Annotated in this window: 109 protein-coding genes, 1 pseudogene and 1 riboswitch (1 of these 111 only partly in view); of the genes and pseudogenes, 56 read left to right on the top strand and 54 right to left on the bottom strand. The window is 67.3% G+C overall.

Going from position 1 to position 110,061, the window contains the following annotated elements:
* The 6 genes from K225_RS0109970 to K225_RS0109945 all read left to right on the top strand — a co-directional run.
* On the top strand, positions 1-1,231 hold the 3' portion of the coding sequence (locus K225_RS0109970; protein ID WP_026436268.1) for an adenosylcobalamin-dependent ribonucleoside-diphosphate reductase. Its footprint begins 1,205 nt before the window's first position; only the last 1,231 of its 2,436 coding nucleotides appear in the window; its start codon lies off the left edge, out of view; it ends in the stop codon at positions 1,229-1,231.
* Positions 1,228-2,559, top strand: coding sequence for an NnrS family protein (locus tag K225_RS0109965; protein WP_238323215.1), 1,332 nt, complete (start codon positions 1,228-1,230; stop codon positions 2,557-2,559). The genes K225_RS0109970 and K225_RS0109965 overlap by 4 nt, the downstream gene beginning before the upstream one ends.
* Before the next feature lie 15 nt (positions 2,560-2,574).
* Positions 2,575-3,246: a nitroreductase family protein gene (locus tag K225_RS0109960; protein WP_026436266.1), complete on the top strand. Its 672-nt coding sequence runs from the start codon at positions 2,575-2,577 to the stop codon at positions 3,244-3,246.
* Positions 3,247-3,279: 33 nt separating this feature from the next.
* Positions 3,280-3,693, top strand: a complete 414-nt coding sequence (locus tag K225_RS0109955) for a hypothetical protein (protein WP_026436265.1) — start codon at positions 3,280-3,282, stop codon at positions 3,691-3,693.
* A gap of 8 nt (positions 3,694-3,701) precedes the next feature.
* Positions 3,702-4,262: a hemerythrin domain-containing protein gene (locus K225_RS0109950; protein WP_034712347.1), complete on the top strand. Its 561-nt coding sequence runs from the start codon at positions 3,702-3,704 to the stop codon at positions 4,260-4,262.
* Positions 4,263-4,417: 155 nt separating this feature from the next.
* On the top strand, positions 4,418-5,521 hold the full coding sequence (locus K225_RS0109945; RefSeq protein ID WP_026436263.1) for an AbrB family transcriptional regulator: 1,104 nt from the start codon (positions 4,418-4,420) through the stop codon (positions 5,519-5,521).
* Between the two features lie 66 nt (positions 5,522-5,587).
* Here K225_RS0109945 and K225_RS0109940 read toward each other — a convergent pair whose 3' ends face one another.
* Positions 5,588-5,884, bottom strand: a complete 297-nt coding sequence (locus K225_RS0109940; protein ID WP_026436262.1) for a DUF3567 domain-containing protein — start codon at positions 5,882-5,884, stop codon at positions 5,588-5,590.
* Positions 5,885-6,049: 165 nt separating this feature from the next.
* Positions 6,050-7,216, bottom strand: coding sequence for a DUF3108 domain-containing protein (locus tag K225_RS0109935; protein WP_026436261.1), 1,167 nt, complete (start codon positions 7,214-7,216; stop codon positions 6,050-6,052).
* A gap of 240 nt (positions 7,217-7,456) precedes the next feature.
* Here K225_RS0109935 and K225_RS0109925 point away from each other — a divergent pair, with 240 nt between their 5' ends.
* The 3 genes from K225_RS0109925 (at position 7,457) to K225_RS0109915 (ending at position 12,613) form a co-directional block, all read left to right on the top strand.
* Entirely contained in the window at positions 7,457-8,470 is a 1,014-nt protein-coding gene (locus K225_RS0109925; RefSeq protein WP_026436260.1) for a fumarylacetoacetate hydrolase family protein, read from the top strand.
* A gap of 283 nt (positions 8,471-8,753) precedes the next feature.
* The gene (locus tag K225_RS0109920) at positions 8,754-9,914 is read left to right on the top strand and encodes an iron-containing alcohol dehydrogenase (protein ID WP_026436259.1); all 1,161 of its coding nucleotides are present in this window, start codon (positions 8,754-8,756) and stop codon (positions 9,912-9,914) included.
* Positions 9,915-10,022: 108 nt separating this feature from the next.
* Positions 10,023-10,113, top strand: a riboswitch (glycine riboswitch).
* A gap of 124 nt (positions 10,114-10,237) precedes the next feature.
* Positions 10,238-12,613, top strand: a complete 2,376-nt coding sequence (locus K225_RS0109915) for a penicillin-binding protein 1A (protein WP_238323214.1) — start codon at positions 10,238-10,240, stop codon at positions 12,611-12,613.
* 82 nt (positions 12,614-12,695) lie between these two features.
* Here K225_RS0109915 and K225_RS0109910 read toward each other — a convergent pair whose 3' ends face one another.
* Entirely contained in the window at positions 12,696-14,780 is a 2,085-nt protein-coding gene (locus tag K225_RS0109910) for a molybdopterin-dependent oxidoreductase (RefSeq protein ID WP_026436257.1), read from the bottom strand.
* Positions 14,781-14,909: 129 nt separating this feature from the next.
* On the opposite strand from K225_RS0109910, the gene K225_RS0109905 reads away from it, so the two are divergent.
* Positions 14,910-16,058, top strand: a complete 1,149-nt coding sequence (locus K225_RS0109905; RefSeq protein ID WP_026436256.1) for an ABC transporter substrate-binding protein — start codon at positions 14,910-14,912, stop codon at positions 16,056-16,058.
* A gap of 44 nt (positions 16,059-16,102) precedes the next feature.
* Here K225_RS0109905 and argE read toward each other — a convergent pair whose 3' ends face one another.
* The gene (gene argE / locus K225_RS0109900) at positions 16,103-17,275 is read right to left on the bottom strand and encodes an acetylornithine deacetylase (protein ID WP_026436255.1); all 1,173 of its coding nucleotides are present in this window, start codon (positions 17,273-17,275) and stop codon (positions 16,103-16,105) included.
* 77 nt (positions 17,276-17,352) lie between these two features.
* Here argE and K225_RS0109895 point away from each other — a divergent pair, with 77 nt between their 5' ends.
* The 3 genes from K225_RS0109895 (at position 17,353) to K225_RS0109885 (ending at position 20,085) form a co-directional block, all read left to right on the top strand.
* On the top strand, positions 17,353-18,558 hold the full coding sequence (locus K225_RS0109895; RefSeq protein WP_026436254.1) for a M20 aminoacylase family protein: 1,206 nt from the start codon (positions 17,353-17,355) through the stop codon (positions 18,556-18,558).
* A 106-nt stretch (positions 18,559-18,664) separates the two neighbouring features.
* The gene (locus K225_RS0109890) at positions 18,665-19,765 is read left to right on the top strand and encodes a M14 family metallopeptidase (RefSeq protein ID WP_026436253.1); all 1,101 of its coding nucleotides are present in this window, start codon (positions 18,665-18,667) and stop codon (positions 19,763-19,765) included.
* Between the two features lie 65 nt (positions 19,766-19,830).
* Positions 19,831-20,085, top strand: a complete 255-nt coding sequence (locus K225_RS0109885; RefSeq protein ID WP_026436252.1) for an acyl-CoA-binding protein — start codon at positions 19,831-19,833, stop codon at positions 20,083-20,085.
* A 70-nt stretch (positions 20,086-20,155) separates the two neighbouring features.
* Here K225_RS0109885 and K225_RS0109880 read toward each other — a convergent pair whose 3' ends face one another.
* The 3 genes from K225_RS0109880 to K225_RS0109870 are packed head-to-tail and all read right to left on the bottom strand — an operon-like array spanning position 20,156 to position 22,383.
* On the bottom strand, positions 20,156-20,875 hold the full coding sequence (locus tag K225_RS0109880) for a nitroreductase (RefSeq protein WP_026436251.1): 720 nt from the start codon (positions 20,873-20,875) through the stop codon (positions 20,156-20,158).
* A 1-nt stretch (position 20,876) separates the two neighbouring features.
* Positions 20,877-21,239 (bottom strand): polyhydroxyalkanoic acid system family protein, encoded by a 363-nt coding sequence (locus K225_RS0109875; RefSeq protein ID WP_026436250.1) that lies wholly within the window; start codon positions 21,237-21,239, stop codon positions 20,877-20,879.
* Positions 21,232-22,383, bottom strand: a complete 1,152-nt coding sequence (locus tag K225_RS0109870) for an aminopeptidase (RefSeq protein WP_034712315.1) — start codon at positions 22,381-22,383, stop codon at positions 21,232-21,234. Before K225_RS0109870 ends, K225_RS0109875 begins: the two co-directional genes overlap by 8 nt.
* Positions 22,384-22,490: 107 nt before the next feature.
* On the opposite strand from K225_RS0109870, the gene K225_RS0109865 reads away from it, so the two are divergent.
* Complete coding sequence (locus K225_RS0109865) at positions 22,491-23,156, top strand: DNA-3-methyladenine glycosylase I (protein ID WP_026436248.1); 666 nt, start codon at positions 22,491-22,493, stop codon at positions 23,154-23,156.
* 27 nt (positions 23,157-23,183) lie between these two features.
* Here K225_RS0109865 and K225_RS0109860 read toward each other — a convergent pair whose 3' ends face one another.
* From K225_RS0109860 to phnF, 5 genes are read right to left on the bottom strand one after another with little or no spacing between them, the layout of a single operon-like run.
* Positions 23,184-24,374: an MFS transporter gene (locus K225_RS0109860; RefSeq protein WP_034712313.1), complete on the bottom strand. Its 1,191-nt coding sequence runs from the start codon at positions 24,372-24,374 to the stop codon at positions 23,184-23,186.
* A gap of 57 nt (positions 24,375-24,431) precedes the next feature.
* A complete protein-coding gene (gene arsC, locus K225_RS0109855) occupies positions 24,432-24,854 on the bottom strand; it encodes an arsenate reductase (glutaredoxin) (protein ID WP_026436246.1) in 423 nt (140 codons plus the stop codon).
* A gap of 47 nt (positions 24,855-24,901) precedes the next feature.
* Positions 24,902-25,465 (bottom strand): phosphonate metabolism protein/1,5-bisphosphokinase (PRPP-forming) PhnN, encoded by a 564-nt coding sequence (gene phnN / locus K225_RS0109850; protein WP_026436245.1) that lies wholly within the window; start codon positions 25,463-25,465, stop codon positions 24,902-24,904.
* On the bottom strand, positions 25,462-26,184 hold the full coding sequence (locus K225_RS0109845; RefSeq protein ID WP_026436244.1) for a DUF1045 domain-containing protein: 723 nt from the start codon (positions 26,182-26,184) through the stop codon (positions 25,462-25,464). Before K225_RS0109845 ends, phnN begins: the two co-directional genes overlap by 4 nt.
* Positions 26,174-26,938 carry a phosphonate metabolism transcriptional regulator PhnF gene (phnF, locus tag K225_RS0109840; RefSeq protein ID WP_026436243.1) on the bottom strand — a complete coding sequence of 255 codons (765 nt, stop codon included), beginning with the start codon at positions 26,936-26,938 and terminating at the stop codon, positions 26,174-26,176. The genes K225_RS0109845 and phnF overlap by 11 nt, the downstream gene beginning before the upstream one ends.
* Positions 26,939-27,013: 75 nt before the next feature.
* Here phnF and phnG point away from each other — a divergent pair, with 75 nt between their 5' ends.
* The 14 genes from phnG to K225_RS0109770 all read left to right on the top strand — a co-directional run bounded on the left by phnG (position 27,014) and on the right by K225_RS0109770 (position 38,667).
* Positions 27,014-27,520, top strand: a complete 507-nt coding sequence (gene phnG / locus K225_RS0109835) for a phosphonate C-P lyase system protein PhnG (protein WP_026436242.1) — start codon at positions 27,014-27,016, stop codon at positions 27,518-27,520.
* The gene (gene phnH, locus K225_RS0109830; protein ID WP_026436241.1) at positions 27,517-28,143 is read left to right on the top strand and encodes a phosphonate C-P lyase system protein PhnH; all 627 of its coding nucleotides are present in this window, start codon (positions 27,517-27,519) and stop codon (positions 28,141-28,143) included. The genes phnG and phnH overlap by 4 nt, the downstream gene beginning before the upstream one ends.
* Positions 28,144-28,145: 2 nt before the next feature.
* Positions 28,146-29,258 carry a carbon-phosphorus lyase complex subunit PhnI gene (locus tag K225_RS0109825; protein WP_026436240.1) on the top strand — a complete coding sequence of 371 codons (1,113 nt, stop codon included), beginning with the start codon at positions 28,146-28,148 and terminating at the stop codon, positions 29,256-29,258.
* On the top strand, positions 29,255-30,187 hold the full coding sequence (locus K225_RS0109820; protein ID WP_026436239.1) for an alpha-D-ribose 1-methylphosphonate 5-phosphate C-P-lyase PhnJ: 933 nt from the start codon (positions 29,255-29,257) through the stop codon (positions 30,185-30,187). The genes K225_RS0109825 and K225_RS0109820 overlap by 4 nt, the downstream gene beginning before the upstream one ends.
* Positions 30,184-30,645 carry a GNAT family N-acetyltransferase gene (locus K225_RS0109815; RefSeq protein ID WP_026436238.1) on the top strand — a complete coding sequence of 154 codons (462 nt, stop codon included), beginning with the start codon at positions 30,184-30,186 and terminating at the stop codon, positions 30,643-30,645. Before K225_RS0109820 ends, K225_RS0109815 begins: the two co-directional genes overlap by 4 nt.
* Positions 30,642-31,430 carry a phosphonate C-P lyase system protein PhnK gene (gene phnK / locus K225_RS0109810; protein ID WP_026436237.1) on the top strand — a complete coding sequence of 263 codons (789 nt, stop codon included), beginning with the start codon at positions 30,642-30,644 and terminating at the stop codon, positions 31,428-31,430. Before K225_RS0109815 ends, phnK begins: the two co-directional genes overlap by 4 nt.
* Positions 31,427-32,146, top strand: coding sequence for a phosphonate C-P lyase system protein PhnL (gene phnL / locus K225_RS0109805; RefSeq protein WP_026436236.1), 720 nt, complete (start codon positions 31,427-31,429; stop codon positions 32,144-32,146). Before phnK ends, phnL begins: the two co-directional genes overlap by 4 nt.
* Positions 32,143-33,297, top strand: a complete 1,155-nt coding sequence (locus K225_RS0109800) for an alpha-D-ribose 1-methylphosphonate 5-triphosphate diphosphatase (RefSeq protein WP_026436235.1) — start codon at positions 32,143-32,145, stop codon at positions 33,295-33,297. Before phnL ends, K225_RS0109800 begins: the two co-directional genes overlap by 4 nt.
* Positions 33,298-33,385: 88 nt before the next feature.
* The gene (gene phnC, locus K225_RS0109795; RefSeq protein ID WP_026436234.1) at positions 33,386-34,246 is read left to right on the top strand and encodes a phosphonate ABC transporter ATP-binding protein; all 861 of its coding nucleotides are present in this window, start codon (positions 33,386-33,388) and stop codon (positions 34,244-34,246) included.
* 37 nt (positions 34,247-34,283) lie between these two features.
* On the top strand, positions 34,284-35,228 hold the full coding sequence (gene phnD / locus K225_RS0109790; protein ID WP_026436233.1) for a phosphonate ABC transporter substrate-binding protein: 945 nt from the start codon (positions 34,284-34,286) through the stop codon (positions 35,226-35,228).
* 77 nt (positions 35,229-35,305) lie between these two features.
* A complete protein-coding gene (phnE, locus tag K225_RS0109785) occupies positions 35,306-36,112 on the top strand; it encodes a phosphonate ABC transporter, permease protein PhnE (RefSeq protein ID WP_026436232.1) in 807 nt (268 codons plus the stop codon).
* A 19-nt stretch (positions 36,113-36,131) separates the two neighbouring features.
* A complete protein-coding gene (locus K225_RS20675) occupies positions 36,132-36,764 on the top strand; it encodes an HD domain-containing protein (protein WP_081679647.1) in 633 nt (210 codons plus the stop codon).
* Positions 36,765-37,072: 308 nt separating this feature from the next.
* Positions 37,073-38,389 carry a class I SAM-dependent methyltransferase gene (locus K225_RS0109775; RefSeq protein WP_026436231.1) on the top strand — a complete coding sequence of 439 codons (1,317 nt, stop codon included), beginning with the start codon at positions 37,073-37,075 and terminating at the stop codon, positions 38,387-38,389.
* Positions 38,350-38,667 carry a DUF1840 domain-containing protein gene (locus K225_RS0109770; RefSeq protein WP_026436230.1) on the top strand — a complete coding sequence of 106 codons (318 nt, stop codon included), beginning with the start codon at positions 38,350-38,352 and terminating at the stop codon, positions 38,665-38,667. Before K225_RS0109775 ends, K225_RS0109770 begins: the two co-directional genes overlap by 40 nt.
* Positions 38,668-38,701: 34 nt before the next feature.
* Here the strand turns inward: K225_RS0109770 and K225_RS0109765 are convergent, their stop codons facing one another.
* From K225_RS0109765 to K225_RS0109745, 5 genes are all read right to left on the bottom strand, one after another.
* A complete protein-coding gene (locus tag K225_RS0109765) occupies positions 38,702-39,727 on the bottom strand; it encodes a tripartite tricarboxylate transporter substrate binding protein (protein WP_026436229.1) in 1,026 nt (341 codons plus the stop codon).
* Between the two features lie 180 nt (positions 39,728-39,907).
* On the bottom strand, positions 39,908-40,894 hold the full coding sequence (locus tag K225_RS0109760; protein WP_026436228.1) for a tripartite tricarboxylate transporter substrate-binding protein: 987 nt from the start codon (positions 40,892-40,894) through the stop codon (positions 39,908-39,910).
* Between the two features lie 231 nt (positions 40,895-41,125).
* Positions 41,126-42,373, bottom strand: a complete 1,248-nt coding sequence (locus K225_RS0109755) for a phenylacetate--CoA ligase family protein (protein WP_026436227.1) — start codon at positions 42,371-42,373, stop codon at positions 41,126-41,128.
* A gap of 236 nt (positions 42,374-42,609) precedes the next feature.
* Positions 42,610-43,419, bottom strand: coding sequence for an ABC transporter ATP-binding protein (locus tag K225_RS0109750; RefSeq protein ID WP_026436226.1), 810 nt, complete (start codon positions 43,417-43,419; stop codon positions 42,610-42,612).
* 225 nt (positions 43,420-43,644) lie between these two features.
* Positions 43,645-44,973, bottom strand: coding sequence for an ABC transporter substrate-binding protein (locus tag K225_RS0109745; protein ID WP_026436225.1), 1,329 nt, complete (start codon positions 44,971-44,973; stop codon positions 43,645-43,647).
* A gap of 92 nt (positions 44,974-45,065) precedes the next feature.
* On the opposite strand from K225_RS0109745, the gene K225_RS22800 reads away from it, so the two are divergent.
* Positions 45,066-45,179 carry a twin-arginine translocation signal domain-containing protein gene (locus K225_RS22800; RefSeq protein ID WP_369794851.1) on the top strand — a complete coding sequence of 38 codons (114 nt, stop codon included), beginning with the start codon at positions 45,066-45,068 and terminating at the stop codon, positions 45,177-45,179.
* A gap of 19 nt (positions 45,180-45,198) precedes the next feature.
* Here the strand turns inward: K225_RS22800 and K225_RS0109740 are convergent.
* From K225_RS0109740 to K225_RS0109725, 4 genes and pseudogenes are all read right to left on the bottom strand, one after another.
* Positions 45,199-46,053, bottom strand: a pseudogene (locus tag K225_RS0109740) (branched-chain amino acid ABC transporter permease); the annotation flags it as partial.
* Between the two features lie 275 nt (positions 46,054-46,328).
* Entirely contained in the window at positions 46,329-47,258 is a 930-nt protein-coding gene (locus K225_RS0109735) for a branched-chain amino acid ABC transporter permease (protein ID WP_026436223.1), read from the bottom strand.
* Between the two features lie 16 nt (positions 47,259-47,274).
* On the bottom strand, positions 47,275-48,060 hold the full coding sequence (locus tag K225_RS0109730) for an ABC transporter ATP-binding protein (protein ID WP_026436222.1): 786 nt from the start codon (positions 48,058-48,060) through the stop codon (positions 47,275-47,277).
* 18 nt (positions 48,061-48,078) lie between these two features.
* Positions 48,079-50,013, bottom strand: coding sequence for a long-chain fatty acid--CoA ligase (locus tag K225_RS0109725; protein WP_026436221.1), 1,935 nt, complete (start codon positions 50,011-50,013; stop codon positions 48,079-48,081).
* A gap of 208 nt (positions 50,014-50,221) precedes the next feature.
* Between K225_RS0109725 and K225_RS0109720 the strand changes: the two genes are divergently transcribed.
* Positions 50,222-50,947, top strand: coding sequence for a Crp/Fnr family transcriptional regulator (locus K225_RS0109720; protein WP_026436220.1), 726 nt, complete (start codon positions 50,222-50,224; stop codon positions 50,945-50,947).
* Positions 50,948-51,364: 417 nt separating this feature from the next.
* Positions 51,365-52,165: a pseudouridine synthase gene (locus tag K225_RS0109715; RefSeq protein WP_369794852.1), complete on the top strand. Its 801-nt coding sequence runs from the start codon at positions 51,365-51,367 to the stop codon at positions 52,163-52,165.
* An 84-nt stretch (positions 52,166-52,249) separates the two neighbouring features.
* On the opposite strand, the gene K225_RS20670 is transcribed toward K225_RS0109715, so the two are convergent.
* From K225_RS20670 to aqpZ, 3 genes are read right to left on the bottom strand one after another with little or no spacing between them, the layout of a single operon-like run.
* Entirely contained in the window at positions 52,250-52,753 is a 504-nt protein-coding gene (locus K225_RS20670; protein WP_034712291.1) for an SRPBCC family protein, read from the bottom strand.
* 13 nt (positions 52,754-52,766) lie between these two features.
* The gene (locus K225_RS0109705; protein ID WP_026436218.1) at positions 52,767-53,351 is read right to left on the bottom strand and encodes a hypothetical protein; all 585 of its coding nucleotides are present in this window, start codon (positions 53,349-53,351) and stop codon (positions 52,767-52,769) included.
* 42 nt (positions 53,352-53,393) lie between these two features.
* The gene (aqpZ, locus tag K225_RS0109700) at positions 53,394-54,098 is read right to left on the bottom strand and encodes an aquaporin Z (protein ID WP_026436217.1); all 705 of its coding nucleotides are present in this window, start codon (positions 54,096-54,098) and stop codon (positions 53,394-53,396) included.
* Between the two features lie 278 nt (positions 54,099-54,376).
* Between aqpZ and htpG the strand changes: the two genes are divergently transcribed.
* From htpG to K225_RS0109685, 3 genes are all read left to right on the top strand, one after another.
* Entirely contained in the window at positions 54,377-56,350 is a 1,974-nt protein-coding gene (htpG, locus tag K225_RS0109695) for a molecular chaperone HtpG (protein WP_026436216.1), read from the top strand.
* Between the two features lie 23 nt (positions 56,351-56,373).
* Positions 56,374-56,808, top strand: a complete 435-nt coding sequence (locus K225_RS0109690) for a hypothetical protein (protein ID WP_026436215.1) — start codon at positions 56,374-56,376, stop codon at positions 56,806-56,808.
* Between the two features lie 89 nt (positions 56,809-56,897).
* The gene (locus K225_RS0109685; protein ID WP_026436214.1) at positions 56,898-57,890 is read left to right on the top strand and encodes a tripartite tricarboxylate transporter substrate binding protein; all 993 of its coding nucleotides are present in this window, start codon (positions 56,898-56,900) and stop codon (positions 57,888-57,890) included.
* A gap of 522 nt (positions 57,891-58,412) precedes the next feature.
* Here the strand turns inward: K225_RS0109685 and K225_RS0109680 are convergent.
* Positions 58,413-59,300, bottom strand: a complete 888-nt coding sequence (locus K225_RS0109680; protein ID WP_026436213.1) for a LysR family transcriptional regulator — start codon at positions 59,298-59,300, stop codon at positions 58,413-58,415.
* A 166-nt stretch (positions 59,301-59,466) separates the two neighbouring features.
* Between K225_RS0109680 and K225_RS0109675 the strand changes: the two genes are divergently transcribed.
* The 4 genes from K225_RS0109675 to K225_RS0109660 are packed head-to-tail and all read left to right on the top strand — an operon-like array spanning position 59,467 to position 63,245.
* On the top strand, positions 59,467-60,429 hold the full coding sequence (locus K225_RS0109675; protein WP_026436212.1) for a tripartite tricarboxylate transporter substrate binding protein: 963 nt from the start codon (positions 59,467-59,469) through the stop codon (positions 60,427-60,429).
* Positions 60,430-60,431: 2 nt separating this feature from the next.
* On the top strand, positions 60,432-61,661 hold the full coding sequence (locus tag K225_RS0109670) for a CaiB/BaiF CoA-transferase family protein (RefSeq protein ID WP_026436211.1): 1,230 nt from the start codon (positions 60,432-60,434) through the stop codon (positions 61,659-61,661).
* 13 nt (positions 61,662-61,674) lie between these two features.
* Positions 61,675-62,085: a cupin domain-containing protein gene (locus K225_RS0109665; RefSeq protein WP_026436210.1), complete on the top strand. Its 411-nt coding sequence runs from the start codon at positions 61,675-61,677 to the stop codon at positions 62,083-62,085.
* On the top strand, positions 62,082-63,245 hold the full coding sequence (locus tag K225_RS0109660; RefSeq protein WP_026436209.1) for an acyl-CoA dehydrogenase family protein: 1,164 nt from the start codon (positions 62,082-62,084) through the stop codon (positions 63,243-63,245). Before K225_RS0109665 ends, K225_RS0109660 begins: the two co-directional genes overlap by 4 nt.
* A 118-nt stretch (positions 63,246-63,363) precedes the next feature.
* On the opposite strand, the gene K225_RS0109655 is transcribed toward K225_RS0109660, so the two are convergent.
* The 6 genes from K225_RS0109655 to K225_RS0109630 form a co-directional block, all read right to left on the bottom strand.
* On the bottom strand, positions 63,364-64,404 hold the full coding sequence (locus tag K225_RS0109655) for a serine/threonine protein kinase (protein WP_026436208.1): 1,041 nt from the start codon (positions 64,402-64,404) through the stop codon (positions 63,364-63,366).
* A 162-nt stretch (positions 64,405-64,566) separates the two neighbouring features.
* Positions 64,567-66,003, bottom strand: coding sequence for a bifunctional serine/threonine-protein kinase/universal stress protein (locus K225_RS0109650; RefSeq protein WP_026436207.1), 1,437 nt, complete (start codon positions 66,001-66,003; stop codon positions 64,567-64,569).
* Complete coding sequence (locus K225_RS0109645) at positions 66,000-66,767, bottom strand: metallophosphoesterase (RefSeq protein WP_026436206.1); 768 nt, start codon at positions 66,765-66,767, stop codon at positions 66,000-66,002. Before K225_RS0109645 ends, K225_RS0109650 begins: the two co-directional genes overlap by 4 nt.
* Positions 66,768-66,875: 108 nt before the next feature.
* Positions 66,876-67,292 carry an organic hydroperoxide resistance protein gene (locus tag K225_RS0109640; RefSeq protein WP_026436205.1) on the bottom strand — a complete coding sequence of 139 codons (417 nt, stop codon included), beginning with the start codon at positions 67,290-67,292 and terminating at the stop codon, positions 66,876-66,878.
* Between the two features lie 67 nt (positions 67,293-67,359).
* On the bottom strand, positions 67,360-67,821 hold the full coding sequence (locus K225_RS0109635; protein ID WP_026436204.1) for a MarR family winged helix-turn-helix transcriptional regulator: 462 nt from the start codon (positions 67,819-67,821) through the stop codon (positions 67,360-67,362).
* 143 nt (positions 67,822-67,964) lie between these two features.
* Positions 67,965-68,813, bottom strand: a complete 849-nt coding sequence (locus K225_RS0109630) for a 3-hydroxybutyryl-CoA dehydrogenase (RefSeq protein ID WP_026436203.1) — start codon at positions 68,811-68,813, stop codon at positions 67,965-67,967.
* Between the two features lie 116 nt (positions 68,814-68,929).
* Between K225_RS0109630 and K225_RS0109625 the strand changes: the two genes are divergently transcribed.
* On the top strand, positions 68,930-70,519 hold the full coding sequence (locus K225_RS0109625) for a GMC family oxidoreductase (protein ID WP_026436202.1): 1,590 nt from the start codon (positions 68,930-68,932) through the stop codon (positions 70,517-70,519).
* A gap of 73 nt (positions 70,520-70,592) precedes the next feature.
* Here K225_RS0109625 and K225_RS0109620 read toward each other — a convergent pair whose 3' ends face one another.
* The 3 genes from K225_RS0109620 to K225_RS0109610 all read right to left on the bottom strand — a co-directional run bounded on the left by K225_RS0109620 (position 70,593) and on the right by K225_RS0109610 (position 74,166).
* Positions 70,593-71,429, bottom strand: coding sequence for an ABC transporter permease (locus K225_RS0109620; RefSeq protein WP_026436201.1), 837 nt, complete (start codon positions 71,427-71,429; stop codon positions 70,593-70,595).
* Between the two features lie 155 nt (positions 71,430-71,584).
* Positions 71,585-72,526: an ATP-binding cassette domain-containing protein gene (locus tag K225_RS0109615; protein WP_026436200.1), complete on the bottom strand. Its 942-nt coding sequence runs from the start codon at positions 72,524-72,526 to the stop codon at positions 71,585-71,587.
* A gap of 158 nt (positions 72,527-72,684) precedes the next feature.
* Positions 72,685-74,166 carry an AMP nucleosidase gene (locus tag K225_RS0109610; protein WP_026436199.1) on the bottom strand — a complete coding sequence of 494 codons (1,482 nt, stop codon included), beginning with the start codon at positions 74,164-74,166 and terminating at the stop codon, positions 72,685-72,687.
* A 213-nt stretch (positions 74,167-74,379) separates the two neighbouring features.
* Between K225_RS0109610 and K225_RS0109605 the strand changes: the two genes are divergently transcribed.
* From K225_RS0109605 to mgtA, 5 genes are all read left to right on the top strand, one after another.
* On the top strand, positions 74,380-75,660 hold the full coding sequence (locus tag K225_RS0109605; RefSeq protein ID WP_026436198.1) for an MgtC/SapB family protein: 1,281 nt from the start codon (positions 74,380-74,382) through the stop codon (positions 75,658-75,660).
* Positions 75,661-75,716: 56 nt separating this feature from the next.
* Complete coding sequence (dbpA, locus tag K225_RS0109600) at positions 75,717-77,126, top strand: ATP-dependent RNA helicase DbpA (protein ID WP_026436197.1); 1,410 nt, start codon at positions 75,717-75,719, stop codon at positions 77,124-77,126.
* A complete protein-coding gene (gene dtd, locus K225_RS0109595; protein WP_026436196.1) occupies positions 77,123-77,590 on the top strand; it encodes a D-aminoacyl-tRNA deacylase in 468 nt (155 codons plus the stop codon). Before dbpA ends, dtd begins: the two co-directional genes overlap by 4 nt.
* Before the next feature lie 77 nt (positions 77,591-77,667).
* Positions 77,668-78,114, top strand: coding sequence for a universal stress protein (locus tag K225_RS0109590; RefSeq protein ID WP_026436195.1), 447 nt, complete (start codon positions 77,668-77,670; stop codon positions 78,112-78,114).
* Between the two features lie 29 nt (positions 78,115-78,143).
* Positions 78,144-80,705, top strand: a complete 2,562-nt coding sequence (mgtA, locus tag K225_RS20665) for a magnesium-translocating P-type ATPase (protein ID WP_051248844.1) — start codon at positions 78,144-78,146, stop codon at positions 80,703-80,705.
* A 10-nt stretch (positions 80,706-80,715) separates the two neighbouring features.
* Here the strand turns inward: mgtA and K225_RS0109580 are convergent, their stop codons facing one another.
* From K225_RS0109580 to K225_RS0109570, 3 genes are all read right to left on the bottom strand, one after another.
* Positions 80,716-81,456, bottom strand: a complete 741-nt coding sequence (locus K225_RS0109580; protein ID WP_026436194.1) for a sulfite exporter TauE/SafE family protein — start codon at positions 81,454-81,456, stop codon at positions 80,716-80,718.
* Between the two features lie 124 nt (positions 81,457-81,580).
* Positions 81,581-82,039: an rRNA maturation RNase YbeY gene (ybeY, locus tag K225_RS0109575; protein ID WP_026436193.1), complete on the bottom strand. Its 459-nt coding sequence runs from the start codon at positions 82,037-82,039 to the stop codon at positions 81,581-81,583.
* 64 nt (positions 82,040-82,103) lie between these two features.
* Positions 82,104-83,063, bottom strand: coding sequence for a PhoH family protein (locus K225_RS0109570; RefSeq protein WP_026436192.1), 960 nt, complete (start codon positions 83,061-83,063; stop codon positions 82,104-82,106).
* An 82-nt stretch (positions 83,064-83,145) separates the two neighbouring features.
* On the opposite strand from K225_RS0109570, the gene ruvA reads away from it, so the two are divergent.
* The 6 genes from ruvA to K225_RS0109540 all read left to right on the top strand — a co-directional run bounded on the left by ruvA (position 83,146) and on the right by K225_RS0109540 (position 89,768).
* The gene (gene ruvA, locus K225_RS0109565) at positions 83,146-83,721 is read left to right on the top strand and encodes a Holliday junction branch migration protein RuvA (protein WP_026436191.1); all 576 of its coding nucleotides are present in this window, start codon (positions 83,146-83,148) and stop codon (positions 83,719-83,721) included.
* 32 nt (positions 83,722-83,753) lie between these two features.
* Complete coding sequence (locus tag K225_RS0109560; RefSeq protein ID WP_026436190.1) at positions 83,754-85,220, top strand: serine protease; 1,467 nt, start codon at positions 83,754-83,756, stop codon at positions 85,218-85,220.
* Positions 85,221-85,257: 37 nt separating this feature from the next.
* Positions 85,258-86,316: a Holliday junction branch migration DNA helicase RuvB gene (gene ruvB / locus K225_RS0109555; protein ID WP_026436189.1), complete on the top strand. Its 1,059-nt coding sequence runs from the start codon at positions 85,258-85,260 to the stop codon at positions 86,314-86,316.
* A gap of 33 nt (positions 86,317-86,349) precedes the next feature.
* Positions 86,350-87,648: an efflux RND transporter periplasmic adaptor subunit gene (locus tag K225_RS0109550; protein WP_026436188.1), complete on the top strand. Its 1,299-nt coding sequence runs from the start codon at positions 86,350-86,352 to the stop codon at positions 87,646-87,648.
* Positions 87,649-87,658: 10 nt separating this feature from the next.
* Positions 87,659-88,885, top strand: coding sequence for an ABC transporter permease (locus tag K225_RS0109545; protein WP_026436187.1), 1,227 nt, complete (start codon positions 87,659-87,661; stop codon positions 88,883-88,885).
* A 175-nt stretch (positions 88,886-89,060) separates the two neighbouring features.
* Positions 89,061-89,768 carry an ABC transporter ATP-binding protein gene (locus K225_RS0109540; RefSeq protein ID WP_026436186.1) on the top strand — a complete coding sequence of 236 codons (708 nt, stop codon included), beginning with the start codon at positions 89,061-89,063 and terminating at the stop codon, positions 89,766-89,768.
* Between the two features lie 199 nt (positions 89,769-89,967).
* Here K225_RS0109540 and K225_RS0109535 read toward each other — a convergent pair whose 3' ends face one another.
* From K225_RS0109535 to K225_RS0109505, 7 genes are all read right to left on the bottom strand, one after another.
* Positions 89,968-91,638 carry a cytochrome D1 domain-containing protein gene (locus K225_RS0109535; protein ID WP_026436185.1) on the bottom strand — a complete coding sequence of 557 codons (1,671 nt, stop codon included), beginning with the start codon at positions 91,636-91,638 and terminating at the stop codon, positions 89,968-89,970.
* Positions 91,631-92,890: a heme d1 biosynthesis radical SAM protein NirJ gene (nirJ, locus tag K225_RS0109530; RefSeq protein ID WP_026436184.1), complete on the bottom strand. Its 1,260-nt coding sequence runs from the start codon at positions 92,888-92,890 to the stop codon at positions 91,631-91,633. The genes K225_RS0109535 and nirJ overlap by 8 nt, the downstream gene beginning before the upstream one ends.
* 3 nt (positions 92,891-92,893) lie before the next feature.
* A complete protein-coding gene (locus tag K225_RS0109525) occupies positions 92,894-93,376 on the bottom strand; it encodes an AsnC family transcriptional regulator (protein WP_026436183.1) in 483 nt (160 codons plus the stop codon).
* On the bottom strand, positions 93,363-93,836 hold the full coding sequence (locus K225_RS0109520) for an Lrp/AsnC family transcriptional regulator (protein WP_026436182.1): 474 nt from the start codon (positions 93,834-93,836) through the stop codon (positions 93,363-93,365). Before K225_RS0109520 ends, K225_RS0109525 begins: the two co-directional genes overlap by 14 nt.
* The gene (locus K225_RS0109515; protein WP_026436181.1) at positions 93,820-94,836 is read right to left on the bottom strand and encodes an Lrp/AsnC family transcriptional regulator; all 1,017 of its coding nucleotides are present in this window, start codon (positions 94,834-94,836) and stop codon (positions 93,820-93,822) included. The genes K225_RS0109520 and K225_RS0109515 overlap by 17 nt, the downstream gene beginning before the upstream one ends.
* Positions 94,837-94,934: 98 nt before the next feature.
* Entirely contained in the window at positions 94,935-96,143 is a 1,209-nt protein-coding gene (locus K225_RS0109510) for a cytochrome D1 domain-containing protein (protein WP_026436180.1), read from the bottom strand.
* Positions 96,140-96,562, bottom strand: a complete 423-nt coding sequence (locus K225_RS0109505) for a cytochrome c (RefSeq protein WP_081679645.1) — start codon at positions 96,560-96,562, stop codon at positions 96,140-96,142. Before K225_RS0109505 ends, K225_RS0109510 begins: the two co-directional genes overlap by 4 nt.
* 121 nt (positions 96,563-96,683) lie before the next feature.
* Between K225_RS0109505 and cobA the strand changes: the two genes are divergently transcribed.
* Positions 96,684-97,610 (top strand): uroporphyrinogen-III C-methyltransferase, encoded by a 927-nt coding sequence (gene cobA, locus K225_RS0109500; RefSeq protein ID WP_026436178.1) that lies wholly within the window; start codon positions 96,684-96,686, stop codon positions 97,608-97,610.
* Between the two features lie 94 nt (positions 97,611-97,704).
* Here cobA and K225_RS21655 read toward each other — a convergent pair whose 3' ends face one another.
* Genes K225_RS21655 through K225_RS0109465 form a run of 7 tightly spaced genes read right to left on the bottom strand, consistent with a single transcriptional unit; the run spans position 97,705 to position 102,474 of the window.
* Positions 97,705-97,884 (bottom strand): hypothetical protein, encoded by a 180-nt coding sequence (locus K225_RS21655; RefSeq protein ID WP_369794850.1) that lies wholly within the window; start codon positions 97,882-97,884, stop codon positions 97,705-97,707.
* A gap of 21 nt (positions 97,885-97,905) precedes the next feature.
* Positions 97,906-99,075, bottom strand: coding sequence for a DSD1 family PLP-dependent enzyme (locus tag K225_RS0109490; RefSeq protein ID WP_026436177.1), 1,170 nt, complete (start codon positions 99,073-99,075; stop codon positions 97,906-97,908).
* On the bottom strand, positions 99,059-99,697 hold the full coding sequence (locus tag K225_RS0109485; RefSeq protein ID WP_026436176.1) for a histidine phosphatase family protein: 639 nt from the start codon (positions 99,695-99,697) through the stop codon (positions 99,059-99,061). Before K225_RS0109485 ends, K225_RS0109490 begins: the two co-directional genes overlap by 17 nt.
* Before the next feature lie 14 nt (positions 99,698-99,711).
* Positions 99,712-100,290, bottom strand: coding sequence for a DUF4136 domain-containing protein (locus K225_RS0109480; RefSeq protein ID WP_026436175.1), 579 nt, complete (start codon positions 100,288-100,290; stop codon positions 99,712-99,714).
* 42 nt (positions 100,291-100,332) lie between these two features.
* On the bottom strand, positions 100,333-101,289 hold the full coding sequence (gene ttcA / locus K225_RS0109475) for a tRNA 2-thiocytidine(32) synthetase TtcA (RefSeq protein WP_026436174.1): 957 nt from the start codon (positions 101,287-101,289) through the stop codon (positions 100,333-100,335).
* A 5-nt stretch (positions 101,290-101,294) separates the two neighbouring features.
* Positions 101,295-101,666 (bottom strand): dihydroneopterin aldolase, encoded by a 372-nt coding sequence (locus K225_RS0109470; RefSeq protein ID WP_026436173.1) that lies wholly within the window; start codon positions 101,664-101,666, stop codon positions 101,295-101,297.
* Between the two features lie 22 nt (positions 101,667-101,688).
* A complete protein-coding gene (locus K225_RS0109465; protein WP_026436172.1) occupies positions 101,689-102,474 on the bottom strand; it encodes an SDR family oxidoreductase in 786 nt (261 codons plus the stop codon).
* Positions 102,475-102,484: 10 nt separating this feature from the next.
* Here K225_RS0109465 and K225_RS0109460 point away from each other — a divergent pair, with 10 nt between their 5' ends.
* From K225_RS0109460 to trxC, 3 genes are all read left to right on the top strand, one after another.
* Positions 102,485-103,603 (top strand): class I SAM-dependent methyltransferase, encoded by a 1,119-nt coding sequence (locus K225_RS0109460; RefSeq protein WP_026436171.1) that lies wholly within the window; start codon positions 102,485-102,487, stop codon positions 103,601-103,603.
* A gap of 13 nt (positions 103,604-103,616) precedes the next feature.
* Positions 103,617-103,811 (top strand): DUF2905 domain-containing protein, encoded by a 195-nt coding sequence (locus K225_RS0109455; RefSeq protein ID WP_026436170.1) that lies wholly within the window; start codon positions 103,617-103,619, stop codon positions 103,809-103,811.
* 75 nt (positions 103,812-103,886) lie between these two features.
* Positions 103,887-104,327, top strand: a complete 441-nt coding sequence (trxC, locus tag K225_RS0109450; protein ID WP_026436169.1) for a thioredoxin TrxC — start codon at positions 103,887-103,889, stop codon at positions 104,325-104,327.
* On the opposite strand, the gene K225_RS0109445 is transcribed toward trxC, so the two are convergent.
* Positions 104,328-105,584, bottom strand: a complete 1,257-nt coding sequence (locus K225_RS0109445) for a multifunctional CCA addition/repair protein (RefSeq protein ID WP_026436168.1) — start codon at positions 105,582-105,584, stop codon at positions 104,328-104,330. It abuts the gene before it with no gap.
* 45 nt (positions 105,585-105,629) lie between these two features.
* On the opposite strand from K225_RS0109445, the gene K225_RS0109440 reads away from it, so the two are divergent.
* Entirely contained in the window at positions 105,630-106,085 is a 456-nt protein-coding gene (locus K225_RS0109440) for a hypothetical protein (RefSeq protein WP_026436167.1), read from the top strand.
* An 8-nt stretch (positions 106,086-106,093) separates the two neighbouring features.
* On the opposite strand, the gene K225_RS0109435 is transcribed toward K225_RS0109440, so the two are convergent.
* Both K225_RS0109435 and K225_RS0109430 read right to left on the bottom strand, forming a co-directional pair.
* A complete protein-coding gene (locus tag K225_RS0109435; protein ID WP_026436166.1) occupies positions 106,094-106,777 on the bottom strand; it encodes a glutathione S-transferase family protein in 684 nt (227 codons plus the stop codon).
* Positions 106,778-106,855: 78 nt separating this feature from the next.
* Complete coding sequence (locus K225_RS0109430; RefSeq protein ID WP_026436165.1) at positions 106,856-107,428, bottom strand: 5-formyltetrahydrofolate cyclo-ligase; 573 nt, start codon at positions 107,426-107,428, stop codon at positions 106,856-106,858.
* Between the two features lie 14 nt (positions 107,429-107,442).
* Between K225_RS0109430 and K225_RS0109425 the strand changes: the two genes are divergently transcribed.
* Positions 107,443-109,428 carry a lytic transglycosylase domain-containing protein gene (locus K225_RS0109425; RefSeq protein ID WP_026436164.1) on the top strand — a complete coding sequence of 662 codons (1,986 nt, stop codon included), beginning with the start codon at positions 107,443-107,445 and terminating at the stop codon, positions 109,426-109,428.
* Positions 109,429-110,061: the final 633 nt, after the last annotated feature.

Raw genomic sequence — 110,061 nt, 5'->3', positions numbered from 1 at the left:
TGCGCAATCGATGCGTGATGCGGCGTACCTGGCGTCGGTGGAGCTGGCCCGCGAAAAGGGCGCTTTCCCCAAGTTCGAGGCCGAGCCCTATCTCGCCGCCGGCACCTTCGCCAGCCGCCTGCCCGAGCCGATCAAGGACGCCATTCGCGCGCATGGCATCCGCAACAGCCACCTGCTCTCCATTGCCCCCACGGGCACCGTGAGCCTGGCTTTTGCCGACAACGCTTCCAACGGCATCGAGCCACCGTTCTCCTGGATGTACAAGCGCAAGAAGCGCGAGGCCGACGGCAGCACCAGCGAGTACTCGGTGGAAGACCACGCCTGGCGGCTGTACCGTGATCTGGGCGGTGACGTGGATGCCTTGCCCGACTATTTCATCTCGGCGCTGGCCATGCCGGCCGAGGGGCATATCGCCATGATGGAAGCCGTGCAACCCTTCGTGGACACGGCCATCTCCAAGACCGTGAACATCCCGGCCGACTACCCCTACGACGACTTCAAGGACCTGTACCTGCAGGCCTGGCGCGCCCGTCTGAAGGGGCTGGCCACCTACCGGCCCAACGCCATCCTGGGCTCGGTGCTCGAAACCCATGCGGCACCTGAGCCGGCGGCAGCGCCCGCCCCGGTGGCACCGTCCTTCGATCCCATGCGCTCGGTGATCGAGAGCCGGCCCAAGGGCGGCCTCTCGGCCGTGGCCGAGAAGGTGGAGTACTGGACGCAGGAAGGCCACAAGACGCTCTACCTCATCGTGTCGTTCCTGCCCGTGCCCACGGGCGTGGGCAACAGCACGGTGGACCGCGCCATCGAGTTCTTCATGCCGGTGGGCCAGAGCGGTGAGTCGCAGCAGTGGATCACTGCCAGCATGCGCCTGCTGTCCCTGGCGGCCCGGGGCGGTTTTCTGGAGCGGGCCCTGTCCGACATGCGCAAGGTGGCCTGGGACCGCGGCCCCGTGCGCCTGGGCACGCACCAGAAGGACGATGGCACCCGCGTGCCCATGTGGCATGACTCCGAGGTGGCGGCCATGGCCTATGCCATCCAGAACATCCTGGCGCGGCGCGTGACCGATCCGGTGCAGCAGCAGCTGCCGCTGGAAGAGCCTGCGCCGCAGGTCAGCGGCATGCCACCCGCCATGGCCGGCAAGAAATGCACCGAGTGCGGCGCGCATGCCGTGATCCGCAAGGACGGCTGCGACTATTGCACCCAGTGCGGCCACCTCGGAACCTGTGGGTGACCTCCCGGCCCGTCATTGCGGTGCGAGCGGTGTCGCGCAAGCCCTCGCCCGAGGCGCTGGCGCAGATGGACAAGCGCTGGCGTGTCCGTTACCTGATGCTGGCACCCCATCGCCTGGGCTTTTTTCTGGCCATGGTGGTGCTGGTGGCGTCGGGCCTGTGGTGGGCGCTGGTGCAGCTCGACCGGTCCACGGCCTGGCTGGGCCTTCACTATGCGGTGTCGCCCACGCTGGTGCATTCGGCCGGGATGGCGTTCGGCTTCATTCCGCTGTTCTTTTCGGGCTTCCTCTTCACCGCCGGTCCCAAATGGCTGGGGGTGGAGCCCCCGCTGGCGCAGGACCTGCGCGTGCCGCTGGTGTCGCAGGCGGCGGGCTGGCTGCTGTGGCTGGCGGGCGCGCACCTGCATGCCGGTCTGGCCTGGGCGGGGTTGGCGCTGGCCTGCGCCGGTCTGGTCTGGATGACCGTGCAGTTCTGGGGGCGCATCAGGCGCAGCCAGGCGCCGGACCAGCTCCATGCCCGTGTCATCGGCACGGCCTGCGTGGTGGGCTGCGCCAGCCTGGCAGGGCTGTGGCTGAGCCTGGTCCTTGAGGCCCACGCCGCAGCGCGGGCCTGGATTTTCACGGGGCTTTGGGGTTTTGTGGTGGTGGTCTACGTCACGGTGGCGCACCGCATGATTCCGTTTTTCACCTCCAGTGCCATGCCCATGGTGGAGGCCTGGCGCCCGTTCTGGGTGCTGTGGCTGATGCTGGCGGCGGCGGTGCTGCAGGTGCTGGCGGCGTGGCTGGAACTGGCGGGCGTGCCGTCCGGCGCGGCGGGCACGGCATGGCTGCTGGTGCATGGCACGCTGCAGCTGGCCGTGGGCGGTGTGCTGGTCTGGCTGGCCTGGGTATGGGGGCTGGTGCAAAGCCTGAAGAACAGGCTGCTGGCCATGCTGCACATCGGTTTTCTGTGGCTGGGCATTGCGTTTTTGCTGGGTGGGCTGTCGCAGTGGCTGGCGGGCACGCTGGGTATCGGGGCGCTGGGCCTGGGGGCCTTGCATGCGCTCACCATGGGCTGCCTCGCTTCGCTGATGCTGGCCATGGTCACGCGCGTGTCCTGCGGACACAGTGGCCGCGCCCTGGTGGCCGACCGCATTGCCTGGTCGCTCTTCTGGTGTTTGCAGGCGGCGACGGTGCTGCGCATCGCGGCAGCCGTGCCGGGCGTTGCCGGCCTGCCCTGGCCCTGGCTGCTGCCCTTGGCCGCCGGCCTGTGGGCCGCAACCATGGGCATCTGGGGGCTGCGGCTGGGCCGCTGGTACGGTTGTCTGCGTGCCGATGGGCGCCCAGGCTGAATCCAGAGCCAGGACATGACCGATCTTCCTTTGCCCCTGGCCCCTGAGCCCCTGGCTGCGTCCCCTGCCGCATTGGACGAGGCGGCGGTGGTGGCCATGGCTGCAGCACTGATCCAGTCCCGCCAGACCATCCTGCCCAAGCGCCTGGGCGCGCCAGGCCCCGGGCCTGCCGAGCTGGCCGCCATCCTGAATGCGGCGGCCCATGCGCCGGACCATGGCCAGCTGCTGCCCTGGCGCTTTGTGCTGGTGCCCGAGGCTGCGCGCGCCGCACTGGCCGAGGTGTTTGCGCAGGCACTGCTGGAGCGTGACCCCTGCGCCACGTCCGAGCAGTGCGCGCAGGCGCGCGAAAAGGCCTACCGGGCCCCGGTATTGATGCTGGTGGTGGTGGATGGTGAGCGTGGCGACCCCGAAATCGATGCGGCCGAGCGGCTGGTGTCCGCCGGCTGCGCCGTACAGAACATGCTGCTGACGGCTACCGCGCAGGGCTATGGCTCGGCGCTGACCAGCGGCAAGGCGCTCAAGGCGGCCAGCCTGCGTGCGCTGTTTCAGCTGGCGGCTTCCGAGCAGGCCCTGTGCTTCATCAGCATCGGCACCGTGCTGTCCCGCAAAGCGGCGCGTACGCGGCCCCTGGCGAGCGCCTACGTCAGCACACTGGAACCGGACCGGGGCGTGGTGCCCGGGTTCTGACGCTGGCCAACTTCTTTCATTGCGAGATTTTTCATGGACATTTCCAGTTTCGACGATCTGCTGCAGGCCGCGCGCCTGCAGCCCGAACCCCAGCGCCTGTTGTTTGTGTTTGCGGCGGTCGAATTGCCCGACGATGCCACCCCCGCCCAGCGCGCGCGCTTTGAAGCCGGGCAGGGCGGCGCCCTGGTGCCATTGATGTGTGTGGACAAGACGCCGCAAGAGCTGCCCTCGTTTGCCGCGCTGGTGGACGAGGCGCGCCAGTTCACGGCCCCCGGCCACGACTGGGCGATGGTGTTCGCGGCGGCGCTGTCGGGCAGGCTGAACCAGGCACCCAGCAGCGCCGATGCCGAGGCGCCCCTGCAGCGCATGGTCGAGGCCATCAAGGGCGGCGCGCACGGCGCCTACATTCCGTTTGACCGGCAGGGGCAGCCGGTGCGCTTCGGGTAGCCGTGGCCATGGCGAAGTCCTCGTCGGCCTTGCCTGGTTTCAACGCGCCCTCCGTGGGGTTCGAGCAGCCCTTTGCCATGCTGGAGGCCTGCCACGAGCGCGTGCAGCGCACGCTGGCGCTGCTGCAGCGGCTGCGCGCCCATGTGCAGGAGCATGGCGCGGATGTGTCTGCCCAGCAGGCCGCGCGCGACGTGCTGCGCTATTTCGACATCGCGGCGCCCCTGCACCATGAAGACGAGGAGCTGCACGTGTTTCCGCTGCTGCTGGCACAAGCTGCCCCCGACGTGGTGGCGCTGGTGCGGCGCCTGCAGCACGACCACCGCTGCATGGCCACCGACTGGGCTGCCGCACGCCTGGCGCTGCAGGCCCTGGTGGAGGGCCGGCAGGCCGGGTTCAGCGAGGCCGATGGCGCGGCATTCGAACGCTTCATCGGCCGCTACGACCGCCATATTGCGGATGAGGAAACCCTGGCCTACCCCGCGGCGCAGGCCCTGCTGGCTGCACCGGCCCTGGAGGCCATGGGCCGCGAGATGGCGGCCCGGCGCAGAGTGCCAGCGTCCGGACATTGACGCTTCTAAAAGAATAGCTGCTAGCGCTTGTTGGATAACCGCTGGCGCCTGATTTGGCTACAAATTGCCTCGCAAACGGCGATGTCCCCCATGCCCCAAGGCAGGGGCCCGCCAGAAGCGGGCAGCGCTGTGGCAGGGGATACTGGCCGGCTTGTATGCGCAGTCACCTGCTTTTTATCGCCCGTGTGGCAACCACCCTGGCCCTGGCCTGGGCCGCAGCCGCCGTCTGCGTGGCGCTGCACACCCCGCTGCCCTGGATGATTGGCCCGCTGCTGGCCACCGCGCTGCTGTCCATGGGCGGTGCGCCCACCGAAAGCTGGGCGCCGCTGCGCAACGCCGGGCAGTGGTCGATTGGTAGCGCGCTGGGGCTTTATTTCACGCCCCAGGTGGTGGCGCTGGTGGCCAGCCTGTGGTGGGCCATTGCGCTGGGCATCGTCTGGGCGCTGCTGCTGGGCTGGCTGTTTGGCGCCTGGCTGTACCGGCTGCACGCGCCGCGCATGCATGGCGTGCCGGCGTCGATGCTGCGGGCCACCAGCTATTTTTCGGGCGCCATTGGCGCGGCTTCCGAGATGACGCTGCTGGCCGAGCGCGAAAATGCCCGCACCGACCTCGTGGCCGCCAGCCACAGCCTGCGCCTGCTGATCGTCGCCGTGACGATCCCGTTTGCGCTGCAGTGGAGCGGCCTGCACGGTCTGGACATCCTGCCGCCCACCGTGCGCCTGGTGAGCTGGCCTGGGCTGGTACTGCTGGCGCTGCTCACCGGGGCCGGTGCGCTGGCCATGGACCGGCTGGGCCGCGCCAACCCCTGGTTCATGGGCGCGCTGCTGGTGTCGATGGGCTTGGCCATGGCGGGCCTGACGCTGTCGGCCGTGCCCCAGGGGCTGGTCAACGCGGCGCAGCTGGTGATCGGTGTGAGCCTGGGCGTGCGCTTTCGGGCCGATTTTCTGCACACCGCGCCGCGCTGGCTGGCCTCGGTGGCGCTGGGCACGCTGGCGCTGATGGGGGTGTGCGCACTGTTCGCCGGGGCGCTGGCCTGGGCCACCGGGCTGCCCTGGGTGACCCTGCTGCTGGGCACCTCACCCGGCGGCATCACCGAAATGGCCATTACGGCCAAGGTGCTGCAGCTCGGTGTGCCGGTGGTGACGGCGTTTCAGGTGTGCCGCCTGATCGCGGTGCTGATGCTGGTGGAGCCGTTGTTTCGGCGCATTTATCCGCCAGCAGAAAAACCAGCAAGCCTTGCAGAAGAAAGCAGTGCGTAAAAACTGGCGTACCCCCAGACCAGGGATGCCAAGCAAGGGCCGCCCCGCAACGAGGGGGTGTCCCTGCTAATGCACGACGACCGGGTTCTGCGCCAGACCGGCGTAGCGGTCCAGGGCGTCCTCCACCTCTTCCTGGGTGGGGGTGTCGCGTTGCCAGGCCAGGATCTGCTGCTGGAACATTTCGGCCCAGGATCCGTCCAGATACACCTCCTTGCCCGAGCGCTTGTCCACAATCTCAAAGCCGTGACGCGCCAGTTGGGGCTTTGGCGGTGCCGTGTCGTTCAGTGGACCCTCTTTTTGCTCCACGGCATCGGGCAGCATGTGGACCACCACAAAGGAGTCAGAGTCGTAGAGCATGTGCATGGCGTTCCCCCAGTCGATATAGGAATCAGATGACAGCGAGCGGTCAGAGTTCAAGTCCCAAGGTTCCCAGTACCTGATGCTTTGCAGTATTTCACGAAAAACGGCCTGCGCCGGGTTGGCGGGGATTCATCGCCACCGTGGCACCAGCCAGCAACACCCGGGCGATCAGGGTGGGCTGCTGTTGCGCAGGCGCAGGTCGGCAAAGTCGCCGTTGGCCTGGGTCAGGCGGATGCGCGCGGGCATGTAGCCCAGGTCGGGGGCCAGCCACAGTTCGGCCTTCTGGTCGTAGTCGCGGCGCGGCAGGCGCTGCAGCTTCCAGGCCAGCAGGGGGCCGGCGGGCAGGTCCAGCGTTTCCTGCCCCTCGATCGAGAAGGTCCAGCGGTCGGCGCTGCGGGCGCTGGCGGTGGTCAGGGTGACCTGGGTGCCCGGCACAAACCGCCCCGGCTCGGCCGCCAGCATGGCGCCAAGCTGGATGAAGACACTCAGGCGGTCCTGCGCGCCGGGCCCCACGGCCGCCGGCGGGGTGTTGGCGCTGAAGGTGATGCGGCCTTGGGCATGGTCAAAATGGGCGGCCTGCTCGCTGCGCGAACGGTCGGCAAAGCGCTCGGGCTGCAGCCCCTGGGCGGTGATCTGGCCCACGCTGCCCTGGGAGCGGGTGCCCAGCAGAAAGGCGCTGATCTCCTGGCGGGCTTCGTAGCGGTTGCCGTCGTGCCGCCACAACAGCTCGGCGCTGGCGCTGTAGTTGAATTTTTTGGCCTGCCCGCTGACATCAAAGGCCAGGCGCACCGGCACGGGCAGGCGCACGGCGAAACTGGCGGCCTCGCCCGCCGGGCCTGTGGCGCCGCCGGGAGGGCGGATGTCCACGCCAGCGCCCAGGGGGTTGTCCGGGTCCGTGGACGATGGAGTGGCCGGCGCACTGGCGTCGGGCGCAGGGGCGATGGCCACGGCATCGGCATCGGGCTTCCCGGGCATTTCGGCGGCCGGCGTGCCCGCGGTGTCCACCGCCGCGTCGGGCGGTGGGGCTTCGCCCGGGTTGTCGGGCGGCGCTGACGGCATGGGGGGTGGTGCGGTGGCTGCCTTCGCTGCATGCTGCGTCGCCGGTGGTGCAGCGGGTTTCTTGCGTGCCGTCGCAGGGCGGGCAGGCGCGGGAGGCGCAGGCGGTGCGGGGGGCACCGCTGCCGGTGGCGTGGGGGCAATGCTGCGCGTGCTGAAGACCTGTGCAGCGGGGGGCGTGGACGGGCTGCTGTCCCAGGCCATGGGCATGCCCTGCAGCACCAGCCAGTGCAGTGCCAGCACCAGGGCGGTCAATACAAAGAGTGGCCGGCGTGGCATGGCGGGGCTCCGGCAGGCGTCAGGCGCGGACCGCACCCAGGTGCTGCGGCAGCTGGGCGGTCTGGGGCCGCGCTTCCTGCCGCGGGAAACGGACCTCTGCGGACCGGGTGCCTGCACGTTCTTTGTTCATTCACGCCAAAAAATTGCGAGTTTTGTTCAGTCGAATCCATTGAACCCGGCGTAATCTCGTGGTTTGCGCGTCATTGACGCCATTTTGATTGAGATGAAGGTGCTTTCCCCATGAAACTCGCTACCTACAAAGACGGGTCACGCGACGGCCAATTGGTTGTCGTCTCCCGTGACCTGGGCACGGCCCATTATGCGACCGGCATTGCCAGCAAGCTGCAGCAGGTGCTGGACGACTGGGGCTTCCTGTCGCCCCAGTTGCAGGACCTGTACGACCAGCTCAACGCAGGCCGCGCGCGCCACGCTTTTCCCTTCGACCCGGCCCAGTGCATGGCTCCGCTGCCGCGCGCCTACCAGTGGGCGGATGGCTCGGCCTACATCAACCACGTTGAACTGGTTCGAAAAGCCCGCAACTCCGAGGTTCCCGAGAGCTTTTACACCGATCCGCTGATGTACCAGGGCGGCAGCGATGATTTCATGGGGCCCTGCGACGACGTGGTGGTGCCCAGCGAGGCCATGGGCATCGATTTCGAGGCCGAGATCGCCGTCATCACGGGCGACGTGAAGATGGGCAGCAACGCCGACCAGGCGCTGGACGGTATCCGCCTGGTGATGATTGCCAACGACGTAAGCCTGCGCAACCTGATCCCGGCCGAGCTGGCCAAGGGTTTTGGCTTTTTCCAGGCGAAGCCCGCCACCGCCTTCGGCCCCGTGGCCGTGACGCTGGACGAGCTGGGCGACGCCTGGGACCACGGCCGCGTGCACCTCACCGTGCAATCCACCTGGAACGGCCGCAAGGTCGGCATGTGCGACGCCGGCCCCGAGATGACCTTCCACTTCGGCCAGCTCATCGCGCACATCGCCAAGACGCGCAATGTGCGCGCGGGCTCCATCGTGGGCAGTGGCACCGTCAGCAACAAGGGCGTGGAGCAGAACGGCCGCACCGAATGGCCCAAGGGCTACAGCTGCATCGCCGAAAAGCGCTGCATCGAGACCATCCAGGACGGCAAGCCCAGCACCGAATTCATGAAGTTCGGCGACACCATCCGCATCGAGGCCAAGGGCAAGGACGGTGCGAGCATCTTCGGCGCCATCGACCAGACCATTGCATCGCCTGCGGGTGGATGAGTGGTGGCGCCATTTTGAGGAAAAATGGCTGTGGCGCTTGTTTGAAAAGCGCTTGCAGCTATTTTTCCAGGCGCCCACTGTCGGGCCACGCCGCAGGGCAGGCCGGCGGACGCAAGGGTTTTGTCCTGGGCGACAGGGGTGCAGGCGGCTTCGCGCGGACAATGACCAGTCCGTCCACCGGGCTTGCTTGCCTGGTGGTTTTTTCCCTCACTGCCCTGCGTTCCTGCCGCCTGCCGGGCCATCCGGCGCGGCAAGGGGCGCGGTGCGCCAACATTCCATTGCCATGCTGAATTTCGACTTCCACAACCCCACCCACATCGTTTTCGGCCAGGGCCGCATCGCCGACCTGGCCAAGCTGGTGCCCGCAGCGGCCAAGGTGCTGATCCTGGTGGGCGGCGCCAGTGCCGAAAAGACCGGCACGCTGGCCGAAGTGCGCACCGCGCTGGGCGAGCGCCCGCACGCCACCTTCAGCGGCATCGAACCCAACCCGAGCTTCGAAACCTCGATGAAGGCCGTCGAGCAGATCCGTGCCGGCGGCTTCGACTTTCTGCTGGCCGTGGGCGGTGGCTCGGTGATCGATGCCACCAAGTTCATCGCCGCCGCCGTGCACTTTGAGGGCGATGCCTGGTCCATCCTGGAAAAGCGCGGCCGCAACATCACCCAGGCCGTGCCCTTTGGCGCCGTGCTCACGCTGCCTGCCACGGGCTCGGAGATGAACAACGGCGGCGTCATCACGCACCGCGCCAAGGGTGCCAAGCTGGCCTTCAGCAGCGTGCACAGCTACCCGAAGTTCTCGGTGCTCGATCCCACCAAGACCTACACGCTGCCGCCGCAGCAACTGGCCAATGGCGTGGTCGATGCGTTCGTGCACACGGTCGAGCAGTACCTGACCTACCCGGTCAACGCGCCCGTGCAGGACCGCTTTGCCGAAGGCCTCTTGCAGACGCTGATCGAGGTGGGCCCGCGCCTGCTGACGGCGCAGGAGCCCGTGTACGACGACCGCGCCAACCTGATGTGGGCCGCCACCATGGCGCTCAACGGCCTGATCGGCGCCGGCGTGCCGCAGGACTGGGCCACGCACATGATCGGCCACGAGCTCACCGCGCTGCACGGCATCGACCATGCGCGCACCTTGGCCATCGTGCTGCCCGCGCTGCTGAATGAGCGCCGGGGCCCGAAGCGCGCCAAGCTGCTGCAGTACGGCGAGCGCGTGTGGGGCATCACCACCGGCACGGAGGATGAGCGCATCACCGCCGCCATCGAGCGCACGCGCGCCTTCTTTGAAAGCATGGGTATCGCCACGCGCCTGTCGGGCCATGGCCTGGGCGCGGAGGTGGTGGACACCGTGGTGGCCCAGCTCGAAGCGCATGGCATGGTGCAGCTGGGCGAGCAGCGCGAGATCACGCCCGCCGTGAGCCGCCGTATCCTGGAAGCCGCGCTGTAAGAGCCTGTTTGCGATCCCCTGGGAGATCGTAAACAGGCTCTAACCGGCCGGGGGCGGGATATTGACCTTTTGAGCAGGGCAGGTTTTGGCGGGTGATTTAAAGTGAGCGCCTATCTTGCGGGAGAGAGGGGCGCAACCCGCCTCCGCCGAAGGCGCAAACTCCCATCATCGCTCAGGCAAGCCGGACCGCAGGAGACCATCGCCGACTGGAGAGAGGCCGCAGCCCTGCGCAATGCAGGCGGGGGTCCACCGAAGGGGCAGGCTGCCCAGGCAGCCGAAACTCTCAGGTAAAAGGACAGGGGGAGCGGCGCCGCAGGCCCGTCATGGCACGGGCCCTGCTCTCGCCAGAGTTCCCCCTGATGCCCCCATCGTCGTCTGTTGCCGCGCCTGCCCCTTCGCCCCAAAAGCACCCGATCCTGAAATTTCTCGCGGGTTTTTTCCTGGGGCTGGTCGTGGCCGGCAGTGCGGGTGGGGCCTATGTGCTGCACATGGTGTGGCAGCAGCTGCCGGAGGTGGACCACCTGGCCGACTACGATCCCATGTTGCCGATGCGCATCTATGCCAGGGACGGCACGCTGCTGGCGGAATATGGTGAGGAGCGCCGGGAATTCGTGCCGATAGGGCAGATCCCGCTGCAGATGCGCCAGGCCCTGCTGGCCATCGAAGATGCCCGCTTTTATGAACATGGCGCGGTGGACTTCGCCGGGTTGGCGCGCGCTGCGCTGCGCAATGTGGTATCGGGGGAGCATGCCCAGGGGGCCAGCACCATCACGATGCAGGTGGCGCGGGTGTTCTTTCTGAGCCGCGTCAAAACCTACAGCCGCAAGCTCATGGAAGTCTTGCTGGCCTACAAACTCGAAGCCACCTACAGCAAGGACAAGATCCTGGAGCTGTACATGAACCAGATCTATCTGGGCGAGCGTGCCTATGGCTTTGCGGCCGCGGCGTCGGTGTACTTCGACAAGACACTGGACGAGCTGACGGTGGCCGAAGCCGCCGTGCTGGCCGGGCTGCCCAAGGCGCCGTCGGCGTACAACCCCGTGGTGAACCGCGAGCGCGCCATCATCCGCCAGCAGTACATCCTGCAGCGCATGCACGAACTGGGCTATCTGGATGCGCCCGCCTACCAGGAGGCGCGGACACAGGCGCTGACGCTGCGAACGCAATACCGTTCCATCGAGCCGGCAGCCGCCTTTGCCGTGGAACAGGCCCGCAAGATGGTGCTGGAGCAGTACGGTGAAGCGGCGTATGCGCTGGGCCTGGATGTCGTCACCACCCTCAGCGTTCCCGCGCAGCGCGCGGCCACGCGTGCGCTGCGCGCGGGCATTCTGGGCGCGCAGGATGCCCGCGGCTATGCCGGCCCCGAGGGGCGCATCCAGGGCGCTGTGCCGTCCGACGAACCCAAAGCCCTGCGCGCCGCGCTGGCGCCCTATCGCGACAGCGGAGAACTGCGTGCCGCCCTGGTGCATGCGGCGTCCGAGGCCGAGGGCATTGCCGCGTGGCTGCGCGATGGCACGCCGGTGCGGATACCGCGCAGCCGGCTCAGCGCCAGCGCACGTGCCGCCCTCAAGCCCGATGCGCCAGCGCGGCAGCGCATAGCGCCGGGCGCGGTGATTCGCGTCGTGGCCGATGCCCGCCAAAGGTGGGATTTGGGCCAGTTGCCGGGCATGGAGGGCGCGCTGGTCTCCATGGACACGGAAACCGGCGATATCCTGGCGCTCACGGGGGGCTTCGACTACGCCTTCAACCAGTTCGACCATGCCGTGCAGGCCTTTCGCCAGCCGGGCTCGACCTTCAAGCCGTTCATCTATTCGGCGGCGCTGGAAAAGGGCTATGCCCCGGGCACCTTGATCGACGATACACAGCGTGTCGTAACCCCTGCCGCCCGCGGCCGCCCCGCCTGGAGCCCGCGCAACTACGGCGGCAACTACGAGGGCTTCATCACCGCGCGGCGCGGCCTGGTGCGCTCCAAGAACCTGGTGGCCGTCAACCTGATGGACGCGGCCGGGGTTCAGTACGTGCAGGAGTTCGCCACCCGCTTCGGCTTCTTGCCCGAACGCAATCCGCCCCGGCTGCCGCTGGCCCTGGGGGCGGGCGCCATCACGCCGCTGCAGCTGACGCAGGCCTATGCCGTGTTTGCCAACGGCGGCACCCTGGTGCAGCCCCGGCTGATCCACCAGGTGAGCGAGCGCGGTGGCGCGGTGCTGTATGCAGCGAACGCGCCATCGCCCCGTGCGACCGTGGTGTCCGAGCGCAATGCCTTCGTGCTGGACAGCATGCTGCGCGACGTGGTGCAGCACGGCACGGGCCGGCGTGCGAAGGCGCTGGGCCGCCCCGATGTGGCCGGCAAGACCGGCACCTCCAACGATGCGCGGGATGTGTGGTTTGCCGGCTACTCATCGGGCGTGGCCTCTGTCGTGTGGATGGGCTACGACCAGCCGCGCAGCCTGGGCCGGCACACCGGGGGCACCCTGGCCCTGCCCGTGTGGACAGAGTACATGGCCGAGGCGGTGCGGGGGCGCACGCCGGTATCGCGCACCCTGCCGCTGGACCTGATGCGCTTCGGCGAGGACTATGTGTACCCGGAATACGTCTTCGGGACCTGCGTGGATGACCGCAAGGCCTTTGTCCAAAGCCCCTTCGAGTGCGGTCCGGACGGGCGCCGCCCAAGGGCGGGAAATTCTGCCGATATGGGGTAAGAGTGGCCGATGGCGCTTGATATGTAAGCGCCAATAGCTATAAATACAGGAGTATTTTTAAGGCAAGAAAGGCAACGCACCGTCAGGCCGGCACGGCGTGGGCCTCCACCTCCACCAGGCAGTCGTAGAACGTCGGCGCCCGCCCCAGGTCGGTCAGGGCCTGGCTGGTGACCTCGTTTACATTCGTCCCATCCAGCCCCAGCTTGCGCCACCAGATGCCCAGGCCGTTCACAACCCCGGGCCGCGCGCGGCGCGAGACGGTGGCGTGGCACAGGTAGCTGCCCCGGTCGTTGAAAACGCGCACCACGGCGCCATCGGCAATGCCGCGTGTGGCGGCGTCATCGGGGTGGATCTCCAGCACCGGGCGACCCTCGATGGCGCGCAGGCTCTGCACGTTGACGAAGGTGGAGTTCAGAAAATTGCGCGCCGGCGGCGAGATCATGGCCAGCGGGTAGCGGGCGTCGGTGCCCTGCAGCTCGTGGTTGGGCAGGTGGTCGGGCAGGCCGTCCAGGCCCTGCGCGGCCAGGCGGGCGCTGAAGAATTCGCACTTGCCGCTGGGCGTGGGAAAGCCGCCTTCGGCAAACGGCGCATCGGGCAGCGCCAGTGTGGCAAAGCCCTGGGTTTCGAGCAGCGCGTAGTCCACGGCGTCGCCAAAGGCCTGGCGGCACAGGGCTTCGTCGCTGTCGGCAAAGCAGGGCTCGGTGAAGCCCATGCGCGCGGCCAGGTCGCGGAAGATCTGCGCGTTGCTGCGCGCCTGGCCCCGGGGCGCAATGGCCGGGCGGTTGAGCAGCACGTCGGTGTGGCCGTAGGCCAGGTGCACGTCGCGGTGCTCCAGCTGCGTGGTGGCGGGCAGGATGTAGTCGGCATAGTCCGCCGTGTCGGTGCGGAAATGCTCCAGCACCACGGTGAACAGGTCTTCGCGCGCGAAGCCGCGCACCACCTTGCTGGAGTCGGGCGCCACGGCCACGGGGTTGCTGTTGTAGACCACCAGGGCCTCGATGCGGGGGCCAAAGCCGGGCGCGGTGTCGCGCAGCAGGTCGTCGCCAATCTGCACCATGTTGAGCATGCGCGGTGTGCGCGCGGGCATCAGGTCGGGGCGCTGCAGCACCGCGCGCTGCACCGGGAACTGGCCCGAGCTCGACAGCAGCATGCCGCCGGCGCGGTGGCGCCAGGCGCCCGTCAGCGCGGGCAGGCAGGCCACGGCGCGCACCGCGTTGCCGCCGCCGCGCACGCGCTGCATGCCGTAGTTCAGGCGGATGGCGGCGGGCTGGGTGGTGCCGTAGTCCTGGGCCAGCTGGCGGATCTGCTCCACCGGTACACCGCAGACCTCGGCGGCGCGCTCGGGCGGCCATTGCAGGGCGCGCTCGCGCAGCTGGTCCCAGCCCAGGGTGTATTGGGCGATGTAGTCGGGGTCCAGCCAGTCGTTCTGGATCAGCTCGTGCATCAGCGCCAGGGCCAGCGCGGCATCGGTGCCGGGGCGGAGCTGGATGTGCTCATGGCATTTGTCGGCGGTCTCGGTCTTGCGTGGGTCGATGCACACCAGCCGGGCACCATTGCGCTTGGCCTGCTGGGCATAGCGCCAGAAATGCAGGTTGCTGCCAATCGAGTTGCTGCCCCAGATGAGGATGAGCCTGGATTCGGCGAAGAATTCCACCTTCATGCCCAGCTTGCCGCCCAGGGTCTGCACCAGTGCTTCGGCACCGGCCGAGGCGCAGATGGTGCGGTCGAGCTGCGAGGCGCCCAGGCGGTGAAAGAAGCGCCGGTCCATGCTCTCGCCCTGCACCAGGCCCATGGTACCGGCGTAGCTGTAGGGCAGGATGGCTTCGGGGGCGCGTGCCGCAATGCTTTGCAGGCGCTGCGCGATGTCGGCCAGTGCCTCGTCCCAGCCCACCGGGGCAAACTGCCCGCTGCCCTTGGGGCCGGTGCGCCTGAGCGGGGTGAGGATGCGCTCGGGGTGGTAGCTGCGCTCGGTGTATTTCGACACCTTGGCGCACAGCACGCCGTCGGTGTGCGGGTGGTCGGGGTTGCCCTGCACGCGGGTGGCCACGCCGTTTTCCACGGTGGTGATCAGGGCGCAGGTATCGGGGCAGTCGTGGGGGCAGGCCCCACGCACCTGCGCCTGTATCGGCGCAGGCTGTGGGGTATTTGCGGTAGAAGACGGGGGCATACGGTGGGTGGTCGTTAAACTGGCAGAAGGGGGTGATCGAAGCGTGCATATCTTGCGCCAGATCCAGGGAGACTGCGCGCCGGCAGCGCAGGGGGATCGCCCTCGATTCACAAGAAAAGAGATTTCACCATGAACCAATCCGTCATCGGGCGCAGACAATTTTCGGTGGGCCTGGGCGCAGCAGCGCTGGGTGGCTTCAATCTGGCCCGGGCGCAGGGCGAGGGCCGCATCGTGCTGGGGCAGTCGGCCGCCTTCACGGGCCCCGCGGCGCAGCTGGGTATCCAGTTCAACCTGGGGGCCAAGCTCTTTTTCGACCGGCTCAACGCCCAGGGCGGCGTGGGCCGGCGCATGGTGGAAATTCGCACCATGGACGACGGCTACGAACCCGACCGCTGCGCCGAAAACACCCGAAAGCTCATTGCCGACGATGTGTTCGCGCTGTTTGGCTACATCGGCACGCCCACCAGCCTGGCGGCACTGCCGATTTTCACCCAGGCCAAGGTGCCGTTTTTTGGCCCCTTCACGGGCGCCGAGGCCCTGCGCCAGCCCTTCAACCGCCTGATTTTCCATGTGCGCGCGTCCTACTACGACGAAACCGCGCTCATCGTGCGCCAGCTCACCAACCTGGGGCTCAAGAAGATCGCGGTGTTCTACCAGAACGATGCCTACGGCAAGGCCGGGCTCGATGGCGTGACCCGGGCCCTGGCCGATCTCAAGCTGGCCCCGGTGGCCACGGCCACGGTGGAGCGCAATTCGTCCGATGTGAGGGCTGCGGTGGACAAACTGGTGCCCGCCATACCCGACGCGGTGGTGCAGATTTCGGCCTATGGTGCCAGCGCGGCTTTTGTGCGCGCTGCGCGCAAGGCGGGCTTTGGCGGCACCTTCTACAACGTGTCGTTTGTGGGCACGCAGGCGCTGGCCGATGAGCTGGGCAAGGATGGCGCGGGCGTGGTGGTGTCGCAGGTCGTGCCATCGCCCTACCAGCCCTCGCGTCCGATCACGCGCGAGTTTCTGGACGCCATCAAGAAGGGCGGCGACAAGGTGCAGGCCAACTACTCCAGCCTGGAAGGGTATCTGGCGGCCCGTGTTTTCACCGAGGGCCTGCGCCAGGGGCTGGTTGGCGGCAAGCTCACCCCTGACAGCTTCATTACAGGCCTCGAATCCCTGGGTTCGCAGGTGATTTCCGGGTTTCCGGTCTCCTTCAGCGCATCGGACCACACGGCATCGCATTTTGTGGAAATGTCGATGCTGACCGGCGACGGGCGCGTGCGGACCTGACGCAACGTCGCGGCCCGTCGCGCCGCGTGCGGGTTGCGGTGTCTCTAGGCCAGCGTGCTGGTGCGCGCGAGGCCTTGCATGAACGCCTCGCAGCGCACCAGTTGCGCGAGGCTCACGTATTCATCCGGCTGGTGCGCCTGCTGGATGCTGCCGGGCCCGCACACCACGGTAGAGATGCCGGCGTTCTTGAACAGCCCGGCCTCGGTGCCAAAGGCCACGAGCGCCGTGCCTTTCTCGCCGGTCAGTTCCTGCGCCAGGCGTGTCACCGGGTCGTCCTTGCTGCCCAGAAAGCTGGGGATCTCGCAGATGGTCTCGAACGCGATGCCTGCCGTGGGCGCCACTTTCTTCATGGCCGGCTCCAGCGACTGGGCATAGGCCACCACCTCGGCCTGCATCTGCGCGGCATTGGCGGTGGGCAGGTCGCGAAACTCGTAGCGGAACTCGGCATCGCGCGGTACCACGTTGTCGGCAATGCCACCGTGAAACTGGCCCACGCTGGCCGTGGAAAAGGGCACGTCAAAGCCTTCGAAGCGCGGCCCATGGCGCTCGAATCCCGCGGCCATGTCGCGCACGCGGCCCACCACGCGCGCTGCCATCTCGATGGCGTTGACCGAATGCGGCGTGAGCGATGAATGCGCCTCCTTGCCGCGCACGCAGCACCGGTAGCGGTACACACCCTTGTGGGCGATGGCGGGGACCATGCGGGTGGGTTCGCCCACGATGCAGGCCAGCGGGCGGATGCCGGCGTCGCGCAGGTCGGCAATCAGCTCTTTGACGCCAAAGCAGCCGATCTCTTCCTCGTAGCTGAACGCCAGATGGATGGCAAACGGCGCATTGCTGTTCAGAAAATGTTCGGCCTGCGACAGGGCAATGCCGATGAAAGCCTTCATGTCGGCACTGCCGCGGCCGTAGAGGCTGGCGCCCTCGGGGCCGTTTTGCACCACGGCGCCCAGCGGGTCCACGCTCCAGTCCTGGCCGTCCCAGGGCACGGTGTCGGTGTGGCCCGACAGGATCACTCCGGCAGGCTTGCCTTCGCCCAGCGTGGCAAACAGGTTGGCCTTGGTCCTGTCGGCGTTGAAGGTGAGGCGGCTTTGAACACCCAGCCGGGCCAGATGGTCGCGGATGAAGTGGATCAGCTCCAGGTTGGAGTGGTGGCTGACGGTGTTCATGCGCACCAGGGTCTGCGCAAGTTCGAGGGCGTGGGTGGATGGCGTCATGTGGCGGTGCAGATAAACCCCCTGTAGCGAAGACCGTGGAGCGGGGCTAGACTGTCTTGGTCGCAAGGATACACATCATGAAAGTTATCGATTCCATCGTCACCCAGGCCGCCAGCATTGCTGCCGTGCGCCGGGACATCCACGCCTACCCCGAGCTGTGTTTTGAAGAGCTGCGCACCGCCGATGTGGTGGCGCAAAAGCTCACCGAATGGGGCATCCCCATCCACCGCGGGCTGGGCAAGACCGGCGTGGTCGGCATCGTGAAGGGGCGCGATGGCGGCGCCAGCGGCCAGGCCATCGGCCTGCGCGCCGACATGGACGCCTTGCCCATGCAGGAGTTCAACACCTTCGCACATGCCAGCCAGCACCCCGGCAAGATGCACGCCTGCGGCCACGATGGCCACACGGCCATGCTGCTGGCGGCGGCGCAGCACTTTGCCACGCACCGCAACTTTGACGGCACCGTGTACCTGATCTTTCAGCCGGCCGAGGAGGGCGGTGGTGGTGCGCGCGTGATGATCGAAGACGGCCTGTTCGCGCAGTTCCCCATGCAGGCCGTGTTCGGCATGCACAACTGGCCCGGCATGCCTGTCGGCACCATGGCCGTGAGTGCCGGGCCGGTGATGGCGTCCAGCAACGAGTTCAAGATCACCATCCGCGGCAAGGGCGGCCATGCGGCGCTGCCGCACACCGGCATCGACCCCGTGCCCATTGCCTGCCAGATGGTGCAGGGCTTTCAGACCATCATCAGCCGCAACAAGAAGCCGGTGGATGCCGGCGTGATCTCGGTCACCATGATCCATGCCGGCGAGGCCACCAATGTGGTGCCCGACCACTGCGAACTGCAGGGCACGGTGCGCACCTTCCGGCCCGAGGTGCTGGACCTGATCGAGGCGCGCATGCAGCAGGTGGCCGAGCACACCTGCGCCGCGCACGAGGCCACCTGTGCGTTCGAGTTTGTGCGCAACTACCCGGCCACCGTGAACTCGCCTGCCGAGGCTGAATTCGCCCGCAAGGTCATGGTTGGCATCGTGGGTGAAGAACATGTGGTCGCCCAGGAGCCCACCATGGGCGCCGAGGACTTTGCCTACATGCTGCAGGCCAAGCCCGGTGCGTATTGCTTCATCGCCAACGGCGATGGCGCGCACCGCGAGATGGGCCATGGCGGCGGGCCCTGCACGCTGCACAACCCGAGCTACGACTTCAATGACGACCTGATCCCGCTGGGCGCCACCTACTGGGTGCGGCTGGCCGAGGAGTGGCTGGCAGCGGCCCGCAGCTGACGGGCGCGAGGCTGCCGGTGCGCCGGGTGCTGCCGCGGAAAGTGCGCGCGTGTTCCCCCGGCGGCCTCGCCGTCACCCTCCTGTTGTCACCTGTTCAGGACATCCCATGATCGGTATCGCCCAGGCGTTTGCGCCCACCTACGCGCGTGCACGCGCGCAGTTCCTGGAGGCTGCCGCCGCGGCCGGCCTGCCCATCGAATCGCACCGCCATCCGTTGCCGGGGCGCGAGGGCGAAGACCTGGCGATGGATGTGGTGCGGGACGGCCCGCCAGACGCCGACAAGCTGCTCATTGTCAGCAGCGGCTGCCACGGCGTGGAGGGTTATTGCGGCAGTGGCGTGCAGGTGTTTGCGCTGCACGACCAGGAGTGGCGCGACCTGGCGCGTGCGCAGGGTGTGGCCGTGCTTTACATCCATGCGCTCAACCCCCATGGGTTCTCGCATATCCGCCGCACCACGCACGAAAACGTGGACCTGAACCGCAATTTCCACGACTTCAGCCAACCCCTGCCGGTCAATACGGCCTACCGCGAAGTGGCGCCGCTGCTGCTGCCCGATGCGTGGCCGCCCCAGGCGGACAACGTGAGGGACGTGCAGGCCTGGATTGCCGGGCATGGCGCGGCCGCCTGGCAGGCCGCCATCACGCGTGGGCAGCATGAGTTTGCCGGCGGCCTGTTTTATGGGGGCATCGCGCCGACCTGGAGCAACCGCACGCTGCGCACGGTGCTGCGCCAGCATGGCAGCCGGGCCGCGCGCGTGGGCTGGATCGACCTGCACACGGGCCTGGGGCCCAGCGGCCTGGGTGAGCGCATCTACTGCGGCCCCGACGATGCCGCCGCCGTGCAGCGCGCGCGGCAGTGGTGGGCGGGCGGTGGCGCCACGCCTGTCACTTCCATCTACGACGGTTCGTCCACCTCGGCCTTCCTCACGGGGCTGATGTGGACCGCCCTCGTGGACGAATGCCCCCAGACCGAATTCACCGGCATGGCCCTGGAATACGGCACGCAGCCCCTGGAGGACGTGCTCCAGGCCCTGCGCGCCGAGCACTGGCTCCACCTCCATCCCGAGGCGCCCGCCGCCCAGGCCGCGCAGATCAAGGCCCAGATGCTGGCCGCGTTCTACACCGATACAGACGCCTGGAAAGGCCAGGTCATCAGCCAGGCGCGGCAGTCGATGTTCCAGGCGGTGCAGGGGCTGAACAAGTCCTAAGATACGCGCCTGCACATCGTTGCCCACCCTTTACTCTTCCCACTTTTCCTTCAAGGACAAACGACATGGCTGACCTGAACGCCACTTTCGAGGCCGCAGTGGCCAACTCCAAGAACCTCAGCGAGCGTCCCGACAACGTCACGCTGCTGAAGATCTATGCGCTGTACAAGCAGGCCACGGCGGGTGACAACACCGAAAAGAAACCCGGCTTTTCCGACGTGGTGGCCCGCGCCAAGTGGGACGCATGGGAAAAGCTCAAGGGCACTGATCTCGAAGCGGCCAAGCAGCAGTACATCGACCTGATTGAGTCGCTGAGCTGAAAAGCGCGGTTGCGCTCCATAGAAAAAGCGGCTTCAGGCCGCTTTTTTCATGGATGCTCTGTGGCGGGACTCAGTCGCGCCAGGTCACGCTGTCGCCCACAGCAGCGCGCTGCGTGCGGAAAAGGTTCGCCGGATGCGCGGGGTCGGCCAGTCCGAACGAGATGCCGCAGACGATGCTGCGGTCTGGGGCAATGCCCAGCACCTCGCGCAGCACGCCGGGGTAGGCGGCCAGCGCGGCCTGCGCGATGGAGGCCACGCCCAGGCTGTGGGCGGCCAGCAGGAAATTGCCCACATAGGCGCCGCAGTCCACCGCGCCATACACGCCCAGGGCCTCGTCGCTGCTGATGATGGCCACATGCGGGGCGCCAAACATGGTGAAGTTTTCGCCCGCCTGCCGGGCAGAGGCCTCGCGGTCGCCCTTGGCAATGCCCAGGGCTTCGTACAGGCCCCAGCCGCATTCGCGCCGCCGCTCCTGGTAGACGCCCCGGTATTCGCGTGGCCAGGGCAGGTCGGGCGCCGGGCGTTCGCTGGCCACATGGGCCTGCAGGGCGCTGCGCAGGCGGGCCAGGGTGGCGCCGCTGGCGATGGTGAGCTGCCAGGGCTGCGCGTTGCACCACGAGGCCGTGCGCTGCGCCGTTGCCAGGATGCGTTCGATGGTGGCACGCTCCAGCGCTTGCGGCAGGAAGGCGCGGCAGCTGTGGCGGGTATGCAGCAGGGTGGACAGTGCTTCGTAGGCGGGCGTTGTTCCTGCAGTTGCTGCTGCGGGCCGCGGTGTGTTCGGTGTGGTCATCTCAGTCTTTCGGGGCCGCAGCCGTGGCGGGGGTCTTCTTTTTGGCCGGTGCTGCCTTGCGTGCGCCGGGGCGGGGGGCGTTGAGCAGCGCATCGAGCTGCTCGCCGATCTCGGCTTCGATGCGCGCCTTGAAGGCGCCCAACAGGAAACCGAGCTCGGCCTTCATTTCAAACTGGATGGCATCGACCAGCAGCGTGCCGTTGATGCCGGCACGGCTGAAGTGCAGGGTGTCCTGCGTGTCGCCTTCTTCGTAGGTGCAGTCCATGGCAAACTTTTCTTCCGCCTTTTCGGCCCAGGAGCAACCGATTTTTCGGGCTTCCTCGAAGCCCAGGTGGTGTTCGCGGTGGATGTGGATGTCAGGCACCGGGGGGCTCCTTGTGGTGGGGTTGTAGCGCGCGCAGGTTCTGGTGGCGTTGCGCCGGGGGCTGCTGCGCCAGTTGTCTGACGGCATCATAAAACCGGGGCCACTGGCGGCCCTCGCGCTCGAACAGGGCTTCGAACGCGGGCACCAGTTCGTCGTAGGCGGCCTGGGCGGCAAAGCTGGCGTTGTTGGCCTGGGCTACCCAGCGGTCGTAACCCGCCAGCTGGGCGGTATGCAGGGCGGCGGGCCGTCCGTGCGGGGCCGCCAGCCAGCCGGTGCGCAGCGCAGCGTAGCCGGTGCGAAAGTCCTGCATTGCTTCTGTTTTCATGGTTGCCAGCGCTTTCTCATCCAGCGCCAGAGCCTCTTTTTGTTCATAAATGGCCGCCAGTCGTGCCCTGGTGGCGCGCGCCAGGGCGCGGAAGGCGCTGCGCCGCCCGTTGCTTTCGGCAAAGGCCGCGCGGGCCTGCGGGCTGGCCTGCGTGGCCAGCCACTGCGCGCTGCCCAGCCGCTCCACCGCCGTGGCAAATGATTCGTTGAACAGCGTGTCGTCCGGTGCATAGACCACCTGGTGCGCCAGTTCGTGGAACAGCAGGCGCACGAATTCACCCTCGGGCCAGGCGATGAAGGTGGAGAGCAGCGGGTCGCCGCCGGCCCAGTTCATGTAACCCAGGGTGGAGTAGGCGGGCACGCCATAGACCTCGACCTCCAGGCCTTGCTGCGCCAGCTGGGCGGCTTCGGCCTGGGCGTCGGCTTCGGTGAAATAACCGCGGTAGCCGATGCAGCCCGCGACCGGAAAGCACCAGCGGTGCAGCGTGAGTGCAAAGGGCGGCGCGGCCACCACGTTCCACACGGCATAGGGGCGCTTGAGGTCGGCATAGCGGCGGTAGCTGGCGTTGTCGGGCAGGGCCAGTTCCGTCACCGCAAAGGCGCGGGCGCGCTGGGCCAGCTGCAGGCGTTCGCGCAGTGCGGGGGGCGTGCCGGCTCGTGCCACCCAGCGGTCGATGGGCTCGGCCGCCTGCATGATCTGCAGATGCCCCCGCACCGACTGCCAGTAGTAGCCCAGCGTGCTGCCCTGGCTGGCGCAGCCTGGCAGTGCCAGGAGCAGAAGGCTGAGCAGTGCGCAGCGTGGCAGAAACGAAAAGGGCATGCCGGCAAGGAGAGCGGGGGATGGCCCGCAGTGTAGACACAAGGCCGGCTGCTTGCGGTCTGCAGGACCTGTCAGGCGCCTGGCGCGCGCCGTTTCTAGAATGCGCCATGACCCTTGCTGCCCCAGAACCTGCCACGCCCATGCCTGCGGGCCTGTTTGCCGACGAGGCTGGCTGCCCGCGCTGCAGCTGGTGCCAGGCCACACCGCTGTACCGCCATTACCACGACCGGGAGTGGGGGTTCCCGGTGGTGGATGACCGGCGGCTGTTCGAGAAGCTCTGCCTGGAGGGTTTCCAGGCGGGGCTGAGCTGGCTCACCATCCTGAACAGGCGCGAGGGCTTTCGTGCGGCGTTTGCCGGGTTCGACGCCGAAGCCATTGCCGCATTCGATGCGCAGGACGTGGAACGCCTGGTGCAGGACACCGCCATCGTGCGCCACCGCGGCAAGATCGAATCGACCATCCACAATGCCCGGCGGGTGCTGGAGCTGCGGCGCGAGTTTGGCTCGCTGGCGCACTATGTGTGGCGCTTTGAGCCGGCTGCCGTGGATCGCCCGCGGCGCATCACCCGCGAAGTGGCGCGCACCCTGGTCACCTCGCCCGCATCCGTGGCCCTGTCGAAAGACCTCAAACAACGCGGCTGGAGTTTTGTGGGCCCCACCACCATGTACGCCTTCATGCAGGCCATGGGGCTGGTGAACGACCACCTGGAGGGATGCCACGTCCGCGCCGCCGCGCTGGATGCGCGGCAGGCGCTGGACATGCCGTGCGCCTGAAAACCGGGTGCGGCGGGGGCCGGCGGTTCAGGGGGTCGGCCGGGGGCGCAGCACCCACAGCGCCCCCAGTGCCACCACCCCCAGCAGCGTCGTCAGCCACAGCGCTGCGGCGCCCAGGCCATCGAGCAGCATGCCAAAAAGCACCGGCGCAAAGGCCTGTGCCACGCGGGCGGGCACCATCATGAGGCCCTGGCGGGCGCCGTAGCCTGCGGGGCCGAACAGCACCAGCGGCAAGGTGCCCTTGGCAATCGTCAGAATGCCATTGCCCGCTCCGTGGAGCATGGTGAAAAGCGCCGCCGCCGGCCCGCCCAACACCATCAGCAAGGCCGCGCCCGCCGGGTGGGCCGCCGCCGCCAGCCGGGCCGATAGCAAGGGGTGCAGCCGGCGCAGGCAACCAAACTCCAGCAGGCGCGCCGCAACCTGGGCCGGTCCGACGAGCGCCGCCATGGCCACTGCGGCCTGCAGCGACGTGCCACTGGCTTGCAGCAGGCGCGGCAGATGGGCTGCCATGGCCGTGCTGGTGAACCAGGTGACGGCGAAAACGAAGGACAGCACAACGGTGGTGCGCAGGGGGTGGTCCGGGGTGGGCGATGCCGGCATGCCGGTGGTGGCGACGGGTGCGCCCACTGGTGGGGCCGGTGCCATTTCTGCGGATTCGATGCGAGGCAGCCAGCCATTGAGCGGCAAGCCCACCAGCAGGTGCAAGGCGGCCCAGCCAACACATGCGCCGCGCCAGCCCCAGTGCACTTCCATCCACGCCGACAGCGGCCAGCCCACGGTGCTGGCAAAGCCCGCAATCAGCGTGATACCGGTGATGGCTCCGCGCGCGCCCCGGCCGTACAGGCGCACCAGCGTGGCAAACCCGGCTTCATACAAACCCGAGCCCATGGCCACGCCCATCAGCACCCAGGCGACAAACAGTCCCACGGGGCCTTGGGCCAGCGCCATGCCCGCGAGGCTGGCGGCAAACAGCAGGTTGGTGGCCACCAGTACCGGGCGGCCGCCATGCCGGTCAATCGCCCGGCCCGCCAAAGGGCCCAGCAGGGCCGACACGATGAGTGCCACCGAGAACGCCGCGAATACGGTCGGCGTGGCCACCCCCAGGTCGCGCGCCATGGGCGCGGCCAGCATGGCCGGCAGGTAATAGGACGAGGCCCAGGCCAGGGTCTGCGCGCTGCCCAGGCGTGCCACGGTCCAGCGCAGGGACGATGGCCTCATGGGCGCTCGTGCGCCACGCCGGGGGGGCCAAGGCTTGCCGGCGCGGCGGCGGGCGCGTCAGGCGCGCTGGCCTTTGGCATCGATGACCATTTCGCCGTCTTCCTTGGTGAAGGCGCCCTGCTGTGGCTGGGGCAGGATGTCCAGCACAGCCTCTGATGGGCGGCACAGGCGTGTGCCCCGCGGCGTGACCACGATGGGGCGGTTGATGAGGATGGGGTGGGCCAGCATGGCATCAATGAGCTGCTCGTCCGTGACGCCGGGGGCGCCCAGGTTCAGTTCAGTGAACAGCGTTTCCTTGGAGCGCACTGCGTTGATCACGGGCTGGCCGGTGGCCGCAATCAGGGATACCAGGGTTTCGCGGCTGGGCGGTGTCTTGAGGTATTCAATGACCTCTGGCTCCACACCGCTGTTGCGGATCATGGCCAGGGTGTTGCGGGAGGTGCCGCATTTCGGGTTGTGATAGATGGTGACGGTGGACATGGGTGGGAAGTGTCTCAGGACGCCATGGCCGTTGCAATGGGCAGGGTTCAGACGGGCCAGCCAGGCAGTTGCCGCAGCCCATGCAGCAGGGTGCTGCCTGCGTGGTCCAGGGTGGTGTCGTTGTGCACCTGCACGGCGGCGGCATGGGGCGTGGGCTGGAAGGCCGCAGCCCGACGGACCCGTGCTTCGATCTGCTCGGCGCTTTCGCGGCCACGGGCGGTCAGGCGCTGGCGCAGCACGTCGGGGCTGGCGGTGATGTGCACGGCAACCAGGTGCGGGTAGTGCTGCAGCGCCTGGGGCAGATAGGCGCGTGAGCCGTTGACCAGCACCCACATGTGCCTGGCCAGTGGTGCGAGCTCTGCATGCCGCACCCCATAGTGCAGGCCGTTGGCCTCCCAGTGCAGGGCAAAGGCCTGGGCGTCGCGCAGCTGTCTGAAGGTGCTTGCATCCACGCTTTCGTGTGCTTCACCGCCGGCGGGCGCGGCGCGGCTGATGGTGCGCCGCGCCCAGCGCACGCGGCTGGATTCGGGCAGGTGCTGGCGCAGCCAGTCGAACAGCGAATCCTTGCCCGCGCCCGAGGGGCCCATGCAATAGACCAGCCGCCCGGTCATGCCCCCATCTCCAGGTGGTCCAGCAACACGAAATCGGCGCCCGGGGTGGGTTCGGCGAACAGGGCCAGGCTGTTGAAGTTCAGGGGGGGCAGATCGGCGAAGAACTGTTCCGCCGCATCCTGCACCAGGGCCTGGGTGCTGGCGGCCACGGTGTCGAGCGGGCCGGTCAGCGACAGGTGAAAGCGAAACTCTTCCAGCACGAACGGATAGCCCCAGCGCAGCAGCAGTGCGTCCTGGCGGGGCGTCAGCCCGCCTGCCCGTCGGCGTGCCAGCTCGACTGGCGACAAGGGCGCTGCCAGCGGCTGCAGCTGCGTCACGCAGGCGGCGGCGGCTTCGTGGAGTGCGGCTTGCGTGGCGGGCGCTGCCATCGGCACCAGTGCCAGAAAATCGCCGAGGCGTTCGACCTGCAGGGGCGGCAGGGTGAAGGGCCGCAGGTGGCGGGCTACGGCTTGTGTGGCCTGGTGCAGCGCCAACCAGTCCACGCCGGGCGCCAGCATGAAGGGCGCTTTCAGCGTGGCGTGCCAGCCGTAACGCCGGGGCGCTGCCGTCAGGCGGTGCAGGTCTTCCTGGGCTACGCCCACGATGTCCAGCTGGGGCAGGGGTTGCAGCTGTGCTGCGCAGCGGCCCAGCCAGTGGCTGCCGGCCAGCCAGCCCAGGGTGCCGGGGGCCGGTGCGAAATACACCGCGTAGCGGTGCGCGGGGGCGGTTTCAGTGCTCATCGTGTGCAATGGTCAGTTTGACGCGGTCGCCCGCGAACCAGGCGCGGGCCCATTCGATGGGGACGCCGGCGGGGTCCACGTTCAGGCTCTCCACCTGCAGCACGGGGCGGCTGGCGGGCTGGCGCAGTGCGGTGGCCACCTGCACTTCCGGCAGCTCGGCGGTGATGCGGCTTTCGCGGCGGGTGTAGTCGGCCACGCCATGGGCGACGAAGCCTGCCGTGATGGAGCCGGTCTCCCGCACCACGGCGGCCAGTCCGTCGAAGCGGGGCAGCGGGAAATAGCGCTCGCTCACATGCAGCGGCTGGCCTTCGGCGTTGCCCATCACGCGCAGCACCAGCACCTTGCTGCGCACCGGCACTTGCAGGGCCCTGGCCAGTGCCGCCGTGGCCGGCGCCACCTGTTCGTGCAGCACCTCCAGGCTGCCGCGCAGGCCGGCCTGCGCCAGGCCTTGCTGGTGCCGCGTGCGCTTGCCCAGCACCAGGTCCACCGCAAAGTCTTCCACGTAAGTGCCGCTGCCTTGCGTGATGCGCACCAGGCCCTGGGTGCACAGGCTGGCCAGCGAGCGGCGGATGGTGTGGCGGTTCACGCCGAACTGTTCGGCGAGCGCGTGCTCCGAGGGCAGGCGCTGGCCTGGTGGGTAAATGCCGTTGCCGATGGCCTCGGCCAGTTCGGCGGCGATGCGTGTCCAGAAGCTGTCGCGGGCCGGGCGTGGGGTCGGGGGGGATGAAACCGTGGAGGGGGTGCTGGCTGTCATGAAAACTACATGAGCGCTCTTTAAGCTGGCGCGAGTTGTTCAATTTGTCTATACAACTTTCAGGGTATCACTTTCATGTTTCAAGCCTTTGACAACCCCGGCGCCGGCAGGCCGCCCGAGCGGGCGCAATGGATGGCCTTGCTGGCCCGCGCGCCGATCGAGCTGCTGGAGCCCGCGTTGCGCGAACACGTGGGCCGGCCCGCACGCTGGCTGCGTGCCCCCGAAACCGGGCTGATGATGGTGCAGGGCCGCGCCGGTGGCACGGGCGAGCGCTTCAACCTGGGGGAGATCACGGTCACCCGCTGCGCATTGCGCGTGGAGGCCGGCGCTGGCGAAGCCGCCGTGGGCGTGGCCTATGTGCTGGGGCGTTCGCGGCGCCAGGTGCACCTGGCCGCGCTGGCCGATGCCTTGCTGCAGGACCCCGCACAGCACGCCGCCCTCGATGTCGCCCTGCTTGCGCCGGTGCGCAAGCACCTGGCGGATGCGCAGGTGCGCCGCAGTGCGCGCGCTGCCAGCACCAAGGTGGATTTCTTCACCGTGGCCCGCGAAAGCGCAAGCGCTGACGAGGAGGATTCGGAATGACCGCCCGCGTTCTGTCCGCACTGGGTGCGGGATTTTCCAGCGAAGCGCTGGGCAGCCAGAAGGTGTTCCGTGCGGTCTTGCAGGCGCTGTCGCAGCCCGGCCAGCCGGTACATCTGGACCACGACGCGGAGGTGCCTGCGGCAGGCAACGGCGCTTCGGCGGCCGCCTTGCTGGCCCTGCTCGACAGCGATTGCACGCTGTGGCTGTCGCCACGCCTGGCGGCCAGCGATGCCGGTCCTTGGCTGCGCTTTCACACGGGCTGCCAACTGGTGCTGAACCCGGGCCAGGCCCGGTTTGCCTGGGTGGCGCAGGGTGACGCCCTGCCGCCCCTGTCCACTTTTGCACAGGGCAGCGACGCCTATCCCGACCAGTCGGCCACCTGCTTCGTGGATGTGGACCGGCTGGCCGTTGGCGGTGGGGGCCATGGTCTTTGGCGCCTGAGTGGACCGGGCATCCGGACTGCACAGCATCTGCAGGTCAGTGGCTTGCCTGCCGACTTCGAACGCCAGTGGGCTGACAACCACGCCGCGTTTCCGCGCGGTGTGGACGCGCTGCTGGCCACGGCGACCCACGTTGCCGGGCTGTCCCGCACCACCCGCATCGCATCTGCCATGGAGGCCTGAGCATGTATGTAGCCGTCAAGGGCGGAGAGTCCGCCATTCTCAACAGCTACCGTTTGCTGGCCGAGCAGCGCCGGGGCGACTCGGCACTGCCTGAGCTGTCGGTGGCGCAGATCCGCCAGCAGCTCAAGCTGGCCGTGGACCGCGTGATGACCGAAGGTTCGGTATACGACCCCGAACTGGCGGCCCTGGCCATCAAGCAGGCGTCGGGTGATCTGGTCGAGGCCATCTTCCTGCTGCGGGCCTACCGTGCCACGCTGCCGCGCCTGGGCACCACCTGTCCGCTGGACACCGCCGCCATGGCGCTCGACCGCCGCATTTCCGCCACCTTCAAGGACCTGCCGGGCGGGCAAGTGCTGGGCCCGACCTATGACTACACCCAGCGGCTGCTCGATTTCACCTTGTTGGCCCAGGGGCCGGCGGCCGATGGCCATGCATTGTCGGCGCCGACGGCGGTGCAAGCCGAGCCCAGCCCCCGCGTGGTGGACCTGCTCAACCAGGAGGGCCTCATCGAAACCCGTACCGCCCCTCCAGGGGATCCGACGCCCGGCGATCTCACACGCGAGCCCCTGCGTTTTCCGGCCGACCGCGCCACGCGGCTGCAGAACCTGGCGCGTGGTGACGAAGGCTTTCTGTTGGCCATGGCCTATTCCACCCAGCGCGGCTATGCGCACTCCCACCCCTTTGTGGGCGAGGTGCGCCTGGGCACGGTGGCCGTGGAGGTCGAACCCGAGGAGCTGGGCTTTGCCATCGACATTGGCGACATCGAGATCACCGAGTGCGAAATGGTGAACCAGTTCGCCGGCAGCAAGAGCCAGCCGCCGCAGTTCACGCGCGGCTACGGGCTGGCATTCGGCCACAGCGAACGCAAGGCCATGGCGATGAGCCTGGTGGACCGCGCGCTGCGGGCCGACGAGCTGGGCGAGGCCATCAACTCGCCCGCGCAGATGCAGGAGTTCGTGCTCTCGCACAGCGACAGCCTGGAGGCCTCGGGCTTCGTGCAGCACCTGAAGCTGCCGCACTACGTGGATTTCCAGGCAGAGCTGGAGCTGGTGCGCAAGATGCGCGCCGCCGCCAGCGCGGCCACTGCCGATCCCTTGCCAGGAGAGCATGCATGAATGCACCCCATCACCCCGACTGTATGCCCGCCGTGATGGGCCTGCCCGCGGACGCTGCGCCGGTGGACGGCCACTTCAACTTCGCCTACCTGGACGAGCGCACCAAGCGCATGATCCGCCGCGCCATCCTGAAGGCGGTCGCCATCCCGGGCTACCAGGTGCCGTTTGGTTCGCGCGAAATGCCGCTGCCCTACGGCTGGGGCACGGGCGGCATCCAGGTCACCGCATCCATCATCGGCCCGCAGGATCGCCTCAAGGTCATCGACCAGGGCTCGGACGACACGGTGAACGCCGTCAACATCCGTCGGTTCTTCGAGCGCACCACGGGGGTGGCCTCCACCACGCGCACCGCCGAGGCCACGCTGATCCAGACGCGCCACCGCATTCCGGAGACTCCGCTGACCCAAGGCCAGGTGCTCGTCTACCAGGTGCCCGTGCCCGAGCCCATGCAGCGGCTGGAACCGCGCGAAACCGAAACCCGTACCCTGCATGGCCTGGCCGAGTACGGCCTGATGCACGTGAAGCTCTACGAGGACATCGCGCGCCACGGGCATATCGCGACCACCTACGACTACCCGGTGCTGGTGAATGGCCGCTACGTGATGTCGCCCTCGCCGATCCCGAAGTTCGACAACCCCAAGCTGCACATGAGCCCGGCCCTGCAGCTGTTCGGGGCCGGCCGCGAAAAGCGCATCTACGCCGTGCCGCCCTACACGCCGGTGGAAAGCCTGGGCTTTGACGACCACCCCTTCGAGGTGCAGCGCTGGGATGCGGCCTGCGCGCTGTGCGGTGCCACCGACAGCTTTCTGGACGAGGTGATCACCGACGATCGGGGCACCCGCATGCATGTGTGTTCCGACTCGGACTACTGCCAGGGGCGCCAGGCACAGCCGACCGATTCCGTGCAGGCGCAAGGCGGTGCAGCATGAGCAGCGTGCACCTTCGCGAAGCCCAGCGTGCCGACCTGGAGAACGTGCTGGCCCTGTATGCCGCCATTGAAGACAGCCCCGCTGACGTGCTGACCCTGGAAGAAGCCCAGGCCGTATGGGCCCAGTTTGCCCGCTACCCCAGCTATCGCCTGTGGGTGGCCTGCGATACGGCGGCGCACGGCGCGGTGGTGGGCACGTATGCGCTGCTCATCATGCACAACCTGGCGCACCGGGGGGCGCCCTCGGCCATCGTCGAGGACGTGGTCGTGGCACAGGACCAGCAGGGCCGTGGCATTGGCCGCCAGATGATGGCCCACGCCATGCAGCAGGCGCGCGATGCGGGCTGCTACAAGCTCGCGCTCTCGTCCAACGCCCGCCGCGCGGGCGCCCATGCCTTTTATGAATCCCTGGGCTTTGCGCAGCACGGCCTGAGCTTTGTTGTCGAGACCCTCACATGAACCATCCCGAACCTGCTGCGCCGCTGCTGAGCGTGCGCAACGTCAGCAAGCGCTATGGCGACCGGGTGGCGCTGCAGGGCGCGTCCTTTGACCTGTGGCCTGGCGAGGTGCTCGCCGTGGTGGGCGAGTCCGGATCCGGCAAGTCCACGCTGCTCAACGCCATTGCGGCACGCAGTGCCCCGGACGAAGGCACGGTGCAGTTCCGCCAGCGCAGTGGCGAGCTGCAGGACATCTATGCCATGACCGAAGCCCAGCAGCGCCTGCTGGCCCGCACCGATTGGGGCTTCGTGCACCAGAACGCAGCGGACGGCCTGCGCATGGATGTGTCGGCCGGCGCCAACGTGGGCGAACGCCTGATGGGCCTGGGCGAGCGCCACTACGGCCGCCTGCGCAGCACCGCTGCCGACTGGCTGCAGCGCGTGGAGATCGACGCGGCGCGCATCGACGACGCGCCGCGCACCTTCTCGGGTGGCATGCGCCAGCGCCTGCAGATTGCCCGCAACCTGGTCACGCAGCCCCGCCTGGTGTTCATGGACGAGCCCACCTCGGGCCTCGACGTATCGGTGCAGGCCCGGCTGCTGGACCTGCTGCGCCAGCTCACGCGGCAGATGCAGCTGGCCGCCATCATCGTCACGCACGACCTGGCGGTGGCGCGGCTGCTGGCCCACCGCATGGTGGTGATGCAGCGCGGCCGCGTGGTCGAGTCGGGCCTCACCGACCAGGTGCTCGACGACCCGCAGCACCCCTATACCCAGCTTCTCGTCTCTTCGGTACTGCAGCCATGAACCCTCCCATTCTCCAGATGAAAGGGGTGGCCAAGCGCTTCACCCTGCACCACCGCAACGGCATTGAACTGTCCGTGCTGGACCATGTGAACCTGGCCGTCAGCCCGGGCGAGTGCGTGGTGCTCGACGGTCCCTCGGGCATGGGCAAGAGCACGCTGCTCAAGATGATCTACGCGAACTACCGCGCCAATGCCGGCAGCATCACGGTACAGCCGCCCGGTGGCGCGGCGGTGGATGTGACGCAGGCCACGCCCCGCGCGCTGGTGCAGCTGCGCCGCGACACCATCGGGTATGTCAGCCAGTTCCTGCGCGTGATTCCCCGGGTGTCGGCGCTGGACGTGGTGGCCGAGCCGCTGGCCGAGGATGCCCTCGATGACATTGCCGCGCTGGAGGCGGCGCGCGACCAGGCACGCCAGTGGCTGGAACGCCTGCGCATTCCCGAGCGCCTGTGGCATTTGCCCCCGGCCACGTTTTCGGGCGGCGAGCAGCAGCGCGTCAACATCGCGCGCAACATGATCAAGCCCAAGCCGCTGCTGCTGCTCGATGAGCCCACGGCATCGCTGGACGCGGCCAACACCGAAACCGTGATTGCCCTGATTGGCGAGGCGGTGGCGCGCGGAGCCGCCGTGGTGGGCATCTTCCACGACGCCCATGTGGGTGCCGCCGTGGCCACGCGCCGCGTGAATGTGGGCGATTTCCGGGGAGCGGCAGCATGAGCGCCACGGTTTTCAAGAACGCCCGCCTGGTGCTGCCGGGCGAGGTGGTGCACGGCGCTTTGCGGGCAGACGCGGGGCGCATCGCGTCGATGGACGCCGGAGCAAGCTCGGCATTGGAAGGCCTTGACCTGGGCGGCGACTACCTGATACCGGGCTTGGTGGAGGTGCACACCGACAACTTCGAGCGCCACCTCATGCCCCGGCCCAAGGTGCAATGGGCCGAGATGCCCGCGCTGCTCGCCCATGACGCCGAGATCGCCGCCGCCGGCATCACCACGGTGCTGGATGCCCTGGGCGTGGGCGAGGCGGATGCGGACAGCCTGCGCGGCAGCGCCTGGAACCGTGTGCTCGACACCATAGCCACCTGCACCGAGCGCAACCTGCTGCGCGCCGACCACCACCTGCATGTGCGCTGCGAACTGCCCGCACCCAACACCATCGAGCTGTTCGAGCCCTTCCACGGGCACCCGCGCCTGTCGCTGATCTCGCTGATGGACCATACGCCAGGCCAGCGCCAGTGGGAAGACATCGAACAGGCGCGCACCTACTACACCGGCAAGAAGGGCTGGAGCGCCGAGAAGTTCGAGCGCCAGGTTGAGCATGCCGCTGCGCTGCAGGCGCAATATGCCGAGCCGCACCGCGCCTACTTCGTGGATTACTGCCGCACGCACGGCATCTCGCTGGCCAGCCACGACGACACCACGGTGGCGCATGTGGCGCAGGCCCATGCCGAGGGGGCTGCGATGTCGGAGTTCCCGACCACGCTGGCCGCTGCACGCGCTGCGCATGCGCGTGGCCTGCTCACCGTCATGGGCGGCCCCAACGTGGTGCGCGGTGGCTCGCACTCGGGCAATGTGGCAGCGGCCGACCTGGCGCGCCAGGGGCTGCTGGACATTCTTTCGTCCGACTACGTGCCCGGCAGCCTGCTGAGCGCGGTGATGCGCCTGGTGCACGACGGCATCCTCACCCTGCCGCAGGCTGTGGCCACCGTCACGCGCAACCCCGCCCGCTCGGCCGGCATGGCCGACCGGGGCGAACTGGCGCCGGGGCTGCGCGCGGACCTGGTCCAGGTGCACATGGCCGAACTGTCGGATGGATCGCTGCAGGCCGTGGTGCGCGGGGTGTGGCGCGAAGGCATCCGGGTGCTCTGAGACTGACACCCAAATTTCTTGCAACTGTCAAAACCATGTCACGAGGCCGCCGCACACTGGGTTGTCTAGACGACTTGAGGGCCATGTGATGTCTACAGCACTTCGCATACAGCAACTGAACAAGCATTTTGCCAATGGCAAGCACGCCTTGCGCGACATCAACCTGACCGTGCAGCGTGGCGAGATGGTGGCCCTGATCGGTGCATCCGGCTCTGGCAAATCGACCCTGCTGCGCCACGTGGCCGGACTGGTGGTGGCCGATGGCGCCAGCGGTTCGCTGATCGAGGTGGACGGCCGCTGCGTGCAGCAGGGTGGTCGCATCCACCGTGACATTCGCCAGGTGCGGGCGCAGGTGGGTTTCGTGTTCCAGCAGTTCAATCTGGTGGACCGTTTGCCGGTGCTGATGAATGTGCTGGTGGGCCTGTTGCACCGCACGCCGCGCTGGCGCGGCTGGCTGCGGCTGTTCCGGCCGCACGAACGCGCGTTGGCGCTGGAGGCGCTGGCCCGTGTCGGCATTGCCGACTGCCACGCCCAGCGCGCCTCCACCCTGTCGGGCGGGCAGCAGCAGCGGGCCGCCATTGCCCGCACCCTGGTGCAGGGCGCCAAGGTGGTACTGGCCGACGAGCCCATCGCCTCGCTCGACCCCGAGTCTTCGCGCAAGGTCATGGACATCCTGGCGCGCATCAACCGCGAAGACGGCAGCACGGTCATCGTGTCGCTGCACCAGGTGGATGTGGCCATCAAATACTGCCCCCGTGTGGTGGCGCTGCACCAGGGCCGCGTGGTGTACGACGGCCCATCCGCTGCCCTCACCCCCGGGCTGCTGCGTGAGCTCTATGGCGTGCAGGCCGACGAGATCCTGACGGGTGCGAATCCTTTGCCTTCGGCTGCCGTGCCTGCCGTTTCGCCGGTTGCCGGCTGGATGCCACCCCTGGCCCAGGCGGCCTGATTCCTTTCTTTCGCTCTTTCCATTCACGGGAGTTTTCATGATCAAGAAACTGTGCGCAGCCATGGCCCTGGGCCTGGGCATGACGGGGGCCTTTGCCCAGGACATCAACTTCGGCATCATCTCCACCGAGGCCACGCAGAACCTCAAGGCCGACTGGCAGCCCCTGCTCGACGACATGGCCCAGCAGACCGGCTTCAGGATCAAGGCGTTCTTTGCGCCCGACTACGCCGGCATCATCGAAGGCATGCGTTTCAACAAGGTGCAGGTGGCCTGGCTGGGCAACAAGTCGGCCATGGAAGCCGTGGACCGCGCCAACGGCGAAGTGTTTGCCCAAATGGTCAACGCCGATGGCACGCAGGGCTACTACTCGCACCTCATCGTGCACAAGGACAGCCCCCTGGCCACGCTGGATGACGTGCTCAAGAACGGCAAGTCGCTGAGCTTCGGCAACGGTGATCCCAACTCCACCTCGGGCTTCCTGGTGCCGGGCTACTACGCCTTCGCACAGAACAAGGTCGACGTGAAGACGCATTTCAAGATCGTGCGCAGCGCCAACCATGAGACCAATGCCCTGGCCGTGGCCAACAAGCAGGTGGATGTGGCCACCAACAACAGCGAAAACCTCGGCAAGATCCAGGAACGGCAGCCCGAGAAGTTCATGGACATCAAGATCGTCTGGACCTCGCCCCTCATCGCGCTCGACCCCATCGTGATGCACAAGGAGATGCCCGAGGCCACCAAGGCGAAGATCAAGAACTTCTTCTACAACTATGCCAAGACCGACCCCCGCGAGAAGGCGATCGTGATGAAGATCTCCAAGCTGTCGGGCTTCAAGCCGTCGAGCAATGCCCAGCTCACCCCGATCCGCCAGCTCGACCTGTTCGGCAAGCGCAACAAGATCGAAGCCGACAGCACTCTGGCCGAGGCCGAGAAGAAGACGCGCCTGGCCGAGATCGACCAGCAGCTGGCGTCCCTGAAGTAAAGCGTTCCACTCTTGTGCCGGCGGTGGGCGGACAACCGCAGTGGTTGCCCCCCGTCCCGGTGATTGCAGGTATATCCATGTCTTCTGCCCTGACCCCGTCGCTCACCCACCTGGCCCAGGCCACTGCGCCCAAGCGCAGCCTGGGCTGGTACCTTTCCTGGGGCATTCTGCTGGTGCTGCTGGCCGCTTCATGGAAGGGCGCCGACATGCGCCCTCTGGACCTGCTGCAGGACTCGGGCAACATGGCACGGTATGCGGCAGAGTTCTTTCCACCCAACTTTGCGCAGTGGCAGCTGTATGTGCAGGAGATGCTCGTCACCTTGCAGATCGCGCTGTGGGGCACGGCCCTGGCCGTGCTCACCGCCGTGCCTCTGGCGTTGCTGGCCTCGTCCAACATCGTGCCGTGGTGGGTGTTCCAGCCGATGCGCCGCGTGCTCGATACCTTCCGCGCCATCAACGAAATGGTCTTTGCCATGCTGTTCGTGGTGGCCGTGGGCCTGGGGCCTTTCGCGGGCGTGCTGGCACTGTGGATCCATACCTCGGGCACGCTGGCCAAGCTGTTTTCCGAGGCGGTGGAGGCCATCGACCCCCAGCCCGTGGAAGGCATCCGCTCGACCGGGGCGAGCGCCTTGCATGAAATCATCTATGGCGTGATTCCGCAGGTGATGCCGCTGTGGATTTCCTTCACGCTCTACCGTTTCGAGGCCAACGTGCGTTCCGCGTCGGTGGTGGGCATGGTGGGTGCCGGAGGGATTGGCGTGGTGCTGTGGGAAATCATCCGTGGCTTTCAATATGCCGAAACCTGTGCGGTGATGCTCATCATCGTGGTGACCGTGAGTGCCATCGACCTGGTGTCAGCACGCGTTCGCAAGGCCCTGGTCTAACGCCGCCACTGGAGCCCTCATGGCTTTGACCCTGATCGATATTTCGCATGTGCTGGTGACCCGCGGCAAGGAGCAGTATGGCCGCGAAGCCGTCAGCCAGCTTGAGCACGCGTTGCAGTGTGCCCACCTGGCCGAACTGGCCGGTGAAACACCGGAAACCGTGGCCGCGGCGCTGCTGCATGACATTGGGCACCTGTTGGCGCCAGACGGTGGGGCCGCAGACCGCGCGGGCCACGATGATCTGCACCAGTATGTGGCGCTGCCTTTCCTGCGGGCCCTGCTGCCACGTGCCGTGCTGGAGCCCGTGCGGCTGCATGTCGATGCCAAGCGCTACCTGTGCACCATGGAACAAGGGTACCGGGAAGCGCTGTCGCCTGCTTCCCGGCAAAGCCTGGAGCTGCAAGGGGGTGCGTACTCGGTAGAGGAGGCGGTGCAATTTGCCTCCCAGCCATTCGCCAGCGAAGCCATCCGGCTGCGCCGCTACGACGCAGACCGCCCGCAAAGACCACTGCCCCAAGGGTTGGAGCGAAATCGGGCGATTGGACGCCCCGGCTGCTGGCATGGGCACCAGCCCATGCGGCGCACCCGAAGCATCCACTCATCCCGATGGCGCTCCAACGCGATCCCCTGCGAGATCGTAAACAGACTCTAAGGTGCCCGGCCGCGCGACGCCCGCGTTCGGGCATTTCATGGGTGTGCTGGCAACGGTCACCGCGCGGCATGCGCTGGCCAGCCAGGTGCCTGGCGCCGGATCCGCCTGACGAGTCCGTCGCTCAGGGCGGCAGCGCACTTCGCGCGCATCGGCATCTTGGAGAGGCCTGGCGTGCAAGCAATCCAGGTAAAAGCATCGAACCCATGCTGTCGCCCTGGCGCGTGATCGGCCCGTGTCGGCGGCCGGCGGGCGCCGCCGGCCAGGCAAGGTGTTGACGTGCCGGCCGCCAGCTTCAAGAATGCACCACCATGAAACACTTGCTGCGCATCCTGGAGGGGCGGCTGGAGGCGCTGCCGGTCCGCATGGCGGTTCAGTTGCCGGCAGGGCAGCGGCTGGGGGCGCGCAACGCGGCCGTCACGCTCTGGTTTCGGGACCGCATGGCGCTGGTGGCGCTGGCCACGGGTGAGATCGGGAACGTTGGCGCAGCGATCGTCGAGGGCAAGGTGGCGCTGGAAGGCAGCATGCGCGAATTGATGGCCGCTGCCGCCGGGTTGCTGGCAACCAGCCCGGTGCAGGACCCGCACCAGCACTGGTGGCACCGTGTGCTGGCGCGCGCCAGATCGATGGCGGTGCACACGCTCCAGCATGATGCCCGCCATGTGCGGTTCCACTATGACCTGTCGGATGATTTCTATGCCCTGTGGCTGGATCCGCGCAGGGTGTATTCGTGTGCCTATTTTTGCCAGCCCGGCATGACGCTGGCGCGCGCGCAGGAGGCCAAGCTGGACCTGATCTGCCGCAAGCTGCGCCTGCAGCCGGGCGAGCGCTTTCTGGACATTGGCGCTGGCTGGGGGGGGCTGTTGCTGTGGGCGGCAGAGCACTATGGCGTGGACGCGACCGGCATCACCCTGTCGCGCAACCAGCATGCGCATGTGCAGCAACTCATCACGGCGCGCGGGCTCCAGGGGCGCGTGCGCGTGCAACTGTGCGACTACCGTGAACTGCAGGCCGGGCAGCCCTTTGACAAGGTGGCCTCGGTCGGCATGTTTGAGCATGTGGGGCGGGCGAAGATGCACGCCTACTTTGTCGCCGTGCGCAAGCTCCTGCGCCCGGGCGGCTTGCTGCTCAACCACGGCATCACCGCCGGCGGCGTGGACAACGTCCAGCTGGGCGCCGGCATGGGCGATTTCATCGAGCAGTACATCTTCCCGGGCGGTGAGCTGCTCCACGCCAGCGCCGTGCTGCACGACCTGGCGCAGGCCGGGCTGGAGATGGTGGACACCGAGAATCTGCGGCCCCATTACGCCCGCACGCTGTGGGCCTGGTCCGATGCGCTGGAAGCCGTGCTGGAGCCCGCCCGCCAAGTGCTGCAGCAACAGGCCACCACCGAGCAAGCGGACAAGACGCTGCGCGCCTACCGCCTGTATCTGGCGGGCAGTGCGCTGGGATTCGAGCGCGGCTGGATGGCATTGCACCAGATACTGGCCGTGCGCCCCGATGGCGACATGGGCTCTGGCACGATGACCGGCGCACAATCGGCGTATCCGTTCACGCGCGATTACATGTACACCAAGGACTCCGCTGCATGCTCTACAAATTCAAGTCCCGATCAGCCCCCGACCTGATCATGCTCGAACCCCACGGGCGCCAGATCCTTCAGATCATTGGCAAGACCCCAGGCACCAGCGGCATCATCACGGCCGCACAGATCCCGGGTGCCATGGCTGCGCTGGAAGCTGCCGTTGCAGCCGACGAGGCCCTTGCCGCCGTTGCCCAGGAACAGGCCGACGAGGACGGCGTGGAGCGCCCCGACACCGTGCGCCTGCGCCAGCGTGCGGCGCCGTTTCTCGACATGCTGCGCCGCTCGGTCGCCGAGGAGCATGACGTGGTGTGGGGCGCCTGACGCGGTGCACGCAGGGGCCTCTGGCGCGTGCAAGTCAGTCGACCTTTGCGCCCGAGGCTTTCACCACGCCCGCCCATTTGCGGTGCTCATTGTCGATATGCCGGGCAAACTCGGTGGGCGTGTTGCCACCGGGAATGGCCCCCTGTGCCATCAAGCGCTCTTTCATGCCCGGTGATGCCAGGGCCTTGGCGACTTCCTGCTGGACACGGTTGACGATGTCGGGCGGCGTGCCGGCCGGCGCCAGCAGCCCAAACCACGAACTGGCTTCATAGCCCTTGAGCGCCGCGCCGCCGGCCTGCTCCACCGTGGGTACATCGGGGAGGGCCGCAGAGCGCTGGCTGCTGGTCACCGCCAGCGCAACCAGCTTGCCGGCCTTGATCTGCGCCATCGACGAGGGCAGGTTGTCAAACATGACATCGGCATTGCCGGCCACCATGTCCATCAGTGCCGGCCCCGAGCCGCGGTACGGCAGGTGCAGCATGTAGGTACCCGTCATGCTCTTGAAGAGCTCGCCCGCCAGATGGATCGAGGTGCCGTTGCCGCTCGACGCCATGTTCATCTTTCCCGGGCTGGCCTTGGCCGCACGGATGAAATCCTGCACGTTGTGCACCCCCAGGGCCTTGGCCTTGTCGGTGTTCATCACCATCACGTTGGGCACCGCAGCCACGAGGGTGATGGGCACGAAGTCCTTGATGGGGTCGTAGGGCAGCTTGGCGTAGAGCGCGCGGTTGATGCCGTGCGTGCCGACGGTGCCCATCAGCAGCGTGTAGCCGTCTGCCGGGGACTTGGCCACGATTTCCGCGCCGACGTTGCCGCCCGCGCCTGCCCGGTTGTCCACGATGAACTGCTGGCCGAATGCACGGCTCAGGTCCGGCACCAGCGCGCGCGCCAGGATGTCCGTGGTGCCGCCCGGTGCGAAGGGTACGACGATGCGCACCGGCTTGGTGGGCCAGGTGCCCTGGGCATGGGCGGCCGGCAGCGCAGCGAGGGCGCAACCCAGGGAGAGCGCCACCATGGCTGCAAGGCTTTGGCGGCGGGGCAGGTGGGTGAACGAGACCATGAACGTCCTTTCAGTTGGGAATTCTTTGGTTCTACGCGTCCCCGGCTTGGGGGTGAAGGTGGATAACCCCAACCATGCGGCGTGTGCAGCCGTGTACGCGTGGGTCCGCGCCAGAAAAAAAAGCCGCCTGGCCCCAAGGGGCAGGCGGCTGGATGTCTCCAGGCTGAAGGCTGGACGGGCTCAGTCGGCGTAGGTGCCGGCGGCCTTGATGATGGCGCCCCACTTGTCTATTTCGGCCTGCACGAATTTCTTGTGCTCAGCGGGTTCGACGCGCTTGTCGGTCACCACCACGGCGCCCAGGCCTTCCTGCTTCTTGATGAAGTCGGGGTCCTTCAAGGCCAGCTTCAGGGCGTCGTTGATTTTGGTCACAACGGCGGCTGGCGTGCCCTTGGGTGCGTACAGGCCGTGCCAGATGGTCACTTCAAAATTCTTCAGCCCCGACTCGGCCAGCGTGGGCAGGTCCTTGAGTGCCGGTGTCTTCAGGCGTTTGGCGGTCGTCACGGCGAAGGCCTTGACCTTCTTGCCTTCGATCTGCGACGTGGTGTTGGTGGTCTGGTCGCACAGCAGGTCGATCTGGCCACCGATCAGGTCGGTGATGGCCGGCGCCGTGCCCTTGTAGGGCACCGTGGTCATTTCGACCTGCATGGCGTTCTGGAACATCAGGCCGCACAGGTGCGAGGCCGCGCCCAGACCCGCGTTGCCCAGATTGATCTTGCCCTTGTTCTGGTCGATCCAGGCAGTGAGTTCCTTCATGTTGTTCGCCGGGATGCTGGGCCGGGCGATCAGCGTCATGGGCACATCATTGACCATGCCCAGGTACTCGAAATCGTTGGGCACACTGAACGACAGCTTGCGGTACAGCGCAGGCATGGTGGACATGCCAATGTGGTTGAGCAGCAGCGTGTAGCCATCGGGGGTGGCGCGGGCCACGCGGGCTGCGCCGATCGAGCTGCCGGCGCCGGCCGTGTTGTCCACGACCACGTTGGCGCCCAGCGGCTTGCGCAGGGCTTCTGCGAGGTCACGGGCTACGCGGTCTGTGGGGCCGCCCGCGGTAAAGGGCACGACCAGGGTGACGGTCTTGTCCTTGGCGGGATAGTCTTGGGCGTGTGCGCCCAGCGTGGCGGCTGCGGCAATGGCGATCAGCGCGAGTTTCGGCATATTTTTCATGAAGGCTCCTGTACTTGGACGCGAGATGATAGCGAGCTCCTTCCAACCGGGTATTGAGGAAATCACTTAAGGCTTGTGGGGTATGAATTAATTTAATAAATCTCGAAATTCATTGCGCGTATTGTTTTGTAGCTATTTAATTGATAGCTTAATAAGGGTAAACACGGATGCTCCCTGTGTCCTGCGCCCGTCCGCGCAACCCGCATGCGGGGGGGGCGCGGGCATGGTTTTTCAGCGATAGCTGCGCGCGTCTTCAATGACGCGGCCATCGTTGGGCAGGGAGCCTGGGGCCACCATCTGCACCTCGCTGCGCAGCTTGGTCACCTCGCGCACCACGTCAGCGAGCTGGCGCGCAAAGCCCTCGGCGGTTTCGTGCGTCTCGACCTGCAGCACCATCTGGTCGCTGGCCATCTCGCCGCTCACCACCAGCCGGGCCCGCAGCACCTGCGGAAACCGGCGCGCGATGGCGGCGACCTGCGCTGGGTGCACGAACATGCCGCGCACCTTGGTGGTCTGATCGGCGCGCCCCATCCAGCCCTTGATGCGGGTGTTGGTGCGGCCGGTGGGGCAAAAGCCGTGCAACACGGCGGAGAGATCGCCGGTGCCAAAACGGACCAGCGGATAGTCGGGGTTCAGGGTGGTCACCACGATTTCGCCCACCTCGCCCTCGGGCACCGGGTCTCCCGTGCCGGGGCGCACGATCTCGACGATCACGCCTTCGTCCAGCACCAGGCCTTCGCGCGCCGCGGTTTCGTAGGCAATCAGGCCCAGGTCGGCCGTGCCGTAGCATTGGTAACCAGCGATGCCGCGTTCGGCGAACCAGTCGCGCAGCGACGGCGGAAAGGCTTCTGCCGACAGCAGGGCCTTGGTCACGCTGGGCAGGGGCTGTTGGAGTTCGGCGGCTTTTTCAAGGATCAGCTTGAGAAAGCTCGGTGTGCCGATGTAGCCCGCCGGGCGCAGCTCGGCCATGGCCTGCACCTGCTGCTCGGTCTGGCCGGTACCGCCCGGAAACACCGTGCAGCCCAGTGCATGGGCGCCGTTTTCCATCATCGAGCCGGCTGGCACGAAGTGGTAGCTGAAGCAGTTGTGGGCCAGCTCGCCGGCGCGAAAACCGGCGGCGTACAGCGCGCGCGCCATGCGCCAGTAGTCGCGGCGAGTGCCCTCGGGCTCGTAGAGCGGGCCGGGGCTGGAGAAAACGCGCGGCATGGCAGCGCCGAAACCAATGGTGGCAAATCCGCCAAAAACGTTGTCGGCGCGCCCGGCCTGCTGGCGCTCCTGAAGCTCGTGCTTGCGCGTGACCGGCAGGCGCGCAAGGGCCTCGCGGCTGGTGACGCTGGCCGCATCCACGCCTTGCAGGATCTGCCCCAAGGCGGCCGAATGGCGCTGCGCATGGGCGATCTGGGCAGGCAGGGCCGCCATCAGTTGGGCTTCGCGTTGTGCCGGGTCGCGGGTTTCCAGGGCGTCGTAGAACGTGCTCATGCGAAGGGTCCTAGTGCAGTAAATTTGAATGAAATATTCCGCCAGCGCTTATCTATCAAGCGCGAGTAGCTATGAATTCAGGCGTTTTCGGCATGGTGTTGGTTGCGGAGTCGGCGTCTTAAACTGGCGCTGCGCCAATCCCAGCGCACCCGTGGAACCGGCTTTGCCGGGCCACCGGGTGCGTCCCCCTTCGGGGGAAGGCGCGCAGCGCCACAGGGGGCATCACAGCGTGCATGTCAAGCCAGCCAGCGCTTGCGGCGCTTGTAGCTCTTGACGTCCTTGAAGCTCTTGCGCTCGCCGCCGCCCACGCCCAGGTAGAACTCCTTGACGTCCTCGTTGTTGGCCAGATCGGTGGCGGCGCCGTCCATCACCACGCGGCCGCTTTCCATGATGTAGCCGTAGTCGGCATATTGGAGTGCCATGTTGGTGTTCTGCTCGGCCAGCAGGAAGGTCACCTTCTCCTTGGCATTGAGGTCTTTCACGATGTTGAACACCTCCTCCACGATCTGCGGCGCCAGCCCCATCGAGGGCTCGTCGAGCAGCACCACGCTGGGATTGGCCATGAGGGCGCGGCCGATGGCGCACATCTGCTGCTCGCCGCCCGAGGTGTAGGCTGCCTGCGAGGTGCGGCGCGTCTTCAGGCGCGGAAAGTAGTTGTAGACCTTCTCCAGGTTGGCCGCGACCTCGGCCTTGCTGGTGCGGGTGTAGGAGCCCGTCATCAGGTTCTCTTCGATGGTCAGGTGGGCGAAGCAGTGGCGGCCTTCCATGACCTGCACCACGCCGCGTTTGACCAGATCAGCGGGCGAGAGGTTTTCAATGCGCTCACCGCGCAGTTCGATGGAGCCCTTGGTGACTTCGCCGCGCTCGCCCTTGAGCAGGTTGGAGATGGCGCGCAGCGTGGTGGTCTTGCCGGCGCCGTTGCCCCCCAGAATCGCCACGATGGCGCCCTCGGGCACCTGCAGCGAGACACCCTTGAGCACGAGGATCACGTGGTTGTAGATGACCTCGATGCCGTTGACGTTGAGAACGATGTTTTGAGAGTCCATGGTGTTGCCTTCGCTGTGCCAATCGGGAGGGCTGTACTTGCAACCCTTTCGATTGGCGGCTGCCCGCAGGAGCAACCGCTGATCACTGGCCGTAAAAACTGTCGCTGCCCAGGCCAGGAACGCCGCGCAAGGGCCGCCCCGCCGCGCTGGCGTTGTCCCCCTTCCCGCAGCGCGAAGCGCTAAGAGAGAAGGGGGAAGGCGCGTCAGCGCCTCAGGGGGATGTCCTCAAGACTGGCAATCCCCCGCATCCCGGCGCGTCATCTTCTTGTCCGCCAGGTACTTGTCGGCACCCGCCTTGACCATGGGCTTCAAGATCTGCTCGTCGGCCTGGTACCAGTCGGACGAGAAGTTGAACTTCTTGCCATCCCAGGTGTGCACCCGTGCCCAGGTGGAGCCCATGTGGTCGGCGCAGCTGGTGGACAGCGGACGCATCAGGTCCTTGAAGCCCAGCGCATCCAGCTTCTTCTGGTCGAGGGACAGGTTCTCCATGCCCCAGCGCACTTGTTCGCCGGTCATGACCTTGCCCTTGCCGAAGCGCTCCTGTGCGCGGCGCACGGCCTCGACGGCCAGCATCTGGATGATCACGCCGCGGGTGTACAGCACCGAGCCCACTTCATCCTTGGGCCCCGTGCCCTGGCCCTTGTCGTGCACGTTCTTGAGGATGTCCTGGATGACCTTGGACTGCGTGCCGTAGCCGTTGAGCGCCAGCGCGTTGTAGCCCTTGGCACCTTCGCCCACATCGCGCACGTCGGGTTCGGCGCCGGCCCACCACACGCCGTACATCTTGTCGCGCGGGTAGCCCGTGGCCTGGGCTTCCTTCAGTGCGGTGGAGTTCATCACGCCCCAGCCCCACAGCAGCACGTAGTCGGGACGGCTCTGGCGCACCTGCAGCCAGGTGGCTTTCTGTTCCACACCGGGTGCGGTCACGGGCAGCATCTGCAGCTCGAAGCCATGCATCTTGGCGCGTTCCTGCAGCAGCGGGATCGGTTCCTTGCCGAACGGGCTGTCGTGGTACACGAGGGCGATCTTCTTGCCCTTGAGCTTGTCCAGCCCGCCGTTGGCCTTGCCCAGGTGCTGGATCAGGATGTCGGCGCCCGTCCAGTAGCTGCCCATGTAGGGGAAGTTCCATTTGAATGCCTGGCCGTCCTGCGCCACCGACAGGCCGTAGCCCAGCGTCATCAGCGGGATCTTGTCCACAGGGGCTTTTTCGGTCAGGGCGAAGGTGATGCCGGTGGCCTGGGGGTCGAACAGCGAGACGCCGGGCTTGCTCTTGAGGCGTTCGTAGCATTCCACGCCGCGGTCGGTGGCGTAGCCCGTTTCACACTCTTCAAAGGTGAGCTTGACGCCGTTGATGCCGCCGTCGCGCGCGTTGATCATCTTGATGTAGTCCTGCTTGCCGTTGGCCCATGGCACACCGTTGGGTGCATAGGGGCCGGTGCGGTAGGACAGCAGCGGGAAGAACTGCTCCTTGGCTTGCGCGAAGGCACTGGTCGTGACGGACGACGCGCCTGCGGCGACCACTGCGGCAGCGATCACGAGTTTCGAAAGCTTCATGGATGTCTCCTTTGGATGAATATGTTGAAGCACGGGGGAAAACCAGATGGACAGACAGTTAACGCGGCAATGCAGGCCGTCCGTATCGGGAATTGCGTGTAAGGGGTTTCCTCAAGGGCTGCACTCTCAGTGGGGGAACGGCCACAGGCGCAGCTTCTGCTTGGCGGTGGACCACAGTTTGGCCAGGCCGTGCGGCTCCACGATGAGGAACCAGACGATGAGGGCGCCAAAAATCATCAGTTCGGCGTGCGAGACCCCGGCGGTGGAGATCTCGATGCCAAACACGCCGAGGAGTGCGGGCAGGAACTGGTTGAGCACGATGGGCAGCACCACGATGAAGGCCGCGCCGAAAAATCCACCCATGATGGAACCCAGGCCGCCAATGATCACCATGAACAGCAGCCGGAACGAAATTTCCACCGAGAACGCGGCCGGCTCCCAGGCGCCCAGGTGCACAAAGGCCCACAGCGCGCCCGCCATGCCGATGATGAAGGAGCTCACGGCAAACGCGCTGAGCTTGGCGTACATGGGGCGGATGCCGATCACGGCAGCGGCCACGTCCATGTCGCGGATGGCCATCCATTCGCGGCCGATCGCGCCGCGCACGAGGTTCTTGGCCAGCAGCGCGACGATGACCAGCAGGGCCAGGCAGAACAGGTATTTGCTGGTGGCGCTGTCGATGGGCAGGCCCAGCACTTGCAGGTTGCTCACCGACACCGAACCCGAGTCGGAGTTGTTGGTGAACCACTTGATGCGCAGGAACATCCAGTCGCTGAAGAACTGCGCGGCCAGCGTAGCCACGGCCAGGTACAGCCCCTTCACGCGCAGGCTGGGCAGCCCGAACAGGATGCCGAAGAACGTGGCGCACAGCCCGCCCAGGATCAGCGCCGGGATCAGCGGCATGCCGGGGAAGCGCACGAAGAAGTTGTAGGCGCCATAGGCGCCCACGGCCATGAAGGCGCCCGAGCCCAGCGAGATCTGGCCGCAGTAACCGACCAGGATGTTCACCCCCAGGGCCGCCAGCGACATGATCACGAAGGGAATCAGGATGGCGCGGAAGATGTAGTCGCTGGCCAGCATGGGCACGGCGATGAAGGCAATGGCCAGGATGATGCCGATGGCGAGGCGGTCCTGCGCGATCGGGAAGATCTGCTGGTCGGCGCGGTAGCTGGTCTTGAACTGGCCGTTTTCGCGGTAGAGCATGGAAGTCTCCTGTGTTCTTGTTGTTATGGGTTAAGTGCGATCGATGATCTTTTGCACGGGGGCGCACCTGCGGTGCCACGCGGCGCCTTCGGCTCCGCTGACAACGCGCGATGCGCGTTGTGCCTCCTTCGAAAAATCACTGCTCTCGTATTTCATACGCGATCAATGATTTTTTCGCCGAACAACCCCTGGGGGCGGAACAGCAGGAACACCAGCGCCAGCACATACGCAAACCAGATCTCGATGCCCCCGCCCACATACGGGCCCAGGTACACCTCGGAGAGCTTCTCGCCCACGCCGATGATCAGCCCGCCGATGATGGCGCCGGGCACGGACGTAAGGCCCCCCAGGATCACCACCGGCAGCGCGCGCAGCGCCACGGTGGTCAGCGAGAACTGCACCCCGAGCTTGCTGCCCCAGATCATTCCGGCCACCAGGGCCACGACGCCGGCCACGCACCACACGATCACCCAGATGCGGTTGAGCGGGATGCCGATGGATTGCGCCGCCTGGTGGTCGTCGGCCACGGCGCGCAGGGCGCGGCCGGTGGAGGTCTTCTGGAAGAACACCGACAGCAGGGCGACCAGCGCAGCGGCAATGGCGGCGGCGATCACGTCTTCCTTGTTCACCAGGATGCCGCCCTGGAAGATGCTTTCCAGCATGAAGATCGGGTCCTTGGGCATGCCCACGTCGATCTTGTAGATGTCGCTGCCGAACAGCGTCTGGCCCAGGCCTTCCATGAAGTAGGTGATGCCCAGCGTGGCCATGAGCAGCGTGGCGCCCTCCTGGTTCACCAGGTGGCGCAGCACCAGCCGCTCGATCAGCCAGGCCACCACGAACATGATGGCACCCGCGATCACGAAGGCCGCGAGATTGGCCACGATGGGATTGTCGATGCCGGTCCACTTCGGAATCCATTCGGCAAAGCGCGCCATGGCCAGCGCCGCGAACAGCACCATCGCGCCTTGCGCAAAGTTGAACACGCCCGAGGCCTTGTAGATCAGCACGAAGCCCAGCGCCACCAGGGAATACAGCATGCCGGCCATGAGGCCGCCGATGAGGGTTTCAAGAAAGAATGCCATGTGTGTTCTCCGGCCTTCAGTGGCTGGTGCCCAGGTAGGCACTGATCACGTCTTCGTTGTTGCGCACTTCATCCGGGGTGCCGTCCCCGATCTTCTTGCCGTAGTCGAGCACGACCACGCGGTCCGAGATGTCCATCACCACGCCCATGTCGTGTTCGATCAGAACGATGGTGGTGCCAAACTCGGCGCTCACGTCCAGGATGAAGCGGCACATGTCCTGCTTTTCCTCGACGTTCATGCCTGCCATCGGTTCGTCGAGCAGCAGCACCTGCGGCTCCATGGCCAGCGCCCGGCCCAGGTCCACGCGCTTTTGCAGGCCGTAGGGCAGCTGGCCCACGGGGGTCTTGCGGTGCGCCTGGATCTCGAGAAAGTCGATGATGTGCTCGACAAACTCGCGGTGGCGGATTTCCTCGCGCTCGGCCGGTCCGATGCGCAGCGCCTGCAGCAGCAGGTTGCTTTTGATCTTGAGGTTGCGGCCGGTCATGATGTTGTCGATCACGCTCATGCCCTTGAACAGCGCCAGGTTCTGGAAGGTGCGCGCCACGCCCATCTCGGCCACCTGGCGCGAGTTCATGTGGGCAAAGGTCTTGCCCCGGAAGGTGATCGAGCCTTCGGACGGCGTGTACACGCCGTTGATGCAGTTGAGCATCGAGCTCTTGCCGGCGCCGTTGGGGCCGATGATGGCGCGGATCTCGTGCTCGCGCACGTTGAACGAGATGTCGGTCAGCGCCTTCACGCCGCCGAACCGCAGGCTGATGTTCTTGACGTCCAGGATGACGTCGCCAATCTTTTTCTGGGTCATGGGCTGCTTTCCGGTGTCTCAGGCACTGACCTTGGCAGGCGCATGGATCTTGGCGTCGAGAATCTTGAGCGTGGCGCTCACGCTGCCGGTGCGGCCATCCTCGAACTTGACCTGGGTTTCGATGAACTGCTCGGCCTTGCCCGTGTAGAGCGCGTCCACCAGCACGGCGTATTTCTCGGCAATGAAATTGCGGCGTACCTTGCGGGTGCGGGTGAGCTCGTCGTCGTCGGGATCCAGCTCCTTGTGCAGCACCAGAAAGCGCGCCACCTGGGTGTCGGCCATGCCGGCCTCGGCCGCCAGGTCGGCGTTGACCTGGGCAATGCAGCCCGCAATCAGCTGCAGCACCTGCGGCTTGGAGGCCAGGTCCACGTAGCCACCGTAGGGCAGGCCCTGGCGCTCGGCCCAGTTGCCCACGGCCTCGTAGTCGATGTTGATGAAGGCGCAGACCTGGTCGCGGTGGTGGCCGAAGCACACCACCTCCTTGATCTGCGGGAAGAACTTGAGCTTGTTCTCGATGTAGTTGGGCGCAAACATGGCGCCCGTGTTGAGCTTGCCCACATCCTTGGCACGGTCGATGATGCGCAGGTGCCCGTCGTCATCGAGCACGCCGGCATCGCCGGTGTGGAAGTAGCCGTCGGCATCGATCACCTCGGCGGTGGCGTCCGGGCGCTTGTAGTACTCCTTGAGTACCGACACGCCCTTGACCAGCACCTCGCCGTTGTCGGCAATCTTGAGCTCGATGCCCGGTGCGGCCTGGCCCACGGTGTTGAGCTTGACCTGGCGGTTCTTCTGGATGCACACGTAGGCGCAGGTCTCGGTCTGGCCGTAAAGCTGCTTGAGGTTGATGCCGATCGAGCGGAAGAAGCGGAACAGGTCGGGGCCGATGGCGGCGCCGGCGGTGTACGCCACGCGCAGGCGCGACAGGCCGAGCACATTGCGCAGCGGCCCATAGATGGCAATGTCGCCCAGGCGGTAGAGGATGCGGTCCGACAGCGCCACGGGCTTGCCGTCCAGGATGTCGGAACCCACCCGGCGGGCCAGGTTCATGCACCGGGCATAGAGCCAGCGTTTCGCGGGCGCCGCGTCTTCCATGCGGATGGAGACCGAGGTCAGCATGCCCTCGAACACGCGCGGTGGCGCGAAATAGTAAGTGGGGCCGATTTCGCGCAGGTCGATGTTGACGGTGCTGGCCGACTCGGGGCAGTTGATGGTGAAGCCCGCCACCAGCCATTGCGCCAGCGAGAACAGGTGGTCGCCCACCCAGGCCGGGGGCAGGTAGGAGATGACGTTGTCGCTGGGGTTCAGTCCATCGACCTCTGCCCCGCCTTGCGCCGATGCGATGAAGCTGGCGTGGGTCTGGCACACGCCTTTGGGCTTGCCGGTGGTGCCCGAGGTGTAGAGGATCACCGACACATCGTCGGGCTGGTTCCTGGCCACCATGGCATCCCAGGCGCCGGGGTGCGCGCGGTCCCATTCGGCGCCCAGGGCCAGGAGCTTTTCGGTGCTGATCAGGCCGGGCTGATCGTAGTCGCGCAGGCCGCGCGGGTCGTCGTAAATGATGTGCGCGATGCCGGGCAAGGTCTCGCGTACTTCCAGCAGCTTGTCCACCTGCTCCTGGTTTTCGGTGAAGACAAACCGGACCTCGGCGTCTTCCATCACGAAGGCCATCTCGGATGCCACGGCATCCTGGTACAGGGGAATGGGAATACCGCCCAGGCTTTGTACGGCAATGAAGCCCATGTAGAGGTGGGGGCGGTTGTCGCCCACCAGCGCGAGGTTCTGGCCCCGCTCCAATCCGAGGGCTGCCAGGCCGCAGGCCATGTGGCGCACGGTTTCGGCAGCCTCCTGCCAGCTCCAGGTTTGCCAGATGCCGTATTCTTTTTCGCGCAGCGCCGGGGCCGTGGGGCGCTCGGCGGCATGCTGGAGCAGCAGTTGCGGGAACGTGGTCTTCATTCCGGTTCCTAAATTTTGGTGGTGTCAGCCCGGTGGCTGCCGGGCAGCGCTGCAGGTTGGGGCAGTGCATTGGGTTCCATGCTAGGACGGGCTTTGACGCTGGCATGTCTTTCGGACGACAATTTGCGGGAAAGTCCTCATGGGGTTGAACCCTTGTTGCCCGGTCCAACGAAAGCAACCGACTCTGCATCGCCCCGAAGACACGCGCATGACCCACGATCTGTCCCTGCACCAGCGCCGCCGTCCGCCCACCGCGGCAGAACTGGACGATATCCCGTGGCTGGCCCCGCTGCTGCCCGCAGAACGCGAGCGCGCCGTGGACGCACTGCGGGTGGGGGACGCGAAAGCGGGGGACTATGTCTGCCGTCTCGGGCGGCCGGTGACCTACTGGTTTGGCGTGGTCGAGGGCCTGCTCAAGATGAGCAGCGACAACGCCCAGGGCCAGACCATGACCTTCACCGGCGTGCCGCCTGGCGGCTGGTTTGGCGAGGGTACCGCGCTCAAGCGCGAGCCCTACCGCTACAACATCCAGGCCCTGCGCAAGAGCGTGGTGGCAGGGCTGCCGATCGACACCTTTCACTGGCTGCTGGACCATTCCATCGGCTTCAACCGCTTCGTGATGAACCAGCTCAACGAGCGCCTGGCCCAGTTCATTGCCGCGCGCGAGATCGACCGGCTGAACAACCCCGATGTGCGCGTGGCGCGCAGCCTGGCCTCGCTGTTCAATCCCGTGCTCTACCCCGGCGTGGGCGAGGTGCTGCGCATCACGCAGCAGGAGCTGGCCTATCTGGTGGGGCTGTCACGCCAGCGGGTCAACGAGGCCCTGGCGGCGCTGGAGCGGCAAGGGGCCATTCGCATCGAATATGGCGGGCTGCGGGTGCTGGATCTGTGCGCCTTGCGGTCCAGCATCTTTCAGATGAAAGAAGCGGGGTAGCTGTCGCATTGCGCGGCCTTTGCGGGCCGGTGATTTTCTGGCCTGGCAGGCGCGCCAGGCTCAGCGCCATGGGGCAGCCTGGCTTGGCAGGCGAAAATACGCCCCATGTCTTCTTCCCGCCCCCGCCCGCCTGCCGGCCCCGCTGCTGCCCCCGCCTCCGATGCGGGCGGCCCACCCGCTTCTGTGCCTGCGGCGCCCGCCGCCGCCCCCGCGCGCGCCGTGCTGCGCCGCCCCACCGTGGCGGCCAAGGCGGCGCCTGCCCGGCCCGCACCGCCACCCCGGCCTTCCAGAGGGCCTGCGCCGCCCAACTACCGCACGGCGTCGGGCCCGTTTGTCGCGCCGGTGCGCCAGGCGCCCGTGCGGGCAGCCCCTGTGGTTGCTGCCAACGGGCTGGTCACGTCCCGGCTGAACAAGCGCATGGCCGAGCTGGGCCTGTGCTCGCGCCGCGAGGCCGACGACTGGGTGGAGCAGGGCTGGGTCAAGGTCAATGGCGTGGTGGCGACCATGGGCCAGCAGGTCACGGCCGCCGACCGCATCGAGGTGGACAAGGTCGCCCAGGGCTTTCAGGAGCAGCGCGTCACCATCCTGCTGCACAAGCCCATGGGCTATGTCAGCGGCCAGGCCGAGGATGGGCACACCCCCGCCGTGGCACTGATCAACCCGCGCACGCACTGGCGCGATGACCCCAGCCGCATCCGGTTTTCGCCGCCGCAGCTGCGCGGGCTGGCGCCCGCCGGGCGGCTCGATATCGACTCGGTGGGCTTGCTGGTGCTGACACAGGACGGCCGCGTGGCCCGCCAGCTGATTGGCGAGGACTCCACGATCGACAAGGAATACCTGGTGCGCGTGGTCTATGAAGGGCCCGGCCAGGCCGCGCCCCGGCACCCCGACGAGCGCAGCGCGCCGCTGCAGGAAATCAACGAACGCGACCCCGTCCGCACCAACGTACAGGCGGTGTTTCCGCCCGAGTTGCTGGCGCGCCTGCGCCACGGCCTGAGCCTGGACGGCCAGCCGCTCAAGCCGGCCAAGGTCGAGTGGCAGAACCCCGAGCAACTGCGCTTTGTGCTTACCGAAGGCAAGAAGCGCCAGATCCGCCGCATGTGCGAGCAGGTCGGCCTCAAGGTGGTGGGGCTCAAGCGCATCCGCATGGGCCGCGTGGTGCTGGGCAACCTGCCTGTCGGGCAATGGCGCTACCTGGCGCCGGGCGAGCGGTTCTGATGCGGTGAAGGCTGCAAAAAAGTGAGCTGATGGCGCATGCCATTGGGCGGTTCCAGAGGGAAATCGCCCCTTCAGGTAAAAGCGTCACGCGCTCTCTTTTTTGATAGCGCTCCCGGCCGCGCTGTGTGCCAGGTGGCGTTCCAGTCCTCGGCCCCCGGCCCGCATGAGCTGGTTGTGGTTCCAGCGCAGTAGCGGCTGCGTCAGCGGTGCGAGGTGGTTCAGCCAGACGCCGGTCGTGTGCACCTGCCAGTCGAAGCAGACGGTGGTCTGCCCCTGGGCATGGCCCAGGCGGCAGCGGCCCATGCCCACGAGGTCGCCACAGCTCCGCCCCTCGATCAGCTGCTGCGGGCTGATGTGCGTGACCCGGGCGGTGAAGCGCAGGTGCAGGGGCAGGGCGCCGCGGCAGGTGTAGCGCCGCAGGGCGCCCAGGCCCTGGGCATCGCCGGGCTCCAGGGGCACGCAGTCCATGCCTGGCCACCAGGTCGACCAGTGCTCCGCATCGACGATGGCGTTCCATACGGCGTCCAGCGGTGCGTCAAAGCCCCACCGCGTGGTCAGGCGGTAAACGGTGGCGGAAGGTGCGCGCATGCGGGGCGAATGCTCAGGGGGTGAAGAAACGCTCGGGAAATCGCACGTCGATTTGCGCATCGCCCATGTCCACGCTCTCCAGCAGGCCCGCGTTGGCCGCGAAGCTGTCCACCCGCAGCGGGAACAGGGTGTCGCGGGCCAGCCATACCCGATAGCGCTGCACCGCGCCCGCGCCGCCGCCAGGCGGCCCGGTGATGTCCAGGGCGGTCGCCGGTCGGCCGGCCCACTCCGCCGTGTCCGGTGGCGACATGCTGCCGCGTTGGCGCAGCGCCAGCATGTTGCCCAGCAGCACGCCCACATCCGAGCGATCGACGCGGTGGCCGTGCGGGTTGTGCAGCAGCGGATGGTCCGGCGCCAGGTCCAGCGCCGGCCAATGGCCCAGGCCGAAGGGCCACAGCCGCACGCGCCGGGTGTCCGGGGCATAGACCAGCATGGCACCCCGGTGCGGCTGCTCGAATTCCATGCGCACCCATCCTGGCTTGCGGTAGAAGTAGCGGATCACCTCCTGCACGCCCACGCCATGGGTGGAGCGCAGCGTGACCTGGTAGCTCTGCAGTGCGCCAAAGCGGGCTTCGGCGTCGGTCAGCGGGTCGGCCATGCCATGCGCGGGCCGCGTGGTGGGTGGAGGTCGGTGCGGGGCTCAGTCTTCCTGCCCGCTCGATAGCAGGCTCCGGTAGATCAGGGCGCCAATGGCCGCACCCACGAGGGGGGCCACCCAGAAAACCCAGAGCTGGCCCATGGCGATCTCGGGGCCGAACACGGCCACGCCGGTGGAGCGTGCGGGGTTGACGGAGGTGTTGGTCACGGGAATGGAAATCAGGTGAATCAAGGTCAGGCACAGGCCGATGGCCAGGCCGGCGAAGCCGCTCGCGGCCCGTCGCGCCGTGGCGCCCAGGATCACGATGAGGAAGATGGCCGTCAGCACCACCTCGATCACCAGCGCCGACACCAGCCCGTACCCGCCGGGCGAATGCGCGCCATAGCCGTTGGTGGCAAAGCCGCCCAGCTCGGCGCCGGGCTTGCCGGTGGCCACCGCGTACAGCACCGCACCTGCGGCGATGGCGCCCAGCACCTGGGCAATGGCATAGCCGGGCAGTTCCGACGCCTTGAAGCGCCCGCCCACCACCAGACCCAGCGAGACGGCCGGGTTGAAATGCCCGCCCGAGATCGGGCCGAGCGCGTAGGCCCCGGTGAGTACCGTCAAGCCAAAGGCGAGCGCCACACCATGAAAGCCGATGCCCAATTGCGGAAAGGCAGCGGCCAACACCGCGCTGCCGCAGCCGCCAAAGGTGAGCCAGAACGTGCCGATGAATTCGGCGGACCATTTCTTGACGTTGCTGTCCATGGTGATACTCCCTGGAAGAAAAGTGTGGTGGCGGTATTGGCGGCAGCCAGCTCTGCTTTCGCAGAACCGCACCACAATAACCCTAAATGTTGAAAAAGACGAGCGATGGCCTCATTTGGCAATGAATTGTCAAACGTTGCACCCATCCTGAGCCCGTGCGGCCCGGTGGGTGGGAGGCCGTCTGGCACACCGGCCCTGGCGCGCTATGGATAATTTGCCCCGCGCCCCCAGCTACGGGCCGTTCCCCTTTTTCATTGATGGCACCAGAAACCGACACCATGAGCAAACAAACCCTGTCTTTCCAGGCCGAAGTGGCCCAGTTGCTGCACCTTGTCACCCATTCGCTGTATTCCAACCAGGAAATCTTCCTGCGCGAGCTGGTCTCCAACGCCTCCGACGCCTGCGACAAGCTGCGCTTTGAAGCGCTCAACGACAACGCCTTATATGGAGACGCACCCAACCTCGAAGTGCGGGTCACCTTCGACAAGGCAGCCAGGACGCTGACCATCACCGACAACGGTATCGGCATGAGCGCGCAGGAGGCCATCGACCACCTGGGCACCATTGCCAAGAGTGGCACCAAGGACTTCATGGGCAAGCTCTCGGGTGACCAGAAGCAGGATGCCCAGCTCATCGGCCAGTTTGGCGTGGGCTTCTACTCGGGCTTCATCGTGGCCGACAGGATCACCGTGGAATCGCGCCGGGCGGGCCTGAAGGCCGAAGACGGCGTGCGCTGGACCAGCGGCGGCAGCGGCGATTTCGAGGTCGAGACCATCACCCGCCCCGCGCGCGGCACCAGCGTCATCCTGCACCTGCGCGACGACGCCGAGGAATACCTCAATGCCTGGAAGCTCAAGCAGGTCATCGCCAAATACTCCGACCACATCAGCCTGCCCATCCTGATGGAAAAGGAAGAGTGGAAAGACGGCGAGCTCATCAACCCCAATGACGAAAACGGCGGCCGCCAGCCCGGCGGCATGGTCAAGACCGGCGAATGGGAAACCATCAACAAGGCCAGCGCCCTGTGGACCCGTCCCAAGAAGGACGTGACCGACGAGCAGTACGCCGAGTTCTACAAGACCATCAGCCACGACCACGAGGCCCCGCTGACCTGGGCGCACAACCGCGTGGAAGGCAACACCGAATACACGCAGCTGCTCTACATCCCCGCCAAGGCCCCGTTCGATTTGTGGAACCGCGACAAGAAGGCCGGCGTGAAGCTGTATGTGAAGCGCGTCTTCATCATGGACGACGCCGAGGCGCTGATGCCCAGCTACCTGCGCTTCGTCAAGGGCGTGATCGACTCGGCCGACCTGCCGCTCAACGTGAGCCGCGAGCTGCTGCAGGAAAGCCGCGACGTGCGCGCCATCCGCGAGGGCAGCACCAAGCGTGTGCTGAGCATGCTGGAAGACCTGGCCAAGCACGACCGGCATGACACCACGCAGAATGCCGATGGCGTGACCGATGTGGTCGATGCCGACGACAAGGCCAAGGAAGGCAAGTACACCGCGTTCTACAGCGAGTTTGGCGCCGTGCTGAAGGAAGGCCTGGGCGAAGACTTCGGCAACCGCGAGCGCCTGGCCAAGCTGCTGCGCTTTGCCAGCACCAGCAGCGACACCCCCACTGTGGGCTTTGCCGACTACAAGGCGCGCATGAAGGAAGGCCAGGAGGCCATTTACTACATCACGGCCGACACCCTGGCGGCCGCCAAGAACAGCCCGCAGCTCGAAGTCTTCAAGAAGAAGGGCATCGAGGTGCTCTTGATGACCGACCGCGTGGACGAGTGGGCGCTGAACTACCTGCACGACTTTGACGGTACGCCGCTGCAAAGCGTGGCCAAGGGCGCGGTGGACCTGGGCAAGCTGCAGGACGAAGCCGAGAAGAAGGCCGCAGAAGAAGCCGCCGAAGCCTTCAAGCCCGTGCTGGCCAAGCTGAAAGAGGCGCTCAAGGACAAGGCCGAGGACGTGCGCGTGACCTCGCGCCTGGTGGATTCGCCCGCCTGCCTGGTGGTGCAGGACGACGGCATGAGCACCCAGCTCGCCCGCATGCTCAAGCAGGCCGGCCAGCAGGCCCCCGAAACCAAGCCGGTGCTGGAGGTGAACCCCGAGCACGCGCTGGTGAAAAAGCTCGACGGCAGCGTGCACTTCCACGACCTGGCGCACATCCTGTTCGACCAGGCCTTGCTGGCCGAAGGTGGCCTGCCCGAGGACCCTTCGGCCTACGTCAAGCGCGTCAACGCGCTGCTGGCGTAAGCCGCACCGCGCAAAGCCTGGCCATGCTGACCTTCTCGCGAGCACTGCCCTGCGTCGCACTGGTGCTGGCCGCCATGCTGTCGGGATGCGGCTCGGTGGGCGCCGGCGTGGGCATTGGCATCCCCGTCGGCCCCGTCTCCGTGGGCGTGGGGGTGGGCAGTGGCGGGGTCAGCGCCGGCGTGGGCGCCGGCGCCGGGCCGTTGGGCGTGGGTGTCGGCGTCAACCAGCGCGGGCAGGTGGTGGGCGGCGCGGGCGTTGGTGCATCCACCGGCGTGGGCGGCGCCCGCGTTGGTGCAGGCGTGGGCACATCGACCGTGCTGCATGACCCGCAGCGGCCTGCAGCGGCCCCCGATATCCCCGCCGACGCACCCGCGCCAGCGCCCGACCTTGACCAGATCCAGTGGCGCGACTCCAGCGGCCGGATCGTGCCTGCCTGCAGGGTGCACGGGGGCTGCTGAAGCAGCCAGCGCTGCAGGTATCCCCTAATGGCATGGGGCGCCGCGTTCCCCCAACATCGTCTCCTTGATGACACAAACGGAGACGGCACATGAAGACCACAACCTTGCTGGCTACCCTGGCCCTGGCCCTGGGTGCCACCGGGCTCGCGCAGGCGCAAACCGGCGCCGCTGCCAACAACTACCCCAGCCGACCCATCACCCTGGTGGTGCCGGCTGGCGCAGGCGGCGGCACGGACGTGGTGGCGCGCGTGCTGGCGGACCAGCTGGGCAAGCGCCTGGGCCAGGCCGTGGTGGTGGACAACAAGACCGGCGCATCCGGCATGCTGGGCACCCAGGCCGTGGCCCGCGCCGCGCCCGATGGCCATACGCTGCTGGTGGCCTATTCCACGCCGGTGTTCTATGTCCACCACATGTTTGCCAAGGTGCCCTACGACATCCGCAAGGACTTCGAGTTCATCACCCAGCTGGCGTCCACCAGCCTGGTGATGATGGTCAACGCCAACGTGCCGGTAAAAAACATGAAGGAATTCATGGCCTGGGCGCAGCAAAACAAGGGCAAGGTCAACTACGGCTCCTACGGCCAGGGCTCGGCGGGCCACCTGATGAGCGCCTACCTGAGTGATTCGCGCAAGCTGGACATGACCCACGTCGCCTACAAGAGCGAGGCGCCGCACATCCAGGACCTGGCGGGCGGCGTGGTGCCCTGGGGCCTGGGCACCATCGCCGCGGCCCAGGGCGTGATCAAGGACCAGCGCGTGCGGCCGATCGCCATCTTTGGCCCCCGGCGCCTGGCCGACATGCCGGACGTCGCCACCATGGCCGAGCAGGGTTTCCCTGACGCCGAATTCAACACCGTCGCCTGGTTCACCCTGCTGGCACCCGCCGGCACGCCCAAGCCCATCTTGCAGCGGCTGGAAAAAGAGACGGTGGAAATCATCCATTCCACCGCCATGAAGGCGCGCTTCCAGGTCTTTGGCCTGGAGGGCGTGCCAGGCGGGTCGGATCAGTTCCGCAAAGACTTCGATGCCGTGGAACCGGTGATCCAGAAGCTGGTGAAAATCTCCGGCGCCAAGATGGATTGATTGCGGCGGGTTTTCAGGCGGCCAGCGGGTCATCCCGCGCGGCCGCTATCTGCTCGCACAGCATGTCCATCTGGCTGCACCAGTATTCGCTGTCGCCGAATCAGGGGGAGTTGCGCGAGAAGTTCGGGTCGGTCCAGCGCCGCGCCAACCGAGAGTCATGGTGGACCAGGCACAGCGTGCGCAGGGGCGCGACGGGCGCTAACAGCTATCGCAGATAGCGCGCGCAGAGTCCCGGTGGAGTTGGACTCCTCTGGGGTTTTTTAACGCGCTGGCGCTTGCTTTCGACCCAGTGCAGCCATCCGAATTTTTGTTCCTATGCCTGGTCTGCAGCGATTGCTGTCATTGGTCAACGGCTGCTTTCCGGAGTTCAACTTCAAAGTTTTTCTGACTCGACGTTGGTTATTATTGGCGACAGATCAGTCTTGATAACTGGAAAAACCTTGTGGTAACCAAATTCTAAGGTGTGCCTAAATTTCATTTAAGCACACCAAATATTGCCGAAGATAATGTGTTGATTGTTTGCTACTTTCGATTGAGAATCCTTTCGGAGCACTCAATAAAACTACGTAGTGTAGGTGGGTAGTAAGTTGGATTCCATATCAAGATTGCAGGTGCAAGCACTTTATCGCCTCTAATTTTTACGAATTTCACGCCGTACACACGCGAGCGAGCCAGTGTGCTGGGCACAACGGAAACACCCAGGCCTTTTGCGACCATGGCCACAATAGTCAACCATTGACGGGCCGCATGAGCAATTTTTGGATGTATCCCGGCACGAGAGAAAATGGCAATCACGTTGTCATAGTTTGCAGGAGCTACATCCCGGGAAAACATCACAAAACGTTCATGGGCCAATTGTTTTAGTTCAATTGAATCGCGCTGCGCTTTGGCATGATCTTCGGGCAAGCAGATTACAAATTCATCTTCACCCATGGGCAGAGATGCCAACTGAGGTGGAACCGTAGAGGCATTCACAAACCCGGTATGAATCTGGCCGCGCAGTAGCTCATTAACCTGGTCTGCGCTGGACATCTCTCTGAGCACCACATCCACGTCAGGCATTTCTGCATTGAATCGCCTCACAATGTCCGGAACCTCCCGGTAGATCAGCGAACCAGTTACACCAATCTCAAGTCGTCCACGCATCCCTCTTGCGACGATTTTTGCCACATTCGAAGCCCGAGCCACCTGTTCCAAAATCTGGCGCGCTTCTTCCAGGAATGCCTCGCCGGCTTGGGTCAGCTCGACATGCTTGCTATCGCGAATCAAGAGCTGAACATCTAGCTCCTCTTCCAGAGACTTGATGGCGCTGCTCAAGGGCGGTTGAGTCATCGCGAGCTTGCTGGCTGCCCGCCCGTAATGCAACTCTTCAGCCAGGACGACAAAGTAGCGAAGAAAGTGAAGCTTCATGGGTGCAGCAACCTAGATGTGACGAGTGCAGATTATTTGTCAACAATTCTCAAAAAGAATTGCTCTAGCCAAAAACAGGATTGGACGCGAATGATTGCGAAAGGGAAGATGGGGGTGCATCGATTGACGAGACGATGCCCATTCCAACGACAACCGGAGACGCATCATGAAAAATTTGCCTCGTGCCCTGACCCTGGTGGCCAGCTTGTTGGCTGCTTCCGCGGCGATAAGCCAGACCTACCCTAATGCACCGGTCACGATGGTCGTGCCGTTTGCTGCTGGAAGCGGCACGGATTCCGTGGCACGCATTGTTGCCAAGAAACTCGGTGAGCGCCTGAATCAACCTGTGGTGATCGACAACCGAGCAGGTGCCAATGCGCAGATTGGTGCCCAGTTTGTGGCGAAAGCCAAGCCTGACGGTTACACCTTGTTCATGACGACCAACACGTCGCACTCAGCCAATCCCAGTCTGGTCCTCAATCTCAAGTATGACCCGATCAAAGACTTCACTCCGGTCGCCCGTGTGGGCGAACTTCCGTTCGCGTTGGTAGTGAATAAAAACGATCCCGCCAAATCGCTAAAAGGGTGGATCGATCAGGCCAAGGCCAACCCCGGAAAATTTTCTTATGCCACGCCGAACAGTACATCGCTGGTGGCCTCTGAAACCATCAAGCGGATGGCCGGCCTGGATGTTATGGGGGTCCCCTACAAATCGAGCCCGCAGGCCCTCACTGATTTGATCGGCGGGTCCGTGCAAATGTATGTCGTGGATCTGGGATCTGGCATGGGCATGATCAATGCGGGCAGCGTCCGGGTTCTGGGGGTCACCACGAAAGAGCCGCTGAAGTCGATGCCCGATGCAGTGCCCATCGCCAGGGAAGTCCCAGGATTTGACTTGACATCCTGGAACGGAATTTTCGGCCCCGCTGGCATGCCCAAGCCTGTCGTGGACAAGTTGAACTTGGAACTTCAAGAGGTTCTGGCAGACAAGGAAGTGCAAAAAGCGCTGAGCCTGCTGGGCTTTGAAACCTGGCCGACCAAGACGCCAGAGGAGTTTGCCAAATACGTGACGGACCAGCTGGCTCACTGGGGCACCCTCATCAAGCAGGCCGGTATCCGTCCGGAATAAACATGACGGCTCAGTATTCAGCTTCCACCTCCGGTCCGCTGGCAGGTGTGAAGATTCTCGACCTGACATCTGTCGTCATGGGGCCTTTTGCGACCCAGATCCTTGCCCAATTGGGCGCAGACGTCATCAAGGTGGAGACCCCGGAAGGCGACAACATGCGCCACGTGGGGCCCATGAAGCATGCCGGCATGGGTCCCATCTTCCTGCATGCCAACGCAGGTAAGAGAAGCATTGTCCTGGACCTCAAACATCCGGAAGGCCGCGAGGCGGCCCTGAAGATGGCGGAAGGTTGCGATGTGTTCATCAGCAATGTTCGACCTCAGGCGTTGACTCGCCTGGGGATGGAGTACGAAGCCGTGCGTCAGCGCAACCCGCGCATCATCCACGTAAGTTGCTGCGGATTTGATCAGGACGGCCCCGATGCCGCCCGGCCCGCTTACGACGACCTGATCCAGGGTGCCACCGGCGTTCCGTGGCTGATGAGGCAATACGGATCACCCGATCCCACTTATGTTCCAACCACGTTGGCAGACCGCGTGACAGGCTTGCACACTGTTTACGCCGTCACGGCTGCGTTATATGCCCGCAGCCAATCAGGCGTGGGACAGGCCGTGGTGGTGCCCATGTTTGAAGCCATGGCTCAGTTCATTCTGGGGGACCACATGGCTGGCCTGACCTTCGATCCACCGATTGGAAAACCCGGCTACGCCCGACTGCTGACGCCACACCGCAAGCCGTACCTCACCAGCGATGGCATGTTGTGTGTCCTGATCTACAACGATAAACACTGGAAAAGTTTTTTTGAAGCCATAGGCGAGACCGAGGGACTCGCGCGTGATCCACGCTTTTCTACGCACAGCGCGCGGGCGGCCAACATCGATGAGGTGTATGCCGAAGTCGCTCGCCTCATGCGCACCCGCACCACTGCGCAATGGCGCTCACTGCTGGACGCCGCCGACGTACCCAACATGCCGATGAACAGTCCGGAGGACCTGCTGGTCAATCCACAACTTCGTGCCACGGGGTTTGTCAGCGACATGGCTCATCCGACAGAGGGACCCATGCACACGCTTGCTCATCCAACGAAGTGGTCGGCCACGCCACCCGCGCGGAGCTTTTCACCTGCGCCACGGTTAGGTGAACACACCCGGCAACTCCTGGAAGAAGCCGGCTACACCCCTGAGCGCATCAACGCCCTGCTCGAGCAGGGCGCTTGCCGAATTGACACCTGAAAGGAATAACAACATGCAACCAAGTTACCTGGTCCGCGCTGCCGATGTGCCGGCTTATCAGCCCGCCAATCACCATCACACCCAGAATCAACGGCTGATTGGCCCCGAGACCGTCGGCGCCCAACAAATGGAAGTGTTGATGGGAACGCTGCATAAGGGTGGTGGGGCCTTGCCCCATGCCCATCCTGGCATTGAGCAAGCATGCTACCTGCTGGAAGGCACCGCCCATGTTGAGGTGGCCGGCCAGTCTTTCGACATGGCACCAGGCGATACCTGTTTTTTCCCGGCCGATCAGATGCATGTCTTCACCGTCACCAGTGACACCCCTGTGAAGCTCCTGGTGATGTACAGCCCACCCTACTGCGAATCGCCTGACAAGGTGATTCGCCCCGGCAACACCATTTCGAACGGATCCACCGAATGAATTTCGCCCGTACCCCTGAACAGGAACAAATCCGCGACGCCATTGAACGTGTTTGCGTACCCTTCGATGCGGACTACTGGTTGCGCAAAGACCAGGAAGGCGGATTTCCTGATGATTTTCACCATGCGCTGGCCGAGTCTGGCTGGCTGGGTATCGCCATGCCCGAGGCGTATGGCGGTGCAGGTTTGGGCATCAGTGAGGCGGCGCTCATGATGCATACGATTTCTGCAACAGGTGCCGGTTTGTCCGGTGCCTCTGCGGTTCACATGAATATTTTTGGCCTGCACCCTGTGGTGGTATTCGGCACTGACGAACAAAAGCAGCGCTGGTTGCCACCGCTGATTGCAGGCACGGATCGGGCCTGCTTCGGCGTGACCGAACCCAATACCGGTCTCAACACCCTGAAGCTCAAGACGCGTGCTGTGCGTGATGGCGATCACTATGTCGTACACGGCCAGAAAGTCTGGATCAGCACAGCCCAAGTGGCCAACAAGATATTGTTGCTGGCGCGCACTACCCCGATCGAAGAATGCAAGGGTACGGAAGGACTGAGTCTGTTCTACACCGATATGGATCGCAGCAAGGTAGAAGTCCGTGAAATTGAAAAATTGGGTCGCAAGTGCGTTGACTCCAATCAGGTGTTCATTGATGGTCTGCGCATTCCTGTGGAAGACCGTGTTGGGGAAGAAGGCAAAGGCTTTAGCTACATCCTGCATGGCCTGAACCCGGAGCGAATCTTGATCGCCAGTGAGGCTGTGGGCCTTGGTCGCGCAGCACTCAAACGCGCCGCAGGTTATGCCAATGAGCGCGAAGTGTTTGGTCGCCCGATTGGTCAAAACCAGGGCATACAGCACCCACTGGCAAAATCTTGGATGGAGCTGGAAGCAGCCGAATTGATGGTTCAGAAAGCAGCATGGCTTTATGACCAGCATTTGCCGTGTGCGGCAGAAGCCAACAGCGCCAAGTACCTTGCCGCAGAAGCTTGCTACCACGCTTGCGAGAACGCCATCTTCACCCATGGCGGTATGGGCTATGCCAAGGAATACCACGTGGAACGCTATCTGCGTGAGTCCTGGATTCCCCGTTTGGCACCCGTGAGCCCTCAACTCATCTTGTGCTTCATTGCTGAAAAAGTGTTGGGTCTGCCCAAGTCCTACTGAGTCAAGGAGAGCCACATGCCAATGAGCTGGCAAAACCTGGAAGTGGCCGCTGTCAGCCTTGAGCGGTCCGATCTTCGCGAGCTCATTGCCGCTTTTAGCCGGATCCCCCTCCCAAGTCTCACCCCACCAGCGGCTCCTCCTGCATCGCCTCGATCTGCTCGTGCAGCATGTCCACCTGGCCTTTCCAGTAGTCGCTGCTGCCGAACCACGGGAAGTTGATGGGGAAGATCGGGTCTTGCCAGCGGCGGGCCAGCCAGGCGCTGTAGTGGATCAGGCGCAGGGTGCGCAGCGGTTCGATGAGGGCCAGCTCGCGGCGGTCGAAGGGGCGGAACTGCTCGTAGCCGTCGAGCAGGGCGCCGAGCTGGTGGGTGCGCTGGCGCCGGTCGCCCGACAGCAGCATCCACAGGTCCTGCACGGCGGGGCCCATGCGGGCGTCGTCCAGGTCCACGAAGTGCGGGCCGCCGCGGCCCCAATCGTCGAGCGGGGTCCAGAGGATGTTGCCGGGGTGGCAGTCGCCGTGCAGGCGCAGCGGGGTGGCGTCTTGGAGGCCAAAGGGGCCTGCGGCGTTGGTATCGCCTGCGCTGCCAGCAATCAAATCAAGCGCTTTGTCGCAAGCGTTGCGCCAGGCCGATTGCACGTCGAGCGGGATCAGGTCGTGCGCCAGCAGCCAGTCGCGCGGCTCGGTGCCGAACTGGGCAAGGTTGAGCGCGGGGCGGTGGGTGAAGGGCCGCGCTGCGCCCACGGTGTGGATGCGCGCCAGAAAGCGGCCAATCCATTCGAGCACCTCGAAATCGTCCAGCTCGGGCTGGCGGCCGCCGCGCCAGGGGCTGACCGAGAACATGAAGCCGCCGTGCGGGTGCAGCGTGCGCCCGTCCCGCACCAGCGGCCCCACGGCGGGCACCTCGGCGGCCATGAGGTCGGCGGCGAAGGCGTGTTCTTCGAGGATCTGCGCCTCGCTCCAGCGGCCGGGGCGGTAGAACTTGGCGACCACGCGTTCGCCGTCTTCCAGCGTGACCTGGTAGACGCGGTTTTCGTAGGATGACAGCGCCATCAGCCGGCCATCCCCATACAGGCCCACGCTGGCCAGCGCGTCGAGCACGGCGTCGGGGGTCAGGGTGGCAAAGGGGTGCGCACCAGGCGCTTCGGGGGAAATGTGCATCGGGCCATTGTCGCCCGGCTGCAGTGGCCCCACCGCGGGCATGGCAGGGCGCCTGGCATGCCCGGAATCTTGGATGAATGGACTCTGCCACCCGGTGGCATTGCGCAAGAAGCTCTATTTTTAATAGGAAAAGACGGGTGGATACAGCCGCCCCGTTGGGGCTTACTCGCTGTATTCGCGTGCCAGCTGGGCAAAGGGCAGGGCCTGCTTGACCAGGATGACGGTACAGGGCGCGTCGCGGGCCACGCGCATGGGCACGGTGGCGATGAAGCGCTGGGTCTGCAGCCCATGCGTGGCGGCGCCCAGGATCATCATGCTGACCTGGTTGCCCTCGGCGTAGCGCACCAGCGCCTGGGCCACGTCGCCCGCTTCGAGGACGTGGTAGCTCACGCTGTGGCCCGCCAGGTCGAGCGGTTCGGCCCATTGCCTGAGCCGGGCGCGGTGCTGGCGGTGCAGCGCGGTTTCGCTGTGTTCGCTGTCGGTGCTGCTGCTGGCCGAGGGCGAGATCACGGTGACGCAGGCCAGCCGCGCACCCGGGCGGATGCCCAGCGAGCGCCCCACGGCCTGGCGCAGCGAATACAGGGTGGCATCGGTCACGTCGTCGTGCGGCACGGCCACCATGACGATGGGCACTTCTTCGATCTGGCGCGTGGGCAGCGGGCTGGGCTGGTAGTGCATGCCGGCGGCCTTGATCCAGCGCTTGAAGTGTGTGCGTGCGCCCGGGCCGCGCTGGCGCTGGCCGCGCTCGGTGATGGGCACCTGGTCGGGGTGGGCCAGGTCGAAGGCCAGGTGCGCGGCCGAGGGGTGGCGTTTGGCGGCCTCGGGCTCCAGGCAGCGCAGGATGGTTTCCTGCAGCCATTCGGGCAGGTCGGGGCGGTGCTGGCGCGGCGGCACGGGCGACATCCACAGGCGCTGGCGCAGGCCGCCTGGCGTGGTGGGCGCGCCAAAGGGCAGCTCGCCCGTGGCCAGTTCGTACAGCATGACGCCGATGGCAAAGATGTCGCTGCGCGGGTCGCCGCGCACGCCCACCACCTGCTCGGGCGCGATCCAGGCGGGCGAACCCACGGCGCGGCGCAGCTCTTCGGCCAGCAGGTCGGGGTAGTGGGCGTGGCACGACAGGCCAAAGTCGAGCAGCACGGCATGGTCGTCGTGGGTGAACAGCACGTTGCCGGGTTTCAGGTCGAGGTGGCAGACGTTCTGCTGGTGCAGGCTGTGCGCGGCACGCCCCATGGCGGCGCCCAGGCGGGCGATGGTTGCCACGCCGGGCCGCCCGGCCATGTCCAGCCAGTGCTGCAGGGTGCGGCCCGTCAGGTATTCCATGACCAGGTAGGGCAGGCGCTCCAGGTCGCCCGCGGCAACAAAGCGTGGCACATGGGGGCCGGTGAGCACGGGCAGGATCTGCAGCTCGACCTCGAAGCTGACGATGTTCTCGGCGCCGTCGCCCGCCGTCATGCGCGGGATCTTCATGGCCAGCGGAAACCCCGGGTTGGGCGCGCCCACCGCGTATTCCACGCGGTAGATATGGGCCATGCCGCCCGAATGGATGCATTCGAGTACGGTGAAGCCATCGATTTCGGTGCCGGGTTCGAGCAGCTTCATCGGCCGGCCTCCAGCCGCAGGGCAAAGTAGTCGGGCATGGCACTCGTGGCCCGAATGGCGGCGGCAGCGGCGGCATGGTCGTAGGGCACGCGCTCAAAGCGCAGCAGCCAGGCGTCGGTGTCGAGCAGTGCGTACATGGCGCGCGGGTCACCGTCGCGCGGCTGGCCCACCGAGCCGATGGTGGCCACCCATTGCCGGCGTGGCGCCACCGGAATGGCCACGCCTGGCTGGGGCGCAAAGCGCATGAGCCCCCGCCCGGTGCCACGGTAGTACAGCGTCTGCTGGTGCACATGGCCGCAGAACACATGGCGGATGCCGGGGCGCTGGGTGGCGGCGTCCAGGCACTGGCCCGCCACGGCTTCGTTGTCCACATAGCGCCAGCGCTCGGGCGCGTCGGCGCTGGCATGCACCAGCAGGACACCGCCCACCTCGGCGACGAGGGGCAGGCTGGCGAGAAAGGCGCGTTCCGGCGGCGTGAGCTGGTCGTGGGTCCAGCCGGCCCCATGGGCGGCCACGGTGCCGGCGGCCCGGTCACCTGGGGCCGGGGGCTGCACGGCCAGGGCGTCGTGGTTGCCACCGATCACGCAGTGGCCACCCGCCACCAGGGCCATGGCCTGCCGCACCACATAGCCGGGGTCGGCGCCATAGCCCACCAGGTCGCCCAGCCAGGCAAAGTGCTGCGCGCCCTGCGTGCGGGCGTGGTCCATGCAGGCGTCGAGCGCCTGGCGGTTGGAATGAATGTCTGACAGCAGCGCCAGCTTCATCGGTGCCTCCTTGATGGCACCATCCTAGCCGAGGCCTGCGGGCATGCCACCAGAAGGTTCTGCCGGCGGTCTGTCAGAGCCCAAGGCCCACCGGCGCTGCCCGGTGCCTCAGACCAGTGTGAGCGTCACGTCGATGTTGCCACGCGTGGCGTTGGAGTAAGGGCAGATCTGGTGGGTGGCATCCACCAGGGCCTGCGCTGTGGCACGGTCCATGCCAGGCAGGCTGATGGCCATGCGCACGGCAATGCCATAGCCCGCGCCGAGCTTGCCCAGGTCCACGCTGGCGTCAATGGCCAGGTCCTGGGGCAGGGTGATCTTCTGCTGGCCGGCCACGGCCTTCATGGCACCGATGAAGCAGGCCGAGTAGCCGGCCGCGAACAGTTGCTCGGGGTTGGTGCCCGTGCCGGCGGTGCCGGGGGGCGACAGCTTGATGTCCAGGCGGCCATCATCGGTGCGCGAGGCGCCGTCGCGGCCCCCGGTGGTGTGGGCGTGGGCGGTGTACAGAACTTTTTCAAGCGAGGCCATGGTGTCTTCCTTTGCAGGTAATGCCCGCAGCGCGGGACGGGGAGGGAACGTGAACGGGTGGATGCCATCAAGGCGCGCTCAGCCGGCCGCGCAGGGTCTTGAGCTGGCCGGTCAGTGCCGCTAGCTCGGGTCGCGTGCACTGGCTGCGTTGCAGCACGCAGGGCGGGATGCGTTCTGCGGCATCGCGCAGCGACCGCCCTGCGGGCGTGAGGCGGATGCGCACACGCCGCTCGTCCTCGGTGTCGCGCAGGCGGGCAATCAGCCCCGATGCTTCGAGCCGCTTGAGCAGCGGGGTGAGCGTGCCCGAATCCAGGTACAGGCGCTCGCCCAATGCGTTGACCGTGATGCCGTCGCCCTCCCACAGCACCAGCATCACCAGGTATTGGGGGTAGGTCAGGCCGAGGGCTTCCAGCAGGGGCTTGTACAGCTTGGTCATGGCCAGCGAAGCCGAATACAGCGCAAAGCACACCTGGTTGTCCAGTTGCAGCGTGGCGGGGCTGGGTGAAAGGGGCGTGGTCTTGCGTGGCATGGTTCGTATTTTTGCTGGCAATTGAATTGCGCGCAATTCAATTGCTAGAAACCTTTTTCGTGAGAAGGACTTCTGGCGACTCGCCGTGCCGAAAAAAAGGCGCCCTCGGGCGCCTTGTGCCGTGCCCCGCGTCGCCGCAAGGTTCAGTAGCTGTAAACGCCCCGGCCGGTCTTGCGGCCCAGGCGGCCAGCGGCCACCATTTCGCGCAGCAGCGGGCAGGCGCGGTACTTGCTGTCGCCAAACTCGGCCAGGTACACGTCCATCACCGCGAGGCACACATCGAGGCCCACCATGTCGGCCAGGGCCAGCGGGCCGATGGGCTGGTTGCAGCCCAGCTTCATGCCGGCGTCGATGTCCTCGGGCGTGGCCAGGCCTTCGGCCAGCACGAAGAAGGCTTCGTTGATCATGGGCACCAGGATGCGGTTGACCACAAAACCGGGGTTGTTCTTGACGGTGATGGGGCTCTTGCCCAGCGCCACGGCCATGGCCTTGACTGCGTCGTGCGTGGCATCGCTGGTCTGCAGGCCGCGGATGATTTCCACCAGCGCCATCATCGGCACCGGGTTGAAGAAGTGCATGCCGATGAACTTGTCGGCGCGGCTGGTGGCGGCGGCCAGCTTGGTGATGGAGATCGACGAGGTGTTGGAGGCGATGATCACGTCGGGGCCGACGATGCCGTCGACCTGCTGGAGGATCTTGAGCTTGAGCTCGTAGTTCTCGGTGGCGGCCTCGATCACCAGCTGGGCGGCCTTGAGTTCGTCGTAGCGGGTGGAGACCTTGATGCGCGCCAGGGCAGCATCCTTGTCGGCGGCGCTGATCTTTTCCTTCTTGATCAGGCGGTCCAGGCTGCCGGCCACGGTGGCCAGGCCTTTTTGCACGGCGGCGTCAGAAATATCCACCATCACCACGCTGATGCCCGACACGGCGCAGGCCTGCGCGATGCCGTTGCCCATGGTGCCGGCGCCAATGATGCCAACGGTTTGAATCGTCATAGAAAAAGCCCTCTTCATAAGTGAAACAGACAGCCGAGATGGTAAGGGGAGCGCATCTCCGTTCGGTTATCGTGTCCGCAGACCGCCGCACCACAGGGCGGAAGAGACAAGCATCCATGTTCGACTACATCGTGATCGGGGGCGGATCGGCCGGCGCCGTGCTGGCAGGGCGCCTGACCGAAGACACCGGTGTGCGCGTGTGCCTGCTGGAGGCAGGGCCCGCCGACAAAAGCGTTTTCATCCATTGCCCCGCCGGGCTGGCCGTGATGGCGAAGTTCGAAAGCAACAGCTGGGGGCAGGCCACCACGCCGCAGCCCGCGCTCAACGGGCGCCAGGGGTGCCAGCCCCGGGGCAAGGTGCTGGGGGGCTCGAGTTCGATCAATGCCATGGTGTACGTGCGCGGCCAGCCTGCCGATTACGAGCACTGGGCGGAGCAGGGCAACCCCGGCTGGGGCTGGGACGATGTCAAGCCCTACTTTTTGCGCGCTGAAAACAACGAGCGCGGCGCGGACGCATGGCATGGCCAGGGTGGCCCGCTGAACGTGGCCGATCTGCGCGCGCCCCACCGGTTCAGCCAGCTTTTCACCGAGGCCGGGGTCCAGGCCGGCTACCCGCACAACCCCGATTTCAACGGCGCCACGCAGGAAGGCGTGGGCCTGTACCAGGTCACGCACAAGAACGGCGAGCGCCACAGCGTGGCCAAGGGCTATCTCACCCCGCACCTCGCGCGGCCCAACCTGCAGGTCATCACCCAGGCGCATGCCACGCGGGTGCTGCTGGAGGGCCGCCGCGCCGTGGGTGTGGAGTACCGCCAGGGCGGCCAGCTGCACCAGGTGCGGGCCGCGCGCGAGGTGCTGCTGAGCGCCGGCGCGCTGCTGTCGCCGCAGCTGCTGATGCTGTCGGGCATCGGCCCGGGGGCACCACTGCAGCGCCATGGCATCGCGGTGCAGCACGACCTGCCCGGCGTGGGGGCACACCTGCACGACCATCCGGACGTGGTGCAGGTCATGGATGCGCCGGGCCTGACCGACCTGTTCGGGCTGTCGCTGCCCGGCATGCTGAACGTGGTGCGTGGCATGCTGCAGTGGCGCCGCTGCCGCACCGGCATGCTCACGACCAATTTCGCGGAGGCCGGGGGCTTTATCAAGAGCGATCCCTCCGAGCCGGCGCCTGATCTGCAACTGCATTTCGTGATCGGCAAGCTGCTGGACCATGGCCGCAAGACCGTGCTGGGCCATGGTTACTCGTCGCATGTCTGCCCGCTGCAGCCCAGGAGCCGCGGCACCGTCTCGCTGGCCAGCAAGGACCCGCTGCAGCTGCCGCTGGTGGACCCCCGTTTCCTGAGCGATCCCGACGACATGGCGCGCATGGTGCGCGGTGTGCAGCGGATGCGCCACATCCTGGGTCAACCGGCGCTGGCGCGGTTCGGCGCGAAGGAACTGGCTGCCTCGGCCGGCGCCCGCACCGATGCGCAGATCGAGCAGTTCATCCGCCAGCATGCCGACACCATCTACCACCCCGTGGGCTCCTGCCGCATGGGACCGGGCCCGCTGGATGTGGTGGATGCCCAGTTGCGCGTGCATGGCCTCTCGGGCCTGCGCGTGGTGGACGCGTCCATCATGCCGCGCATCGTCAGCGGCAACACCAACGCACCCACGGTGATGATTGCCGAAAAGGCGGTGGATTTGTTGCGCGCTGCGGCGTAAGGCCGGATAAGGGGGATTCTGGTCGGCAGGGCTTGTCTGAAAAGCGCTGGCAGCGATATGAAAACCAGCGATTTCAGACGCGAAACCGCCGGCGCGTGAGCGCCAGCGCCACCCAGAAGGCCACCACGGTGGTCACCACCAGCACGAGCCCGTGGCGCAGCGCGTGGTCGGGCCACTGGTCCATGAACAGCGGCCGCACCAGCTCGACGGCATTGGTCAGCGGCAGCCAGTCGGAGATGGCGTGCACGATGGGCGGCAATTGCTCGCGCGGAAAGAACACGCCCGACAGGAACATCATGGGCGTGAGCACCAGCGTGAAGTAGTAGGTGAAGAAGTCGTAACCCTGGGCCAGCGCGTTGAAGATGAGCGCAATGCTGGAGAACATGATGCCCACCCCCAGCAGCACCGGCCAGGCCACCAGCAGTTTGGGGCTGTGGCTGATGGAGAGCGCCAGCATCACGCCCATGATGGCGGTCACGGTGAACAGCGCCTTGAACGCGGCCCACAGCATCTCGGCCAGCACCACGTCGTCCAGGCTGATGGGCGCGTTCATGATGCCGTCCCAGGTTTTCTGCACATGCATGCGCGAGAACGCCGAATACAGTGCCTCGAAGCTGGCGGCGTTCATGGCGCTCATGCAGATCGAGCCGCTGGCCAGGAACAGGATGTAGGGCACCTTTTGCCCGCCCACGCTCAGCTCGCCCACCAGCGCGCCCATGCCGTAGCCAAAGGCCACCAGCCACATCAGCGGCTCGGCGATGTTGCCCACCAGGCTGGGGACGGCCAGCTTGCGCCACACCAGCAGGTTGCGCAGGAACACCGGCCAGCAGCGGGCGGAAAGGCGGGGTGGGCGCCACACCGACGCAGCGGGCGGGGCGGCGGTGGCGGGTGTAGACGAGGCAGTAGGCATGGGCTGATTGTGCGACGGCCAGGCAAAGGGTGGGCAAGCGCATGCGCGCCAACTGCCGGCGCGCCGCATGGGCGTACTTTTAACGGTTTAAAAGGGCTGTGGCGCCTGCCCTGTAAGCGCAAATAGCTATTAACTTGAAAGCGAATCCTGTGCGCTCAACCATCTTCCCGGATCTGCCGCCCGGTGAGCTTGAGGAACAGATCCTCCAGGTTGGCCGGCCGGTGCAGTGTGCGCAGATGGCCCTGCTGGCCCAGCGCCTGCAGCAGCGGCTGGGCGTTCTGGGTGTAGAAGAAAACGGTCTCGCCGCTGACCTCCACGCGCGCGGCCAGCGCGCGCAGGCCATGGTCCTGGGCCAGGGCCACGGCACCTACGCCATAGACCTCGACCACGTCGGGCTCCAGGTGCTGGGCGATCAGCTCGCGCGGGCGGCCCTCGGCGATCTTCCTGCCATGGTCGAGCACCAGCAGGCGGGAGCACAGGCGTTCGGCCTCGTCCATGAAATGGGTGGTGAGCAAAATCGACTTGCCCTGCTGCAGCAGCCGTTGCAGGCGCTCCCACATCAGGTGGCGGGCCTGGGGGTCGAGGCCCGTGGTGGGTTCATCAAGCAGTAGCAGGCGCGGGTCGTTCACCAGCGCCCGGGCCAGCGACAGGCGCCGTTTCATGCCGCCCGACAGCCCGCCGGGCCTGGCATGCGCCTTGTGCGTGAGCGCCGCGAATTCGAGCAGCAGAGGCACGCGCTCGTCCATCACCGCGCCCTTGAGGCCGAAGTAGCGGCCGAACACGCGCAGGTTCTCGGCGCAGGTGAAATCCGGGTCCAGCGTGTCGAACTGGGTCACCACGCCCAGCTGGGCCTTGATGGCCAGGGCATCGCGGGGCATCAGCAGCGGGGGCGCGCCCGTCCCCGGGTCAAACTGCACGCTGCCGCCGTCGGGGGCGGTGTGCCCCAGGCACATGCGGATGGTGGTGGTCTTGCCGGCGCCATTGGGGCCGATCACGCCCAGGCATTCACCGGGGGCAATGGCGAACGAGACACCATCGACCACCAGGGTGTCGCCGTAGCGCTTGCTCAGCTGCGAGGCGGTGAAGAGTTCCGTCATGGGCCGATTGTGGGCGATCTGCCGGGTGCCCGTGCCGGGAAGTCGGAGCAGCCGGATTCGTGTGACAAGTGGCTGCAGCGGTTTCCGGGTAATCGCTGGCAGCTATTGGAAACGAAGTGATTGACGGCCGCGCCGGCACCCGGTGTCAACGCGCGGGCCTACTGGAACGCCACCTCGGCGAAGCTGCGCAGCTTGCGGCTGTGCAGGCGCTGCACGCCGCCCTGGCGCAGGATCTCGACGGCGCGCATGCCGATGCGCAGGTGCTGGTCCACGCGTTCCCGGTAGAAGTGGTTGGCCATGCCGGGCAGCTTGATCTCGCCGTGCAGGGGCTTGTCGCTCACGCACAGCAGGGTGCCGTAGGGCACGCGGAAGCGGAAGCCGTTGGCGGCGATGGTGGCGCTTTCCATGTCCAAGGCCACGGCGCGGCTCTGGCTGAAGCGGCGCTGGGGCAGGTTGTCGGGCAGCAGCTCCCAGTTGCGGTTGTCGGTGCTGGCCACGGTGCCGGTGCGCATGATGCGCTTGAGTGCGTCGCGGCCCATGCGCGTGACGTCGGCCACGGCCTGCTCCAGCGCCAGCTGGATCTCCGACAGCGCCGGAATGGGCACCCACAGCGGCAGCTCTTCATCGAGCACATGGTCCTCGCGCACATAGGCGTGGGCCAGCACGTAGTCGCCCAGCTGCTGGGTGTTGCGCAGGCCGGCGCAGTGGCCCAGCATCATCCAGGCGTGCGGGCGCAGCACGGCGATGTGGTCGGTGATGGTCTTGGCGTTGGCCGGGCCCACGCCGATGTTGACCATGGTGATGCCGCTGCGGTCGGCGCGCATGAGGTGGTAGGCCGGCATCTGCGGCAGGCGCGGCGGGGCGGCGCCCAGCGCGTCGCCATCTTCAGCGGCCAGGCCCGCGCGGCGCGTGACCACGTTGCCGGGCTCGATGAAGGCGATGTATTCGCTGTCCGGATTGGCCATTTCGGCGTGGCCCAGGCGCACGAACTCGTCGATGTAGAACTGGTAGTTGGTGAACAGCACGAAGTTCTGGAACCACTCGGGCTGCGTGCCTGTGTAGTGGCGCAGGCGGTGCAGCGAATAGTCCACGCGCGGCGCGGTGAACAGCGACAGCGGCTGCGCCTCGCCGGGGCGGTGCCGGTGGGTGCCGTTGGCGATGCCGTCGTCCATGGCGGCCAGGTCGGGCAGGTCGAACAGGTCGCGCATCAGCATGCGGCGCTCGGGGCTCAGCGTGCCCTCCACATGGTCGTGCTCGGCGAACGAGAAGTGGATGGGGATGGGGTGGGCGCTGGTGCCCACCTCCAGCTCCACGCCGTGGCTGTGGCGCAGCAGGCGGAACTGCTCGGCGTAGTAATCGGCAAACAGGTCGGGGCGGGTGAGGGTGGTTTCGTAGCGACCGGGGCCTTCCACGAAGCCGTAGGCCAGCTGGCTGTCGGCCCGCGCCACGGTGGTGGTGTGCACGCGCACGAAGGGGTAGAACGCGCGCACGGCGCCGTCAGGCGTCTCGCCGGCCACGAAACGCTGCATGGCAGTGCGCAGGTGGCCGATCTGCTGCTGGTAGATGCGCTGCACCTGGGCCAGCGCTTCGGCGGGATCGGTGTGGCGGGTGGGGGCGATGAAATCGGGGATCTGCGGCATGCGCCTATTGTCCACACGCGGGCGCAGCCGGTGTGACAGGGATCTGCATTCCGGCCAGCAAAGACCGCTGCGCGGCCTCTGGGAGATCGTCAAAACGTTCTTGCGTGATGCCTGCCTCGGGGCAATTGCGCAGGACGTGGAACCTGCGCCGTCGGCCCAACGGCCCGTTGTGTCACCATGAGCGATGGTTTGACAGAGAGGTGCACAAGCCCCATGCAGGATCTGGCAGGTTTTTCCACGGCACTGGCCGTGCTGGCGAGCGCGACGGGATGCGGTTTGCTCATGGGTATCGAGCGCGAGCGTCGCAAGGGCGAGGGGCCGGGCCGGGCGCCGGCCGGGGTGCGGTCGTTCACGTTGGCGTCCATTGGCGGGGCGGCGGCCGCGCTGACGGCCATGGAGGCTCTGGTGGTGGTCGGGGCCGCGTTGGTGGCCGCTTTGACCGTGGTGGCCTATGCCCGCGACCGCTCGGGCGACCCGGGGGTGACCACCGAAATCGCGCTGCTGCTGGCCTACCTGATCGGGGTGACCTGCGCGCGCGACCAGTTGCTGGCCGCCGCGCTGGCAGTGGTGGTGACGGGGCTGCTGGCACTGCGGGATGCGTTGCACCAGTTCTCCAGCCAGTGGCTGCAGCCCGGCGAGGTGCGCAGCGGGCTCATTCTGGCGGCACTGGCCCTGCTGGTGTATCCGCTGGCTCCCGACACGCCCTTGTGGCAGGGGGCGCTGAACCCGCGCCTGGTGGTGCGCCTGGTCATCGTGCTGCTGGTGATCCAGTCGCTGGCGCATGTGGCCAAGCGGCTGATGCAGGCGCGCCATGCGCTGGCGCTGTCGGTGCTGGCGTCGGGGTTTGTGTCGAGCACCGCCACCATTGCCAGCCTCGGCATGGAGGTGCGTGCAGGGCAGGCCACGCCGCGCGTCCATGGGGCGGCTGCCGTGCTGTCGTGCGTGGCCACCATGGTCCAGATCGTGGTGGTTGCCGCTACGGTGCAGCCCCAGTGGCTGGCACGGCTGTGGTTGCCCGCCCTGGCGGGTGGCTGTGTTGCGGCGGCCCTGGGGTGGTGGGGCGGGCGCGGTGTGGTGCACCGGCAGGTGCCCGCGCACGCCGCCGAGGGTGAGGCGGTGGCCGGCATGTTGCCCGACATGCCCATGTTCAAGCTGCGCGACGCCTTGCTCATTGCGGCCCTGCTCACGGGCATCCAGGTGGGGGTGCACCTGCTGACGGCATGGCAAGGCGATGCGGGCATGCTGGCCGGTGCCCTGCTGGCGGCCCTGGCAGATGTGCACGCAGCCACGGCCGCGGTGCTGGTGCGGGGCGGCCCGGACAGCGTTGCGGCACCCGCCATTGCGTCTGCGCTGATGGTGGCGCTGCTGGTGCATGCCGGCAGCAAAAGCGCGGTGGCGCTGGCCATCGGCGGCTGGCGCTATGCGCTGGCCGTGGCGCCGGGCATTCTGGCGCACACGCTGGCCTTTGTGGGGGTGCTGCTGGCCCTGCAATAGCCATCCGCGGGTGCTGGGGTACCCTGGCCAGGACAGGGGCACCGGATAATCGGCCCATGACCTCCAAAGACAACCAAGCCCGCACTGATTTCAGCACGCTGGCCCTCAGCCCTGCCATGCTGGCCAACCTGCAGCAGCTGGGCTACACGCAAATGACGCCCATCCAGGCGGCCAGCCTGCCGCCTGCGCTGCTGGGCAAGGACCTGATCGCCCAGGCCAGCACCGGCAGCGGCAAGACCGCCGCGTTTGCCCTGGCCCTGCTGGCCAAGCTCAACCCCCGCCGTTTTGCGGTGCAGGCCCTGGTGCTGTGCCCCACGCGCGAGCTGGCCGACCAGGTGACCACCGAGATCCGCCGCCTGGCGCGCGCGGAGGAAAACATCAAGGTCGTGACCTTGTGCGGCGGCGTGCCGCTGCGCGGCCAGATGCTGAGCCTGGAGCATGGCGCCCACATCGTGGTGGGCACGCCCGGACGCGTGATGGACCACCTGGAACGCCAGCACCTCACGCTGGAGGCGCTGAACACCCTGGTACTCGATGAGGCCGACCGCATGCTCGACATGGGCTTCTTCGACGACATCGCCACCGTGGCCCGCCAGTGCCCCGCACAGCGCCAGACCCTGCTGTTCTCGGCGACCTACCCCGAAGGCATCGCCAAGCTCAGCGCCCAGTTCATGCAGTCGCCCGTGCAGATCACCGTGCAGGCCCAGCATGCCGAGGGCAAGATCGAGCAGCGCTGGTACGAGGTGAAGAACAGCGAGCGCCTGCATGCGGTGTCGCTGCTGCTCAACCACTTCCGGCCCGAATCCTCCATCGCGTTCTGCAACACCAAGCAGCAGTGCCGCGACCTCGTGGCCGTGCTGCAGGCCCAGGGCTTCAGCGCGCTGGCGCTGTTTGGCGAGCTGGAGCAGCGCGAGCGCGACCAGGTGCTGGTGCAGTTTGCCAACAAGAGCTGCTCGGTGCTGGTGGCCACCGACGTGGCAGCGCGGGGGCTCGACATTGCCAACCTGGCCGCTGTGATCAATGTGGACGTGACGCCCGACCCCGAGGTGCACATCCACCGCATCGGCCGCACGGGCCGGGGCGATGCCGAGGGCCTGGCGCTGAACCTGGCCAGCCTGGACGAGATGGGCAGCGTGGGCAAGATCGAGCAGCTGCAGGGCCGCGAATCGCGCTGGTTCCCGCTGGCCGACCTCGCGCCCACGGGCAGCGGCCCGCTGGTGCCGCCCATGGTCACCCTCCAGATCATCGGCGGCCGCAAGGAGAAGATCCGCGCGGGCGACGTGCTGGGCGCGCTGACCGGCGACATGGGTTACACCCGCGCGCAGATCGGCAAGATCAACGTGAATGACTTTTCCACCTATGTGGCGGTGGACCGCGCCATCGGCGCCCAGGCCGTCCAGCGCCTGAACAGCGGGCGCGTCAAGGGCAAGACCGTCAAGGCGCGGCTGGTGACGGGCGAAGCGTGATCAGCCTGCTGCAGCGCGTGCGGCAGGCGCGCGTGGAGGTGGATGGGCAAGTCGTGGGGGCCATTGGCCCCGGCCTGCTGGTGCTGGTGTGCGCCGAGCGCGGCGACACCGAGGCCGAGGCCGACAGGTTGCTGGCCAAACTTCTGAAGCTGCGCATCTTCAGTGACGACGCGGGCAAGATGAACCGCAGCGTGCAGGACCTGGACGGCCAGGGCATGGCCGGCGGCTTGCTGCTGGTCAGCCAGTTCACTTTGGCGGCCGACACCACGGGTGGCAACCGCCCCAGCTTCACGCAGGCGGCGGCGCCAGATGACGGGCGCAGGCTCTATGACTACCTGGTGGCGCAGGCCCGTGCTGCACATGCCACGGTGGCCACCGGCCAGTTTGCCGCCGACATGCAGGTCCATCTGGTGAACGACGGGCCGGTGACGATTCCCCTGCGCGTGGCGCCTGCCGCCGGTTGATTGCACTGGCGCCCCTACCGCTGTCATCCCAACCGGGATGGACAGGACTACCATGTATTTTTTCGCAGGAGTTTTCCATGTACGAAAAGATTCTGGTTCCCGTGGATGGCAGCGCCACCTCGCTGGCGGGGCTGCAGGAGGCGATTGCCCTGGCGCGGGTGATGGGCTCGACGATACGGCTTTTGCATGTGGTGGACGAAATCTCGTTCATGACGAGCTTCGAGTCGAGCATGGCGCTGACCGCAGAAGTGTTCGAGTCGCTCAAGAAGGCCGGCCAGGAGGTGCTGCAGGACGCCCAGAACCGGGTGCGTGCCGCCGGGGTGCCGGTGGAGAGCGAGCTGTACGAAAGCTATGCCGGGCGTGTGAGCGACCTCGTGATCACCAAGGCCAGGGAATGGGGTGCGCAGCTCATTGTGCTGGGCACCCATGGCCGCCGTGGCGTGGGCCGCATGCTGCTGGGCAGCGATGCCGAGCAGGTGCTGCGCCAGTCGCCGGTGCCCGTGCTGCTGGTGCGCGGCGCCTGAACCTGGCCTGTTCCTGAAATAAGCGAACCATGGCGCATGCTCCGCGGGCTGCATCGCCGCATTTCTGGAACCTGTCCGCGCAGGCCCTGTGCGAACAACTGCAGTGCGGCCCTGACGGCCTGAGCGAGGCCCAGGCACAGGCCCGGCTGGCCCGCCATGGCCCCAACGCCGATGCACCGCCGCAGGCCAGGGGATTGCTGGCGGCCATTGGCAGGCGGCTGCGCGAGCCGCTGTCGCTGATCCTGCTGGGCGCGGGCGCGGTGTCGGTGGCCACGGGCGATGGCGTGGGCGGTGGCATCATCGTGACCATCCTGGGGCTGTCGATCGGACTCGACACCGTGCAGGAAGGCCGGGCCAACCGCGCCGCCGAGATGCTGCGCCGCGCCGTGGCACTGCGGGCCGAGGTACTGCGGGACGGCACCTTTCGCCAGGTGCCGGTGGAAGAAGTGGTGCCCGGCGATGTGATGCGCGTGCGCGCCGGCGACATCATCGCGGCCGATGCCCTGGTGCTGGACAGCGAGGCCTTCACGGCTGGCGAGGCAGCCCTGACCGGCGAGCCCTACCCGGTGGAAAAGCGCCCCGGCGTGGTGACCACTTCCTCGGCGGGCGAGGCCTGCAATGCCCTGTTTCGCGGTGCGGTCGCCCAGACGGGCGAGGCGCGGGCGCTGGTGGTGGGCACCGGCCGCAACACCCTGTTTGGCGCGGCTGCTGCGGTGCTGGGCGAGGGGCAGGAAGTCTCCGCCTTCCAGCGCGACATGCATGCCTTTGGCCTGGTCACCGCCCGCCTCACGCTGGCGCTTGTGGTGGTGGTGCTGGCCACGCACATGCTGTTTGGCCGCCCGGTGCTCGAATCGCTGATGTTTGCGGTGGCGCTGGCCGTGGGCCTCACGCCCGAGCTGCTGCCCATGATCACCACCGTGACGCTGGCGCGTGGCGCCTTGCGCATGGCGGGGCGCAAGGTCATCGTCAAGCGGCTGGCCGCCATTCATGACCTGGGCGCGATGACGGTGCTGTGCACCGACAAGACCGGCACCCTGACCAGCGCCGAGATTGCCCTGTCGCGCAGCCTGGATGCTGCCGGGCAGAGCAGCCCGCTGGCGGCCCGGCTCGGTGCCATGGCTGCCAGCCTGGGAGGCGACCGCGGGGCGCTGGATGCGGCGCTGCTGGCCAGCCACCCCGATGCGGCGCAGGGCTGGACACTGCTGCAGCGGCACGCGTTTGATTTCAACCGGCGCCTGGGCAGCGTGTGGGCCGAGGGACCGCATGAGCGCCTGCTCATCGTCAAGGGTGCGCCCGAGGCCGTGCTGGCCCTGTGCACGCGCCACCGCCTGGGGGGCGAGGTGCAGCCCCTGGGCGACGCCGGGCGGGCCGAGGGCTTGCAAAGGGTGCACGCACTGGCCCAGGAGGGGTTGCGCGTGGTGGCCGTGGCCTCGCGCCAGCGGGCGGGCGCTGCCGACAGGGCGGTGCCGCTGTCGCCGGCCGATGAAACGGATCTGGTCTTCGAAGGCCTGTGCGCCTTTGCCGACCCGGCCAAACCCACGGCGGCGGCGGCTATCGCCCGGCTGTCGGCGGCCGGCGTGCGCCTGAAGATCCTTTCGGGCGATGACCCCATCGTGGTGCAGCGGCTGGCGCAGCAGGTGGGCTTGCCCGCCGACCGGGTGCTGACCGGCGCCGACGTCGCCGCCCTCACCGACGATGCGCTGGCGGTGCAGGCACAGTCGGTGGACATCTATGCCCGCCTCGCGCCCGACCAGAAGGCGCGCATTGTGCGGGCGCTCCAGTCGCGCGGCGCGGTGGCGGGCTTTCTGGGCGACGGCATCAACGATGCCCCCGCGCTCAAGGTGGCCGACATCGGGCTGTCGGTGGAGGGGGCCAGCGGCGTGGCCCAGGCGGCTGCCGACATGATCCTGCTGGCGTCCGACCTGGAAGTGGTGGCCGATGGCGTGGAGGAGGGGCGGCGCACCTTTGTCAACATCCTCAAATATGTGCGCATGGGTGCCAGCTCCAACTTCGGCAACATGCTGTCGATGGCGGTGGCCTCGCTGTTCCTGCCGTTCCTGCCCATGCTGCCCACGCAGATCCTGCTGAACAACCTGCTCTACGACTTCTCGGAGATCGGTATTCCGCTCGACACCGTGCGCCCCGAGGCCATTGCCCGGCCGCAGGTGTGGGACATGCAGGGCCTGCTGCGCTTTGCCGGCACCATGGGCCCGCTGTCGTCGCTGTTCGATCTGGCCACCTTTGGTGGGCTGCTGTGGCTGTTTCATGCAACGCCTGAGGAATTTCGCACGCTGTGGTTCATGGAGTCCATGGCCACGCAGATCCTGGTGATCTTCATCATCCGCACCCGCGTCCGGCCGTGGCGGGATCTACCGCACCCGGCCCTGGTGGCGTCCTCGCTCATGGCCTTGCTGGTGGCCATGGTGCTGCCGTTCACGCCGGTGGGCGCCTGGTTCGGCTTCGTGGTGCCACCGGCCGACATGCTGGCGGGCATGGGCGCGCTGGTGCTGCTCTATCTGGTCTGCGCGCAGTGGCTCAAGGCCAGGGCGCTGGCCTGGCCGGCCGGTCGTGCCACGGCGTTGACCCGATGACTGCCAGGGCTTACTGGCGCCAGAAGAACAGGGCGGCCATCACCAGCCCCGTCGCCACGATGCCCCAGCGCAACATGGGCGCCGGAATCCGCCGCGCCATGCGCGCGCCGCCGTAGCCGCCTGCGGTGGCGGCCACCATCATCATCAGCGCCTGCGGCCACAGCACCAGGCCGCCTGCGGCGTAAATGGCCACCGCAATCGCGGTGAGCAGGGCCGACACCCAGTTCTTCAGGCCGTTCATGGCGTGGAGGTTCGTCTGCCCGAGCAGCCCGAACAGCGCCAGCAGCAAGATGCCCAGGCCGCCGTTGAAATAGCCGCCGTAGGCCGCCACGGCCAGCACGCCCACGGTGGCCTTGGCGGTCGAAGGCCGACCGCCGGCCAGCACCTTGCGCAACTGCGGTCCGAACGCAAACAGCGCCGTGGCCGCCAGGAGCAGCCAGGGCACGACGCGGCGGAAGGTGGCGTCGGGCGTGAACAGCAGCAGCGCCGCGCCCGCCGCGCCGCCGATGAGCGACAGCACCACCAGCAGGCGCATCGACAGCCCGGGTGGCGGGGCCGTGTCTTCGCGAAAGCCCCAGGCGCCCGCCAGGTAGCCCGGCAGCAGGGCCACGGTGCCGGTGGCGTTGGCCACCACGGGCGGCACACCGGTGAAGACCAGGGCGGGCAAGGTCAGAAAGCTGCCGCCTCCGGCAACGGCATTGAGGGCACCGGCCACGAAGGCGGCGGCAAGCAGCAGGGCGGTTTCCAGCATGTCTTCGGGGGGCGCGAGCGCCGGGTTATTGCGGCGATCTTAGGTGGAGACAAGCCGTTGTTTGCGGTTGATTGTGTGCAAAAAAGGTGGAATTACTTTGCCGTGGGCCATCCTGCGCCCGGCGCTATTTCGCGTAAGGGTCGGCAAACCCCAGTTCCTGCAGGATGGCAGTTTCGTAGTCCTCCATCTCCTGCGCATCTGCTTCGCTGGTTTCGTGGTCCCAGCCCTGGGCGTGCAGGGTGCCGTGCACCAGCAGGTGGGCGTAGTGCTCCTCCAGGCTCTTGTTCTGCTCGCGCGCCTCGCGCTCGACCACGGGGGCGCAGAGCACCAGGTCGGCCGTCACCACGGGCTCCTGTGTGTAATCGAAGGTGAGCACATTGGTGGCGTAGTCCTTGTGCCGGTAGTCGCGGTTCAGGGCCTGGCCTTCGTCGGCATCGACGATGCGCACGGTGATTTCGGCATCGCTGGCCAGCGCGTGGCGGATCCAGCGCGTGACCTTGTGGCGCGGCAGCACGGCGCGGTGGGCGGCGGCGCCGTCAAAACGGCCAAACTGCAGCGACAGGGAGAGTTGGTGGAGAGACATTCTTGATCTTTTTTGGCCTCTAGCGCTCATGCATCAAGCGCTGGCAGCGATTGAAACAGGCGTTTTAACTGGCACGGCTGCGCACGGGTGGCGCGCGGCGGGACGCGTCATAGGCGTCCACGATGCGCGCCACCAGCGGGTGGCGCACCACGTCGGCACTGGTGAAGCGCGTCACGGCGATGCCTTTCACGCGCTTGAGCACCCGCTCGGCGTCGATCAGGCCGCTCATCGCGCCCTTGGGCAAATCGATCTGGCTCACGTCGCCCGTGACCACGGCCTTGGCGCCAAAGCCGATGCGGGTGAGGAACATCTTCATCTGCTCGGGCGTGGTGTTCTGGGCTTCGTCCAGGATCACGAAGGCATTGTTCAGCGTGCGCCCGCGCATGAAGGCCAGCGGGGCGATCTCGATGGCGTTGCGCTCGAAGGCCTTTTGCACCTTGTCGTAGCCCATCAGTTCGTAGAGCGCGTCGTACAGCGGCCGCAGATACGGGTCCACCTTCTGCGCCAGGTCGCCCGGCAGGAAGCCCAGGCGCTCGCCCGCCTCCACGGCGGGGCGGGTCAGCACGATGCGCTGCACGGCGCTGCGTTCCAGTGCATCCACGGCGCAGGCCACGGCCAGGTAGGTCTTGCCCGTGCCGGCCGGGCCGATGCCGAAGGTGATGTCGTGCGCGGCGATGTTTTCGAGGTACAGGTTCTGCGTGGGCGTGCGCCCGCGCAGGTCGGCCCGGCGGGTGTTGAGCACGATGGCGCCCTCGGGCACTTCCACCAGCGCGGCATCGCCGGCCAGCATGAGCTGCAGGTAGTCTTCGGTGATGGGACGCTCGGCCATCTCGTACAGGGCCTGCAGCAGTTCCATGGCCTGCGTGGCCTTGGCCTTGGGGCCGTCCACCTTGAACTGCTCGTGCCGGTGCGCAATGTTCACCGACAGCGCAATCTCGATGGTGCGCAGGTGCACGTCGGCCGGTCCGCACAGGTGCGTCAGCCGGGTGTTGTTGTGGGGAGTGAAGGTGTGGCGCAGGATCACGCGGATAATTCCAGTCAGGCAAAGGAAAATACGGCAAGAATGACGGCGCAGCAGTGGCTGAATTCGCCGGCAAAGGACATCCATGATAGGCAAATTGACCGGCACCCTGCTGGAGAAGAACCCGCCCGAGGTGCTGCTCGACTGCCACGGTGTGGGCTACGAGGTGCATGTGCCCATGAGCACCTTCTACAACCTGCCCGCCGTGGGCGAGCGCGTGGGCCTGCTCACGCAGTTCATCGTGCGCGAGGATGCACAGCTGCTGTATGGCTTTGCCACGGTGCCCGAGCGGCAGGCGTTCCGCGAACTCATCAAGATCAGTGGCGTGGGCCCGCGCACGGCGCTGTCCATCCTCTCGGGCATGGGCGTGGGCGAGCTGGCGCAGGCCATCACGCTGCAGGAGGCGGGTCGCCTCGTCAAGGTGCCGGGCATCGGCAAGAAGACCGCAGAGCGCCTGCTGCTGGAACTCAAGGGCAAGCTGGGCGCCGACATGGGCACGGCGCACGCCAACGCCACCAGCGAGGCGCAAGCCGACATCCTGCAGGCGCTGCTGGCACTGGGCTACAACGACAAGGAAGCGGCCGCGGCCCTGAAGGCCCTGCCGCCGGATGTGGGCGTGAGTGACGGCATCAAGCTGGCGCTCAAGGCGCTGGCGAAATAAACCCAACCCTGAGATTTCAGGAGGAGATGGCAATGAAGCTCCAGTATTCGATGCATTGGGTGTGCGCTGCGGCTGCAGCGCTGCTGTTGGTCGCTTGCGGTGGCGGTGGTGGTGGCTCGCCAGCGCCAGACGCGACGGCGGCAGACCGGATCGAGCCCTATGACCCGAGCCTGGGCAAGGCGGCGAAGGCAGCGGCATCCCCGTTGCGCACTGCCGGGCGTGCACCGCAGGCCACGCCCGTGCGGCTGGGGCCGCTGGCGGCCACGGTGCTGCAGCCTCTGCAGAAAAAGGCAGCGCCCACCCTGGGCAGCGGCATGCGCCAGCAAATTGGCCTGGCCCGGGAGGTGAACGCCACGGCCACTTCATCGGGCCTGCGGGGCCAGTTGCAGTGGTCTCCCACCGACCGGGGCACGCAGCGTGCCGCCATCCGCTTTGTGGCGGAAGGTGCGCAGGGCGTGCGCCTGGGGCTGCTGGTGCGTTCGCTGCCGGCGGGCACCACGCTGCGGTTTTATGCGAAGGGCGGTGATGCGGAGTTCGAGGTGTCGGGCCAGGAGGTGCTGGGCACCCTGGCGCGCAACCTGCAGGCGGGAGACACGGGTGATGCGGCCCGCACCTACTGGAGTCCCGATTTCGGCGGCGCCGAGACCACGCTGGAGCTGGAGCTGCCGGCCAGCGCCGACCTGGACCAGCTCGACATCGCCGTGCCCACGCTGTCGCACTTTTTTGTTTCACCGGAGCGTGCGGCGCAAAACAGCCTGACCAAGGTGGGCGAGGCGGCCACCTGCAATATCGACGTGTCATGCCGGCCCGAATACAGCAGCGAAAGCCGTTCGGTGGCGCGCATGATTTTTGTGAACAACGGCAGCACCTTCGTCTGCACGGGTACGCTGCTCAACGATGCACAGTCGAGTGCCACCCCGTATTTTCTGAGCGCCAACCACTGCGTTTCCACGCAGACGGCGGCGTCTTCCGTGACGACCGACTGGTTCTACCGATCGGCCGCTTGCAACACCACCGAGGTCAACGCGGGCGCGCGGCGCCTGCATGGCGGTGCAACCCTGCTGTACGCGCAGGAGGCTACCGACACATCGTTCATGCGGCTCAACGCAGCGCCACCGGACGGTATCGTGTTTGCCGGCTCCTATTTTGGCGCCGTGGCCGTGGGCGCCGGCATGGCCGGCATCCACCACCCCCAGGGCGATCTGCAAAAGCTCAGCGAGGGGGCGGTGAAGCAGTTCAACAACTGCACCTTTGAGACCTGCCAGGTCAGCACACCACAGGATGGGCGCTTTCTGGCTGTGGGCTGGAATGCCGGTACCACCGAGGGTGGCAGCAGTGGCTCCAGCCTGTTCCTGCCCATTGGCAGCAAGCGCTACGTGGCAGGGCAGCTGCTGGGCGGTGCCGCGAGTTGCCAGAATCCCGCCAGCTACGACTACTACGGCCGTTATGACCTGGCATTCCAGGCTGCCCTCAAGAACTGGCTGAAACCGGCGCCATGAACCGGCACCCCAACCGCCCGCAGGGGCCGCACATGGCATGACCATCCAGACCGACGATTTCGCCCCCGCGCCGCCCAAGCGCGTGATCTCCGCCGCACCCGCATCGCCGCAGGAAGAGGCCATCGAGCGCGCTCTGCGCCCCAAGCTGCTGCAGGAATACGTGGGCCAGGCCAAGGCGCGCGAGCAGCTCGAAATCTTCATCGGCGCGGCCAAGAAGCGCGACGAGGCGCTGGACCATGTGCTGCTGTTCGGCCCGCCCGGCCTGGGCAAGACCACGCTGAGCCACATCATCGCGGCCGAACTGGGCGTGAACCTGCGCCAGACCAGCGGGCCGGTGCTGGAGAAACCCAAGGACCTGGCGGCGCTGCTGACCAACCTGGAAAAGAACGACGTCCTGTTCATCGACGAGATCCACCGCCTGAGCCCGGTGGTCGAGGAAATTTTGTACCCCGCGCTGGAGGACTACCAGATCGACATCATGATCGGCGAAGGCCCGGCGGCGCGCAGCATCAAGCTCGACCTGCAGCCCTTCACGCTGGTGGGTGCCACCACGCGCGCCGGCATGCTCACCAACCCGCTGCGCGACCGCTTCGGCATCGTTGCGCGGCTGGAGTTCTACACGCCCGAGGAGCTGGCGCGCATCGTCAAGCGCAGTGCCGGCCTGCTGGGCACGCCCATGGATGACGAAGGCGGCTTCGAGCTGGCGCGGCGCTCGCGCGGCACGCCGCGCATCGCCAACCGGCTGCTGCGCCGCGTGCGCGACTACGCCGAGGTGAAGGGCTCGGGCCGCATCACGCGCGACATCGCCAACCGCGCGCTGGCCATGCTCGACGTGGACCCGCAGGGCTTTGACGTGATGGACCGCAAGCTGCTGGAGGCCCTGATCCACCGCTTTGACGGCGGCCCCGTGGGCCTGGACAACATCGCCGCCAGCATTGGCGAAGAGGCGGGCACCATTGAGGACGTGATCGAGCCCTATCTCATCCAGCAGGGCTACCTGCAGCGCACGCCGCGCGGGCGCATTGCCACGCTGGCCGCCTATCGCCACCTGGGCGTCACGCCCCCGCAGGCGGCGGGTGGGCTTTTCTCCGAATGATCGAAGCGCACCCATGGCATTGAGGTATTTGCCGTGAAGCGCCGCTGGCTTGCCGTGGCATTGGGCTCCGCCGTGTTGCTGGTGGCTGCCGGTGTGGCGGCCTTGGCGCTGCGCGGCCCGCAGGTCGATGCGCTGACGGTGCAGTCGGCCCCGCTGGTGCGCACCCTGCAGTTCTCGGCCCGCGTGGCCACGCTGTCGCGCGCGGATGTGGGCAGCACGGTCACCGGCCGGGTGGCGCAGGTGCGCGTGCGCGAAGGTGCGCAGGTGCGCCAGGGCGAAGTGCTGGTGCAGCTCGAATCGGACGAGCTGCGCGCCGCGCTGGCGCAGGCGGTGGCCTCCGAGCGCCAGGCGCAGGCGCGGCTGGCGGGCCTGCGCAGCAGCGGCCGCAGTGCCGCGCTGGCCGCACGCGCCCAGGCCGACGCTACGTTGCAGGCCGCCAGCGCCAGCCTGGCCCGGGTGCAGCAGCTGGTGGCGCAGGGTTTTTACAGCCCCGCGCAGCTCGACGAAGCCCGCCGCGCGGTCGATGTGGCCCGGGCGCAGCAGCGCAGTGCGCAGGCGCAGATCGAGGCCAACGCCGATGCCGGCACCGACGTGGCGCAGGCGCAGGCCCAGCTGGCGCTGGCTCGGGCGGCCACCGTGGCGGCCCAGGCCCGCCTGGCGCAGGCCACGCTGGTGGCGCCCAGCGATGCCCGCGTGCTGGTGCGCGCGGTCGAGCCCGGGCAGATCGTGCAGCCCGGCAAGGCCTTGCTCAGCCTGGCGCTGGCCGGGCCGACCCAGCTGGTGGCCCAGGTGGACGAGCGGTTTCTGGACCAGCTGCAGCCGGGCCAGAAGGCCTCGGTGGTGGCCGATGCGTTTGCCGGCCAGCGCTTCGCGGCGCGCGTGCTGTCCATTGCGCCGGCGGTGGATGCCCAGCGCGGCGCCATCGAGGTGAAGTTTGCATTGGACGGGCAGGCCCCCGCCTATCTGCGCGAGGACATGACCCTGTCGGTCGAGGTGGAGACCGCCCGGCGCGAAACCGCCCTGGTGCTGCCCCAGGCGGCCTTGCGCGGCGCGGTGGTGGGCGATGCCGGCAGCGTGCTGGTGCTGCAGGATGGGCGCGCCCAGGCCCGCAGCGTGCGGCTGGGCCTGCGCACGCTGGATGCCGTGGAGGTGCTGGACGGCCTGGCGGAGGGCGACACCGTGCTGCGCGGCGGCACCCTGCAGGCGGGCGACCGTGTGCGTGCGCGTCCGGTGGAATGGACCGCGGGCTCTGCGGCGCCTGGGGCCGGCGCGCCGGGCAAAGCGCAGGGGGGCGATGCTGGCTCTGCGCTGACCAATGCCATGGGCCGCTGAGCGCACCGCCATGTGGATCTGGCCCGGCTTCGAGTTGCGTGTGGCGTTGCGCTTTCTGCGCGAGGGGCGCATGCAGACGGTACTCATCATCGTGGGCGTGGCGGCGGGGGTGGCGGTGATTGCCTATATCTCGGCGCTGATCAACGGCCTGCAATCGAACACCCTGGCCAAGACGCTCGGCGCCCAGGCGCACATCACCCTGCGGGCGCCCGACGATCTGGTGACGCCGGCGGCCTTGCCGGTGCCGGGCGCTGCCGTGCTGACCGAAACGCAGCCGCGTGCGCAGCGCCTGCGCGCGGTGGCCAACTGGCAGGCACTGGTGCCGCTGCTGGAGGGCTTGCCCGAAGTGGCCGGGGTCTCGCCCATGGTGTCGGGCAGCGGCCTGGCGCTGCGCGGCGAAGCATCGCAGGCCATCGCCCTGATGGGCGTCGATCTGGACCGCTATGACCGGGTGGTGAGCCTGCGCTCCAAGGTGGTCAGCGGCAGCGCGCGCCTGTCCCCTGGCGAGGCCATCGTGGGGCGCGAGCTGGCGCAGGACCTGGGCGTGCGCGTGGGTGACCGTTTCACGGTGCAGACTGGTACCGTGAGCGATTCCGTGCGCGTCACCGCCCTGGTGGACCTGGGGGTGAAGGACCTGAACCGGCGCACCGTGATCGTGCCCCTGCGGGCCGCGCAAAGCCTGCTGGCGCTGCCCGGCGGCGCCAGCCAGCTGGATCTGACCCTCCAGGATGTGTGGGTCGCCCAGGCCCTGGCACGCGCGCTGCAGTCCCGGTTCCCCTACAAGATCGAGAGCTGGCAGGAAACCAACGCCCAGCTGGTGTCGGCGCTGAATGCGCAGTCGGTCAGCACGGGCATCATCCGGGGGGTGGTTCTGGCGGTCGTCGTGCTGGGCATCGCCAGCGTGCTGGTGGTGTCTGTCGTGCAAAAGAGCCGCGAGATCGGCATCCTGCGCGCCATGGGCGCCACGCGCGGGCAGGTGCTGCGCGTGTTTCTGGTGCAGGGCGCCGTGGTGGGGGCGCTGGGCTCGGTGCTGGGCCTGCTGCTGGCGGTGGCGCTGATCTGGGTGTTCACCCACTTCGTGCGCGGTTCGGACGGCCTGCCGCTGTTTTCCATCACCCTGCCGCCCGCCACGGCGCTGCAGGTGGCGCTGATTGCCTCGGTCTGCGGCGTGCTGGCAGCGGTGGCACCGGCGCGGCGCGCGGCGGCGCTCGACCCGGCGCAGGCCATCCGCATGTAGTGATGAGATTCCCCCCTGTGCGGCTGCGCCGCTTCCCCCCGCTCTCGCAGTGCTGCGCACTGCGGGCAGGGGGACGCCCCCAGCGCGGCGGGGCGGCCCTTGCGCGGGGGCCGCTGGCCTTGGCTGCGCCGGTTTCTTGCGTCGCGGGCGGTACGCAGCGCAATGGATTGCAAAAATGTTGATCGAACTACGCGATGTGCGCAAAAGCTACAACCTGGGTCGCGCGAGCGAGGCCGAGGTGCTGCACGGCATCCAGCTGCAGGTGCGCCGTGGCGAGTTCATCGCGCTCATGGGGCCCTCGGGCTCGGGCAAGAGCACGCTGCTCAACATCCTGGGCCTGCTGGAACGCATGACCTCGGGCAGCTACCGGCTGGACGGCGAGGCCGTGCAGGGGCTTCAGGATGCCGCGCTCACGCTGCGCCGGCGGCGCACGCTGGGGTTCGTCTTCCAGTTCCACCACCTGCTGCCGGCTTTTTCGGCGCTGGAGAACGTCACGCTGCCGGCCCTCATGGCCGAAGGCCGCGTGAGTGCCGCGCAGCGCGAACGCGCACGCAGCCTGCTGGACGCCGTGGGCCTGGCCCAGGCCATGGACAAGCGGCCGGGCGAGCTGTCGGGCGGCATGCAGCAGCGCGTGGCGATTGCGCGCGCGCTGGTCATGGACCCGCCGCTGGTGCTGGCCGACGAGCCCACGGGCAACCTCGATACCGCCTCGTCGGCCGAGGTGTTCGCGCTGCTGCGCCGCATCCATGCCGAGCGCGGCACCAGCTTTGTGGTGGTCACGCACGACCCGCGCCTGGCCGCGCGCTGCGACCGGCTGGTGGAGCTGATCGACGGCCGCATTGCGCGCGATGAGCCCATTGCTCCATCCGAAAATTCCCAGTAAAAATGGCTTGTAGCGCCCGTCAATAAAGCGCTAAAAGCGATCAAATATGTGGCAGAAGCGGTGCGGGCTGTGACCCAACCCGCCGCACAGGCGCGGCCCAGGCCAGCGGACGCCGCGCTGGCGTCGTCCCCCTTCCCGCGTCGCGCAGCGAGGCGAGAGAAGGGGGAAGCGGCGCAGCCGCTCAGGGGGATGTGCACCCTCAGTGCGAGGTGCCTTCCGAGCGCGTGATCTTGTTCCACACGTTGTATTTGCCCACGGGCTTGCTCATGGGCAGGCGCTTGACCTCCTGGAGCGTCTGCGCATCGAACACGATGATCGCACCGTCCGTCTCCCACACGCTCACCAGCGCGTAGCGGCCGTCCTTGGTGAACTCGGTATGCGCCAGCGTGCGGCCGGGCTCGCGCAGCGTGGCCACGGGCGTGAGCGTGGCCTTGTCGATCAGGGTGAGGGTGTCCTTGGCCGTGGGGCTCATCATCGAGTCGGCCCAGGCGTAGCGGGTGGCTTCATGGCTGCGCATGAAAAATCCGGGGCCTGGCGTGGCAATGGTCCTGACCGTTTTCCAGTTCTTCATGTCGATCACGTCGATGGCGCCGTCTTTCAGGTTCGGGCTGGCCAGCACGGTGGTGCCGTTCCAGGCAAAGGTGATGCCCGAGCCCAGGTGCGGCATGCCGGCAATGGGCAGCTCGGCAATCTTGCGCCGCACATCGAGGTTGACCACCTGCGCTGTCGGGGCGCCGTCGGCGGCGCCGGTCTTGGGCCGGGTCGCGCCCAGCACATGGCGGTAGTCCTGGTCAAAGAAGAAATCGTCCAGCGGCTCGTCGAGCGGTGTGCGGCGCACCCCGTGGTAGCCCGGCTTGGCGATGGACTCGCCCATCTTGTAGTCGTGCACCAGGCCGTCATAAATGGGTGGTGCCTTGGGGTCGTAGGAAATCTCCCAGACCTCGGGAATGTCCTTGAGCGCCACCACAAAGCTCTTGCGCGGGGCTGCGTCGTACACCGCCGACACGCGCGAGGCCTGCTTGCCGTCGAGCGTGGTGGCGTCGTAGCGCTGGACGAAATGCAGGTCGGTGTCGAACAGCACCACGGTGCGCGGCAGGTAGTTGGCGGCCATGACCCAGCGCCCATCGCCGCTCACGGCCACGTTGCGCATGTTCAGGCCGGCGCGCACCTCGGCCACCACCGTGAGGTTCCACAGGTCGTACTTGGTGATCCAGCCGTCGCGCGAGCCAAAGAACACAAAGCGTCCATCGGGCGTGAACTTGGGACCGCCATGCAGCGCGTAGCGGCTGGCAAAGCGGTGGATGACCTCGAAGCGGTCGCCATCGACCAGCGAGACATGGTGGTCGCCGCCCTCCACCACCACGAACAGGTTCATGGGGTCGGCCTTCCAGGCGGGGCGGCCCGGCAGGTCCCTGGCGCCTGCGGTTTCGACGCGCGAGGCGCGCACATCGGCGTCGCTCCAGGCCGGCGTGGGGTTGACGGGCTGGTAGATCCAGTCGGTCAGGGCCGCAATGTCGGCGGGCGCCAGCGTGCCGGCGAAGCCCGCCATCTGCGTGGCGGTGCGGCCCTCCTGGATGATCTTCAGCGCTTCGGGGCGGCGCAGGCGCGCCAGGCTCTCGGGCAGCAGCGCCGGGCCCATGCCGCCGGTGCGCTGGGCGCCGTGGCAGCTGGCGCAGTGTTCGCGGTACAGCGCGGCGGCAGATGCGGTGGTCGCGGTGGTGGGCGCTGCAGCCTTGGCGGCCACGGTGCTGGCCGCCGCTGCGCCGACCTGAGGCTGCGCCTGGGCGAGGCTGTGGCCCATCCAGAGCAGGCCCGCGCCCAGGGCCAGGTGCGCGGCACCTGCAGCAAGGTGGCGCAGGGTGTCACGCATGTTCGTTCTCCGGTTGGATGTCTATGATGCGGCGGCCCCTGCTGAAAGGGGCCAGCGCCACGCGCTGCGCATCGCTGCCGGCTTCGAGGCCGATCTCGTCGTCGCGCAGGTAGCAGCCGGGGTCTTCGGCCCAGGCATCGCCGGTGAGCTGCTGGGCACGCACGCGGGTGTTGCCACCGCATATGGCAAAGTAGTGGCACTGTGCGCAGCGCCCGCCCACGGGGCGCGGGTGCGCCTTGAGGCCGGCCATCAGCGGCTCGGAGGTATCGGACCAGATGGCCGAGAACGGGCGCTGGCGCACGTTGCCCAGGTCGTGGTGCCACCACATGGTGTCGGGGTGGACGGTGCCCAGGTTGTCGATGTTGGCCACGTTCACGCCGCTGGAGTTGCCGCCCCAGGCCACCAGGCGCTCGCGCAGCGGGGCCTCCCACTGCGGCAGGCGCGCGCGCACCCACTGCAGCAGGTAGGGGCCGTCGGCGTCGTTGTTGCCGGTCACGTAGTCTTCGTCGCGGCCCTCCAGTGCGGATTGCCAGGCGCGCTCGTACAGCAGGTCGAGCGCGTCGCGCGTGGCCTGGAACTGCGCGTCCTTGCCACGGTGGATATTGCCGCGCCCGGCGTAGTTGAGGTGCGAGAAATAGAACTTGTCCACCGCTTCGGTGCGCATCAGCTCCAGCAGTGCCGGCAGGTCGTGCGCGTTCATGGCCGTCATGGTGAAGCGCAGCCCCACCTTGACGCCGCGCGCGTGCAGATGGCGCACGGCGGCCAGGCTGCGCTCGAAGGCACCCTCCAGGCGCCGGAAATGGTCGTGCGTCTCGCGCAGGCCATCGAGGCTGATGCCCACATAGTCGAAGCCCGTGGCGGCCACGCGGTCGGCCATGGCCTCGTCGATCAGCGTGCCGTTGGTCGAGAGGCCCGTGTAGAACTTCATGGCCTTGGCGCGCTCGGCGATCTCGAAAATGTCGGGCCGCATCAAGGGCTCGCCACCCGAGAGGATGAGCACCGGCACCCGGTAGGCCTTGAGGTCGTCCATCACGCCAAACACTTCGTTGGTGGACAGCTCGCCCTCGTAGTCGTGGTCGGCCGACAGCGCGTAGCAGTGCTTGCAGGTCAGGTTGCAGCGGCGGATCAGGTTCCAGATGACGACCGGGCCGGGGGCCCCGCCGCTGCCGCGGCGCGCGAGCACGGCCTCGGGGTACTGGCCGGTTTTTTCTGCTTGCGCGAGCTCGCGCATGTAGTGGCTGATGCGGAACATGGTTTAGTTTTCCTTGAGACGCAATCCGGTCTTCTTCAGGATGGCGGTGGAGTAAAGAATGTCGTGGCCCGTGCAGGCCGTGCCCAGCAGCTCGCGGACTTGCAGGGCCTGCTGCTCGACTTCGGCACGCGTGCGGCCGTGCAGCATGGCGAACAGGTTGTAGGGCCAGGCCGGCAGCCGGCGCGGGCGGCGGTAGCAGTGGCTCACGCCGGGCAGCTGGCCGATGCGCTCGCCCAGGGCATCGACCTGCGCATCGTCCACGTTCCACACGCTCATGCCGTTGGCGGTGAAGCCCAGGCGGTAGTGGTTGGGCACGGCGCCAATGCGGCGCACGAGCCCGCTCTCCAGCATCTGCGCCAGGCGCTCGCGCACCTGCTGGCCCGACACGCCCAGGCGTTCGCCCACGGCGTCGTAGGGGCGCGGCACCAGCGGCAGGCCGCCCTGGGTGGCGGCAATCAGGGCGCGGTCGAAATCATCCAGCGCCATGGGCTGCTCCGCTCGTGAGGGGAAGCTTGAGTTCGACGAAGAACTCGCGCTCCTTGGGGAAGGCCAGCACGGGCAAGCCGGTCTCGGCCTCGATGCGCTCAATGGCGGCCGCGCACCGCGCCGGTGTTTCGGTGCCAAGCACGAACCACATGTTCAGCGCATGGTCGCGCCGGTAGTTGTGCGCGATCTCGGGGTGGGCGTTGACCTGCGCCGTGACGGCATCAAAGCGCTCCTCGGGCACGGCCATGGCGGCGAGCACGAACAGGCCGCCGGCGCGCTCGATCTGGAACAGCGGGCCGAAGCGCGTGAGCATGCCGCTCTCCAGCAGTGCAGCAAGCCGACCGATCACGTAGGCCTCGGTCCAGCCGAACTCGGCGGCCACGTCGGCGAACGGCCGCTCGGTCAGCGGCAGTTCGCCGTGCAGGCGTTCCAGCAGGCGGGCATCATCCGGCGAGAGCATCGAGCACCTCCGGGGCGGTGGCTGCGGGCAGGGCACGAAAGCGCCGCGGGCCGGTCTGCTTGAAGCGCCGGCACGAGAACAGCACCTCGTGCGGGTACGGCGCCAGGCCTACGTCGGCGATGGCGCGCGCGAGCACTTCGTGCACGGCGGCACGGTCGCGGCCATGCACCATGCAGTACAGGTTGTAGGGCCAGCCCTCGGCGCGCTCGCGCCGGTAGGCCAGCGTCACGCCGGGCTCGCGTGCCAGTGCTTCGCCAAAGGCATCGACCTGCGCGTCGGGGAGGTTGAACACGGTCATGGCGTTGGCGTCGAAACCCAGCTCGTGGTGGCGCACGATGGCGCCGATGCGCCGCAGCGTGCCTTCGTCCAGCCACTGCTGCAGCGTCTGCAGCACGGATTCGGGCGTGCGGCCCAGCGCCTGCGCCCAGGTGTCGTAGGGGCGTGGCGTGAGCGGCAGTCCGTCTTCGAGCAGGGCCGCCAGCGGGCGGTCGGCCTCGGCCACCGGCTGGGCCGCGCGCGCGGCCGCCATGGGGGTCGGGGCGGTGCGTTCGCGCAGATCAAAGCCCAGGTCGATGCGGTAGGCGCGCAGCATGCGCAGCTGCAGCGCGATCAATCCCGTGGTTTCTTCGAGCGATTGCATGGCCGCGCGCACGGCGGCGTCGTCCTGCCCGGTCATCACGAACCAGAGGTTGTAGTGGTGCTCGCGCTGGTAGTTGTGGTTCACGCCCGGGTGGCTGGAAACCACGGCGGCCACGGCATCGAGCCGCTCGGGCGGCACGGCCATGGCGGCCAGCAGCGCGGCGCCACCGGCGTTGCCCGCGAACACGCCACCGATGCGGCTCAAGGCCCCCTCGCCTTGCAGCCGGGCGTAGCCCGCCAGGACTTCGTCGGGGGCCATGCCCAGGCTGGTGGCAATGTGCGCGAAGGGCTCGCGCACCAGCGGAAAATCGCGCTGCCAGGGGTTGAGCAGGGCCAGGCGCAGGTCAGTATTCAGAAGCATACCGTCCATCCGCTGTGTTGCGATTTGCCCGTCGGCCATGAAACTGGCGCGGCCCAGGCCAGCGGACGCCGCGCAGCCGCTCAGGGGGGTGGTCCATGTCAAAACCCAAGCCGCGCAGCGCGCGAGGTGAAGAAGATGCCGCTCGGTGAATCGATCGACAGGGTGGCCTGGGTGGCAAAGCTCTGGGTGTCGATCACGCTCACGCGGTGGTCGTCGCGCGCGCTGATCCAGACCGATTCGCCGCGCGGCGTGAATTCCATGTGCAGCACGGCCTTGCCGGGCTCCAGGGTACGCACGATGGACTGCGTGGTGGTGTCGATGACCTGCACGCGGTGGTAGTCGGGCACCGAGAAATTGACCCACACCTGGCGGCCGTCGGGCCGGGCCATCACGAACACGGGCTGGCCCGCCACCGGGATGCGGCCCACTTCCTGCCAGGTGTCGGTGTCCACCACCAGCACCTCGTGGCGGCCGATGGCAGGCAGGTAGGCGCGGCGCCCGGCCACGGCCCAGCCGCGCAGGTGCGGCATCTTGTAGACCGGCAGCGGCTCCTGGCCCCGGCCGTAACCGGCCAGGATGCGGCGCGCGCGGGGTTTCTCTTCCCACAGATCCACCATGGCCAGGCCGTCCTCGCCGAACAGGCCCGCGATGTAGTGGCGGCCATTGGGCGTGACCAGCGCGTCGTAGGGCTGGCGGCCGATGTCGGGCAGCTTGGTGGTGACGGGGCGCGCCGGGTCGGACAGGTCGGTGATCCAGATCGCGTTGGCGTCGAACAGGCTGTAGGCAAAGCGCCGGCCCGGCAGATCGACCAGGCCGACCACGCGCGAGAGCTGGCCGTTCTCGTATGCGGCCGGAATGTCGGCCACCAGCTCCAGCGTGGCGGCGTTGAAGGCCTTGATGCCGCCGGGCGTGTAGTTCTGCGCCACCACCAGGCTGCCGTCGGCGCTGATGGCGCCGCCAATCGAGTTGCCCGCCTGCATCACCCGCGCCGTCATGCGCTGCGTCAGCAAGTCAACCTTGGTGAGCGCGCCGTCGCGCCCGAAAACATAGGCGTAGCGGCCGTCGCGCGAGAACACCACCGAGGCGTGCGAGAGGTCGCCCAGGCCGCTCACCTGGGCCAGCAGCGCGCGCTGGCTGGTGTCGACGATGGCCAGGGTGCCGGTGGCGCGCGCCACCACCACACCCAGGTCGCCCGTGCCGCGCAAGGGCAGGTCGGCGGGGGCGCCGGAAGCCCCGGCAACGCTGGCGCAGCCGCTCAGCAGCAGCGGGGTGGCGCCCAGAAGGCTCAGGCAGTGGCGGCGTTTCATGGACGGTCTTTCACAGATTCGGGAAACCCGGCGAACAGTTGCTGGGCAATCCACCGGGCATCGGTTTCGCTGAGCATGGCTTTCCAGGGCGCCATGGGCGTGCCGGGGCGGCCGTAGTAGATGGTCGCGACGATGGACTCGAACGGCTTGTCGGCCAGGGCTTCGCGGGTGAGCGCGGGGCCCAGGCCGCCGGTCAGGCGCAGGCCGTGGCACGAGCCGCAGTCCTGGCGCACCATGCGCACCAGCTCTTGCTGGCGTGGCGTGGTGGGTGGGGCGGGTTGGGCATGGAGTCCGGCGGTACCGGCCAGCAAGGCCAGCCAGATGCCGAGCCGGGGCAGGCCCCGCAGGGAGCTGCCGGCCTTGGGTGAGGTGCCCGCCTGCGCAAGGCGGGGCGACTGCGGCGCGTTCTTGTCGTGCATGGCCCAATATCGCTGGATTTGCCGCTATCGTCCTTGATGTGCATCAAGGACGGCAGCCCCTGGCGTTTTGACAATCGAGCCATTGCCCTACAACCGTGCCCCGTTCCACATGGAAACCCCGATGGATACCGCCTGCCCCACTTCGCTGCCCCCCCACGACAGCACTCCCGCCGCCCTTTCGGTCGGTCCTTCCAACCGGCTGGCGCCTTCCGCGTGGGGGCGAGTGACCCTGGTGGGCGCCGGGCCCGGCGATGCCGAACTGCTCACGCTCAAGGCGGCCCGCGCGCTGGCCAGCGCGGACCTGGTGCTGTATGACCATCTCGTGTCCGATGACGTGCTGCAGCATGTGGCACCCGGCGCCGAGCGGATCTACGTGGGCAAGCAAAGCCGCAACCACACCCTGCCGCAGGAAGGCATCATCGATCTGATGGTGCGGCTGGCGCAAAGCGGCCGGTCCCTCGTGCGGCTCAAGGGGGGCGACCCCTACATCTTCGGGCGCGGCGGCGAGGAAGCCCAGGCGCTGGCCGCTCTGGGCATTGCCTGCGACACCGTGCCCGGCATCAGCGCGGCGCAGGGCGCCGCGGCGGCCACCGGCATCCCCCTCACGCACCGCGACCATTCCGCCATGCTGGTGCTTGCCACGGGCCACCTGCAGGGCGAAGAGGGCGAGCGCACCGTTGCGCTGGACTGGGTGGCACTGGCGCGGCCCCACCAGACCGTGGTGATCTACATGGGCGTGGGCACCTTGCCCACCATCTGCGCCCAGCTCATCGCCCATGGCCTGCCGGCCAGCACGCCCGCGGCCATGGTCGAACGCGCCACATTGCCCGGCCAGCGCAGCATCGTGGGCACGCTGCAAACCTTGCCCGAGCTCAGTGTGGCCCATGGCGTGCACCCGCCTGCGCTGATCATGATTGGTGAAACGGTGGCGCTGCAGGCGCACATCGGATCGCCCATCGGGGTGTTCACCGGCTTGCCGGTGGCGCCCGGCACTGCGCCTGACCTGGCACTGCCTGATCAGCCTGCCCGGGTCGCCGCAGCGGGGTGATGGTCGGGCGCTGCGGGGAGGGCCGCCGCGCACTCGGGTGCGCCAGCCCTTGGCGCGGCGTCGGCCGCCCGCCTCTATCATCAGCGCCAGCAGCTCAAACAGCGCCGTGTAGATGCCGATGCGCAGCAGCCGCGTGAACCCCAAGGCGGATGCTGCTGACCGCGTCGGCCAGGTGGTAGGTGTTGCGCTGGCGCCGGATGCCGACGGCCAGCTCGATGGCGATCAGCAAAAAGAATGCCGCGCGTGGCGAGAACGATGATCTGGCTGGGCTCATGCCGCCGCATGCTGGCCCCAATCAGGTCAAGGCACCTCTGGCATCAACCCTGATGATGCGTTCCACCGCGCCCGCGGCCAGCCCGCCGCGTACGCCGATCAAGAAGTCATGCAGGTTCACCGTGGGGTCGCAGTGCCCAGGCACCAGCCACAGCATCTGGCCCAGCGCGGGCAGCCGGGCCTGGGGGCTGTCGGCATACAGCAAGCCGTGCTCGTCGCCGCCATTGGCATAGCGCAGGGCGCGCCCGGGCGGCAGCAGGGCCACGGTGGGTAGGCCCGAGTCGATGGCGTGGCTTTTGTGCCCCGCGTCGCACACGGCATGGCTGTCGCACGCCGAGATGACCTGCGTTTTGACGAAAAGTGCCTGCTCGAATGCGGGCTGGGCCGGCTCGCGTTCGTTGCGTGCGTAGTCGGCGTCCATGAACAGGAACGAGCCCGCCTGCAGCTCGCCATACACCCCACTGGCCGCTTCGTGCACCAGCGTGCCGGTGCCCGAGCCGGTGACCAGTGGCACCGGCAGCCCGGCGGCGGTGAGGAGGTCGCGCGTGTGGCGCGCGGCCTGCACGGCCGCCGCGATGGCGTCGCGCCGCTCGGCCGCGCCGTGCAGGTGCTGGGCGCGGCCATGGTAGGCATGCAGGCCGGCAAAGCGCAGCTGCGTGAGCCGCGCCACGGCCTGGGCCAGCGCCAGGGCCGGCTCGCCCGGTGGTACGCCGCAGCGGCCCTGGCCGACGTCGATCTCGACCAGCACGTCGATGCGCGCCTGCGGCGCTGCCTGGGCCATGGCCTCGGCCAGCCGCTGGATGCCCTCGGCGCTGTCCACCGCCAGCGCCAGGCGCCCGCCCTGGGCCTGCAGGCGTGCGGCCAGCCGCGCCACGCGCAGCAGCTTGGGGTGGGCGATGACCTGGTTGGTGATGGTGATGTCGCGCACGCCGCCTGCGGCCAGCGCCTCGGCCTCGGCGGTCTTTTGCACGCAGGCGCCCACGGCACCGGCGCGCTGCAGCTGCAGGGCGATCTCGGCGCTCTTGTGCATCTTGGCGTGCGGGCGCCACAGCACGCGGTGCTTGCGGGCAAAGTCGGCCATGCGCGCGATGTTGCGCTCCATGGCGTCCAGGTCCACCACCAGCGCGGGCGTGTCGAGCTGGTTTACGCGCAGGCCGATGCGGGCCTCCAGCGTCTCAGGCAGTGGCTTCATCGCGGGCGGCGTGGTCGAGGTGCTGGGTGTCGGCCCAGCCGACCAGGCTCAGGCCCTGGGGCGTCCACAGCAGGCGGTTGATGGCGGCGTTGGCCAGCTGCCAGGTGCGGGGCGCCTGGATTTCCTGGCCGGTGGCCAGGCGGTACAGCACGTCGAGCACGCCGCCGTGCGCCACCAGCACCACCTGCTCGCCGGGGTGGCGTGCGGCCAGGCGGTGCACCGTGGCGTTGATGCGCTCGCGCAGCGCGGTCAGCGATTCGCCGCCTTCGGGCGCAAAGTGCGGGTCGCGCTTGCGCCAGCGCAAGGCCTGCTCGGGCAGCGCGGTCTCGATCTCGGCAAAGGTGCGCCCCTGCAGCGCGCCAAAGCTGCGTTCGCGCAGGGCGGTCTCGGGCGTGAGTGGCGCGCCCGTGGCATCTGCCACGGCCTGGGCCGTGGCCTGCGCACGCTGCAGATCGCTGGTGTAGATGGCGGCCAGGGGCTCGTCGGCCAGGGCCCGCGCCAGCTGCCGCGCCTGCCACAAGCCGGTGTCGTTGAGGGGGATGTCGAGATGCCCCTGGATGCGGGTGTCCACGTTCCAGGCGGTTTCGCCGTGGCGAACAGCAATGATGCGGGTGGCGTTCATGGGTGCAGAGCGCCTCAGCGCGGTATTTCCAGGACGATGCGGCGCGGCCCGGCGGGTGGGGTGGGAAAGCCGTTCAGGGCCGCGTCGAACATGGCGGCGAACACGGCCGGGTTGTCGCTCCACACGCCCTCGTGCACGGCACGGGTTTCATACACCACGGTGCCGCTGGCCGCCTCGCGCAGGACCAGGCCGACCTCGCGCCGGTACAGCGTGGGAGGTGGAAAGCGCATCGACAGGCCGCCATGAAAACCGCGGCCACCGCCCCAGCCGCCCCAGCCCCAGCCGGGGCCATCCCAGTAGTCCGGATAGGCCTGGAGGTTGGTGCGGGCATGGACCTGCACGCGCAGGAACGGGGCGGCGCTGTCCTGGCGCAGGCCCACCTTGGCCAACGCCAGCCGGGCCTGTTCTTCCACGGCGTCCTGCTGGGCGCCCTGGGCCTGCTGCGACGGCAGGCGCTCGAACTGGTAGGTGGGCCGCGCCGGCGCGCGGGCGAGCTGCGAGAACGACTGCACATCGCTGTCCACCAGGCGGCTGCTGGCGCAGCCGGTCAGCCACAGCGCCGCGCACAGCAGGGGCAAAGTGATCCATTTCATGGCAGCTCCTTGAAAAAAGCGCCGGCAGCGCTGCTCCGACCTTTACTGGATGCGCAGCACCTGCAAACCGGGCAGGGCCGATGGCGCGGGGAATTCCTCGGCGTCAAACGCCTTGTCGCCATTCTCGTCGGCCACGCCCGTGGCGCGTGCGCCCTTGAAATCGTACAGTGCGCCGTCGAGCAGGTGGCTGGGCACCACGTTCTGCAGCGCGTTGAACATGTTCTCCACGCGGCCGGGGAAGCGCTTTTCCCAATCGCGCAGCATCTCGCCCACCTGCTTGCGCTGCAGGTTCTCCTGGCTGCCGCACAGGTTGCACGGGATGATGGGGAAGTTGCGGTGCTGCGCCCAGCGTGCCGTGTCCTTCTCGGCCACGAAGGCCAGCGGGCGGATCACCACATGGCGGCCGTCGTCGCTGACCAGCTTCGGCGGCATGCTCTTCATCTTGCCGCCGAAGAACATGTTGAGCAGCAGCGTCTGCAGGATGTCGTCGCGGTGGTGGCCCAGGGCGATCTTGGTGCAGCCCAGTTCGTCGGCCACGCGGTACAGAATGCCCCGGCGCAGGCGGCTGCACAGGCTGCAGGTGGTCTTGCCCTCGGGGATCAGGCGCTTGACGATGCTGTAGGTGTCCTCGTTCTCGATGTGAAACGGCACGCCGGTGCTCTTCAGATAATCGGGCAGCACATGCTCGGGAAAGCCGGGCTGCTTCTGGTCGAGGTTGACGGCGACCAGGTCGAAATGGATGGGCGCGCGGGCCTTGAGCTTGAGCAGGATGTCGAGCAGCGCATAGCTGTCCTTGCCGCCCGACATGCAGACCATGACCTTGTCGCCCTCTTCGATCATGTTGTAGTGCACGATGGCCTTGCCCACTTCGCGGCACAGGCGTTTTTCGAGCTTGTGCGTTTCGCGCTCGATCTTGAAGTCGGCCGGCGCGCGGGCCGGTTCCGCCACCGCCGTTGCGGCTTCCTCGCCCGTCCAGGCGTTGCTGTCGATTGCATTCATTGCGTTCACCACTGTCCTGTTTCCATGCGGATCGCCACTTCGCAGTCGTCAAAAATTTCGAGCTTGGCGATTTTCACGCGCACGCCGCACACGCCGGGCAGCTGCATCAGCCGCTGGGCCAGCTTGCCGATCAGGCTCTCCAGCAGGTTCACATGCTCGGCCGTGCACTCGTCGATGATGATCTGGCGCACCTTGCGGTAGTCGAGCACATGCGCGATGTCGTCGTCGTGCGGCGCCAGCGGCTGCGCGCCCAGGCTCAGCTCGGCATCGACCTGGATGGGCTGGGGCGCGTTTTTCTCGTGCGCGAGGATGCCCAGGTTGGCATCGAAGCGCAGCCCGGTGAGGGTCAGGGTCTGGAGACCGGTGGCTTGGTTCATGGTATTGGGGCTGAGCATGCGCTCACATCAGGGAAAAGTCGCGCTCGAACTTCATCAGGTGCTGGCCACCGTCGACCAGCAGCGTGGTACCGGTGATCGACCGGTTTTCCAGCGCAAACCGCACGGTGGCGGCCACATCGTCGGCGGTGGACGAGCGGCCCAGCGGGCTCAGCGCGTGCAGACGGGCAAACTTCTCGTCGCTCAGCATGTGGCTGGTGAGCGTAAGGCCAGGCGCCACGCCCACCACCCGCACGCGCGGCGCCAGCGCCAGCGCCAGCATGGTGCCGGCGGCTTCGAGCGCGGCCTTGGAGAGCGTATAGCTCAGGAAATCGGGGTTCTGGTTCCAGAGCTTCTGGTCCAGCAGGTTGACCACGGCGCCGTGCGCGTCGGCCTCGCCCGCAGCGGCGCGGTCCTGCAGATGCCGGTGCAGGGCCTGGGCCAGCACGATGGGCGCGCCGGTGTTGCTGCGCAGGTGCTGCTCCAGCGCGGCAAAACCGAAGGTCTGGGCATCGTCGTGCTCGAACAGCGAGGCACTGTTGACCACTGCATCCACGCTGCCAAAGTGGTTGATCACCTGGGGCAGCAGGGCGCGCACCGCTGCCTCGTCAGAGAAATCCGCATCAAAATGGGCGCTGGTACCTGCCAGTTCTGCGCAAGCAGCTGCGGTATCGATAGCGTCCTGGGCCGACGCGCGGTAGTGCACCGCCACCTGCCAGCCGCCAGCCGCCAGCGCCAGCGCAATGCTGCGACCCAGGCGCCGGGCGGCGCCCGTCACCAGAACCGTGCGCGGTCGGGGAGAAATGGACATGTGGGGGACAATGCGGGCCGTGACAAAAACACCCGACAGTTTAACGACCGCCCTGCAAACCCACATCGCCCAGGCCATTGCCGCCGCGGGCGGCTGGATCGGGTTCGACCGCTTCATGGCGCTGGCCCTCTATACCCCCGGCCTGGGCTATTACGCCAACGATTCCACCAAATTCGGCGCCATGCCCGGGTCGGGCAGCGACTTCGTGACCGCGCCCGAGATGACGCCGCTGTTCGGCCAGACGCTGGCCGTGCAGGTGGGCGAGGCCCTGGCGCACACTGGCACCCACGAGGTCTGGGAGTTCGGCGCGGGTTCGGGCGCACTGGCGCTGCAGCTGCTCGACACGCTGGGCGACCAGGTGCAGCGCTACACCATCGTCGACCTGTCGGGCAGCCTGCGCGCGCGCCAGCAGGCCAAACTGGTGGCCCATGCGCACAAGCTGCGCTGGGTGGATGCGCTGCCCGAACAATTCAGCGGCGTGGTGGTGGGCAACGAGGTGCTCGACGCCATGCCCGTGCAATTGCTGGCCCGCCATGGCGGCCAAGAGGGTGGGCGGTGGCACGAGCGCGGCGTGGTGCTGGCCGAGGACGGCAGTTTTGCCTGGGCCGACCGCCCCACCGACCTGCGCCCGCCCATAGCCATCGAAGGCCCGCAGGACTACCTGACCGAGATTCACGCCCAGGGCGAAGCCTTCATCCGCACCCTGGCCGACCGGCTGGTGCGCGGCGCCATCTTCCTGCTGGACTATGGTTTTGGCGAGGGCGAGTACTACCACCCCCAGCGCCACATGGGCACCGTGATGTGCCACCAGGGCCATCTGGCCGACGGCGACCCGCTGGCGAAGGTGGGCCTGAAGGACATCACTGCCCATGTCAATTTCACCGCCATGGCGCTGGCGGCGCAGGAGGCGGGGCTCAACGTGCTGGGCTACACCACGCAGGCGCATTTCCTGATCAACTGCGGCTTGCTATCGAAAATGGAGCTTCTGCCGCAATCAGATCGTGCGCTGGCAGCCAAATTGATCATGGAGCACGAGATGGGCGAGCTGTTCAAGGTGCTGGCCCTGGGCGTGGGCGAGGCGTGGGAGCCCTTGGGGTTTGCGCAAGGCGACCGCTCGCACAGGCTATGAAGCAGGCCTCGCCATGATCCGCTGGCTGATTGTTGTCTTCCTGGCGCTGGTGTTCATCAACGGCCTCTCGCCCTGGCTGCAGCGCATGGGGCTGGGGCGGCTGCCGGGGGACTTTCGCTTCCGGCTGTTCGGGCGCGAATGGTTCATTCCGCTGGCCAGCACGGTGCTGCTGAGCTTTGTGCTGAGCCTGCTGGTGAAGTGGCTCTGATGGCTGAAGTCTGCGGGCTTGAATTTCGGGGGCCGTGGCCCGATGTCCCAAAGACACCGCCCTGAAAGCCCTGCCATGACCGAAGCCTTGCACATCGTCTGCCCCCACTGCCACACCACCAACCGTGTCCAGCAGGCCCAGCTGGCCAGCGCGCCCGATTGCGGCAGCTGCCACCAGCCGCTGTTCACGGGCGCGCCGCTGGCGCTGGACGCCGCCAGCTTTGCCAAGCATGTGCAGCGCAGCCATATCCCCGTGCTGGTCGATTTCTGGGCGCCCTGGTGCGGGCCGTGCCGCCAGATGGCGCCCGCGTTTGCCCAGGCCGCCCGCGAGCTGGAGCCCGGCGTGCGCCTGGCCAAGCTCGACACCGAGGCCTACCCGCAGGTGGCAGCGCCCTACAACATCCGCAGCATTCCGACCATGGTGCTGTTCCAGGGCGGGCGCGAGCTGGCGCGCATTTCGGGCGCGCTGGGCGCGGCCGACATCGTGCGCTGGGTGCGCTCGGTGCAGGCTTCCTGATCAGGCGCCGGGCGCCGGCACCAGCCCTGGCCAGGCCGCCACGGCCTGCACCCGTGCAGCGTGGATCATGTCACCCACTTTTTGCCCTGTAATGCCCAATTCTGCAGCGCGGGCAGCTACCCCGCTGGTAGCGACCGATTGCACCGCAAGCAGCGCCTCGCGCAGCCGCTGGCGCTGCGGGTAGGGCGCTTCTTCAAACCCCAGACGCCCGCGCGCATCGCATTCGCAGGCCCGCAGGATCTCGTCAAAGCGGGCCGGCTTGCGGATGCCGTCGCAGCGCTCGATCAGGCGCACCAGGGCGGCCGCGCCCAGGTCGCCGCTGCGGTGGATGTTGCCGTGCTCGCGCGCCACCACGTCGGCCGTTTCACGGCATTCGGTGGGCACGCGCAGGCGCTCGCACAGGCCTTTGAGGAGCTTGGCGCCGCGCTGCTCGTGGCCGATGTGGCGCGGCAGCATGTCGGCCGGCGTCGTCCCCTTGCCCAGGTCGTGCACCAGGCAGGCAAAGCGCACGGTGAGCGGCGCCTGCAGGTGCGCCGCCATGTCCAGCACCATCATCAGGTGCACGCCGGTGTCCACCTCGGGGTGGTATTCGGCCCGCTGGGGCACGCCCCACAGGCGGTCCACCTCGGGCAGCACCACGGCCAGGGCGCCGCAGGCGCGCAGCACCTCGAACATGCGCGAAGGCCGTGCTTCCATCAGCCCGCGCGCGAGCTCCTGCCACACGCGCTCGGCCACCAGGTGGTCGGCCTCGCCGTGCGCCACCATGGAGCGCATCAATTCCATGGTCTCGGGTGCCACCGAAAAATCGGTAAAGCGCGCCGCAAACCGCGCCACGCGCAGGATGCGCACCGGGTCGTCGTGGAAGGCGTCGGTCACATGGCGCAGCACGCGCTGTTCCAGGTCGCGGGCACCCCCATAGGGGTCAAACAGAGCCTCAGCGCTCGGTCCACCTGCGCTGCTCGCGATCGCATTGATGGTGAGGTCGCGGCGCGAGAGGTCTTCCTCCAGCGTCACATCGGGCGAGCTTTGCACCACGAAGCCGCGGTAGCCGCGCCCGCTCTTGCGCTCGGTGCGCGCCAGCGCGTATTCCTCGCGCGTCTCGGGGTGCAGGAAGACGGGGAAGTCGCGCCCCACGGGCAGATAGCCCAGGTCGATCATCTGCTGGGGTGTGGCGCCCACCACCACCCAGTCGTGGTCGTTCACGGGACGGCCCAGCAGCTTGTCGCGGACGGCGCCGCCCACCATGTAGATTTGCATCGGCGTAGTTTAGGACCTGCCCCCGGCCGTATATTCCAGCCCACCATGCCCCTGTCGTCCGACCTCACCATTGCCCAACTCAACCCCGACGGCAGCGTGCCCGTGCCCACGGCGCCCGATGCCGCCGCCAACGCGGCCGCCGCCGCCCTGCAGCGCGAGGCGCAGTTCGACGCCCTCCAGGCCAAGGTGGACGACCTGCAGGAGATCCTGGCCAAGCCGCTCAATGAAATCCTGGCCGACCGCGACAGGTTCAAGGAGGCTGCCGCCGCCTGGGATGCCTTCGGTGCCATGTGGATGCTGTCGCAGCGCGCCATGAAGCGCGTGGCGCTGGACCTGGCCGCGCAGCAGGGCGTGAGCGATGAGGAAGTGGTGGCCCGCGCACTGGCCTATGCCAACGCGGTGCTCAACGCGGAAGAGGAAGACCTGGGCGGCACGATTGCCGGGGCGCAGATGGCGCACATCGTGCGGCACAAGCCGTTTTTGCGCAAGCAGTTCCGGTAACGGGCCCGTCAGCGCCGCAACCGGTAGGGTTCTTCAAAATCCAGAAAGTCCTTCTCGGCCAGGGCCTCGTCGATCCAGGCCTTCACGCTGGGCAGCGCGCGCACGCGGTCCACATAGGCGGCGATGTGGGGCGGCACTGGCAGGGCGTAGGTGTGCAGGCGCATGCACACCGGGGCAAAGTAGGCGTCGGCGATGGTGAACTGGCCGAACAGCATCGGCCCGCCATATTGCGCAAGCAGACCGGTCCACATCTCGACCAGGCGCTGCACGTCGGCGCGCACGGCCGCCTTGTCGCGCCAGAGCAGGGCGCCGGTGTCGGGCAACTGGGCCTCGATGTTCATGGGGCAGGCGCCGCGCAGGGCGGTGAAGCCGCTGTGCATCTCGGCGCAGACGCTGCGGGCGCGGGCGCGGGCCGCCTTGTCCTGGGGCCAGAGCTGCTTTTCGGGGTAGGTTTCGGCCAGGTACTCGGCAATGGCCAGCGTGTCCCACACCACCAGATCGCCATCGACCAGCACCGGCACCTTGCCGGTGGGGCTGACGGTGCCGACGGTGCGCTTGAACTCCGAGCCGGCCTCGAAGCTGTCGAAGCGCACGCGCACTTCCTCGAACACAATGCCCGCCTGGCGCAGCAGCACCCAGGGGCGCATGGACCAGGACGAGTAGTTCTTGTTGCCGATGTAGAGCTGGATCATGGTGCACCTTTCTTTTGAAACTGAAGCGCGGTCACCTGTCAGAAGGCCGCAGAGCAGGCCACATCAGGGATGTGTTCCTCATACCGGCCAGACCACGCCGTTGTCGTTCAGGATGGCATCGAGCGGCAGGTCGAACGCGTCGGGCTCGAAGTCGTCGAGGTAGCCGTGGGTGAAGCCCAGGCCCACGGTGAATGGCCTGGGTTGCAGCGTGGCCAGGGTGCGGTCGTAAAAGCCGCCGCCATAGCCCAGCCGGTAGCCGCCCGGCGCATAACCCACGCAGGGCACGAACAGCAGCGTGGGCACGATCATCTCGGTGTCCTTGGGCTTGGGAATGCCGTAGGCGTCTTCTTCCATGGGGCAGCCGGGGTGCCAGGCGTGGAAGGTGAGCGTCTTGTGCTGCTTGTTCACCACCGGCAGGCCGATGCGCCGGCGCAGGGGCTCGTCCAGCAGCTCGCCGTCTTCCTTCCAGCGGTGCAGGGCGGGCAGGGGGTCGAACTCGCCCTTGATGGGCCAGTAGGCGCCGATCACGGTGTCGGGCCGGTTCACCAGCCAGATGCGCATGACTTGCTGCAACAGGTCGGATCGCTGTAGGCGATCGGGCAAATTGAGGCGTTCTTGTATCAATGCGCGCCGAAGGGCTGCTTTGTCCATCAGATAATTCCCCCATGCATTTACTCAGAGCCATTCTGACACCCCTTGTGGCCGCTGCCGTGCTGGCCATTGCTGCGCCCCTGGTCCAGGCGCAAAACCGTGGCGACGACACCCTGCTGGAGATGCAGCAGGCCTTCCGCAAGGGCGACCGCAGGAAGCTCGAACAGCTGCTGCCCGCCGCGCGCGGCCATGCGCTGGAACCCTGGGCTGCCTATTGGACGCTGAAGGCGCGTCTGGACGAGGCCGCACCGCAGGAGGTGCAGGCCTTTTTGCAGCGCTATGCCGGCAGCTACCAGGAAGACCGCCTGCGCAATGACTGGCTGCTGCTGCTGGGCCAGCGGCGCGACTGGTCGCAGTTTGCCGAGCACCATCCGCAATACCGCATGTCGGACGACCGCGAGGTGCGCTGCTACGCCCTGCTGATCGACCAGATCAAGGGCACGGCACCCGCCAGTGCTGCCGATGATGTGCGCCGCACCTGGTATTCGCTGCGCGATGCGGACGACGGCTGCACCCACGCGGCCAGCGAGTTATACAGCGACAAGAAGCTCAGTGCGCTGGATGTGTGGCGCAAGGCGCGCCTGGGCATAGAGGCCAACCGCATGCGCGTGGTGCGCAATGCCGTGGAAATTGTCGCGCCCGATGCCCTGCCCCAGCTGCGCGATGTGTTCGACTCGCCCACCAAATACCTGCTCGGCCGCGCCACCGTGCGCGGCAAGATGCACCAGGAACTGGTGGTGCTGGCCCTGGTCAAGCTGGCCACCGGCGACCCGCAGGCCGCCGCCAACCTGCTGGACGCCAAATGGGGTGTGCAGCTGTCGGCCGAAGAGCGCAACTGGGTCTGGGGCGTGATCGGCAAGCAGGCCGCGCAAAAGCTCTCGCCCGATGCCATGGCGTATTTCGCCAACGTGGCCCGCGACAGCGACCTGAACGACGATACCCTGGGCTGGAAGGCGCGCGCCGCCTTGCGTGCCGGCCAATGGAAGGTGGTGCGCAAGACCATCGACGCCATGGGCGACGACACCCGCCAGGAAAGCACCTGGGTGTACTGGAAAGCCCGCGCCCTGCTGGCCGCCAGGCCCAGCGAAGCCGAGCGCGCCGAAGCACGGCAATTGCTGGAGGGCATTGCCGGCACCCGCGGTTTTTATGAGCAGCTGGCCCTGGAAGAGCTGGGCCAGCGCATTGCCACGCCGCCCGCGCCGGCGCCGCTCACCGCCGAGGAAAAAGCCGCTGCGCGCGCCAACCCGGGGCTTAACCGGGGCCTGTACGCCATCTTGTTGGGCCTGCGCAGCGAAGGCGTGCGCGAGTGGAACTACACCACCAACCTGCACACCCCCGGCGGCATGGCCGACCGCGAACTGTTGGCCGCAGCCGACTTTGCCTGCCAGCGCGAGGTGTGGGACCGCTGCATCAACACCAGCGAGCGCACCAAGGCCGTGACCGATGCGGCGCAGCGCTTTCCCACGCCGTTTCGCAACACCGTGGTGGAGCGCGCCCAGGGCATAGGTCTCGACCCGGCCTATGTCTACGGCCTTATCCGCCAGGAAAGCCGCTTCGTGATGGATGCCCGCTCGGGCGTGGGCGCCTCGGGCCTGATGCAGGTGATGCCCTCCACCGCGCGCTGGACGGCCCGCAAGATCGGGCTGGCCGGTTTCACGCCCGACCAGATCTCCGATCGCGACACCAACATCACCATCGGCACGGCCTACCTCAAGCTGGCACTCGACGACTTCGCCGGCTCCATGCCCATGGCCGCCGCCGCCTACAACGCCGGCCCCGGCCGCCCGCGCAGCTGGCGCAACGGCCCGGTGCTCGATGCCGCCATCTGGGCCGAAAACGTGCCTTTTGCCGAGACGCGCGATTACGTCAAGAAGGTGCTGGCCAACACCACCAACTACGCGGCCTTGCTGACGGGGCAGCCGCAGTCGCTCAAGAGCCGGCTGGGCACGGTGGGGCCGCGGGAGAGTGCGGAGCCGGAGGCGAACAAGGAGCTTCCTTGAGGTCTTTTTAGGCGCTGGTGCTTGTTTATCAGGCGCTGGTTGCTATTGTTTTGATGGTTTGTAGTGTGCCTTGGTTGAGGGCGGAGGCCGGGTTTCGGCCCGGCGGCCGCCTCACTTTCTTTTGCTTCGCCAAAAGAAAGTAAGCAAAGAAAAGGCGACCCACAGTCTGCGACCCCTTCGCGTTGCTACGGGGCAAACCTGCATCGGGGCGGTTGCGGGGTGCGCCGTGGAACTCGCTTTGCGCTGCGCGCGCCGCTCGGACAGCCACGGCGAGTCAGTTGACGAGGCATGCGCGCTGCGCCGCGCCTGCTCCCCCCGCCACCGCCCCGCCGCAGGCGCAGCCAGATGGTGTGGGAAAAGAACATCCAAACAACCTACGGGCCATCGCTGCGCTCGGCACCCTCTCGCGGGCGCAAGCGCCACGCGCTGCGCAGCCCGGGCCAAGCGCAGCGATGGCCCGAAGGGATGTTCGCTCGGGTTCCCTTCAGGATGCGCCGAGGAGCGCAGCGGCCAGCGGATCAGGGCTCGCGATTGTCTGAGCGCAGCGAGTTCGAGCGAGACTCCGCTGAACGCGAGCACCGCAGGTTGCCCGCAGCGAAGCGCAGGGACGCAGCCTGTAGGGTCGCCTTTTCT

Origin of the sequence: Acidovorax sp. JHL-9 (assembly GCF_000426205.1) — a bacterium.
Lineage (GTDB): Bacteria > Pseudomonadota > Gammaproteobacteria > Burkholderiales > Burkholderiaceae_C > Acidovorax > Acidovorax soli.
This window is presented reverse-complemented; position numbering and strand designations above follow the sequence as displayed.

Bases quoted from the DNA above. Each gene is read 5' to 3' on its own strand.
- trxC (WP_026436169.1), top strand. From the start codon at position 103,887: ATGACCGAAGCCTTGCACATCGTCTGCCCCCACTGCCACACCACCAAC.
- K225_RS0109870 (WP_034712315.1), bottom strand. From the start codon at position 22,383: ATGCCCTTTTCGTTTCTGCCACGCTGCGCACTGCTCAGCCTTCTGCTC.
- K225_RS0109770 (WP_026436230.1), top strand. From the start codon at position 38,350: ATGCTCTACAAATTCAAGTCCCGATCAGCCCCCGACCTGATCATGCTC.
- K225_RS0109880 (WP_026436251.1), bottom strand. From the start codon at position 20,875: ATGACCACACCGAACACACCGCGGCCCGCAGCAGCAACTGCAGGAACA.
- K225_RS0109430 (WP_026436165.1), bottom strand. From the start codon at position 107,428: ATGGACAAAGCAGCCCTTCGGCGCGCATTGATACAAGAACGCCTCAAT.
- K225_RS0109725 (WP_026436221.1), bottom strand. From the start codon at position 50,013: ATGAAGACCACGTTCCCGCAACTGCTGCTCCAGCATGCCGCCGAGCGC.
- K225_RS0109845 (WP_026436244.1), bottom strand. From the start codon at position 26,184: ATGAGCACTGAAACCGCCCCCGCGCACCGCTACGCGGTGTATTTCGCA.
- K225_RS0109945 (WP_026436263.1), top strand. From the start codon at position 4,418: ATGCGCAGTCACCTGCTTTTTATCGCCCGTGTGGCAACCACCCTGGCC.
- K225_RS0109460 (WP_026436171.1), top strand. From the start codon at position 102,485: ATGCGGGCCGTGACAAAAACACCCGACAGTTTAACGACCGCCCTGCAA.
- K225_RS0109950 (WP_034712347.1), top strand. From the start codon at position 3,702: ATGGCGAAGTCCTCGTCGGCCTTGCCTGGTTTCAACGCGCCCTCCGTG.
- ttcA (WP_026436174.1), bottom strand. From the start codon at position 101,289: ATGAATGCAATCGACAGCAACGCCTGGACGGGCGAGGAAGCCGCAACG.
- K225_RS0109675 (WP_026436212.1), top strand. From the start codon at position 59,467: ATGAAAAATTTGCCTCGTGCCCTGACCCTGGTGGCCAGCTTGTTGGCT.
- K225_RS0109800 (WP_026436235.1), top strand. From the start codon at position 32,143: ATGAGCGCCACGGTTTTCAAGAACGCCCGCCTGGTGCTGCCGGGCGAG.
- K225_RS0109470 (WP_026436173.1), bottom strand. From the start codon at position 101,666: ATGAACCAAGCCACCGGTCTCCAGACCCTGACCCTCACCGGGCTGCGC.
- K225_RS0109910 (WP_026436257.1), bottom strand. From the start codon at position 14,780: ATGCCCCCGTCTTCTACCGCAAATACCCCACAGCCTGCGCCGATACAG.
- phnL (WP_026436236.1), top strand. From the start codon at position 31,427: ATGAACCCTCCCATTCTCCAGATGAAAGGGGTGGCCAAGCGCTTCACC.
- K225_RS0109905 (WP_026436256.1), top strand. From the start codon at position 14,910: ATGAACCAATCCGTCATCGGGCGCAGACAATTTTCGGTGGGCCTGGGC.
- K225_RS0109655 (WP_026436208.1), bottom strand. From the start codon at position 64,404: ATGCACATTTCCCCCGAAGCGCCTGGTGCGCACCCCTTTGCCACCCTG.
- K225_RS0109435 (WP_026436166.1), bottom strand. From the start codon at position 106,777: ATGATCCAGCTCTACATCGGCAACAAGAACTACTCGTCCTGGTCCATG.
- K225_RS0109580 (WP_026436194.1), bottom strand. From the start codon at position 81,456: ATGCTGGAAACCGCCCTGCTGCTTGCCGCCGCCTTCGTGGCCGGTGCC.
- K225_RS0109760 (WP_026436228.1), bottom strand. From the start codon at position 40,894: ATGAAAAATATGCCGAAACTCGCGCTGATCGCCATTGCCGCAGCCGCC.
- K225_RS0109560 (WP_026436190.1), top strand. From the start codon at position 83,754: ATGAAGCTCCAGTATTCGATGCATTGGGTGTGCGCTGCGGCTGCAGCG.
- K225_RS0109745 (WP_026436225.1), bottom strand. From the start codon at position 44,973: ATGAAGCTTTCGAAACTCGTGATCGCTGCCGCAGTGGTCGCCGCAGGC.
- K225_RS0109935 (WP_026436261.1), bottom strand. From the start codon at position 7,216: ATGCCACGCCGGCCACTCTTTGTATTGACCGCCCTGGTGCTGGCACTG.
- K225_RS0109610 (WP_026436199.1), bottom strand. From the start codon at position 74,166: ATGCCGCAGATCCCCGATTTCATCGCCCCCACCCGCCACACCGATCCC.
- K225_RS0109650 (WP_026436207.1), bottom strand. From the start codon at position 66,003: ATGAAGCTGCTCGAACCCGGCACCGAAATCGATGGCTTCACCGTACTC.
- K225_RS20670 (WP_034712291.1), bottom strand. From the start codon at position 52,753: ATGCGCGCACCTTCCGCCACCGTTTACCGCCTGACCACGCGGTGGGGC.
- K225_RS0109860 (WP_034712313.1), bottom strand. From the start codon at position 24,374: ATGAGGCCATCGTCCCTGCGCTGGACCGTGGCACGCCTGGGCAGCGCG.
- K225_RS0109515 (WP_026436181.1), bottom strand. From the start codon at position 94,836: ATGCTTCTGAATACTGACCTGCGCCTGGCCCTGCTCAACCCCTGGCAG.
- K225_RS20675 (WP_081679647.1), top strand. From the start codon at position 36,132: ATGGCTTTGACCCTGATCGATATTTCGCATGTGCTGGTGACCCGCGGC.
- K225_RS0109505 (WP_081679645.1), bottom strand. From the start codon at position 96,562: ATGCACGACAAGAACGCGCCGCAGTCGCCCCGCCTTGCGCAGGCGGGC.
- K225_RS0109520 (WP_026436182.1), bottom strand. From the start codon at position 93,836: ATGCTCTCGCCGGATGATGCCCGCCTGCTGGAACGCCTGCACGGCGAA.
- aqpZ (WP_026436217.1), bottom strand. From the start codon at position 54,098: ATGGACAGCAACGTCAAGAAATGGTCCGCCGAATTCATCGGCACGTTC.
- K225_RS0109625 (WP_026436202.1), top strand. From the start codon at position 68,930: ATGTTCGACTACATCGTGATCGGGGGCGGATCGGCCGGCGCCGTGCTG.
- K225_RS0109920 (WP_026436259.1), top strand. From the start codon at position 8,754: ATGCTGAATTTCGACTTCCACAACCCCACCCACATCGTTTTCGGCCAG.
- argE (WP_026436255.1), bottom strand. From the start codon at position 17,275: ATGACGCCATCCACCCACGCCCTCGAACTTGCGCAGACCCTGGTGCGC.
- phnC (WP_026436234.1), top strand. From the start codon at position 33,386: ATGTCTACAGCACTTCGCATACAGCAACTGAACAAGCATTTTGCCAAT.
- K225_RS0109665 (WP_026436210.1), top strand. From the start codon at position 61,675: ATGCAACCAAGTTACCTGGTCCGCGCTGCCGATGTGCCGGCTTATCAG.
- phnH (WP_026436241.1), top strand. From the start codon at position 27,517: ATGACCGCCCGCGTTCTGTCCGCACTGGGTGCGGGATTTTCCAGCGAA.
- K225_RS0109620 (WP_026436201.1), bottom strand. From the start codon at position 71,429: ATGCCTACTGCCTCGTCTACACCCGCCACCGCCGCCCCGCCCGCTGCG.
- K225_RS0109715 (WP_369794852.1), top strand. From the start codon at position 51,365: ATGGCCGAGCTGGGCCTGTGCTCGCGCCGCGAGGCCGACGACTGGGTG.
- K225_RS21655 (WP_369794850.1), bottom strand. From the start codon at position 97,884: ATGAGCCCAGCCAGATCATCGTTCTCGCCACGCGCGGCATTCTTTTTG.
- K225_RS0109480 (WP_026436175.1), bottom strand. From the start codon at position 100,290: ATGAAATGGATCACTTTGCCCCTGCTGTGCGCGGCGCTGTGGCTGACC.
- K225_RS0109485 (WP_026436176.1), bottom strand. From the start codon at position 99,697: ATGAACGCCACCCGCATCATTGCTGTTCGCCACGGCGAAACCGCCTGG.
- K225_RS0109730 (WP_026436222.1), bottom strand. From the start codon at position 48,060: ATGACCCAGAAAAAGATTGGCGACGTCATCCTGGACGTCAAGAACATC.
- K225_RS0109915 (WP_238323214.1), top strand. From the start codon at position 10,238: ATGGCACGGGCCCTGCTCTCGCCAGAGTTCCCCCTGATGCCCCCATCG.
- K225_RS0109465 (WP_026436172.1), bottom strand. From the start codon at position 102,474: ATGTCCATTTCTCCCCGACCGCGCACGGTTCTGGTGACGGGCGCCGCC.
- phnK (WP_026436237.1), top strand. From the start codon at position 30,642: ATGAACCATCCCGAACCTGCTGCGCCGCTGCTGAGCGTGCGCAACGTC.
- K225_RS0109720 (WP_026436220.1), top strand. From the start codon at position 50,222: ATGACCCACGATCTGTCCCTGCACCAGCGCCGCCGTCCGCCCACCGCG.
- K225_RS0109765 (WP_026436229.1), bottom strand. From the start codon at position 39,727: ATGGTCTCGTTCACCCACCTGCCCCGCCGCCAAAGCCTTGCAGCCATG.
- cobA (WP_026436178.1), top strand. From the start codon at position 96,684: ATGGATACCGCCTGCCCCACTTCGCTGCCCCCCCACGACAGCACTCCC.
- K225_RS0109775 (WP_026436231.1), top strand. From the start codon at position 37,073: ATGAAACACTTGCTGCGCATCCTGGAGGGGCGGCTGGAGGCGCTGCCG.
- K225_RS0109685 (WP_026436214.1), top strand. From the start codon at position 56,898: ATGAAGACCACAACCTTGCTGGCTACCCTGGCCCTGGCCCTGGGTGCC.
- K225_RS0109535 (WP_026436185.1), bottom strand. From the start codon at position 91,638: ATGCGTGACACCCTGCGCCACCTTGCTGCAGGTGCCGCGCACCTGGCC.
- K225_RS0109510 (WP_026436180.1), bottom strand. From the start codon at position 96,143: ATGAAACGCCGCCACTGCCTGAGCCTTCTGGGCGCCACCCCGCTGCTG.
- K225_RS0109590 (WP_026436195.1), top strand. From the start codon at position 77,668: ATGTACGAAAAGATTCTGGTTCCCGTGGATGGCAGCGCCACCTCGCTG.
- K225_RS0109735 (WP_026436223.1), bottom strand. From the start codon at position 47,258: ATGGCATTCTTTCTTGAAACCCTCATCGGCGGCCTCATGGCCGGCATG.
- K225_RS0109635 (WP_026436204.1), bottom strand. From the start codon at position 67,821: ATGCCACGCAAGACCACGCCCCTTTCACCCAGCCCCGCCACGCTGCAA.
- K225_RS0109825 (WP_026436240.1), top strand. From the start codon at position 28,146: ATGTATGTAGCCGTCAAGGGCGGAGAGTCCGCCATTCTCAACAGCTAC.
- K225_RS0109960 (WP_026436266.1), top strand. From the start codon at position 2,575: ATGACCGATCTTCCTTTGCCCCTGGCCCCTGAGCCCCTGGCTGCGTCC.
- K225_RS0109755 (WP_026436227.1), bottom strand. From the start codon at position 42,373: ATGAGCACGTTCTACGACGCCCTGGAAACCCGCGACCCGGCACAACGC.
- K225_RS0109445 (WP_026436168.1), bottom strand. From the start codon at position 105,584: ATGCAAATCTACATGGTGGGCGGCGCCGTCCGCGACAAGCTGCTGGGC.
- nirJ (WP_026436184.1), bottom strand. From the start codon at position 92,890: ATGTTCCGCATCAGCCACTACATGCGCGAGCTCGCGCAAGCAGAAAAA.
- K225_RS0109940 (WP_026436262.1), bottom strand. From the start codon at position 5,884: ATGCACATGCTCTACGACTCTGACTCCTTTGTGGTGGTCCACATGCTG.
- K225_RS0109425 (WP_026436164.1), top strand. From the start codon at position 107,443: ATGCATTTACTCAGAGCCATTCTGACACCCCTTGTGGCCGCTGCCGTG.
- K225_RS0109490 (WP_026436177.1), bottom strand. From the start codon at position 99,075: ATGAAGCCACTGCCTGAGACGCTGGAGGCCCGCATCGGCCTGCGCGTA.
- htpG (WP_026436216.1), top strand. From the start codon at position 54,377: ATGAGCAAACAAACCCTGTCTTTCCAGGCCGAAGTGGCCCAGTTGCTG.
- K225_RS0109895 (WP_026436254.1), top strand. From the start codon at position 17,353: ATGAAAGTTATCGATTCCATCGTCACCCAGGCCGCCAGCATTGCTGCC.
- K225_RS0109540 (WP_026436186.1), top strand. From the start codon at position 89,061: ATGTTGATCGAACTACGCGATGTGCGCAAAAGCTACAACCTGGGTCGC.
- K225_RS0109750 (WP_026436226.1), bottom strand. From the start codon at position 43,419: ATGGACTCTCAAAACATCGTTCTCAACGTCAACGGCATCGAGGTCATC.
- K225_RS0109680 (WP_026436213.1), bottom strand. From the start codon at position 59,300: ATGAAGCTTCACTTTCTTCGCTACTTTGTCGTCCTGGCTGAAGAGTTG.
- K225_RS0109630 (WP_026436203.1), bottom strand. From the start codon at position 68,813: ATGACGATTCAAACCGTTGGCATCATTGGCGCCGGCACCATGGGCAAC.
- ruvA (WP_026436191.1), top strand. From the start codon at position 83,146: ATGATAGGCAAATTGACCGGCACCCTGCTGGAGAAGAACCCGCCCGAG.
- K225_RS0109885 (WP_026436252.1), top strand. From the start codon at position 19,831: ATGGCTGACCTGAACGCCACTTTCGAGGCCGCAGTGGCCAACTCCAAG.
- K225_RS0109925 (WP_026436260.1), top strand. From the start codon at position 7,457: ATGAAACTCGCTACCTACAAAGACGGGTCACGCGACGGCCAATTGGTT.
- K225_RS0109890 (WP_026436253.1), top strand. From the start codon at position 18,665: ATGATCGGTATCGCCCAGGCGTTTGCGCCCACCTACGCGCGTGCACGC.
- phnG (WP_026436242.1), top strand. From the start codon at position 27,014: ATGTTTCAAGCCTTTGACAACCCCGGCGCCGGCAGGCCGCCCGAGCGG.
- K225_RS0109865 (WP_026436248.1), top strand. From the start codon at position 22,491: ATGACCCTTGCTGCCCCAGAACCTGCCACGCCCATGCCTGCGGGCCTG.
- K225_RS0109645 (WP_026436206.1), bottom strand. From the start codon at position 66,767: ATGAAGCTGGCGCTGCTGTCAGACATTCATTCCAACCGCCAGGCGCTC.
- K225_RS0109440 (WP_026436167.1), top strand. From the start codon at position 105,630: ATGCCCCTGTCGTCCGACCTCACCATTGCCCAACTCAACCCCGACGGC.
- K225_RS0109455 (WP_026436170.1), top strand. From the start codon at position 103,617: ATGATCCGCTGGCTGATTGTTGTCTTCCTGGCGCTGGTGTTCATCAAC.
- K225_RS0109670 (WP_026436211.1), top strand. From the start codon at position 60,432: ATGACGGCTCAGTATTCAGCTTCCACCTCCGGTCCGCTGGCAGGTGTG.
- K225_RS0109820 (WP_026436239.1), top strand. From the start codon at position 29,255: ATGAATGCACCCCATCACCCCGACTGTATGCCCGCCGTGATGGGCCTG.
- K225_RS0109815 (WP_026436238.1), top strand. From the start codon at position 30,184: ATGAGCAGCGTGCACCTTCGCGAAGCCCAGCGTGCCGACCTGGAGAAC.
- K225_RS0109955 (WP_026436265.1), top strand. From the start codon at position 3,280: ATGGACATTTCCAGTTTCGACGATCTGCTGCAGGCCGCGCGCCTGCAG.
- K225_RS0109640 (WP_026436205.1), bottom strand. From the start codon at position 67,292: ATGGCCTCGCTTGAAAAAGTTCTGTACACCGCCCACGCCCACACCACC.
- phnE (WP_026436232.1), top strand. From the start codon at position 35,306: ATGTCTTCTGCCCTGACCCCGTCGCTCACCCACCTGGCCCAGGCCACT.
- phnN (WP_026436245.1), bottom strand. From the start codon at position 25,465: ATGACCGGGCGGCTGGTCTATTGCATGGGCCCCTCGGGCGCGGGCAAG.
- arsC (WP_026436246.1), bottom strand. From the start codon at position 24,854: ATGTCCACCGTCACCATCTATCACAACCCGAAATGCGGCACCTCCCGC.
- dbpA (WP_026436197.1), top strand. From the start codon at position 75,717: ATGACCTCCAAAGACAACCAAGCCCGCACTGATTTCAGCACGCTGGCC.
- K225_RS0109545 (WP_026436187.1), top strand. From the start codon at position 87,659: ATGTGGATCTGGCCCGGCTTCGAGTTGCGTGTGGCGTTGCGCTTTCTG.
- ruvB (WP_026436189.1), top strand. From the start codon at position 85,258: ATGACCATCCAGACCGACGATTTCGCCCCCGCGCCGCCCAAGCGCGTG.
- K225_RS0109615 (WP_026436200.1), bottom strand. From the start codon at position 72,526: ATGACGGAACTCTTCACCGCCTCGCAGCTGAGCAAGCGCTACGGCGAC.
- K225_RS0109525 (WP_026436183.1), bottom strand. From the start codon at position 93,376: ATGGCGCTGGATGATTTCGACCGCGCCCTGATTGCCGCCACCCAGGGC.
- mgtA (WP_051248844.1), top strand. From the start codon at position 78,144: ATGGCGCATGCTCCGCGGGCTGCATCGCCGCATTTCTGGAACCTGTCC.
- K225_RS0109690 (WP_026436215.1), top strand. From the start codon at position 56,374: ATGCTGACCTTCTCGCGAGCACTGCCCTGCGTCGCACTGGTGCTGGCC.
- phnF (WP_026436243.1), bottom strand. From the start codon at position 26,938: ATGACAGCCAGCACCCCCTCCACGGTTTCATCCCCCCCGACCCCACGC.
- phnD (WP_026436233.1), top strand. From the start codon at position 34,284: ATGATCAAGAAACTGTGCGCAGCCATGGCCCTGGGCCTGGGCATGACG.
- ybeY (WP_026436193.1), bottom strand. From the start codon at position 82,039: ATGTCTCTCCACCAACTCTCCCTGTCGCTGCAGTTTGGCCGTTTTGAC.
- K225_RS0109605 (WP_026436198.1), top strand. From the start codon at position 74,380: ATGCAGGATCTGGCAGGTTTTTCCACGGCACTGGCCGTGCTGGCGAGC.
- K225_RS0109705 (WP_026436218.1), bottom strand. From the start codon at position 53,351: ATGGCCGACCCGCTGACCGACGCCGAAGCCCGCTTTGGCGCACTGCAG.
- K225_RS0109660 (WP_026436209.1), top strand. From the start codon at position 62,082: ATGAATTTCGCCCGTACCCCTGAACAGGAACAAATCCGCGACGCCATT.